This is a genomic window from Dryocola clanedunensis subsp. sulfonylureivorans (genome assembly GCF_016756775.1).
GTDB classification, from domain to species: Bacteria; Pseudomonadota; Gammaproteobacteria; order Enterobacterales; family Enterobacteriaceae; genus Dryocola; species Dryocola clanedunensis.
The window spans coordinates 1-108126 of record NZ_JAERMU010000016.1 but is presented as its reverse complement, the minus strand read 5'-3'; the positions used below and the strand labels follow the sequence as shown (position 1 = coordinate 108126).

The following is a 108126-nucleotide window of genomic DNA, read 5'->3' as shown; positions in this document are numbered from 1 at the left end:
GGCGGCGCTGGGTGCAGTAATGCGCAAGCTGGTGCACATGTGCTTCGGGGTGCTTAAAACACGCCTGCCATGGGATGAAAATTATGCAGCTACCGCTTGACGTTCAAGACGGTAGCTACGCAGACGTAAGCCGCAGATTACAGCTTAATGAAATTCTCACGATAAAAAGCAAGTTCCGCCACCGACTCGCGGATATCGTCCATCGCCTGGTGAGTACCCTGCTTTTTGAAGTTAGCAAGGATCTCAGGTTTCCAGCGGCGCGCCAGCTCCTTGAGGGTGCTGACATCCAGGTAGCGGTAATGGAAGTAAGCTTCCAGCTCCGGCATGTATTTAAACAGGAAGCGGCGATCCTGGCCGATGCTGTTACCGCAGATTGGCGAGGCGCCCTGCGGAACCCACTGCTTTAAAAATTCGATAGTCGCCAGCTCCGCCGCGCGATCGTCCTGGGTGCTGGCTTTAACGCGCTCAACCAGACCGCTGCCAGTGTGCGTACGCACGTTCCAGTCATCCATCAGCGCAAGCTGTTCGTCTGATTGATGCACAGCAATGGTTGGCCCTTCGGCAAGAATGTTCAGATTGGCGTCGGTCACCAGGGTGGCAATTTCAATTATGCGATCCCGCTCTGGATCCAGACCGGTCATTTCTAAATCAATCCAAATCAGATTGTTTTCGTTTCCACTCATGCTATTTTCCACCCTTCTCGCTCGTTACCCAGCCATGACGGTGGGTTAATTCGTATAAAATAGTGTGTATCATAGAGGTTTTGCCCCTCAGGGGCGACCAGGAGCCAGAACGATTGAGCAAAAATAAACTCTCCAAAGGACAGCAGCGCCGGGTAAAAGCAAACCACCAGCGTCGGCTTAAACAGACTGTGGAGAAAGCCGATCCCGACGACTCTCAGTTTGGCGAACCCCGCGATGGCCGGGTGATCAGCCGTTTCGGCCAGCACGCGGATGTCGAATCGCCGGAAGGTGAAGTCCACCGCTGCAACATTCGTCGCACCATTCGTTCGCTGGTCACCGGCGATCGCGTCGTCTGGCGCCCGGCGAAAGAAGCCGCCGCAGGCGTCACGATTAAGGGCATCGTCGATGCGGTTCATGAGCGTACATCGGTTCTGACCCGCCCGGACTTTTACGACGGCGTGAAGCCGATTGCCGCTAACATCGACCAAATCATTATCGTTTCTGCCATCCTGCCGGAGCTGTCTTTAAACATTATTGACCGTTATCTGGTGGCTTGCGAAACGCTCGACGTTGAACCGCTGCTGGTACTCAACAAAACTGACCTGCTGGACGAGGCGGGCCTGGCGTTTGTGAACGAGCAGATGGATATTTATCGCCATATTGGCTATCGCGTTCTGATGGTTTCAAGCCACAAAGCCGAAGGATTAAAAGAGCTGGAAGAGGCGTTAGTCGGGCGCATCAGTATTTTTGCAGGCCAGTCCGGCGTGGGCAAATCGAGCCTGCTTAACAATCTGCTTGGTTTCAAAGACCAACAAATTCTGGTGAACAATGTTTCCGATAACTCAGGTCTGGGCCAGCACACCACCACAGCCTCTCGCCTTTATCACTTCCCGGGCGGCGGCGAAGTTATCGACTCCCCAGGGGTGCGTGAATTCGGTCTGTGGCACTTAGAGCCGGAACAAATCACCCAGGGATTTGTCGAATTCCATGACTACTTAGGCCATTGCAAATATCGCGATTGCCGCCACGATAACGACCCTGGCTGTGCGCTGCGCGAAGCAGTTGAACGCGGCGAAATCGCTGAAATACGCTTTGAAAGTTACCATCGCATTCTGGAAAGTATGGCGCAGGTAAAAACGCGTAAAAACTTTTCCGATATCGATAACTGACAATTAAGCTGGGCGCCGTTAGAATCGCCCCCTTTTTCTGTTTGATCCCGCTATACCGGGTGCTTAGCCAGGAGGCTATCTTGTTAGACAACATTAAACTTTCGCTGCAATACATTCTGCCGAAACTCTGGCTGACCCGCCTCGCGGGCTGGGGCGCAAGTAAACGTGCTGGCTGGCTGACTAAGCTGGTCATCGACCTGTTTGTGAAATATTACAAGGTCGACATGAAAGAGGCGCAGAAGCCGGACACAGCAAGCTACCGCAGCTTCAACGATTTCTTCGTGCGTCCGCTGCGTGACGACGTGCGTCCGGTCAACACTGACCCTAACATTCTGGTGATGCCGGCCGACGGTGTCATCAGCCAGCTTGGCCGCATCGAAGAAGACAAAATTTTGCAGGCGAAGGGCCACAACTACAGCCTTGAAGCGCTGCTGGCAGGCAACTACCAGATGGCCGATCTGTTCCGTAACGGCAGCTTCGCCACGACCTACCTGTCTCCACGCGACTACCACCGCGTACACATGCCGTGTAACGGTATCCTGCGCGAAATGATTTATGTGCCGGGTGACCTGTTCTCCGTAAACCACCTGACCGCGCGAAACGTACCCAATCTGTTTGCGCGTAACGAACGTGTTATCTGCCTGTTCGATACCGAGTTTGGCCCAATGGCACAAATTCTGGTGGGCGCCACCATCGTCGGCAGCATCGAAACAGTCTGGGCTGGCACCATTACTCCACCGCGTGAAGGCGTCATTAAGCGCTGGACGTGGCCTGCCGGTGAAAGCGAAGGTGCAATTGCGCTACTGAAAGGTCAGGAAATGGGCCGCTTCAAGCTCGGCTCCACCGTTATCAACCTGTTCGCACCGGGTAAGGTCAATCTGGCAGAACAGCTTTCAAGCCTGTCGGTAACCAAAATTGGCGAGCCGCTGGCCGTTTCTACAGAAGCAGTTGTTGAGCCGGAAGTCCCGGTCAGTGAACTTCCGCAGACGGAAGTTGACGCTGAGCTGGAAGCCAGCCCGCTGGTGGAAAACAAACCCGAAAGTTAACCTGCTCTACCCCGCCCTGGTACATCACTGCCTGGGCGGGTTCACCTAAAGGGACTGCCGTGCGCCTGATAATCACTTTCCTGATGGCCTGGTGCCTCAGCCTGGGTGCGGTTGCCGCAACGCTCCCCGATGCCAAACAACTCTCACAGGAACTGGAGCAAGCCAAAGCCGCGAAAGATCAGCCCAACCAGGCAGAAATCGTGGAAGCGCTTACGGCTGCGCTCAATGCGCTCGACGAACGGAAAGCGTCGTTAGAACGCGCGGATCAGTACCAGAAAGTCATCGATAACTTCCCCAAACTGTCGCAGACCCTGAGGCTACAGCTCACCAATCTGCGCGACGAACCACAAAAAATACCGGAAGGGATGACCACCGATGCGCTGAACCAGGAGATCCTCCAGGTCAGCAGCCAGCTGCTGGATAAAAGCCGCCTGGCACAGCAGGAACAGGAGCGCACCCGAGAAATTGCCGACTCCCTGTCTCAGCTTCCCCAACAGCAAACCGACGCGCGCCGCCAGCTGAATGAAATTGAACGCCGGGTGGGTAGCCAGGCGACCTCTGGTACACCTCTGATACAGGCTCAGCACCTCTCTTTACAGGCTGAATCCGCGCGACTGAAAGCGCTGGTCGATGAGCTGGAGCTGGCACAGCTCTCTGCCAGCAATCGCCAGGAGCTGGCCCGTCAGCGAGCCGAGCTGGCGCAGAAGCAGAGCGCGCAGTTAGACGCTTATCTCCAGGGCCTGCGAAATCAGCTCAACAGCCAGCGCCAGAGGGAAGCAGAGCGTGCGCTGGAAAGTACCGAACTGCTGGCTGAAAACAGCGCTGACCTGCCGCCGGTTATCGTCACGCAGTTCAAAAGTAACCGTGAACTCTCTCAGGCGCTGAATCAACAAGCTCAGCGCATGGATCTGGTCGCCTCCCAGCAGCGTCAGGCCAGCAGCCAGACGCTACAGGTGCGTCAGGCATTGAATACCCTTCGTGAACAGTCTCAATGGCTTGGCATGTCGAACGTGCTGGGGGAAACGCTGCGCGCGCAGGTTTCTCGCCTGCCGGAAATGCCTAAGCCACAGCAGCTCGATACCGAGCTGGGCCAGATCCGCGTCCAGCGCCTGCACTACGAAGACTTGCTTAACAAGCAGCAACAGCTGCGCCAGACTCGTCAGGCGGACGGAAAAGACCTGACCGCAGAGCAAAACAGCATTCTCGAAGCGCAGCTCCGTACCCAGCGCGAACTCCTCAATTCGTTGTTACAGGGCGGGGATACGCTCATCCTTGAACTGACCAAACTTAAGGTCGCCAACAGCCAGCTTGAAGATGCGTTAAAAGAAGTTAATGAAGCCACCCACCGCTATCTGTTCTGGACTTCAGACGTCAGCGCTATCGGTTTCACCTGGCCTGTGGAAATTGTCCAGGATCTGCGGCGGCTTATCTCCATGGATACCGTCAGCCAGCTCGGCAGCGCCAGCATCATGATGTTAACCAGCAAAACAACGCTGCTGCCGCTGTTTGCCGCGCTGATCCTCGTTGGCTTCAGCATCAGCTCCAGAAGGCACTTCACAGCCTTCCTGGAGCGTTCCAGCGCCAAAGTGGGTAAGGTGACCCAGGACCACTTCATGCTGACGCTACGGACGCTGTTCTGGTCGATTCTGGTGGCTTCCCCGCTCCCGGTGCTGTGGGCCACGCTTGGCTATGGTCTACAGGAGGCGTGGCCCTATCCTATTGCCGTCGCCGTCGGCGATGGCGTCACCGCAACCGTGCCTTTGCTATGGGCGGTAATGATTTGCGCCACCTTTGCCCGGCCAACAGGTCTGTTCGTCGTTCACTTCAGCTGGCCACGTGAGCGTGTCGCCCGGGCCATGCGTTACTACATCATGAGCATCGGGCTGATTGTGCCGCTGATCATGGCGCTTATCATGTTCGATAACCTCAACGATCGGGAGTTCTCGGCATCGCTGGGCCGCCTGTGCTTTATGTTGATTTGCGGAGCACTGGCGCTGGTGACGCTCAGCCTGAAACGAGCCGACCTCCCGCTCTATGTCGACAAGCAAGGCAACAGCGACAACGTCGTGAACAAGATGCTCTGGAACCTGCTGCTGTGCGCACCGCTGTCAGCCCTTCTGGCGGCTGCCGTGGGATATCTGGCAACCGCCCAGGCCCTGCTGGCACGTCTTGAGACTTCCGTCGCCATCTGGTTCCTGCTGCTGGTGATTTACCATGTTATCCGCCGATGGATGCTCATCCAGCGTCGTCGACTGGCCTTTGACCGTGCCAAACATCGTCGTGCAGAAAGGCTGGCGCATCGTGCGCGTGGTGAAGAAGAAGCGGCCCACAGCCACAGTATTGAAGGCTCCGCGGAAATTTTCGAAGAGGCGGAAATCGATCTCGACACCATCAGCGCCCAGTCTCTGCGTCTGGTCCGCTCGATCCTGATGCTGATCGCCCTGCTGTCCGTCATCGTACTGTGGTCAGAGATCCACTCTGCGTTCGGTTTCCTTGAGAACATCACGCTGTGGGACGCTACCTCGACGGTGCAGGGTGTTGAAAGCATTGAACCGATCACCCTCGGCTCGGTATTGATCGCCATTCTGGTGATTATTATCACTATGCAACTGGTGCGTAATCTCCCTGCCCTGCTGGAGCTGGCGATATTGCAGCACCTGGATTTAACGCCGGGTACGGGTTACGCCATTACAACGGTGACCAAATACCTGCTGCTGCTGGTCGGTGGTCTGGTCGGCTTCTCGATGATTGGTATTGAGTGGTCGAAGCTGCAATGGCTGGTTGCCGCCCTCGGTGTCGGCCTTGGTTTTGGCTTACAGGAGATTTTCGCCAACTTTATCTCGGGCCTGATCATTCTGTTCGAGAAGCCGATCCGTATCGGCGACACGGTGACGATCCGCGATCTAACGGGCAGCATCACCAGGATCAATACCCGAGCGACCACGATCAGCGACTGGGATCGCAAAGAGATCATAGTGCCGAACAAGGCGTTTATCACCGAGCAGTTTATCAACTGGTCGCTGTCAGACTCCGTCACGCGTGTGGTACTGACCGTACCTGCACCAGCGGACGCGGACAGTGAAGAGGTGACGAATATTTTACTGAGAGCGGCTGAGTGCTGCTCACTGGTGATTGATAACCCACCGCCAGAAGCCTTCCTGGTGGATTTACAGGCTGGCCTGCAAATGTTCGAGCTGCGCATTTACGCCGCCGAGATGGGACACCGTATGCCGCTGCGTCATGAGATCCACCAGCTGATTCTGCAGGGCTTCCGCGAGCACGATATCGACCTGCCGTTCCCACCGTTCCAGATGCGTCTGGAGAACATGGGCAGCGCAAAAACCAGGACGATAAATTCAGCGGGCAAAGGCGGCAGAACGGCGGGGAGTTTGTAAAGGTCAGGGGGAGACGGGTTTTGTAGGGGGGATAAGCGGCAGCGTCATCCACCGGTATTTGCCGGATGACGCTTCGCTTTTCCGGCCTACGACGCGGACGTTGCCTTTTAGGCGCGATCTACCGGGAAGGCCAGCACGTCCGCCAGGCTCTCAGCGCCCAGCGCCAGCATTATCAGGCGATCCACACCCAGCGCGACGCCGGAGCAATCCGGTAGCCCGGCCTCCAGCGCAGCCAGTAAATTCACGTCAATCGGCTGCTGCGGCAGACCGCGTGCGGCACGCTTGCGGTTATCCTGCTCAAAACGCTGCTGCTGCTCGCGCGCATCGGTCAGCTCGTGGAAACCATTCGCCAGTTCAATACCTTTGAAATAGACCTCGAAGCGTTCCGCCACGCGATGATCTTCGGTGCTGATCAGCGCAAGAGAAGCCTGGCTTGCCGGGAAATGATAGATAAACGTCGGCTTGTCTTTACCTATATGGGGTTCAACACCCATGGTGAACAGCAGCTGCAACAGGGTATCGCGGTCTTCTTCCGTATCCGCAACATTGCTCAAATCCAGCTTCGCCGCCGCTTCACGCAGGGCTGTTTTGTCCGCAGACAACGGGTCGATTTCCAGGTGGCGCTGGAAAGCCTGCTGATAGGAAAGAGACTCCGCAGCCTCGCATTCCAGAACCTGCTGGAGCAGGTCGTCCACCTCGTTCATCAGGCGGTACATATCGTAATGCGGGCGATACCACTCCAGCATGGTGAACTCTGGATTATGGTGGCGACCCATCTCTTCGTTACGGAAACTGCGGCACAGCTGGAACACAGGACCAATGCCCGCCGCCAGCAGACGCTTCATGTGGTATTCCGGGCTGGTCATCAGGTAGAGGTTCATCCCCTGAGAGTGGCCGGGACCAACAAAACGGGTTTCGAACGGCACCAGGTGAATATCGGTGACCGTTGCCTGACTCATGCAGGGTGTTTCCACCTCCAGTACGCCGCGGTCGGCAAAGAAACGCCGAACTTCCGCCATAATAGCAGCGCGTTTCAACAGGTTGGGGATGGACGCGCTCGGCTGCCAGGTGGCCGTTTCGCTCATGGTTAAGTCTCCGAAGTCAAACAAGGCGAGGAAGTCTACCCGCATCCCGGAAAGGAGACAAATGTTGGCCGGTGGATAAACGGGTTGCCATACTTATAAATAGTCATAATTCCGTGACGTAACTCATTACTCCTGGTAATAAATTACCGCACAGAACGGCAAAAAAATCGAACTCGTCAAATTTCCTTAAAATCCCTCCGGCTATAATTCCCTACCTACAAAGGAGCAGGGAATCACCCTTTCGCAATAGCCCCTACCGTTTCGGTGGTCTACCTTTGGTGAATTAGCATTGCGAAATAACTAAAATCTGGAGGAATGTCGTGCAAACCTTTCAAGCCGATCTCGCTATTATTGGCGCTGGCGGAGCGGGATTACGAGCGGCCATTGCCGCAGCTCAGGCCAATCCACAGGCTAAAATCGCTCTGATTTCCAAAGTCTATCCGATGCGTAGCCATACCGTGGCCGCAGAAGGGGGCTCCGCCGCCGTCGCGCAGGATCACGACAGCTTCGAGTACCATTTCCACGACACCGTGGCGGGCGGCGACTGGCTGTGCGAGCAGGACGTCGTGGATTACTTCGTACACCACTGCCCGACGGAGATGACCCAGCTTGAACAGTGGGGCTGCCCGTGGAGCCGTCGGCCGGATGGGTCGGTGAACGTGCGTCGTTTTGGCGGCATGAAAATTGAGCGCACCTGGTTTGCCGCGGATAAAACCGGCTTCCACATGCTGCACACCCTGTTCCAGACCTCCTTACAGTTCCCGCAGATTCAGCGCTTCGACGAGCACTTCGTCCTCGATATTCTGGTGGATGACGGCCAGGCTCGTGGCCTGGTCGCGATGAATATGATGGAAGGCTCGCTGGTGCAAATCCGTGCCAACGCCGTGGTGATGGCAACGGGCGGCGCGGGCCGCGTTTATCGCTATAACACCAACGGCGGTATCGTCACCGGCGACGGTATGGGCATGGCGCTGAGCCACGGCGTACCGCTTCGCGATATGGAATTCGTTCAGTACCACCCGACCGGCCTGCCGGGTTCCGGCATCCTGATGACGGAAGGCTGCCGCGGTGAAGGCGGCATCCTGGTTAACAAAGACGGCTACCGCTATTTGCAGGATTATGGCATGGGGCCAGAAACCCCGCTCGGCGAGCCGAAGAACAAATACATGGAGCTGGGCCCGCGCGACAAAGTCTCCCAGGCCTTCTGGCACGAATGGCGCGCTGGCCGCACCGTTCCTACGCCGCGTGGCGATGTGGTTTATCTCGACCTGCGTCATCTGGGCGAGAAAAAGCTTCTCGAGCGCCTGCCGTTTATCTGCGAGCTGGCGAAAGCCTATGTTGGCGTAGACCCGGTGAAAGAGCCGATTCCAGTGCGCCCAACCGCGCATTACACCATGGGCGGTATCGAAACCGACACCAAATGCGAAACCCGCATCAAAGGGCTGTTCGCGGTGGGCGAGTGCTCATCCGTAGGCCTGCACGGCGCAAACCGCTTAGGTTCCAACTCCCTTGCCGAACTGGTCGTCTTTGGCCGCATGGCTGGTGAACAGGCCATGCAACGAGCAAGCGAAGCACAACAAGCTAACGATGCGGCGCTTAGCGCACAAGCAGCCGACGTTGAAAGTCGTCTGAAAAAGCTGGTGAACCAGGAAGGCAGCGAAAACTGGTCGAAGATCCGCGACGAGATGGGCCTGTCGATGGAAGAAGGCTGCGGTATCTACCGCACGCCGGAGCTGATGCAAAAAACTATCGACAAGCTGGCGGAACTCCAGGAGCGCTTCAGCCGCGTGCGCATCACCGACAGCTCCAGCGTGTTTAATACCGATCTGCTCTACACCATCGAGCTGGGCCACGGTCTGAACGTCGCGGAATGTATGGCGCACTCGGCGATGGCCCGTAAAGAGTCCCGCGGGGCGCACCAGCGTCTGGACGAAGGCTGCACCGAACGTGACGACGTCAACTTCCTGAAGCATACCCTCGCCTTCCGCGATGCGGACGGCACCACGCGTCTGGATTACAGCGACGTGAAAATCACCACCCTGCCACCGGCAAAACGCGTCTACGGTGCGGAAGCAGAAGCAGCCGACAAGAAGGAGGCGACGAATGGCTGAAGTGATGAAGTCCCTGAAGATTGAGATTGTACGCTACAACCCGGAAACGGACGGCGAGCCGCACAGCGAATTCTATGAAGTGCCTTACGATGAGCAAACCTCGCTGCTGGATGCGCTGGGCTACATCAAAGACAACCTGGCGGCGGACCTTAGCTACCGCTGGTCCTGCCGTATGGCGATCTGCGGCTCCTGCGGCATGATGGTCAACCGCGTGCCGAAGCTGGCCTGTAAGACCTTCCTGCGCGAATACACCGGGGGCATGAAAGTCGAAGCGCTGGCGAACTTCCCAATCGAGCGCGATCTGGTGGTCGACATGACCCACTTTATCGAAAGCCTGGAAGCCATTAAACCGTACATCATTGGCAATCCGCGCACGCCGGATCAGGGGCCAAACGTCCAGACTCCGGCGCAGATGGCGAAGTACCACCAGTTCTCCGGCTGTATCAACTGCGGCCTGTGCTATGCCGCCTGCCCGCAGTTTGGCCTGAATCCAGAGTTCATCGGCCCGGCGGCGATCACCCTCGCCCACCGCTACAACCTGGACAACCGCGACCACGGCAAGAAAGAGCGTATGGCGCAGTTAAACGGCCAGAACGGCGTCTGGAGCTGCACGTTTGTGGGCTTCTGTTCGGAAGTCTGTCCGAAACACGTCGATCCGGCAGCCGCCATCCAGCAGGGCAAAGTCGAAAGTTCGAAAGACTTTTTGATTGCCACCCTGAAACCACGCTAAGGAGTGCACAATGACCACCAAACGTAAGCCGTATGTCCGCCCCATGACACCAACGTGGTGGCAAAAACTGGGCTTCTACCGTTTTTACATGCTGCGTGAAGGCACGGCGGTGCCGACGGTCTGGTTCAGCCTCGTGCTGATTTACGGCCTGTTTGCCCTGAAGGGCGGGCCGGACAGCTGGATGGGATTTGTCAGCTTCCTGCAAAACCCCATCGTCGTGATCCTCAACATTATCACCCTGGCGGCGGCGCTGCTGCACACCAAAACCTGGTTTGAGCTGGCGCCGAAGGCCGCCAACATCATCGTTAAAGATGAAAAAATGGGGCCGGAGCCGGTGATTAAAGGGCTGTGGGCGGTGACTACGGTCGCCACGGTCGTCATTCTTTTTGTTGCCCTGTTCTGGTAAGGAGGACGTTATGATCAATCCCAATCCGAAACGCTCCGACGAGCCGGTATTCTGGGGGCTGTTTGGCGCAGGCGGCATGTGGGGAGCAATAATCGCGCCCGTCATCGTGCTGCTGGTAGGTATTATGCTGCCGCTGGGCCTGTTCCCCGGCGATGCGCTGGGCTTTGAGCGCGTGCTGGCGTTCTCCCAGAGCATCATCGGCCGCCTGTTCATCTTCCTGATGATCGTGCTGCCGCTGTGGTGCGGGCTGCACCGTATCCACCATGCGATGCACGACCTGAAAATCCATGTGCCGTCCGGTAAATGGGTATTTTACGGGCTGGCAGCGATCCTGACGGTCGTCACGCTGATTGGCGTGGTGACTATCTGATTGCGTGGTCGGGTAGCGTTACCGCTTATCCGACGGACTAACATCCCTCTTATCTGGCCTGCCCCCACGCAGGCCTTTTTATTTTGTCAGAAGCAATGCGTATGATTAGCCCTCGTCTATCTCTACAGGGAATATTGCTCATGAAGAAGGCTCCACTTTGCTGCGCGCTCCTGCTCGTTGCCTCAAGCGCTGCGCTTGCCGCACCTGAATCGACTGAACAACTCACCGATATCGTGAATCACACCATCACTCCGCTGCTTAAAGAGCAAAATATTCCCGGGATGGCGGTCGCTGTAATTTACCAGGGAAAACCACACTATTTCACCTACGGTGAAGCTGATATTGCGCGTAGCCAGGCTGTTACCAGCAAAACGCTTTTTGAGCTGGGTTCACTCAGCAAGACGTTTACCGGCGTCCTGGGGGGCGATGCCGTGGCGCGTGGTGAAATCAAACTGAGCGACCCGGCAACAAAATACTGGCCGGCGTTAACGGGTAGCCAGTGGAAAGACATCAGCATGCTGCACCTTGCTACCTACACGGCAGGCGGCCTGCCGCTTCAGGTACCGGATGCGGTTAACGACCAGGCATCATTGCTGAAATACTATCAAAGCTGGCAGCCTGACTGGGCACCCGGTACCAAACGCCTGTATGCCAACGCCAGCATCGGGCTATTCGGCGCGCTGGCGGTGAAACCTTCGGAGATGAGCTTTGACGAGGCGATGGCGAAGCGGGTATTCCAGCCGCTGAACCTCACGCAAACCTGGTTGAAAGTTCCCGCTGCGCAAGAAAACCACTATGCCTGGGGTTACCGCGACGGCAAACCTGTGCGCGTCTCTCCCGGTATGCTGGATGCAGAAGCCTATGGGGTAAAAACCAATATTGAAGATATGGCGAGCTGGGTTCAGGCAAATATGCAGCCTCAGAGTGTAAAAACACCGACGTTGCAGCAGGGGATTGAGCTTGCCCAGTCACGCTACTGGCGTGCAGGAAACATGTATCAGGGGCTGGGCTGGGAAATGCTGAACTGGCCGGTAGATGCCAGCACGGTCATCAAAGGCAGCGATAATAAAGTCGCCTTAGCCGCCACCCCAGTTGTGGCGATGACCCCTCCAGCCCCCGCAAATCCGGCATCCTGGGTACACAAAACTGGCTCGACCAACGGTTTTGGTGCTTACGCCGCCTTCATTCCTGAAAAACAGCTCGCTATCGTGATGCTGGCTAATAAAAACTACCCGAACACCGAGCGTGTAAAGGCGGCGTACAGTATTTTGCAGGCGCTACAATAAAGACCCTTGCAGGGTGGATGAGGTAACCACTTATCCACCTTACAAAATCGTTTTATTTTTTCCACCGCATACGGTTTGAGTAACCGCCATCTACACTTAGCAAAAAAGCTGACAAGGAAATTGCAATGCGCATCTGGCCGATTGTTTCTGCTGTCTCTGTGGCATTTCTGGTAGTTGCCTGTAGTACCCCCACGCCGCCGCCCAACGTCACGGTGGTGAATAATTTCGATGCTAAGCGCTACCTTGGACAATGGTATGAAATTGCCCGCTTCGACCACCGCTTCGAACGAGGCCTGCAGCAGGTGACCGCGACTTACAGTCTGATGGACGATGGTGGGATACGCGTGGTGAACCGGGGCTTTAACCCCGATCGGCAGAAATGGCAGCAAAGTATCGGTAAAGCTTACTTCACCGGCAGCCCCGACCGGGCGGCCCTGAAGGTCTCGTTCTTTGGGCCGTTCTACGGTGGCTACAACATCATCGCGCTGGATAAAGATTATCGCCATGCGCTGGTCTGCGGGCCGAATCGCGACTATTTGTGGATACTCTCCCGCACGCCAACTATCAGCCCGGAGGTCAAACAGCAGATGCTGGAGACCGCAACCCGCCAGGGCTTCCCGGTTGAGAAGCTCCTGTGGATACAGCAGAAAGGTTAGTGGGTGCTGAGTTTCAGACCAATGATACCAATGACGATCATCGCCAGGCTCGCAATGCGGGCCGGGCTGGCAGATTCCCCTAACAGTAGAATCCCCGTGGTGGCAGCCCCTACGGCACCGATACCGGTCCAGACCGCGTAGGCCGTACCCGTCGGCAGCGTTTTCATCGCCCATGACAGCAACGCCATGCTCAGCACCATCGCCACAATCGTCACCACGCTTGGCCACAAACGGCTAAATCCGTGGGTGTATTTCAGCCCTACCGCCCAGACGACTTCCAGCAAACCAGCAATGAAAAGAACAAACCAGGACATAACCGCTCCTCGTGAAGGGGTCGTCCCCGGAAAGATAAGAAGCGCAGGCGGGTCGTCCCGCAAGGCTGAGATGAAAGAGATAGTTTAGCATTCAGTCCGAACAATAAAAGCCCCTCCGGCTTCTATTCTCATTCCTTGCGTTACATCAGTTTATTGCCGTTTACTAAGCCTGGAAATGGCTCACGATCGTGACGCAGTTCAACAATTCAAATGACGGACATTGCTTATATCATTATAACGTACCGTCTCATCCTGCAAAGGCAACAATAATGAATATCGTGAACATTAAAAATGGTTAAAATATTACTTATTGATCGATGTATTTATAGCCGTAAAGGGATGAAAGAATTAATAAGCAAAGATAATCAATTCTCAATTTCCGAAACCGATAATTTGCTGGTAGCCCGTGAAAAAATAATTCAGTGGCAGCCCGATATGGTGATTGCGGATTTTTCGGGCTTTTCCGACACCCTACACAGTATTAGCCAACTTTCAGCTATCTATTCAGCCTGTGAGAAGTCAACGCGCCTGATGGTTATGCAAAACGGAAAGCATCCGCTGATAGAGCAGTACTGCCGCAAATGGGAAACAGCAGAAAGCGTCAGTAAAGCGATGCCTCTGAAAGAATTACGAGAGTTAACGGAATATATTATTGCTTCGCGTCCTCCTTGCAGATTTCGCCAGCAGGCAATTACGCCGTTACTGACATTGCGCGAAGAGCGAGTTTTGACATTATGGACGGATGCGACCAGCAACGAGATGATAGCCAGAACAATGGGGATCAGCACAAAGACGGTTTATACCTACAAGCGGAATATTCGTATGAAGCTAGGGGCAGACAATCGATTTTCTTTATTCCTGACACCCTCAATGACAGCTATATAATAACGGTACGGCAACGATTACCGTACCGTAACGACATACGTTAGTCCTGCGCTTTCGTTGCTGCGCCAGAAATCGCGTTACCACCATCTTGAATATCTTCACCAACGCCGCGCGTGGTATTACAAGCAGTCAGTAATGACGACAGCACCACGAGTGAAAAGAACGCTGCAATAGTTTTCTTAAGCATGACATTTTTCCTTTTTTGCCCATGTGTTTGTGTATAGCCACTTAAGCATAGCCAAAAAAAAGAAAACTGACGGCGATCCAGGATTTTTTAGGAGTGATGGAAGTTATTTATTGGCCGCACGCTCAATTGAACCACCCAGATGCTGCAGATCTTCGCCGAAGCCGCGCGTGGCGTTGCAGCCGCTCAGGAATGACGTCAGAAATACGAGTATAAGAAGAAGTTTGATACGATTCATTTTCCCTGCCTCTCAGCTAGCGGCGGCGCAGCCCTATAAGCTACGCCGCGGTCACGCGTGGATTACTTAACGCGAGAAACGTATTCGCCAGTGCGAGTATCAACTTTGATAACTTCGCCAATCTGTACGAACAATGGCACTTTAACCACGGCGCCGGTGGTCAGCTTAGCTGGTTTACCGCCGGTACCTGCGGTGTCGCCTTTCAGGCCTGGATCGGTTTCAACGATTTCCAGTTCCACGAAGTTTGGTGGCTGTACGGCGATTGGACGGCCGTTCCACAGGGTCACGATACATTCGGCCTGATCCAGCATCCATTTAGCATTATCACCGATAGCTTTCTCGTCAGCAGCCAGCTGCTCGAAAGTTTCGTTATTCATGAAGTGATAGAACTCACCGTCGTTGTACAGATAAGTCAGGTTCATATCGATAACGTCTGCGCCTTCGGCGGAGTCGGTAGATTTGAAGGTTTTCTCAACGCGGGTGCCGGTCAGCAGACGGCGCATTTTCACGCGAGCAAACGCCTGGCCTTTACCTGGTTTCACGAACTCACTGGATTCGACAGCGTAAGGTTCGCCTTCGAACATGATTTTAAGACCGGCACGAAAATCGTTGCTAGAATAAGTCGCCATAAGGCCCTCTGAAATTGTTAATTGGTAGCTTAGCCAAAAAATGGCACACATTGTAACCCTAAATCCCCCCCGCAGAGAAGATTGGTTAACGCAACTTGCCGATGTTATAACCAATCCGGATGAACTGCTGCACATTTTGAATGTAGATGCCGATGAAGATCTGCTGGCTGGGCGTGACGCGCGTCGACTTTTCGCCCTTCGCGTCCCGCGTGCCTTCGTTGCCCGCATGGAAAAAGGTAATCCACACGATCCGCTGCTGCGCCAGGTATTGACCGCTCAGGAAGAGTTTGTTGCCGCCCCCGGCTTCAGTACCGATCCGCTGGAAGAGCAACACAGCGTTGTACCAGGTCTGCTGCATAAATATCGCAACCGTGCTTTGCTGCTGGTAAAGGGTGGCTGTGCCGTTAACTGCCGCTACTGCTTCCGCCGCCACTTCCCGTATGCCGACAATCAGGGCAACAAGCGAAACTGGCAGGCTGCGCTGACGTACATCAGCGAGCATCCGGAGCTGGACGAGATTATTTTCTCCGGTGGCGACCCGCTGATGGCCAAAGATCACGAGCTGGACTGGCTGCTGGGCGAACTGGAGGCCATTCCGCACATTAAGCGCCTGCGTATCCACAGCCGCCTGCCGATAGTCATCCCGGCTCGTATTACCGATACGCTGGCTGCTCGTTTTGCCCGTTCACGCCTTCAGGTGCTGCTGGTGAATCACATCAACCATGCGCAAGAGATGGGGGACGAGTTCCGTCACGCGATGGTGAGCCTGCGTCAGGCTGGCGTGACGCTGCTGAACCAGAGCGTCTTGCTGCGCGGCGTAAACGATAGCGCCGTGACGCTGGCGGAACTGAGCAATGCGCTGTTTGATGCGGGAGTGATGCCTTATTACCTGCACGTGCTGGATAAAGTCCAGGGCGCGGCACACTTTATGGTCAGTGACGATGAGGCAAGAAAGATTATGCGGGAGCTGCTGACGCTCGTTTCGGGCTATATGGTGCCGAAACTTGCTCGTGAGATTGGCGGTGAACCGAGTAAGACGCCGCTGGATTTACAGCTGCGGCAGAGCTGAAAGTAAAGCGGTGGATGACGCTTCGCTTATCCACCCTACAAAAATGCAGGTCGGCGCAGCGCTGCGCTACCCGACGCTTTGCTATGAGTACTCAGCACATCAGTTCGGGCACTTATAAACCTGGCCGTTCATGACGCTTGCGGTCGGCGCAAAGCTCGACAGCAGATTCTGGCTTGGGCTGCTCACACCGTAAATCACGTTGCCACCCATTGCTGCGGCGTTATTACGCAGGGCGTTTGCCGCTCCACGCATGGAACCCCCTTCATCGCCCTGCTGGCCTGAGAGCCAGTTGCTCTGCTCACCCGTCGCGCTGCCCAATAGCTGGCAGTTGCTGGCCGGTTTTTCCTGCACAAAGCGAACGCTCTGGCCCGCGGCACTCAGTTCGTTACTGGTACTGCATCCCGCCAGCAGCAACGCTGCCACAGCCATTCCTGCTGAAACTTTTATGCGCATGTTGTTCCCCGTAATCAATGCTGTGTTCAATGTAGTCGTGGGCTATCATCACCCGGTAAGACCTTATACCAGACTGAGGCCCAAAAGAAAAAACCCTCAGTCATTTCTGACTGAGGGTTCTTTAGCACAAGATGCTATGGGTTACATCATACCGCCCATGCCACCCATTCCACCCATACCGCCAGCGCCACCTAAATCAGGTGCGTCGCTTTTAGGCAGATCGGTCACCATGCACTCGGTAGTGATCATCAGACCCGCTACAGATGCCGCGTACTGCAGAGCAGAACGGGTGACTTTAGTTGGGTCCAGAATACCCATGTCGATCATGTTGCCGTATTCTTCGGTTGCTGCGTTGTAACCGTAGTTACCGTCGCCCGCTTTCACGGTGTTAGCAACAACAGATGGCTCTTCGCCGCAGTTCAGCACGATTTGGCGCAGCGGAGCTTCCATTGCACGCAGTGCAACTTTGATACCCACGTTCTGGTCTTCGTTCACGCCACGCAGTTCACCCAGCTTAGAAGCTACACGGATCAGCGCAACGCCGCCGCCAGCCACCACGCCTTCTTCTACCGCAGCACGAGTAGCGTGCAGAGCATCTTCAACGCGAGCTTTCTTCTCTTTCATTTCCACTTCGGTAGCTGCACCGACTTTGATTACCGCAACGCCGCCAGCCAGTTTCGCTACGCGCTCCTGCAGTTTTTCACGGTCGTAATCAGAAGTGGCTTCTTCGATCTGCTGACGGATCTGAGAGACGCGGCCAGCAATCGCAGGTTCTTCACCGTTACCATCGATGATGGTGGTGGTGTCTTTGTTGATAACGATACGCTTAGCAGTACCCAGATCTTCCAGGGTCGCTTTCTCCAGCTCCATACCGATCTCTTCAGAAATAACGGTACCGCCGGTCAGGATAGCGATATCCTGCAGCATTGCTTTACGACGGTCGCCAAAGCCTGGTGCTTTAACAGCAGCCACTTTCACGATGCCGCGCATGGTGTTAACAACCAGCGTAGCCAGCGCTTCGCCTTCAACATCTTCAGCGATGATCAGCAGTGGTTTACCGGCTTTCGCAACGGCTTCCAGAACTGGCAGCATTTCACGGATGTTGGAGATTTTCTTGTCAGCCAGCAGGATGAACGGGCTGTCCAGTTCGATAGAACCGGTTTCTGGCTTGTTGATGAAGTACGGAGACAGATAGCCACGGTCGAACTGCATACCTTCAACCACGTCCAGCTCGTCCTGCAGGCCGGTGCCTTCTTCAACGGTGATAACGCCTTCTTTGCCCACTTTCTCCATCGCTTCAGCGATCAGAGTACCCACGGTTTCGTCGGAGTTAGCAGAGATTGTACCAACCTGAGCAATCGCTTTAGAGTCAGAGCATGGTACGGACAGCGCTTTCAGCTCTTCAACCGCAGCGATAACCGCTTTGTCGATGCCGCGCTTCAGATCCATTGGGTTCATGCCCGCAGCCACAGCTTTCAGGCCTTCGGTGATGATTGACTGAGCCAGTACGGTGGCGGTGGTGGTGCCGTCGCCCGCAGCGTCGTTCGCTTTAGAGGCCACTTCTTTCACCATCTGTGCGCCCATGTTTTCGAACTTGTCTTCCAGTTCGATTTCACGCGCTACGGAAACACCATCTTTAGTGATGGTCGGTGCACCGAAAGATTTATCCAGAACCACGTTACGGCCTTTAGGACCGAGGGTAACTTTCACTGCATCTGCCAGTACGTTTACGCCGCGCAGCATTTTCACACGAGCGTCGTTACCGAATTTTACGTCTTTAGCTGCCATTCTTTTTTTCCCTTAAATTCGTTTAATTTGCCTGCGGATTACGCTTCAACAATTGCCAGGATGTCGCTTTCGGACATGATCAACACTTCTTCATTGTCGATCTTCTCAGACTTCACACCGTAACCATCGTTGAAAATCACGATGTCGCCGACTTTTACGTCCAGCGGTTGCACGTTACCGTTTTCCAGGATGCGGCCTTTACCGACAGCGATGATTTCGCCACGAGTTGATTTACCTGCTGCGCTACCGGTCAGCACGATGCCGCCTGCAGACTTGGACTCAACTTCTTTACGCTTGACGATGACGCGGTCGTGTAGTGGACGAATACTCATGTGATAGCTCTCCTTTGAGAAAGTCAGTATCAATTGTTTGGGTAACGCCGGCCCAAATGGGTTATCGGCTGGTGACCTGAGAGATGGGGATGCGCCTTCCCCCCTTCAAGGGGGGAAAACAAAAAAAATTATAATTTTTAACGATTGTGACGATCGTCGTTATCACGGAAATCATCATGCTCTTCGAGGCGCTTCGGACCCTCCTCTTTACGCTGATATTCACCGTCAAAGGTCTGACCGCCGTCTGCACCCGCGCTGAAACCGCCCCCAGGGGTACGGGAGAAGCGCAGATGGGGCATCAGCTTCATGGTCAGATGCTTTTGTACCGGCGGCAACAACAGCAGCAAGCCGAGGAAATCCGTAAAGAAGCCGGGCAGTAACAACAAGAAACCGGACAGCACCAGCGACACGCTTTTGATCATCTCTGCCGCAGGGCTTTCCCCTGCCGCCATCTTTTGCTGCATCTGCATGAAGGTTTTAAAGCCCTGGTTGCGGACCAGCGACATCCCAATGATGGAGGTAAAGATGACCAGCAGCAGGGTCAGCAGGACGCCAAACACATGGGCGACCTGAATAAAAATAGATATCTCTATGTAAACGTAGAGAAAAATAGCAATTAACGGTATCCAGCGCACCGTGTTCTCCTGTGATGAGGCAAGTCCCTTCCGGCACCTGCAAAATTCGTTAACCATAACGCATTGCTAACAGATGGTGACGCTTTAGCCAAAGATCAATCGAAGCACCAGGTTATTTTTTCTGGAAACATTCATGCATTGATCGAAATCACATATTAATAATTGTTATGTGATGTCGCTTTTAATAAGTGATCCAGATAGCTGCTTTTCGCTATGATCAGCATATCATCACGGCATGGAGGGCGAATATGGACATATTCGTCGGTCTATCCATCTCACGACCACACATCCTGTGCGTGAAAAAACGATGCATTTATTGGCTGCTTGAAAAAGAAGGTTCACATGTTAAATAACATTCGTATCGAAGAAGATTTGTTGGGTACCAGGGAAGTGCCAGCGGAGGCCTACTACGGCATCCATACTCTGAGAGCGATTGAAAACTTCTACATCAGTAACAACAAAATCAGTGACATACCTGAGTTTGTACGCGGTATGGTCATGGTGAAGAAAGCGGCGGCGATGGCCAACAAGGAGTTGCAAACCATCCCGAAAAGCATTGCCAACACCATTATCCAGGCCTGTGACGAAGTGCTGAACAACGGCAAATGCATGGACCAGTTCCCGGTGGACGTCTACCAGGGCGGGGCCGGTACTTCCGTTAACATGAACACCAATGAAGTGCTCGCCAATATTGGGCTTGAGCTGATGGGTCACCAGAAAGGTGAGTATCAGTACCTGAACCCGAACGACCACGTTAATAAATGCCAGTCCACCAACGATGCTTATCCAACCGGTTTCCGCATCGCGGTGTATGCCTCTATCGTCAAGCTGATCGATGCTATCAACCAGCTCGGCGACGGCTTCCAGCGCAAATCTGTTGAATTCGAAAACATTCTGAAAATGGGGCGTACCCAGCTTCAGGATGCGGTACCGATGACGCTGGGCCAGGAGTTCCACGCTTTTAATGTCCTGCTGACCGAAGAGACTAAAAACCTGCTGCGGACCGCAGAGCTGCTGCTGGAAGTGAACCTCGGCGCAACGGCAATCGGTACACGTCTGAATACCCCGGACGGCTACCAGCAGCTTGCCGTGCAGAAGCTGGCAGAAGTCAGCAACCTGCCGTGTGTTCCGGCGGAAGACCTGATTGAAGCGACATCCGACTGCGGCGCGTACGTTATGGTGCACAGCTCGCTGAAACGCCTGGCTGTGAAGATGTCGAAGATCTGTAACGACCTCCGCCTGCTCTCCTCCGGCCCGCGCTCCGGCCTGAACGAAATCAACCTGCCAGAGCTGCAGGCTGGCTCTTCCATCATGCCGGCCAAAGTGAACCCGGTGGTGCCGGAAGTGGTCAACCAGGTGTGCTTCAAAGTCATCGGCAACGACATTACCGTGACCATGGCCTCCGAAGCAGGCCAGCTGCAGCTGAACGTGATGGAGCCGGTGATTGGCCAGGCGATGTTTGAGTCCATCCACATCCTGACCAACGCCTGCTACAACCTGCTGGAAAAATGCATCAACGGCATCACCGCTAACAAAGAAGTGTGTGAAAGCTACGTCTACAACTCGATTGGTATTGTGACTTATCTGAATCCGTTCATTGGCCACCACAACGGTGACATCGTCGGGAAGATTTGTGCGGAAACAGGTAAGAGCGTTCGCGAGGTCGTACTGGAGCGGGGCCTGCTAACGGAGGCAGAGCTGGACGATATCTTCTCGGTCCACAACCTGATGCATCCGGTCTACAAAGCAAAACGCTACACGGATGAAAGCGAACAATGATACTCACCGGTAGCTAGCTAAGCCAAAAGGCACGTCCATCGCGACGTGCCTTTTTCGTTTCAGTCAAACAATAATACAACAACTCATTTTCATCTCATTAATCTTCAAGGAAGCATCCATGATAGTCATCGAGCTCATCATTGTGTTGGCAGCCATCTTTCTTGGCGCAAGGTTAGGCGGTATAGGCATTGGGTATGCGGGAGGACTCGGAGTACTGGTACTGGCGCTCATCGGGGTAAAACCTGGGCATATCCCTTTTGATGTGATTTCCATCATCATGGCGGTGATTGCGGCGATTTCCGCCATGCAAATCGCAGGCGGTCTTGACTACCTGGTGAATCAAACTGAAAAACTGCTGCGCAAGAACCCAAAATACATCACCATCCTCGCCCCCATAGTGACCTACTTCCTGACGATTTTTGCCGGTACGGGCAATATCTCCCTGGCCACATTACCGGTCATCGCGGAGGTGGCGAAAGAACAAGGTATCAAGCCTTGTCGCCCTCTCTCTACCGCAGTCGTGTCCGCTCAGATCGCCATCACCGCGTCGCCAATTTCCGCGGCAGTGGTGTATATGTCCTCCGTGCTTGAGGGCCATGGCGTCAGCTACATTCATCTGCTGTCGGTGGTTATCCCCTCTACGCTGATGGCCGTGCTGATCATGTCTTTCCTGGTTTCTAAGCTGTTTAACTCGAAACTCTCTGACGATCCGGTTTACCGCAAGCGCCTGGAAGAGGGGCTTATCGAGCTGCGCGGCGACAAGCAGCTGGAAATTAAACCGCGGGCTAAAGCGTCCGTGCTGATGTTCCTGCTTGGGGTGGTCTGCGTTGTTATCTACGCCATCATTAACAGCCCGAGCCTGGGCCTGGTCGCTACGCCATTGATGAATACCACCAATGCGATCCTGATTATCATGCTGTCCGTCGCCACGCTGACTACCGTTTTCTGCGGCGTGGAAACTGAAAGCATTCTTAGCTCCAGCACGTTCAAAGCGGGCATGAGCGCCTGTATCTGTATTCTGGGCGTGGCCTGGCTGGGTGATACGTTTGTTTCCGCCAACATCGAATGGATTAAAGAGACGGCCGGTAGCGTGATCCAGAGCCATCCGTGGCTGCTGGCGGTTATTTTCTTCTTCGCCTCTGCGCTGCTCTACTCGCAGGCGGCTACGGCCAAAGCGCTGATGCCAATGGCCCTGGCCCTGAACGTTTCGCCACTGACCGCGGTCGCTTCTTTTGCCGCAGTTTCCGGCCTGTTTATTCTGCCAACCTACCCGACGCTGGTCGCTGCGGTACAGATGGACGACACCGGCACCACGCGCATTGGCAAATTCGTCTTTAACCATCCGTTCTTTATTCCGGGCACGATAGGCGTTGTGCTTTCGGTCTGCTTCGGCTTCCTGCTGGGCAGCTTCATTCTTTAAATATCCCAAAACGCGGGTCGCTTTGCGGCCCGTATCTCTTCTCGCTCGTCCCGCCGTGCTATAGTCACCCGCAGTTTCCCTACAGAGGAGGTTTACGATGTCGACTACTCAGGCCGTTGTCATATTCTGTACTGCCCCGGATGAAGCTACTGCACAGGATCTTGCCGCCCTCGTGCTGGCAGAAAAGCTCGCCGCGTGCGTGACTCTGCTGCCCGGCGCCACCTCGCTCTACTACTGGGAAGGGAAAATGGAACAGGAGTATGAGGTGCAGATGGTGCTCAAAAGCGACATCGCCCATCAGGAAGCGCTGCTGGCCTGCCTGAAAAAACACCATCCTTACAAAACACCTGAATTACTGGTTCTGCCAGTTACCCACGGAGATAGTGAATACCTCTCATGGCTCTACGCATCTTTACGCTGATCTTCCTGCTCTTCAGCACGCAAACTTTCGCAGGTCTGTTTGATAACCAGGGCAAACCACAGTTCGTCCCGGTCGACCAGGCTTTCGCCTTTGATTTCCAGCAGTCTGGCAACCAGCTCAACCTGAACTGGCAGATAAAGCCCGGCTACTACCTGTATCGGCAGCAAATCAAACTCAACCCGGCGCAGGCAGATATCGCGCCGCCAGCCATGCCGAAAGCAGCCTGGCACGAAGATGAGTTTTATGGCAAAACCGAGATTTATACCGGGGAGTTGAACCTGCCGGTGACGGTGAACAGCGCTACTAAAGGCGCGACGCTAAGCGTGACGTACCAGGGCTGCGCCGAGGCCGGATTCTGCTACCCGCCAGAGACGAAAACAGTGCCGCTGAGTGAGGTCGTGACTTCTGAAGAAAGTCGCCCTCACCCTAACCCTCTCCCCCAGGAGAGGGGACAAATCAGCGCGGAGCAATCTTCCTCCCTTTCCTCCTCTGGGGAGAGGGTCGGGGTGAGGGGAACAGGCGACATAGAGTCTAACCAGCTCCCGTTCTCCGCACTCTGGGCGTTCCTGATCGGCATCGGTATCGCCTTCACGCCGTGCGTGCTGCCGATGTATCCGCTCATCTCCAGCATCGTGCTGGGCGGGAAACAGCGTTTATCAACCGGGCGCGCCCTGCTGCTGGCCTTTGTCTATGTGCAGGGGATGGCGATTACCTATACCGCGCTGGGCCTGGTGGTAGCGGCTGCGGGATTACAGTTCCAGGCCGCGCTACAGCACCCGTACGTGCTAATCGGGCTGTCGGCGCTGTTTGTATTGCTTGCCGCGTCCATGTTCGGGCTGTTTACCCTGCAGCTCCCCTCCTCGCTGCAAACGCGTCTCACATTGATGAGCAACCGTCAGCAAGGGGGTTCGGCGGGAGGCGTCTTTGCAATGGGCGCGCTGGCAGGGTTGATTTGTTCGCCCTGCACTACCGCGCCGCTTAGCGCCATCCTGCTGTATATCGCACAGAGCGGAAACATGTGGCTCGGCGGCGGTACGCTCTATCTCTATGCGCTGGGCATGGGCCTGCCGCTGATCCTGATCACCGTCTTTGGCAATCGCCTGCTGCCGAAAAACGGCCCGTGGATGGAGACGGTTAAAATTGCCTTCGGCTTTGTGATCCTGGCGCTGCCGGTGTTCCTGCTCGAACGCGTGATTGGCGATGTCTGGGGCGTTCGTCTGTGGGGTCTGCTGGGCGTGGCATTTTTCTGCTGGGCGTTTATCACCAGCTTGCAGGCCAGCAAACCATGGATGCGCCTGATACAAATTATCCTGCTGGGTGCCGCGCTTGTTAGCGCGAAGCCGCTTCAGGACTGGGCATTCGGCACAACGGTGACCGCCAGCCAGCTGCACCTGAATTTCACACGTATCGCTAACGTCGAACAGCTCGACCAGGCGCTGGCGAAGGCGAAAGGCCAGCCGGTGATGCTGGACCTCTACGCCGACTGGTGCGTGGCCTGTAAAGAGTTCGAGAAATATACCTTCAGCGATCCGCAGGTTCAGAAGCAGCTGGAAAATACCGTGCTGCTCCAGGCAGATGTCACTGCCAATAACGCGCAGGATGTGGCACTGTTAAAGCATCTGAACGTATTAGGCCTGCCGACGATTCTGTTCTTTGATGCCGAAGGCCAGGAGCGCCCTGCCGCCCGCGTCACGGGCTTTATGGACGCCGGCGCTTTCGACACGCATTTGCGCAAACAGGCGCAGTAAACAACACTAATGTGGGATAACCCGTTGAACGACGGAGGAGAATACCGTGCAACGCGAAGACGTACTTGAGCACGCCCTGCACGTCCTTGAACGTGAAGGGATTGCCAGCACCACCCTGGAGATGGTCGCAGGTGAGGCGGACCAGCCGCTGCATGTCATCGAAAAATACTGGCCCGACAGCGAAGCGCTGCTGTACGACGCGCTGCGCTACCTGAGCCAGCAGGCCGAGGCCTGGCGCCGTCAGTTCATGCTCGACGATTCACTGTCGATTGAGCAAAAGCTGATGAAGCGCTATGAGGCTCTGACCGAATGCGTCAACAATGAGCGCTATCCCGGCTGCCTGCTAATTGCCGCCTGCACCCTTTACCCGGATGCTTCCCACCCTGTTCATCAGCTGGCCGACCAGCAGAAAAAACGGGCGTGGGAGTACACTCACGAGCTGCTGACCCAGCTTGAGGTGGACGATCCGGTGATGGTCGCCCATCAGATGGACCTGGTGCTGGAAGGCTGTCTGAGCAAGCTTCTGGTCAACCGTAGCCAGGCGGACATCGACACCGCTCAGCGTCTTGCGGAAGATATTCTGCGCTTTGCCCAGTGCCGCAAGGGTGGCGCGCTGACCTGAGGCTAGCTTTTTAACCACTCTGTCTGAAAAGCAGGCAATCAACACCGTTTAAGCACTTTTTTATGACAAAGCCGTTGACGCCCAACGGCCTTTACGGTTTAATGCGCCCCGTTGCCCGGATAGCTCAGTCGGTAGAGCAGGGGATTGAAAATCCCCGTGTCCTTGGTTCGATTCCGAGTCCGGGCACCACTATTTAAAGAAACCAGCCTAAGGGCTGGTTTTTTGCTTTCTGGCATCTGGACTCGTCATCGAACCTGAAAACGATACTTCTCGCGCGCTTTCAAATGGCAGCAGCATGTCCGTTCCGGTTACCGTGACTGACCAGACAGCTGTGTTTCCCCTGGCAGCGCGTGTCATTCGAACCTCAACACAAGCGATTGATTTGGGAACGGTAAAGGGCGCGGTGCAGTTCACTTTTACCTATCAGTAAACCCAAACGTTGCCCATTTCTGCTCCGTGGAGCCAGCGTCTGCCGGCTCTTTAAGTTTAAATTTAAACAACTTTCTGGTGGTTTCCTGACCGTCGTTACGGGTATTTTTCACAGCCGAAACGGCAGCAGAAGTGCTGCAACGCCGTTTGCCATTGAGGAAATCCCATGTTCAAAAAAACCACCTTACTGCTGGCACTCGCGCTGGTTGGTTGTGCAAAACCAGCCGATGATATGGTTAATGCCGTCAATAAAATCACCCTGCCTGCCGTCACCGCCACCACCGACAGCCAGGCGAACCCGGCTGAACTGCAGGGCATGCACTCAGCGAACCAGCAAACCATCGTGCGGCTGACGGCGGAAATTAAGCAGCAGGAAAGCGTTCAGCAGGCAGATACCGATGATATCCTCAATCCGCACAGCGAAATTCACTCCTCTTTCAAGGCGTTGACTCATCTTGAAGAGATGCACCAGCTCAACGATCTGTATCTGAAAGACAAAAACAAGACTGGCCTGGCCATGATTGAAAACGCGCTGAAGCCCCTGAAGGACAAATCGGCTTAAACCCTAAGCACCCTAACTAAATGATAATTATTTGCATTTAAACATAGCTGCGGCTATGTTTTATAGCAATTGCTATATCTGTGCATTTATCATGCGTTAAGGGGATGTCATGTTCGGAAAGGCCGCGGTACAAAAACGGGCGATCGTCGGCGTAATGCTGGCGCTGATGCTCACCTCTGCCCAGTCGTGGGCGAAGGATAAATTCAAAGCTGTTACCACCTTTACCGTTATCGCAGATATGGCGAAGAACGTGGCGGGCGACGCGGCGGACGTGGAGTCCATCACTAAGCCCGGCGCTGAAATCCATGAATACCAGCCTACGCCGGGGGATATCCGCCGGGCACAGGGCGCGCAGCTCATTTTAGCCAATGGCCTGAACCTTGAACTCTGGTTCCAGAGGTTTTATCAGCATCTCAACGGCGTGCCGGAAGTGGTTGTCTCCACTGGCATCACCCCCACCAGCATCACCGAAGGCCCTTACGACGGCAAGCCCAACCCCCACGCATGGATGTCGCCGCAAAATGCGCTGATCTACGTCGATAATATCCGCGATGCGTTCAGCAAGTACGATCCTGAAAATGCGGCCATCTACGCAAAAAACGCCGAAACTTATAAGCAAAAGATCAAAGCTACGCTGCAACCGCTGCAGGCCGAACTGGCAAAAATCCCTGCGGAAAAGCGCTGGCTGGTCACCAGCGAGGGGGCTTTCTCCTACCTCGCCAACGACTTCAAACTGAAAGAGCTGTATCTCTGGCCGATAAACGCCGACCAGCAGGGGACGCCGCAGCAGGTGCGCAAGGTCATCGACACCATTCGTAAAAACCACATTCCGGTGATTTTCAGCGAAAGCACCATCTCCGATAAGCCCGCGCGCCAGGTCGCTCGTGAATCCGGCGCCCACTACGGCGGCGTGCTGTACGTGGATTCTCTGAGCGCGGCTGACGGCCCGGTGCCGACCTATCTCGATCTTCTGCGCGTCACCACCGCCACCCTGGTTCAGGGCATTAACGAAGGGGCGCAAAAATGACGGGCAGATTCGGCATCTCCGTACAGAACGCCAGCGTCACCTACCGTAACGGCCACACCGCGCTGCGCGATGCAACGTTCACGATCCCAACGGGCACCATCGCGGCGCTGGTCGGGGTTAACGGCTCCGGCAAATCTACCCTTTTCAAGGCGATTATGGGCTTCGTGCACCTGGCGAAAGGTTCAATTTCGATTCTTGGCATGCCGACCAAAAAAGCGCTGCGCCAGAATATCGTCTCTTACGTGCCCCAGTCGGAGGACGTGGACTGGTCGTTCCCGGTTCTTGTGGAGGACGTGGTGATGATGGGACGCTATGGCCATATGGGAATGCTGCGCATTCCGGGCAAGATGGATAAACAGGCCGTAGATCATGCGCTGGCCCGCGTGGGGATGAGTGATTTTCGCCACCGGCAGATTGGTGAGCTGTCCGGCGGGCAGAAAAAGCGCGTGTTTCTGGCCCGCGCCATCGCCCAGGACGGACAGGTCATTCTGCTGGATGAGCCGTTCACCGGCGTGGATGTTAAAACCGAAGAGCAGATCATCAACCTGCTGCGTGAGCTGCGCGACGAAGGCCGCACCATGCTGGTCGCCACCCATAACCTTGGCGCGGTGACCGACTACTGCGACCAGACGGTACTGGTGAAAGGCACCATCCTCGCTTACGGGCCAACACGGGAAACCTTCACCCAGGAAAACCTCGAAATTGCTTTCAGCGGCGTGCTGCGTCACGTCACCCTGACGGGGCTGGAAACCAGCGTGGTAACGGACGACGAACGCCCATTTATTCGCGCCGTAAAAGGGGAGTAGCCGATGAGCATCCTGCTTGAGCCGTTCTCCTATGGCTACATGTTCAACGCCATCTGGGTATCCGCGCTGGTCGGCGGCGTCTGTGCGTTTCTTTCCTGCTACCTGATGCTGAAAGGCTGGTCATTGATTGGCGACGCGCTTTCACACTCCATCGTGCCGGGCGTCGCGGGCGCTTATATGCTTGGCCTGCCCTTTTCCCTCGGTGCCTTTTTCTCCGGCGGGCTGGCGGCGGCCACCATGCTTTTTCTGAACCAGCGCACGCGCCTGCGGGAGGACACCATCATTGGGCTGATCTTCTCGTCGTTCTTCGGCCTCGGGCTGTTTATGGTGTCGCTGAACCCGACTTCGGTAAATATCCAGACTATCGTGCTCGGCAATATTCTGGCCATCGCCCCGGCGGATATCGTCCAGCTGGCGGTCATCGGCTTCGTGTCGCTGGCGATCCTGCTGGTGAAGTGGAAAGACCTGATGGTCACTTTCTTCGATGAAAACCATGCCCGCTCCATTGGCCTGAATCCCACCCTACTCAAGGGGCTGTTTTTTACGCTGCTGTCAGTGACCACGGTTGCCGCGCTGCAAACTGTTGGCGCATTTCTGGTGATTTGCATGGTAGTGACCCCGGGCGCGACAGCCTATCTGCTGACCGACCGCTTCCCGAAATTGCTGATGATTTCCGTGGCATTAGGAAGCATGACCAGCGCGGTCGGTACCTACGCCAGCTACTACCTCGATGGCGCAACGGGCGGCATTATCGTCGTGCTGCAAACCATTCTGTTCCTGCTGGCCTTTGTCTTTGCGCCGAAGCACGGCCTGCTGGCAAACCGCAAACGCGCCCGTCTTGCACAAGGAGCCAGCCAGTGAGCCTCATCGACACGCTGCTTTCGCCGTTTCAGTTCGACTTTATGGTTAACGCGCTGGTGATAACCGCGCTGATTGCGGTGCCCTGCGCCCTGCTCTCCTGCTTCCTGGTGCTGAAAGGCTGGGCGCTGATGGGCGATGCCATGAGCCACGCGGTATTTCCCGGCGTGGTGATCGCCTGGATGATCGGGCTGCCGCTGGGGATCGGCGCGTTTATTGCGGGATTGTTCTGCGCTTTAGCCACCGGCTATTTGCAGGAGAACAGCCGTATCAAGCGCGATACGGTAATGGGGATAGTTTTCTCCGGCATGTTTGGCGCGGGGCTGGTGCTCTACGTCTACCTGAAGCCGGAGATCCACCTGGACCATATCCTGTTTGGCGATATGCTCGGCGTAGGCCTGGCGGACATTGTGCAAACGGGCGTTATTGCGCTGGTGACCGCGGCGATTGTCGCCGTGAAATGGAAAGATTTTCTGCTGCACGCCTTTGACCCGACCCAGGCGCAGGCGTCGGGCCTGAATACCAGGCTGCTGCATTATGGCCTGCTGTGCATGGTGGCGCTGACCATCGTCGCCGCACTGAAAGCCGTCGGCATCATTCTGGCGATCTCCCTGCTTATCGCCCCAGGTGCCATCGCCTCGCTGCTGACCCGCACCTTCCTGTCGATGATGCTGACAGCGCTGGCTATCGCCCTGAGCGTCTCGTTTATCGGCGTTTACGCCTCGTTCTTTATCGACAGCGCCCCGGCCCCGACCATCGTCGTTCTGTCGGCCATCGTGTTCATCGCGGCGTTTATCTGGTCGTCCCGCAGACAGGCAAAACGGGAGGCCGGACAGCTGACCTGATCTGTGGTACAAAGTACCACATTAATATCCTTACTTTCAGGGACGCGCCATGGCCTTCTCCATCGACATTATCTCCTGTATCACCGACCGCTTTGTGGAGCTGACCGCCACGGAAAAGCGCATCGCGCAGTTCATTCTCGATGACGTGCAGTCCGCCGCAACATTGCCGATTGCAGAAATGGCGCGCCTTACCGAGACAAGCCAGGCCTCGATTACCCGCTTTGCCCGGGCGATTGGCTGTAAAGACGTACGCGAACTAAAGGTGAAGCTCGCCCAGTCGCTGGCCGTCGGACAGCGCTTTATTCTCGACGTGCCGGACCTGGAAGGGGTGCAGGGAATTTATGAAACTATCATCAACGTGCTGGAAATCAACCGCCGCGCGCTGAACCCGGAATCGCTCAACAAAGCCGTTGACTGGCTGAGCAACGCGCGGCAAATTCTGGCGATTGGCATGGGCGGCGGCTCGACGATCTGCGCGCAGGAGGTGCAGTTCCGTCTGTTCCGCCTGGGCCTGCCGGTCGTCAGCCAGAGCGACGGTCTGCTGGTGCGCATGATGTGCTCCGCCGTCACACCAAACGACGTGGTGCTGGCACTGTCGCTGGGCGGCTATACGAAAGAGATCATTGAGAGTGCCGCGATGGCAAGACAGTACGGCGCGAAGGTCATCGCTATCACCCCGGAGGAGACGCCGCTTGCCGCCAATGCCGACGTTGTGCTGCCGCTGATCGTGCGGGAGAACGACTACATCTTTAAGCCGAGCACTTCGCGCTACGCGATGCTGGCGATGGTGGACGTGCTGGCCACCGAGCTGGCAATGGCCAATAAGAGTCAGGCGAAAGACCGGCTGCGCCGTATCAAGCTGGCGCTGGACAGCCACCGCGGCGGCGTGGACCGCCAGCCGCTGGGGGATTAGTTACCCTCACCCCATTACGGGTCTGTAGGCCGGATAAGCGCAGCGTCATCCGGCAAAATCATGCTAAAAATGCCGCCATAAACCTTCTGGCCTGCGCCCGCGTCACCTCAACGCCCTGCCCGGCGCAATACAAATCGCTGCCAAGCCCGGCCCCGGCGCAGCCTGCTTTTAAATACTCGCCCAGGTTTTCCGGCGTCACGCCGCCAACCGCCAGCACCGGTATTTCCGGCGGCAATACGGCTTTCAGCGCCGCAATATAAGCCGGACCAAAAGCGGCAGAGGGGAAGATTTTCAGCCACTGCGCGCCCGCATCCAGCGCGGAAAAGGCTTCGGTTGCCGTGGCGCAGCCGGCGCAAACCAGCATTCCCGCATCAGCCGCACGGCGGATCACCGCCGGATTAGTGTTCGGCGTCACCACCAGCTTTGCCCCGGCCTCCGCCAGAAAATCCACCTGTTCAACTTTCAGTACGGTTCCCGCACCAATCACAGCATTTTCGCCGTATTTCGCCACCATCTCTGGAATGCTTTTCATCCACTCCGGTGAGTTAAGCGGGATCTCAATATAGCGAAACCCTTCTTCCATCAGCGCGCCTACGTGCTCGCTGGCCTCATGAGGCTGAATGCCGCGCAGGATCGCGACCAGTGCTTTAGCGTCTTGCATTTAAAATGCTCCTTATCCCTTGCTGGAAAGCGGTATCGCCCGCTATTTCGCTGACCTCAATGGCGGACTGGCTTAATGCCGTGCGGTAACGGCGGCAAAGCGACGCTCCCCCGACCAGCGTGACCTGACGAATGTCGTCGCGCAAAGTGGCTACTTCGGCCCCGATAAGCAGGCCAGACAGCCACTCGCTGACCGACTCGGGCGGCAGGTCGCCCAGCACCCGGGCCGCCCTTGCGGTAAAGAGTTTGTTGATAAGCGCGGGCGATTCCAGCCCGCTGCTCACACCGTCCGCAAACGCCGCGCTGTCATCCTGCTGTTCCGGTAGCCCTTTACCAATCAGAGAGTGGTTCATCAGGATGTAGTGCAGCTCGCCGGTCATCGCAGTCTCAAACCCGTTTACCGCGCCGCCCGCAACCTGCACCCATTTGCTGTGCGTACCGGGCATGACGTAACAGCCTGCGGGCGACAGCTGCATCGCCCCCAGCAGCTGAGTCTCTTCGCCGCGCATCACGTTTCGCTCGGTTTTGACCCCCGGCACAATCCACACATTTTCAGCCACATCAAAAAGCCGGGCGCTCAGTTCGTGCAGCGAAACCGGGCAGGCCAGATACGGCACCGGCTGCCAGCCAGCATCGCTGCCAATCATCCCGGCCATCACCACCGGGATCGCTTCCTGCTCACGCCACGGCGCAATGTGCTTATCGAAGACGTCACGGGCGGTTTGCTCTGCCAGACGGCTTACGCCATACGGCAGCTGCAGACTCTCCACGCACTGCCCGCGGCGATACAGCCAGGCGCGCAGGTGCGTTGACCCCCAGTCGATAGCGATATAGCTGTCGCTCATCGTGCGTTCCCCGTTGCGCGTTTGCCCAGCGGCACCGGTACGGCTTCCGGCTGGCTTTCACGTTCGCGAGTAATCATCTCCAGCGCCTCTTCGCGGCTGACTTTACTGGCAGGCGTGATGACCGTCACCAGTATCGCGCCAAACAGGCTCGCCAGGACGGAAGGGATACAAGGGTTGCCCCAGAATGCCATCCAGCTGTCATTCACCAGCACGGCAATGGACACCACCGCGCCTGCAAGCAGCGCCGTTATCGCGCCCTGCCAGTTAAAGCGATTCCAGAAGCGCCCAAGAATGGAGCAGACAAACAGACCAGACATCAGCGTGGAGATCATTTTGGTGATATAGCTGATGATGTCATTAGATGTCAGGGCGAAAATCAGCGCCAGGCCGATCACCACGACCAGCATCCAGCGGGAGAGCGTGATGGCCCGGTTTTCCGCAGGCATTCGGCCTGTCACCATCGTGTACAGATCGCGCATCATGATGGCCACAGCGGCAATCGCATCAGAACTGGCCGAAGACATGGTCGCCGAAAGACCGGCAATCAACACGATCATCCCCAGCACGCTCGGCAGGAAGCTCGTCGCAAACAGGAAAGCGTAATTAGTATTTTCCAGCGACGGGTTCATGGTGTAGGCCGCCATGCCGATAATGGCAGGCAGAATAGAGAAGAACAGGTACAGGACACCGGTATAGACAAACGAACGGCGAACCGACGAAACATCTTTTCCGGAATAGATCCGCTGGCGATAGGACGGCGTTGCCAGTACGCCAACACCGATAACCGTGGCCAGAGACAAAGCAGGGATAGCACCCAGTTTATCGACCGCGAGGAAACTCAATGCTTTCGGGTCCATCGCGTGCTGGATGGCATCCCATCCGCCAACGTGGACTACCGCAAGGATAGCCATCAGGATAAAACCGAAGAATAAAATCAGCGCCTGAATAGTATCAGTCCACACCACAGCAGAATAACCACCAATAACCACATAAATAGCGAAAGCTAGCGCAATAACAATTTTCGCCAGGGTTAAATCAAGACCGGTAGCCCATGATAAATATAAACTCCCGCCAAGAATATGCGCGCCAAGCCAGCCAATTGAGGCGATGAAAATCAGCAGCCCGACAATATTTTTAACAATATGGCTACCGCCGGTATAATAAGACAACTCTTCACTCATGGTCATAAAGCGCAATTTTCTGATCGGTGCAAACCACCAGGCGACCAATAAGATCCCGACTGCGCCCCCAAGGCCATACAGCATGCCTGCCCAACCATTGCTGTAACCAAAACCAACGGCCCCCATACTGGAGCCAGTGCCGACCATGGTGGCGACTGTTGAACCCAGAGTTAAAAACATTGGCAGGGAACGACCGCCGAGCAGGAAATCCTCACCGCTTTTTTGGTTCCGCGAAACAAACCAGCCAAGCCAAATCATGGCGAGAGCATAAATAATGAATCCGATTAAAAATACATTGCTATTCATAACTCACTTCCAGATTAATAATAAAGGTGAAATTAGCCGCCTGAAAAAAACCTACAGGAAACCCGTTGGCATATTGAGAAACATACCGAATATTATTATTTAATGATTTATAGGGCGGATAAGCGTAAGCGTTATCCGCCGTGGTGCATTTTATTTTGCGCGATCGGCGTTATAACAGGTCAAATCCACTTCTACTTTGCAGTCCACCACCAGGTCGGCCACGCAGCACACGCGGGCTGGCGGATGGTCGGCGAAGAATTCGCTGAACACTTTGTTAAACGACTGGAAGTAGCGGGAGTCGGTCAGGAACACTTTGACGTGCACCACGTCCGCCAGGGTATAACCGGCGCTTTCCATGATGTCCACGCAGTTCTGAATCGCCAGGCGGGACTGCTCGATAATGCCGCCTTCCACGACCTCACCGTCTTTCATCGGCGTTTGCCCTGAGACGTACAGCCAGCCACCCGCTTCTACCGCTTTCGCGAAGGGCAGTTTCTGTCCGCCAGTCCCGGTGCTGCCGCCTACTCCGTAACGTTTAATGCTCATTGTTGCTCCTTTCCTGATGGTGGATGGCGCTGCGCTTATCCACCCTACATGTCAAATTCGTGGATAAATGTTTAACGGCGTAAAAACCTTCCGGCACGCCCGATAACCTGTTTATCCTGGCCATAGCTCATCACGCCGTTGACCATAACCGCCTCGATGCCCGCCGCTGGCTGCTGCGGATCGCTGAAACTTGCTACATCGCGCACCGTTTGTGGGTCGAACATTACCAGATCGGCGAAGTAGCCGCATTTCACCAGTCCGCGTTTTGGGAGCTGGAACCGGGCTGCGGACATTCCTGTCATCTTATGCACCGCCACGGTAAGCGGGAACAGTTTCTCGTCGCGGCTGTAATGCCCCAGCACGCGTGGAAATGCTCCCCATAAACGCGGATGCGGCATTGGGTCATTCGGCAAGCCGTCTGAGCCGACCATCGTTACCGGATAGCTCAGCACGCGCCTAACATCCTGCTCGTCCATGTTGTAGTAAATCGCCCCGGCCGGCATTAACAGCTTGCCCGCCTCCAGCAGCGTCATCGACCAGCTTTCGGCAATCTGCTTCAGCGACTGCCCGGCGATTTCCGGGTGCGGCTCCGACCAGGTAATGACGATCTCGAACTCGTCGGTGATTTGTTTGATATCCAGCGTCGAAGAGCTGGCGGAGTACGGGTAGCAGTCGCAGGAAACATCCTGCTGCTCACGTACCTTATCGAACAGCTTCAGCGTTTCCACGGTGCGGCCCCAGTTCTTCGCCCCGGCGCACTTATGGTGCGAAACTACCACCGGCACTTTGCCGTGGCGGCCAATGCGGAATGCCTCATCCAGCGCGTCCAGAATCGGTTCAAACTCAGAGCGCAGGTGGGTGGTGTAAATGCCCTTCTGCGCCGCCAGCTCTTCCGCCAGCGCCATCACCTCTTCAGTGGAAGACTGGAAGGCCGAAGCGTAGGCCAGCCCGGTACTGAGTCCCAAAGCGCCCTGCTCCAGCGCCAGGCGAAGCTGTTTGCGCATCCCACTGATTTCATCTTCGGTGGCGGTGCGGAACAGATCGTCCATATGGTTATTACGCAAAGCGGTATGGCCGACCAGCGTACCTACGTTAATCGCCGGGCGAGCCTGCTCAACGGCGTGTGCATACTCAGCAACCGTAGGGTAAATAAACTGGGTCACGTCACCGAGAAGATTCATCGGATCTGGCACACTGCCTTTCATGGTCGCCGTCGCGGCGCTGATGCCGCAGTTGCCAACAATCACTGTCGTAATGCCCTGGCTGATCTTCGGCAGGTACTCCGGTATACGGATCACGTTGATGTCGTCGTGGGTGTGGACATCGATAAAACCGGGCGCCAGCACGCGGCCCGTGCCGTCAATTTCATGCAGCGCCTGGCCGCCGATTGCCGGGGCAATTTCGGCGATGGTGTCGTCTTTAATCGCGACGTCGGCGCGGTATTCCGGGCCGCCGCTGCCGTCGATTACCGTGACGTTCCTGAACAGATAGTCGAACTTCATGTGTTCTATACCCCCGTTATCTTCTGGACTAAAGTTAACCATTTACAAGCAGGAAAAACAGTGGAAGACTACGCAAAACGCATACGATTTTCTGATACTTTTATTCATCATATTTGCAACAATTAAAATATATCATCTATTTTCAATAAGTTAAAAACGATACCCATTCTGAAAGAAAAGATAATCGCAAAGGAATAATGTTATGAAATACCAGGCCAGTAACCTCGTTCCGCACAAATCTGCCCCGATGTTTACCCCTGCCAACATTCTGCAAGAGGACGTTTGCCTGCCTGCGGCGATCATCAAAAAAGCCGCGCTGGAGAACAATATCCAGTGGATGCAGCGCTATGCGGACGCGCGCGGCGTTTCCCTGGCGCCACACGGAAAAACCACCATGACGCCGTGGATCTTTCAGCAGCAGCAAAAGGCGGGAGCCTGGGCGGTTGGTGTAGGCAGCGCGTGGCAGGCAAGCATAGCGATGGTCGCTGGTATCAAGCGCGTGCTGATGGTGAATCAGCTCGTCGGCAAGGCGAATATGCAGCTGGTTTCAAAACTGAAGAACGAGTATCAGGATGTAGATTATCTTTGCTGTGTGGACAGCGTGGCTAACGCAAAATCTCTCTCTGCCTTCTTCGCCGCTCAGAATCAACAGCTTGATATTTTGATTGAGCTGGGCGTGCCTGGCGGACGCTGCGGCTGCCGCACGGCGGAACAGGCGCTGGCGCTGGCGGAAACCATTTCGACCTTGCCAGGGTTACGCCTGCGCGGGCTGGAGTTATACGAAGGCGTGCTGCACGGTGAAAACCCGCAGCCGAAAGTTGAAGCGCTGCTGCGCGACGCCGCCGCGCTGGCCTGCCAGCTGGAACGCTATGTTGAAGGTGAGTTTGTGCTTACTGGGGCGGGTTCGGTCTGGTATGACGTGGTCTGTAACGTCTGGCTGGAGGAGAAAAAACCCGCCAGCTGCCGCGTGGTCATCCGTCCGGGCTGCTACATCACCCACGACGGCGGTATTTATCAGCAAGCGCAGGACGAGCTGATGGCACGCGACAAGGTCGCCTGCGATTTAGGTGGGGATCTGGTTTCCGCACTGGAGCTGGTTGCCATGGTGCAGTCGGTGCCGGAGAACGACCGGGCAATTGTGAACTTCGGCAAACGTGACAGCGCCTTTGATGCAGGCCTGCCCCAGCCTGTCGCCCACTACCGCCAGGGTAAGCAGCTTGAGCTGGCCGCAGAATCTATCGAAACCACCGGCATTATGGACCAGCATGCCATGCTGCATCTGAAGCCAGGTGCGGACGTGCAGGTGGGCGATATTCTGGTGTTCAGCACCTCCCACCCATGCCTGACGTTTGATAAATGGAAAGCGCTGCTGCTGGCAGACGAAGAGTACAACGTGCTGGAGATCTTAGAGACAGCATTCTGATGTAGATTGCGGCGGATGACGCTACGCTTATCCGCCCTACAGCCCCCTATCCGTAGGCAGGATAAGCAATGCGCTACCCAGCGTAGTTCTCTACCAACTGCAGCGCTCTTCTCCCTCTTTGTCTGGCCGATTAATCCCTGCAACTGTAGGGATTTGATGTATAATCCACGCACTTTTTTCGGGGTTCACCGCGATTTCTGGTGAAGCCGCTGATTTTCTGTCATTTTCCCAAATTACTCATGTTCGAGGTTACTAATATGCAGCTCCCTCATTGCCCACAATGCAATTCCGAATACACCTATGAAGATAATGGTATGTATGTTTGCCCGGAATGTGCGCATGAATGGAACGACGCATCACCTGCGCAGGATGCGGACGAACTTATCGTGAAAGACGCTAACGGCAACCTGCTTGCCGACGGTGATAACGTCACCGTCGTCAAAGATCTCAAAGTAAAAGGCAGCTCTTCGATGCTGAAAATCGGCACCAAAGTGAAGGGCATCCGCCTGGTGGAAGGCGACCATAACATCGACTGCAAAATTGATGGTTTTGGCCCGATGAAGCTGAAATCCGAATTTGTGAAGAAAAACTAAAGGTTATCAATTTTGTAGGGTGGATAAGCACACGTGCCATCCACCTTAAAGTTTATTTTGGTGGATGGCGCTTCGCTTAACCACCCTATGTAATTCACCACCCCGCCTGGCTTGCCCCTCTCCCGACAACTACACTTCATAGGCCCCGGTTCCCAACAGAGGAAAGGCTTATGTCTGTCAGCCCCTACATCTTTTTCGACGGTACCTGCGAGGAAGCCATCGCGTTCTATCAGCAGGCGATTGGTGCCGAACTGCTTTTTAAAATGACCTTCGGCGAAATGCCGAAAGATGGCGATACCGCAGAGCCAGAAGGCTGCGGCAGCGGCTTTAACTGGCCCGACGATAAAATCATGCATGCCAATGTACGTATTGGTGATGGCGAAGTCATGATGAGCGACGGGAATATGTGTGCTGATAAAGTCAAACACACGGGATATTCCCTCAGCCTTTCGTCAAAAGATCTCGCGGAAGGAGAGCGCTGGTTTAATAATCTGGCGGCGGGCGGTGACGTTACCATGCCGTGGGGAGAAACCTTCTGGGCAAAAGGATTTGGCATGCTAACGGATAAATACGGCATTCCCTGGATGGTGAATGTCGAAAAACCGATGTAAATCCATTGCCTATCCGATAAATAAGGCTTGCTGCGACAAGCCTTATTTCAATAATTTTTGACGGCTTATTTATCTTCCCTTCGTTATAAAAAATAGATTCTCGCTATTTCAGCGTGATATCGCCCATTCCCGCGGCACCTCACCGGGATACAGGAAAAAGCTTTGCAGTGCGGGAGGTGCATAGCCGCCGTTAAGCCACTCTCCTGCCTGTGCCGACTGATACGGTACGGGATGCTCAGCCTTCAGACGATCCACCGCCGAGTGGTGGATCATCATTGAGGATGAAAGGGGCGCGGGCAGGCGCCGCGGGGTGATCCGCTGCCAGGTCGTCGGTGGATACCATTCGCAGTGCAAACGTCCCAGCGGATCGGCAATCACTTCGCTGGACGCGAGATGCATTCCCAAATCATCCAGCGCGTCGTGCATCCACAGGTAAGCCCCGTTCGATAATCCACACTCGTCTTCACAGCAGTTATAGCCGCCGCCTACATCATGATGAATGCCGGGGAACAGCACCTGCACTATCCGATCGCGGTTGTCCCAGACGGCGGGAGCAAAATCAACGCGCTGTTCGTCGATGGCAATCGCCTGCAATCCATACTTAACGCGGGCGTGCAGCACGTTGTCCGTAAAGCGAAAAACGTCCATCCGTTTGTCATGGTAATATTTGGGTATCCCCAGATGGCCCACCGTTTCCCATACCGCCACGGCTTCCACCGGTACGCTTGACGTCATGCAGAGCGGGTCGACGCTGTCACAAAAAAACGCCGGAAAATCCCGCAGCACCGCGCCGAGCAAATTACTGTTAACCCCAGAGGTATGCGCCCGATGCAGCGCCCAGACGGAGGCCGCCATCCGCCAGGCTTCTTCTTTATGACGCTCATCAAGATGCAGTTTGCCCCTGCTGAGCAACCCACGATCGATGATTAAATTCGCCAGAGCGCGGGCGGTGTAAGCACCGCGGCTAAAGCCGACCAGATAGATCCGATCCCCTGGCTCCCAGTGGCGGCTCAGAAAGGTATAACCGCGAATGACAGGCGTAATAATACTGGCGCCAAATGTACCGCCGAGCAGCTTTACAAAGCTGTTGTGTGGGTCCCCCACGCCATGAATGTACTTTGCGACCTGTGCCACCTGCCCGCTGCCGTCCAGCCAGAATTTCTCTTGTTCATTAGCCAGTAACAGGCTCTGCTTATCCCCCACCCCTTTCATATCAACGAACAGCTGATAGACATTGCTGACTACCGGCTCATCGTCGGGAAGCTCATCAACGCCGGGTGGGTTCCATGTGCCGTCGGCACAAAAAATTATATTTTTGCCCATGTATGTTCCTCGCCCAGAAGGAATCCTTTAAGAAAAGGCAAAAACCCCGCGTCTCGCAATACGACAAATAGCTGATTAGGCTGATGACTTCTCGTTATCCCCCGTCATGTTCTTCACTCTTCATCTTTTAGAAACCAATACTTAACAGAAACGTCACATTTCATCGGCACCATGAGGCAACTTTTATGGAGGCCGCCCGATGCAAACAATTATTCGCGTCAACAAACTGAGCAAAACCTTCAACCACCACCAGGCGCTGAACGCGGTGGATTTGCAGGTTCGCGAAGGTGAGATGGTTGCGCTGCTGGGGCCATCCGGCTCGGGTAAATCAACGCTGTTACGCCACCTGAGCGGGCTGATAACGTCTGACAGAACCGCAGAATGCCACGTCGAACTGCTTGGCCGCACCGTGCAGAAAGCGGGTCGCCTGGCGAGCGATATCCGCAAAAGCCGCGCCCACACCGGCTACATCTTCCAGCAGTTCAACCTCGTTAACCGCCTGACGGTGCTGGAAAACGTGCTGATTGGCGCGCTGGGTTCCACTCCCTTCTGGCGCACCTGCCTGAAATTATTCACCCGGGAACAAAAGCAACGAGCTTTGCAGGCGCTGACCCGCGTCGGCATGGCGCAGCTGGCTTATCAGCGAGTCTCCACCCTGTCCGGTGGTCAGCAGCAGCGAGTGGCAATAGCCCGCGCGCTGATGCAGCAGGCAAAAGTCATCCTCGCCGATGAGCCCATCGCCTCTCTTGACCCGGAATCCGCCCGCATCGTCATGGAAACCCTGCACGACATTAACCGCCTGGACGGCATTACCGTGGTGGTGACGCTGCATCAGGTGGATTACGCCCTGCGCTATTGCGAACGGATTGTCGCGCTGCGCCAGGGGCACGTGTTTTACGACGGAAGCAGCTCGGCGTTCGACAGCGAACGACTGGGGAATCTCTACCGCAGCATCGCCCGCGTTGACGCGGTGGCTGCCTGATATTTTCATCTACCTTAAGGAATGGTCATGAGCTACAAAAAAGTTGCCGCCCTCGCTTTTACCAGCCTGCTGAGCGTCAGCACCCTGTTTGCCCCGGCCCATGCGGATGAACAGGAAAAATCGATTAACTTCGGCATTATCTCCACCGAATCCCAGCAAAACCTCAAACCGCAGTGGGAGCCGTTCCTGAAGGATATGTCAGCGAAACTAGGGATGAAGGTGAACGCTTTCTTCGCGCCGGACTACGCGGGGATCATCCAGGGCATGCGCTTTAACAAAGTGGATATCGCCTGGTACGGCAACCTCTCCGCCATGGAAGCGGTGGACAGGGCAAACGGCCAGGTCTTCGCGCAAACCGTTGCAGCAGACGGATCGCCGGGCTACTGGAGCGTGCTGATCGTCAACAAAGACAGCCCGATCAACAATCTTCAGGATCTGCTGGCCAAACGCAAAGATCTGACCTTCGGCAACGGCGATCCAAACTCCACTTCTGGCTACCTCGTCCCCGGCTACTACGTCTTCGCGAAAAATAACGTCACCGTGAACGACTTCAAGCGCTCGGTGAACGCCAGTCATGAAACCAACGCGCTGGCCGTCGCCAACGGGCAGGTGGACGTGGCGACCAACAACACCGAAAACCTCGACAAGCTGAAGACCTCTGCGCCGGACAAGCTCAAAGCGCTGAAGGTGATCTGGAAGTCGCCGCTGATCCCGGGCGACCCTATCGTCTGGCGCAAAAACCTCTCCGAAGCGACGAAGGACAAGCTCTACGACTTCTTTATGAGCTACGGCAAAACCCCGGAAGAGAAAGACGTGCTGAGCCGCCTGGGCTGGGCGCCGTTCCGCGCCTCAAGCGACCTGCAGCTGGTGCCGATTCGCCAACTGGCGCTGTTCAAGCAGATGCAGGGCGTGAAGGACAACAAGGGCCTGGACGACAAAGAGAAGGTCAGCAAGGTCAGCGAGCTGCAAAACCAGCTCAACGATCTTGACCGCCTGACCGCGGCTTTAACGGCGATGACCGGCGTGAATAAAGCGGTGCAGTGATTTTTGGTCGATGACGCAGCGCTTATCCACCCGCTGTAGATCGGATAAGCGTCAGCGTCATCCGACAAAAAGCGACACTTTTACGGAGTCACCATGCAACAAACTATCCAAATCGCTGCCCCGAAGCGCAGCTGGTTTTCGCTGCTGAGCTGGGGAATTTTGCTGGCGGTGCTCGCCGTCTCCTGGCAGGGCGCGGAAATGGCGCCGCTCAACCTGTTCCGCGACGCGGGCAATATGGCGACCTTCGCCGCCGACTTTTTCCCGCCTGACTTCAGCGACTGGCGCGTCTACCTGGAAGAAATGGGTATCACTCTGCAAATCGCCGTCTGGGGCACCGCTCTTTCCATCGTGCTCTCGATTCCCTGCGGCCTGATGTGCGCCGACAACCTTGTGCCCTGGTGGGTTTACCAGCCGATGCGCCGCCTGATGGACGCCTGCCGCGCCATCAACGAAATGGTCTTTGCGATGCTGTTCGTGGTCGCCGTGGGTCTGGGGCCGTTCGCTGGCGTGCTGGCCTTGTTTATCCACACCACCGGCGTGCTCTCCAAATTACTTTCTGAAGCCGTTGAAGCTATCGAGCCTGGCCCGGTTGAAGGCATTCGCGCCACCGGGGCGAACAAGATTGAAGAGATTCTTTACGGCGTGCTGCCCCAGGTGATGCCGCTGCTGATCTCCTACTCCCTCTACCGCTTCGAGTCGAACGTCCGTTCGGCAACCGTGGTCGGCATGGTGGGCGCGGGCGGCATCGGCGTGACGCTTTGGGAGGCGATTCGCGGCTTCCAGTTCCAGCAAACCTGCGCGCTGATGATCGTCATCATCATCACCGTCAGCCTGCTGGATTTCATGTCCCAGCGTCTGCGTAAGCATTTCATTTGAGGGGACGAAGGATGCCGTGGATGACGAAAACGGATAGCTGTAGGTCGGGTAAGCGCAGCGTCACCCGACAAATCAAAAACAAGCAGAGGATTGACTGACATGCACTTATCCAGACATCCGACCAGTTACCCAACCCGCTACCAGGAGATCGCCGCCCTGCTTGAGCTGGAGCTGCGTAACAACTACCGCTGCGGCGACTATCTGCCCGCAGAAGGCCAGCTGGCGGCGCGCTACGAAGTCAACCGCCACACCCTGCGCCGCGCCATCGACCAGCTGGTGGAAAAAGGCTGGGTGCAGCGCCGTCAGGGCGTTGGCGTGCTGGTTTTAATGCGCCCGTTCGACTACCCGCTGAACGCCCAGGCGCGCTTCAGCCAGAACCTGCTCGACCAGGGCAGCCACCCCACCAGCGAGCGCTTACTTGCCGTATTGCGCCCGGCCTCCAGCCACGTTGCCGATGCACTGGGTGTAGCCGAAGGCGAAGAAGTTATTCACCTTCGCACCCTAAGGCGCGTTAACGGCATCGCCGTTTGCCTTATCGACCACTACTTTGCCGACCTGACGTGGTGGCCCGCGCTGCAGCAGTTCCACAGCGGATCGCTGCACGACGTGATCGGCAGCCAGCTCGGCATTCATCTTAAACGCACGCAAACCCGCATCAGCGCCCGCCGCGCGCAGGCCAAAGAGAGCCGCCTGCTGGAGATCCCCAACATGGCTCCGCTGCTGTGCGTGCGCACCCTTAACCATCGTGAAGGCGAGGCCAACCCGGCGGAATACTCCGTCAGCCTGACCCGCGCCGACATGATCGAATTCACTATGGAGCACTAAATGGACGCCACGCAAAAAGATATCGCACAGCGCCAGAACTGGATGGCCGTGCTCGCCCACAGCCTGCCGCACGAGCTGGCGGAACGCTGGGCTGAACTGAAGCTAAACCCTGTCTTTCAGGTCATTCGCCAGCCGGAAGTAGGACTGGTGCAGATCCAGGGGCGCATGGGCGCAACGGGGCAACGTTTCTTTGCGGGCGACGCCACCTTAACCCGCGCCGTTGTGCAGCTGGGTAACGGCACCTACGGCTACAGCTATTTATTAGGGCGGGATAAAGCCCACGCCGAGCGCTGCGCGGCGATCGATGCGCTGATGCAGGAAGAGAGCCTGCGCAGAACGTTACAGGAAACCTTAATTGCGCCGCTGGCGGCTAACCGGGAGCAGCGCCTTGCCAGAAGGCGCGCCGAGGTGAACAGCAGCCGCGTCGACTTCTTTACCCTGGTTCGCGGAGATAACGCATGACCTTAATGACCGCTTTCACCCTGCCCGTGCAGGACGCCCAGCAGAGCTTCCGTCGCCTGCTAAAAGCCATGAGCGAGCCGGGCGTTATCGTCGCGCTGCATTCGCTTCATCAGGGCTGGACGCCGCTGAGCGTCGCCTCCACCAGCGTGCTGCTGACGCTTGCCGACAACGATACTCCGGTGTGGATTAGCGAGGCGTTGAACAACGAAACCACCGCGCAAAATGCTCGTTTCCACACCAATGCTCCACTCGCACAGACGCCGGAAACGGCCCAGTTTGCCGTAGCCGATGCCAGCATCTCGGGCGAACAGCTCAACGCCCTGGCCCAGGGAACGGACGTCGCCCCCGACACCAGCGCCACGCTGATTTTGCAGGTCAGCAGCCTGAGCGGAGGCCGCATGCTGCGCCTGACCGGCGCGGGCATTCAGGAAGAGCGCATGATTGCCCCGCAGCTGCCGGACTGCGTGATCCATGAGTTAACCGAACGTCCGCACCCGTTCCCGCTGGGCATCGACCTGATCCTCACCTGCGGCGAGCGCCTGCTGGCCATCCCCCGCACCACCCACGTGGAGGTGTGCTGATGTACGTCGCCGTGAAAGGGGGCGAGAAGGCGATTGCCGCCGCCCACACGCTGCAGGAGCTGAACCGCCGGGGTGAACAGAGCCTCGCCGAGCTGAGCGTGGCGCAAATCGAGCAGCAGCTGGGCCTGGCGGTAGACCGCGTGATGACCGAAGGTGGTATTGCCGACCGTGAACTCGCGGCCCTTGCCATCAAGCAGGCGAGCGGCGATATGGTCGAAGCCATCTTCCTGCTGCGCGCTTACCGCACCACGCTGCCACGTTTAGCCGTGAGCGAACCGCTGAATACCTCGGAGATGCGGCTGGAACGCCGAATTTCGGCCACTTACAAAGACATTCCCGGCGGCCAGCTGCTCGGCCCGACCTACGACTACACCCATCGCCTGCTGGATTTCACGCTGCTGGCCAACGGCGAAACCCCGGAGCTAAAAGCGGGCGATACCCACGCCGACCCGGCCCCCCATGTGTTCAGCATGCTGGCGAAGCAGGGCCTGGCGAAAGCCGAAGAAGATAACGGCGCACAGCCGGACGATATCACCCGCCAGCCGCCGGTTTATCCATGCTCCCGCTCCTCCCGCTTACAGCAGCTGGTGCGCGGCGACGAAGGTTATCTGCTGGCGCTGGCCTACTCCACCCAGCGCGGCTACGGGCGCAATCACCCGTTCGCGGGGGAGATCCGCAGCGGCTACGTTGATATCGAAATCGTGCCGGAAGAGCTGGGATTTGCGGTGAACATCGGCGAACTTCTGCTGACCGAGTGTGAAATGGTCAACGGTTTTGTCGCCCCCGAAGAAGAAGCACCACACTTTACGCGCGGCTACGGGCTGGCGTTCGGCATGAGCGAACGCAAGGCGATGGCGATGGCGCTGGTAGACCGCGCGCTGCAGGCCCCGGACTACGACGAAACCGTTGCCGGCCCGGCGCAGGACGAAGAGTTTGTGCTCTCGCACGCGGATAACGTTGAGGCTGCGGGCTTCGTCTCGCACCTCAAGCTGCCGCACTACGTCGATTTCCAGGCCGAGCTGGAACTGCTAAACCGCCTGATTAAGGAGCGCGACCATGGCTAACCTGAGCGGCTACAACTTCGCCTATCTGGACGAGCAAACCAAACGCATGATCCGCCGCGCCATCCTCAAGGCCGTGGCTATTCCAGGCTATCAGGTGCCGTTTGGCGGACGCGAGATGCCGATGCCCTACGGCTGGGGCACGGGGGGCATTCAGATCACCGCCAGCGTCATTGGTGAAGCAGACGTGCTGAAGGTCATCGACCAGGGCGCGGACGACACCACTAACGCCGTGTCGATCCGCAACTTCTTCAGGCGCGTGACGGGCGTGAACACCACCGAGCGCACGGAAGACGCGACGCTGATCCAGACCCGCCACCGCATCCCGGAAACGCCGCTCGCTGAAGACCAGATCCTGATTTACCAGGTGCCGATCCCCGAGCCGCTGCGCTTTATCGAACCGCGCGAAACGGAGACCCGCACCATGCACGCGCTGGAGGAGTACGGCGTGATGCAGGTGAAGCTGTACGAAGATATCGCCCGCTTCGGCCACATCGCCACCACCTACGCCTACCCGGTGAAGGTCAACGAGCGCTACGTGATGGACCCGTCGCCGATCCCAAAATTCGACAACCCGAAGATGGATATGATGCCCGCGCTGCAGCTGTTCGGCGCCGGACGCGAGAAGCGTATTTACGCCGTGCCGCCGTTTACCCGCGTGGAGAGCCTCGACTTCGACGACCATCCGTTCACCGTTCAGGAGTGGGATGAGCCTTGCGCTATCTGCGGCTCGCACCACAGCTACCTGGATGAAGTGGTGCTGGACGATGCGGGCAGCCGCATGTTCGTCTGCTCCGATACCGATTTCTGCCGTCAGAACAGCGAGGCCGCCGCCCAATGATCCAGCCACTCCTTTCGGTCAACAACCTGACCCACCTGTACGCCCCCGGCAAAGGCTTCAGCGACGTGTCGTTTGAGCTGTACCCCGGCGAAGTGCTGGGCATTGTCGGCGAGTCCGGCTCCGGCAAAACCACGCTGTTAAAGTCGATTTCTGCCCGCCTCGCGCCGCAGAACGGCGAAGTGATTTACCTGGATGAGTCGCTGTACGGCATGAGCGAAGGCGACCGTCGCCGCCTGCTGCGCACCGAGTGGGGCGTGGTGCATCAGCATGCGATGGACGGCCTGCGCCGCCATGTCTCCGCCGGCGGCAACATCGGCGAGCGGCTGATGGCGACCGGCGCACGCCATTACGGCGAGATCCGCGCCACGGCCCAGCGCTGGCTGGAAGAGGTGGAAATCCCTGCCTCACGTATCGATGACCTGCCAACGACGTTTTCCGGTGGCATGCAGCAGCGCCTGCAAATCGCCCGCAACCTGGTGACGCACCCGAAGCTGGTATTTATGGATGAGCCAACCGGCGGGTTGGACGTGTCGGTTCAGGCGCGCCTGCTCGACCTGCTGCGAGGCCTGGTGCGGGAGCTGAACCTGGCGGTGGTGATTGTCACCCACGACCTGGGCGTGGCGCGTCTGCTGGCCGACCGTCTGCTGGTCATGAAGCAGGGCCAGGTGGTGGAGAGCGGGCTGACCGACCGCGTGCTGGACGACCCCCACCACCCTTACACCCAGCTGCTGGTGTCATCGGTATTGCAGAACTGACTTTGCCGGATGGCGCACCAGTAGGTCGGATAAGGCGCCAGCCGCCATCCGACGTGATAGCAACCATTTCAAGGAATCCATATGTCCCGCTTACGGGTAGAAAACCTCAGCAAAACCTTTGTGCTGCACCACCAGCACGGCATTCGCCTGCCGGTGCTGGCTAACGCCTCTTTAGAAGTTAAAGGTGGGGAATGCGTGGTGCTGCACGGCCATTCCGGCAGCGGCAAATCCACCCTGCTCCGCTCGCTATACGCCAACTATCTGCCGGATGAAGGCCATATCTGGGTGAAGCATGACGACGCCTGGCTGGATATCGTGCGGGCTCCGGCGCGGGACGTGCTGGCGGTGCGCCGCAAAACCATCGGCTGGGTGAGCCAGTTCCTGCGGGTTATCCCGCGAATCTCCGCTCTGGAAGTGGTGATGCAGCCACTGCTGGATTTGGGCGTCCCCCGTGACGAGTGCGTGGCGAAGGCATCCCGTTTGCTGACGCGCCTGAACGTACCGGAACGCCTGTGGAGCCTTGCCCCCTCGACGTTTTCCGGCGGCGAACAGCAGCGCGTGAACATCGCCCGCGGATTTATCGTCGATTACCCGATTCTGCTGCTCGATGAGCCGACCGCCTCGCTGGATGCGAAAAACAGCGCCGCCGTGGTGTCGCTGATTCAGGAGGCAAAAGCGCGGGGCGCGGCGGTTGTCGGGATATTCCACGACGAAGCGGTACGCAATCAGGTGGCGGACCGCCTGCATTCCATGGCTACGGTAGAGGCGCAACATGATTATCAATAACGTCAGGCTGGTGCTGGAAAACGAAGTGGTTAGCGGCTCGCTGGAAGTGGCCGACGGACTGATCCGAAACTTTGCCGACAGCCCAAGCAGCCTGCCCCAGGCCCACGACGGCGAGGGCGGCTGGCTGCTGCCGGGGCTTATCGAGCTGCATACCGATAACCTGGACAAATTCTTCACCCCGCGCCCGAAGGTGGACTGGCCCGCCCACTCCGCCATGAGCAGCCACGACGCGCTGATGGTGGCAAGCGGCATCACCACCGTGCTGGACGCGGTGGCGCTGGGCGACGTGCGGGACGGCGGCGACCGGCTGGAAAACTTAGAGAAGATGATCAACGCGGTGATGCAGACCCAGGCCCGGGGCATCAACCGCGCCGAGCATCGCCTGCACCTGCGCTGCGAGCTGCCTCACCACACGACCCTGCCGCTCTTCCGGCAGCTTATCGACCGGGGCGGCGTCTCGCTGGTGTCGCTGATGGACCACTCGCCGGGCCAGCGCCAGTTCTCTAATCTGGTTAAGTATCGCGAGTATTACCAGGGAAAATATTCCCTCAGCGATGCGGAGATGAACAGCTACGAGGCGGATCAGCTGGCGCTGGCGGAACGCTGGTCGCAGCCGAACCGCCTGGCGATTGCCGCCGAATGCCGGGCGCGAAACATTGCCCTTGCCAGCCATGACGACGCGACCGCCGCGCACGTAGCGGAATCCCACGAGCTGGGCAGCGTCATCGCCGAGTTCCCGACGACCCTTGAAGCCGCGCAGGCCTCTCGCCAGCACGGCCTGAGCGTGCTGATGGGCGCACCGAATATCGTGCGGGGCGGCTCGCATTCCGGCAACGTGGCGGCGCATCAGCTGGCGCAGGCGGGGCTGCTGGACATCCTCTCTTCCGATTACTACCCGGCGAGCCTGCTGGATGCAGCCTTTCGCGTGGCGCACGACGAGTCGAACAGCTTCACGCTCCCGCAGGCGGTGGCGCTGGTGACGCGTAACCCGGCGCGGGCGCTCAGTCTGGAAGATCGCGGCGTGCTGGCGGAAGGAAAACGGGCGGATATGGTACTGGCCCATCAGCACGGCGACCATGTTTACGTCGGGCACGTCTGGCGTCAGGGAATGCGGGTGTTCTGATGAGCAAAATGGTCTGGTTGATGGGGCCGTCCGGCTCCGGGAAAGACAGCCTGCTGACGGCGCTCCGCCAGCAGGAGAACAATCGGCTGCTGGTGGCGCACCGCTACATCACCCGCGCCGCCGACGCGGGCTGCGAAAATCACGTTGCGCTCAGCGAAAAGGAGTTCGCGCTGCGGCAGGAGCAGGGGCTGTTTGCCCTGAGCTGGCAGGCGCACCACCAGAGCTACGGCGTCGGCGTGGAGCTGGATATCTGGCTGGAGGCGGGCTTTGACGTGGTGGTGAACGGCTCGCGCCAGCATCTGAAGCAGGCACGGGCACGTTACGGCGACGCGCTGGTACCCATTTGCCTGCACGTTTCACCGGAAGTGCTGCGCCAGCGGCTCGAACTGCGCGGTCGGGAAACGCCGCAGCAGATAGAGCAGCGCCTGCAGCGGGCGGCTTTTTATGCGCCGGATCTGGACGACTGTCTGGTACTCCATAACGACGGCAGTCTGCTACAGTCAGTCGAGTCGTTTATGCGCATGGTAAACGGCCAGCGCAACGCCAACGTCGTTCACTTTCGCCGTAAGGAGCCACGCCATGTCTGAAGTTGAATTTCGCCGCGCCACGATTGCCGACGGCGATATCGTTTACGCCCTGATCTGCGAGCTGAAGCAGGCGGAGTTTGACCGCCAGGCTTTTAACGTCGGCTTTGCGGCAAATCTCGAAGATCACAACCTGTGCTACCAGCTTGCCCTGCTTAACGGCGACGTTGTCGGCATGATCGGCCTGCATATGCAGTTTCATCTGCATCACGTGAACTGGATTGCGGAGATCCAGGAGCTGGTGGTGATGCCCCAGGCGCGGGGCCACGGCGTAGGCAGCAAGCTGCTGGCGTGGGCGGAAGAGCAGGCGCGTATCGCGGGGGCGGAGCTAACGGAACTCTCCACCAGCACCGGACGCCTGGATGCGCACCGTTTTTACCAGCGGGAAGGCTATAAACAGACCCATTTTCGCTTTACCAAACCGGTGGAGATCAACAGTGAGCCTGAAAATCACCCTTAGCGGCACCGGTGGCGCGCAGCTGGTTCCCGCTTTTGGCTGCCACTGTAACGCCTGCGAACGCGCCCGCAATAATCCGCAGTATCGGCGCAAACCTTGCAGCGCAGTGGTGGAGTTCAACAAGGCGGTGACGCTGCTGGACGCGGGGATTCCCGACCTGATGGAATGCTGGCAGCCCGAAGAGATCCATCAGTTTCTGCTCACCCATTACCATATGGATCATGTGCAGGGCCTGTTCCCGCTGCGCTGGGGCGTAGGCGAGAAAATCCGCGTTTATGGCCCGCCTGATGAGCAAGGCTGCGACGATCTCTTTAAGCATTCCGGAATTCTGGATTTCAGCCATACGCTGGAGCCGTTCGTCTGGTTCACCCTGCAGGCGCTGCGCGTGACACCCCTGCCCCTTAACCACTCGAAGCTGACCTTCGGCTACCTGTTTGAAACGCCCCATAGCCGCGTTGCCTGGCTGTGCGATACGGCAGGGCTGCCGGAGAAGACATTGAAGTTTCTGGTGAACAACAGGCCCGAAGTGGTGGTGATTGATTGCAGCCACGAACCCAGAGCGGAAACGCCAAAAAACCACTGCGATTTGAATACGGTGATAGCCCTGAATGGACACATCGGCTGCCCGCGCGTGATCCTCACGCACATCAGCCACCAGTTCGACTGCTGGCTAATGGAAAACGATTTACCAGCGGGATTCGAAGCCGGATTTGACGGGCTGGTGATCGAGGTGGATTAAGGTTTTTTGCCGGATGGCGCTGCGCTTATCCGGCCTACGAAAGCTGGTGATTATCAACGCCTCAGAGGTTATTTGATCCGGGCAATAACCAGCAGGCGATGCGGATGGATTTCCGGGTCGGTCCCCCATGCCCAGGGCGACCATTTGCTCACGAATTCCGCTTCGCTGGCGATAATGCGTAATTCATTCTCTTCTTTGTTTCCATCCCAGACCATGACTTCATAACGCGGGTTCGTAATGGCTTCGGTGATGCGGTATTCCCAGAAACGACGCCCATCGCCGGTCTGCTCTTTATCCGATACGACGATGTTATAGGTTTCCAGAAGCCAGGCAAAAAACAGCTGTGCCAGTCCATTAAGGGCATGCTGATACTCGGCCAAAAACGTTCGCCAGACCATCACCTGCGTGCAATGTTCTTTACCCGGCACCACAAAATTTCCCGTGACGATTTTTACGGCATACGCGGTGATGTCATCTTTGATGAGGCGGCACTGTTTTTCATCCAGCGAGATCAATAGGCGATAGCCAGCCGGAGGAACATAGCCAGGCAAACTGAACGGCTTTACGCCCTTGTCCAGAAAGGCAAGCGTGTGCTCCCGGTTACGAGCCGGATCGTTGAGTTTTCTGTTGAATTCCGCGTCGCTGATCAATTTCGGTGCCATCGGTGGAGAAGTCCTTATCTCAAGTATGCTTATTTTTCCCTTTTAAGCCAGCGCATATTTTCGACTTTTCCCAGTTATTACTGGTACTTGTATCATCGAAATAGACGACCAAGGAAAAACCATACCACAGCGACAGACACTTTTTTTGCTCTTTTTATGAGCAGATTTAAGCTCCCCGGGACAGCTCGCAAATCAGAAATGTAACGCTGTAACTGTTGCCGGTGAAGATCATCAGCTACCGAAAATCATCATCAAGTCTACGCTCATCGTCTTCAAGCTGGCGGCGCTGTTCGTCTATCTGCCGCTGCTGGTCATCAAGCTGACGTCGCCTGTCCTCAAGCTGGCGATGGCGATCTTCGTAGCGGCGCTGGTCGTCTGAATTTCGCTGCCTGTCGTCCTCGTCCGGACGGCGATCTTCGTCGTCACGGTTCTGACTGCCGTTGGGGTTGTAGGCATCGTTAATCGCCTGGGAAATTGAGCTGACGATGGAGTTATCGAACAGGCCGTCCAGCTCGTCTGCGTGGACAAGCGGAGTCATGCTCAGGGCGGATAACAGCACGGCGGTGGCGTATCGGTTCATAAGTCAGTCTCAGAAAAGGTCTGCGGCTAGCGTATGAAAGGCGCTCGGTGCGCAACAGCAGAGGATTCCCATATTCGGCGAGGTGCCTGCAAAGTCAGCCCCTCTTTGCAGAGGGGCTAAGTCCTTGCTACAGGATGATTGATGAGGTGCATAGTTTAATGAGGCGCTCAGGTGACTTTCCGGTTCCGCCCGCTTCCTCCTGGAAGCCTTGAAGGGGCAATCTATTAATGTCCGCTTCCGCACGCCGAGTCAATTGTTTGCCGTTGACCTTTTTTCCTTTTGTCATGCCGATGAAGCATGCCACGCGCGGCGCAGGGCCTGGGCAAGCTGAAGCTGACTAAACGGCTTACGCAACAGCTCCACGTCCGGCAGCTGCCGCCCGCTGGCGCGCAGGTCCTGACCGCTGATTAACAGTAATGTGAGCTGCGGATAATGCTCCCGCGCGTGCTGTAAAACCTCTGCTCCGCTCCTGCTTCCGGGCAGCATTAAGTCGCTTATCACAATGCTGATATCCGGTACCTCTGCCAGCATGCTGATAGCCTGCTCGCTGTCTGCCGTTTCCAGCGTCAGGTAGCCCAGCTGATGAAGCTGTTCGCACAATGTCTGGCGCACATCGTGTTCATCCTCCAGCACCAGCACAAGCCGATCCTGGATCTCATTAGCGGCGGGCATCAATGGCGAAGGGATCTCCACTGCCCGTGCGGGCGCCCGTGGCAGCTGCAGCCGCACCAGCGTCCCCTGCCCCGGCGCGCTTTCAATCTGCACCCGGCCTCCGGACTGGCGCACAAAGCCGTAGACCATCGACAGGCCGAGACCGCTGCCGCTGCCGGTCTGTTTGGTGGTAAAGAACGGCTCAAAAACCTGCGCTTTTATCTCCGCAGACATCCCGTGTCCGGCATCAATCACCTCAAGGGCGACCATATCCTGCTTACGCCCGCTGGAGCGCACCACCCGCTGATTCCAGGTGCGGATTTTGATGCTGCCCGCCTGCCCGTCCATGGCGTCCCGGGCGTTCATCACCAGGTTGATAATCGCGTTTTCCAGCTGATTCACGTCAATCCATGCGGGCCAGGCCGGCTGCTGCGCTTCAATGTCCAGCGACAGTCCGGCCGGAAGCGAGTGGCGTATCAGCGGGTCGAGGTTCTCCAGCAGGCTTTTCATGGCGACGGCGTGCGGATGCAGCGATTGCTTGCGCGAAAACGCCAGCAGACGCTGGGTCAGCTGCGCGCCGCGTTCCGCCGCCCTTAGAGAGCGGGTAACGCGTGCGGCATCCGGCGAATCCGTGGGGATAAGCTCGAGGCTACCGACGATCACCGCCAGCAAGTTATTGAAATCATGGGCAAGACCGCCGGTCAGCTGCCCTACCGCCTTCATTTTCTGGCCGTGTACCAGCGCTTCCTCCAGTGCCTTACGCTCGCTTCTCTCAAGCACCAGGTTGACCATGCCGCGCCCAGGCACCGGGCTGAAGCGCAGTTCGATGGTTCTGTTATCTCCCAGCCGCAGCTCCTGCGGCTTTGGCAGAGGGCGAGAGAGGTTTTCCAGAATGTGCTGCTGCAAAGTAGTGACCTGCTTTAACAGAGCCAGATAGTGCTGGCCGCGCTGTAATTGTTCCGGCCTTAGCCCCAGCAGCAGCGGGTAATGCGGATTCCATACCACCAGACAGCCGTCGTTATCAAACAGGGCAAAACCGTCCCGCATGGCGTGGAAGGTCGTTTCCAGCTGCGTGCTTTTTTCCTTCAGCAGCTTCGAGGTGTGTTCCAGAGATGCGGTATTGCGCGCAAAAACGTTAAACGCGCGCGCCAGCTCGCCAAGTTCGTCCCTCCGCTGCAGCGCCGGGACGCTGACATCCCGCTCCCCACGGGCCAGCCGCGTCATAGCTTGCGAAATAGCCGTCAGGTTTGAACCCAGATTGCGGTAGATATACCAGCCGGCAAATCCGGTGATAACCAGCGCCAGCAGGGCGAAAAGCCCGATAAAGGAGATGATCGACTGGAGGTCTTTATGGCTTTGCTCCGTGCGGTTCAGCGACTCCTGCCCGACCTTTTGCACATAAAGGTTGATGTCCTGATTCAGGAACGCCACCAGCGCTTTGATGTGATACATAAACCAGGCGATGGCAAGATCGCTGTTATCAAGCCGCTGGGAAAGCGGCAGCAAAAGACGCAAATGGGCGCGCATCTCCTGCAAAATATCATTTACCGGCGGCGATTGAGCAGCAGCGGGTAGCGCAGCCATAACTTCGGTTAACTGAGCTACCGTGGCTTTCGGTGACGGCGTCTGGATGGCAATCAGTATCAGCCGGTCCAGCTCGGCGAGCAGGGCCGCATCCGGCACGTTCAGCCGGTCACGGGCGTTGATATCCTGAATGTGGTGTAAATAACTCTGGTTCTGGTAGAGCGCGCTGAGCAGGTCGTTTCGCTCCATGTGGCGGCGATGGCCCAGCTCCAGCATGCGCGTCACGCTGCTTTCCAGCTCGTTGCTTCTTTTGGTAATGCGCGCTACCAGCTGCGGCTCATGGCGGGCGAGCGGCGCGTTCGCCAGATGGCTCAGGGAGTTCTGCAAAGCCAGCTGCGTTTGCTTAAGCTGCGCGGCTTCGCTCTGGTATTCCAGCGCCCCCACAACCTGCGTCAGCCGCACCGCCGCCGTCGCCACGTTTGCCGTATCCCGCGCCAGCTCCATGCTGCCGGACATATCGCTGAGCGTTTGTCCCTGCACCTGCTCCTGTAAACGGCTGGCGTGCTGAAAGCCCAGCACCGCCACGCCGCAGACCATTAACGTTACCGCCATCACCAACAGGTTGAAGGACAGCAGGCGGCCACGGGCGCTGGAAAAAAACGGTGTGCTGGGTTGCGGCATGCAGGCTCCGGTCTGTTTTCAACGGTGGATGGCGCAGCGCTTATCCACTTTACAGGTTTAGCCCATGACGACTGTTATCGAATCATTCCCAGCCGGTAATGTGATCTCGGTTAACTATTCACAACTATGACAAATATGAACGGCTTCTGACATTTTGCATTTACCCGCGTGTGGTTGACTGGCAGCAATCGAAACCTTATCCGCAGGAGCCGCGCCATGAGTAGCGTTCCCATTCTGGAAATGCGCAATATTGCCAAATCTTTTGGCAAGTTCTATGCGCTGAAAGGCGTCGACCTGACGGTGTTCCCCGGCGAAATTCACTCGTTGATGGGCGAAAACGGCGCGGGCAAAAGCACGCTGATGAAGATCCTCGCCGGGGCCTACACCGCCACCAGCGGCGAAATCCTTATTGAAGGGCAGCCCTACAGCATTAAGGGGCCGAAAGACGCGCTCAGCGCAGGCATCACGCTTATCTATCAGGAAATGCAGCTGGCCCCTAACCTCACCGTTGCGGAGAACATTTTCCTCGGCAGCGAGCTGTCACGCGGCGGCCTGGTTCAGCGTAAAGAGATGGTGATGCAGGCCCAGACGGTGATAGACCGCCTCGGCGCGCAGTTCAAGGCCAGCGATTTAGTGATGAAGCTGACCATCGCCGAGCAGCAGCAGGTAGAGATTGCTCGTGCGCTACACCGCAACAGCCGCATTTTAGTCATGGACGAGCCAACCGCAGCGCTCTCATCAAGAGAAACCCACCGCCTGTTTGAGCTGATTATGCGGCTGCGCGATGAGGGGATGGCGATTATCTATATCAGCCACCGCATGGCGGAAGTGTATGAATTATCGGACCGGGTCAGCGTGCTGCGCGACGGGCAGTACGTCGGCAGCCTGACGCGGGAAAATCTCAACGCCAGCGAGCTGGTGCGCATGATGGTAGGCCGTCCGCTGAGCGATCTGTTCAACAAAGAACGAGATATCCCGTTAGGTAACCCGCGCCTGAATGTCCACCACCTGACGGACGGCGGCAAAGTCCAGCCGGTGAGCTTACAGGTACGCTCCGGGGAAATCGTCGGCCTCGCGGGGCTGGTCGGAGCCGGACGCTCCGAGCTGGCACAGCTGATTTTTGGCGTCCGTAAATCCACGGGCGGCACGATTGAAATCGACGGAAATCCCGTCACTATCCGCTCCCCTCGCGAAGCTATTCGCCACGGTATTGGCTTTCTGACCGAGAACCGCAAAGAACAGGGCCTGTTTCTGGAGCTGGCGGCGCAGGACAACATCACCATGGCCACGCTCGAACGCGACGCCCGCTACGGCTGGCTGGATCGCAAGAAGGCCCGGACGATTTCTGACGATGCCATCAGCCTGCTGAAGATCCGCGTGCCGCATGCGCAGGTGCGCGCCGGGGGCCTGTCCGGCGGCAACCAGCAGAAGCTGCTGATCTCCCGCTGGGTGGCGATCGGCCCGCGAATTTTGATCCTCGACGAGCCAACCCGTGGCGTTGACGTTGGGGCGAAAAGTGAGATCTACCGGATCATGAGCCAGATGGCCCGCCAGGGCGTGGCGATCCTGATGATCTCAAGCGAGCTGCCGGAAGTCGTCGGCATGAGCGATCGCGTTTACGTGATGCGGGAAGGCAGCATTGCGGGGGAGCTACACGGTAAAGACATCACGCAAGAGAACATTATGACGCTGGCAACCGGCGTGGAAGATGCCCATAAAAAGGTGGTTCATCATGACTAATCCTGTCACCCCCCAGCAGGTCGCTAAATCAGCCTCGCTGAAAAAGGCCCTGTTTGGCGATTTGATGCAAACGGTGGGGATATTGCCCATCCTGATCCTGATCGTCGCCGTTTTTGGCTTTATTACCCCGAACTTCTTTACCGAATCTAACCTGCTGAACATCGCCCGTCAGTCGTCGATCAATATCGTTCTCGCCGCCGGGATGACCTTCATCATTCTGACCGGAGGGATTGACCTGTCCGTGGGTTCGATTCTGGGCACCACGGCGGTGACGGCGATGGTGGTGTCGCTGATGCCGGGCTGGGAGTCGCTGTCGATCCCCGCCGCGCTGATGATGGGCACCGGGCTTGGGCTGTTTAACGGCATGCTGGTCGCCTGGGCGGGACTGCCGCCGTTTATCGTCACGCTCGGCACCTATACCGCCCTGCGCGGCGCGGCTTACCTGCTGGCGGACGGCACCACGGTCATCAACTCAAATATTAACTTCGAATGGATAGGCAACTCGTACCTTGGCCCCATTCCCTGGCTGGTCGTAATTGCTCTGGCAGTGATCGTGGTGTGCTGGTTCATCCTGCGTCGTACCACGCTCGGGGTGCATATCTACGCGGTGGGCGGCAACATGCAGGCCGCACGCCTGACGGGGATTAAGGTCTGGCTGGTGCTGCTGTTCGTCTACGGCATGAGCGGGCTGCTTTCCGGGCTTGGCGGCGTGATGAGCGCTTCCCGACTGTACAGCGCCAACGGCAACCTTGGCATGGGCTACGAGCTGGACGCCATTGCGGCGGTGATCCTTGGCGGCACCAGCTTTGTGGGCGGGATTGGCACCATTACCGGCACCCTGGTGGGGGCGCTGATTATCGCCACGCTCAACAACGGTATGACGCTGATGGGCGTCTCCTATTTCTGGCAGCTGGTGATCAAAGGGGCGGTGATCATCATCGCGGTGCTGATCGACAAATACCGCACCCGTCACCATCAAAGTTCATAACAACATCGCTCTTTCACAGGTCGGGTTCAGCCGACAAAACGGGCGCAAACGGTGGATGACGCTATCGCTTATCCACCCTACCAATGAGGAAAAGACCATGCGTTTAAAGCTAATAGCCACGGCTCTCATGATTGCCGCAGCGCCTTTTGTTCAGGCAAAAGAGCTGAAATCCATCGGGGTGACGGTGGGCGATCTCGCCAACCCGTTCTTCGTACAGATAACCAAGGGTGCCGAGCTTGAGGCACGCAAGCTGGCGGGGGATAACGTGAAGGTTACGCTTGTCTCCAGCGGGTACGATCTGGGCCAGCAGGTTTCACAGATCGATAACTTTATTGCCGCGAAGGTAGACATGATCATCCTGAACGCGGCGGATTCGAAAGGGATCGGCCCGGCGGTGAAACGTGCGAAAGATGCAGGGATCGTCGTGGTTGCCGTTGACGTCGCAGCGGAAGGGGCGGATGCGACGATCACCTCGAACAACACCCAGGCGGGCGAAATGGCCTGTAAGTACATTGCGGATCGCTTAAAAGAGAAAGGCAACGTGGTGATCATCAACGGGCCGCCGGTCTCCGCCGTGCAGAACCGTGTCGAAGGCTGCGTGACCGAATTTAAAAAGCACCCGGACATCAAGATCCTTTCCTCTAATCAGAACGCCAAGGGCAGCCGTGAGGGTGGCCTGGAGGTGATGACCTCGCTGCTGGCGGCGAATCCGAAGATCGACGGCGTGTTTGCCATTAACGATCCGACAGCGATCGGTGCCGATCTGGCGGCGAAACAGGCTCAGCGTAACGAGTTCTTTATCGTGGGCGTGGACGGCAGCCCGGATGCGGAAGAAGCGCTGAAGCGCGGCGGCAATACGCTGTTCGTGGCGACGCCAGCCCAGGATCCGCAGGTCATGGCGGCAAAAGCCGTGGAGATCGGTTACGACATACTTCAGGGCAAACCTGCGCCTAAAGAACCCGTGCTGATCCCGGTGACGATGATTGATAAAAACAATATTGGCACCTATAAGGGCTGGACGGTGAAGTAACGCTTACTGCCTGTCGGATGACGGCGTAAAAGCTTCATCCGACCTCCAACGTATTCATTTGTAGGTCTGATAAGCGCAGCACCATCAGACAACAGGATGGGGAAATACAGCCTAATGAAACGTTCCGAAGTGAATCAGATCCTGTCCCGGACTCGTGAATTTTTTATACAGCACGACGTGCATTTGCCTCCCTTCGCCGCATACGACCTGACGAAATGGAGGCAGCTGGATAAAGAACTCTGGCAGGAAGTGTTTGATCTCAAGCTCGGCTGGGACGTGACGGCCTTTGGCGGCCACGATTTTCTGGCGCAGGGGCTGACGCTGTTCACCTTGCGTAACGGCTCGCCGGAGGGTGCGCCCTACCCGAAATGTTACGCCGAGAAGATCATGCACGTCCGTGAAGGGCAGCTTACCCCGATGCATTTCCACTGGCGTAAACGCGAGGACATTATCAATCGCGGCGGCGGCAATCTGATTGTCGAACTGTGGAATGCAGACCAGTTTGAACAACCGGAAGAGAGTGACGTCACGGTAGTTATCGACGGCTGCCGCCAGACCGTCGCGGCGGGAAGCCAGGTGCGCCTTTCACCAGGGGAAAGCATCTGCCTTGTACCCGGCGTCTATCACAGTTTCTGGGGGGAATCTGGCTACGGCGACGTGCTGGTCGGCGAGGTGTCGACAATCAATGACGACGATCGCGATAACCGTTTCCTGAAGCCGCTGGAACGCTTTAATGCCGTTATCGAAGACGAGCCTGCGCGGCTCCTGTTGTGCAATGAGTATCGTCAGTACTTTTAATTATCCAGGCATCACTGCGGAATTTGGGAGCTTTATAGATTAAACACAATCATTATTACTTTTTTAAGTAATAGCTAAGATGCGAAACAGATTCCAGAAATATGTAATCGCTGGCACTAAATTACATCAGGTTATCCATTCCAAATATTTAAATAGTCGGTAAACTACATCGCGGGTGCTTAGGGCTTTCTGTCCTGAGCATAATGAGGGATATTCCTGAAACTCAGGTAAAAGAAAGCCCCGGGCAACTTTAACGTTAACCCGAGGCTATCCCTCAACTCCACACAAGTTGAGATTAGCCTCTTATTCGCCGCAAGGCAAGGAGAAGAGGCATGAAGCCAACAAAATCTGTTGTCCTGTATCTGTTAATTGTTTGCGTAACAATAATAGTCATAACCTTATTAACGCGCCGCAATTTATGTGAAGTGAAAATAAGGAGCGACAATCAGGAGGTGGTGGCTAAGCTGGCCTGCTCATTCTCGGGCTAGCGCTCAACAGGCGGGGTTCGCCCCGCCCAACTCGTGACGGATAAGGGAGAAGTCTTAAGCACCCATTATTGACAGCTACGCGATCGAGTAATAACACCTCAGCCAATATTTCCCGATAACATATTCATTAAGTTAATTGGTTCTGAAAATTATGCGAAGTATGTTCAGAAAACAATGAAATCTATCCATGGATAATTACATCAGGTTTCCCATTCCAAATGTTTAAATAGTCGGTAAACTACATCGCGGGTGCTTAGGGCTTTCTGTCCTGAGCATAGTGAGGGATATTCCTGAAGCTCAGGAAAAAGAAAGCCCCGGGCAACTTTAACGTTAACCCGAGGCTATCCCTCAACTCCTAAGCAAGTTGAGATTAGCCTCTTATTCGCCGCAAGGCAAGGAGAAGAGGCATGAAGCCAACAAAATCTGTTGTCCTGTGTCTGTTAATTGTTTGCGTAACAATAATAGTCATAACCTTATTAACGCGCCGCAATTTATGTGAGGTGAAGATAAGGAGCGACAATCAGGAGGTGGTGGCTAAGCTGGCCTGCTCATTCGCGAGCTAGCGCTTAACGGGCGGGGTTCACCCCGCCCAACTTGCACTGGAGAAAGGGAGAAGTTTTAAGCACCCATTTATTATATTACGCAGCGCTATTCTCAGAATGGATAATATCTGCGGCAAAAACATAACCTACGCCGCGAATAGTCCGTATTAAGGTGGGTTGGTGTGGATTTGGCTCTATCTTTCTGCGCAGTCTCATAATGAGAACATCGATAGTCCTGTCGAAAATATCCATGCTTTCACTGTGGGTCAACTCAAGCAGTTTTTCACGAGATAAAACCTTACGGGCATGTTGAATTAACGCCAGCAAAAGACCGTATTCACCCTGAGTGAGATCTACCTGACATGAACCGGGATCGAAAAGCTGACAGCGGTCGGTATCCAGCCTCCAGCCGTTAAACTGAAGTCCCCTGACCGTCTGTGAGCCTCTCTCTACCGCCAGTGCTCCCGTTCGCCGTAGTACCGCTTTCACGCGGGCAACAACAATACGCGGATTGAAAGGCTTAGCGATATAATCATCCGCCCCCATCTCCAGGCCAACCACCACATCAGACTCACTTCCCAGCCCGGTCAACATCACAACCGGCAGTTCAGGACGCTGTCGCTGGATCTGCTGCAGGACCTGTAAGCCGTTAATATCCGGCAGCATCATATCCAACAGAACCAGGGCCAGGGTGGGCTGCTCTGCAATGATCTTCAGCGCTTCGTTACCGGTATGGCATACCGTCACGGTAAAGACGTGCTCGTTGAGCGTATCCCGCAACACTTCACAGATTGCCAGATCGTCATCCACCACCAATATCGCAGGTTTCATAGCTGTCTCCGAGGGGGGACGAGAGGGTAATGGTAAGAGTGTGGGTGATTGTTGAAGGAGTGCCGCATAAATGGCAACTACGCGTGCTGAATATTCAACCAGCGTCACAAAGGGCAGGCTGCTCGTCACGTCATTTTTGACGATGCTGGGCTTTTCGTCAGATGGTTTGTCATCCTACCGCCGCCGAAGGGGAGCAATACCCCCCTTAAAATGATATGGCATAGATCATGCATTACCCGGGTAGATGTGACGAGTCTTCAGATGTCACACCCTTTAGCATTGACTGGAGCAACACGATGAAAAAAGTCGTCACGGTTTGCCCCTATTGCGCCTCAGGTTGCAAAATCAACCTCGTGGTCGATAACGGCAAAATCGTCAAGGCGGAAGGCGCGCAGGGTAAGACCAATCAGGGCGATCTGTGCCTGAAAGGCTATTACGGCTGGGATTTTATCAACGATACCAAAATCCTTACCCCGCGCCTGAAATCGCCAATGATCCGCCGCCAGAAAGGTGGAAAGCTTGAATCCGTAAGCTGGGATGAGGCGCTGACCTACGTAAGCACTCGCCTTAGCGAAATCAAAGCGAAACATGGCCCGGATGCCATCATGACCACCGGTTCATCCCGTGGTACAGGCAACGAGACTAACTACATCATGCAAAAATTTGCGCGCGCCGTTATTGGTACCAATAACGTTGACTGCTGCGCACGCGTCTGACACGGCCCATCGGTTGCAGGTCTGCACCAGTCGGTCGGTAACGGCGCTATGAGCAACTCAATCGTCGAGATTGAGGATACCGATTTAGTCTTTGTCTTCGGGTATAACCCGGCTGATTCACACCCTATCGTGGCAAATCGCGTCATTCGCGCGAAGCAGAAAGGGGCGCAAATTGTGGTTATCGATCCGCGTAAAATTGAAACCGCGCGTATCGCCGACCTCCATTTGCAGCTGAAAAATGGATCTAACATCGCCCTGCTTAACGCGATTGGGCATGTGATCATCGAAGAGAATCTGTACGACAAGGCCTTCGTGGCGGAGCGTACTGAAGGCTTCGATGAGTACCGTAAAATTGTAGAGGGCTATACGCCTGAATCCGTGGAGGAGATAACCGGCCTGAAAGCTGCTGATATCCGCACGGCGGCACGTATGTACGCGAATGCAAAAACGGCGACTATCCTGTGGGGCATGGGTGTTACCCAGTTCTATCAGGGCGTGGAAACCGTGCGCTCGCTGACCAGCCTTGCGCTGATGACCGGTAACCTTGGCAAGGCCAACGTCGGCGTTAACCCGGTGCGCGGCCAGAACAACGTTCAGGGTGCCTGCGATATGGGCGCGCTGCCGGATACCTATCCGGGCTATCAGTACGTGAAGGACGAAAAGAGCCGCGAGAAGTTCGCCAAAGCCTGGGGCGTGCCGTCATTACCGGCGCACACGGGTTACCGTATCAGTGAGATCCCTCACCGCGTTGCGCACGGCGAAGTGCATGCGGCCTATATTATGGGTGAAGATCCGCTGCAAACGGATGCGGAACTTTCAGCGGTTCGTCAGGCGTTTGCCGATATGGAGCTGGTCATCGTGCAGGATATCTTCATGACCAAAACCGCGGCGGCCGCCGATGTGATTTTGCCGTCCACCTCCTGGGGTGAACATGAAGGTGTTTACACCGCCGCCGACCGCGGTTTCCAGCGCTTCTTTAAAGCGGTGGAGCCAAAGTGGGACCTGAAAACGGACTGGCAGATCATCAGCGAAATCGCCACCCGCATGGGTTACGAAATGCATTACAACAACACCCAGGAAATCTGGGACGAGTTGCGTAACCTTTGCCCGGACTTCTTTGGTGCGACCTACGAGAAGATGGGCGAGCTGGGGTATATCCAGTGGCCATGCCGCGATACCGATGAGTCGGACCAGGGGACTTCCTTCCTCTATGACGGCAAGTTCGACCGCGAAAACGGCCTGGGCCAGTTCTTCACCTGCGACTGGGCGCCGCCAGTCGATCGCATCACCGAAGAGTACCCAATGGTGCTGTCGACGGTGCGGGAAGTGGGCCATTACTCCTGCCGTTCGATGACCGGTAACTGTGCCGCGCTGGCAGCGCTGGCGGATGAGCCTGGCTATGCGCAGATTCATATCGACGATGCCGCTCGTCTGGGCATTGAGGATGAAGCGCTGATCTGGGTGCATTCGCGCAAAGGGAAAGTCATTACGCGTGCAAACGTGAGTGAACGCCCTAATAAAGGCGCGGTGTACATGACCTACCAGTGGTGGATCGGTGCCTGTAACGAGCTGGTGACGGAAAACCTCAGCCCGATTACCAAAACGCCGGAGTATAAGTACTGCGCCGTGCGTGTAGAAAAGATTGCCGATCAGCGGGCAGCAGAGCAGTACGTGATTGATGAGTACAGCAAGCTGAAGGCCAGCCTGCGCGAAAGCGCAGCGGGCTAACCGCTCAAAACGGCCCTCATGAGCAATCATCAGGGCCGTTTTCCTTTCCAGACGGTGCCCCGGGCGATCCCTGTTATAGTCAAACAATAAATAACCGTGAGCAATATACTCACTCCCTTCCATACTTATGCCATCAGGCAAAATTTGCCCCTTTTACTGGATCTCTGCCGCTCCGGGAGAAATAAAATGAAGTTGCCTTTCAAGCCTCACATTCTCACCCTGCTTTGCAGCGCCGGTATTCTCGCGGCCTCTGGTGTTCTTTATGTTAAAAGCCGTACTCCAGAAACGGTAACGCCCGCCCCAGCCGTAGCGGCTCAGCCCGCCACGCCGCCGGCAACTGCACCTACAGCGGTTCCTGATGCAGCATCGGCACCCGCCACGCAGACTTATACCACCGCACAGCTCGACCAGTGGGTTGCACCGATTGCCCTCTATCCTGACGCCCTTCTGTCTCAGGTGCTGATGGCATCGACCTATCCGGCAAACGTTGTGCAGGCGGTGCAGTGGTCACAGGATAATCCGACCTTACAAGGCGATGCGGCTATTCAGGCGGTGTCGAACCAGCCCTGGGACCCTAGCGTAAAATCCCTCGTGGCCTTCCCACAACTGATGTCGCTACTGGGTGAAAACCCGCAGTGGGTACAGAATCTTGGCGATGCATTTTTAGCGCAGCCACAGGATGTGATGGACTCGGTACAGAAATTACGTGCGCTGGCGCAGCAGACCGGGACACTAAAATCCACGCCGGAACAAAAAGTGACCAGCACCCCCGTTGTGGTGAATCAAACCAACAACGTGAACACCACCAGCGAAAAGAGTAGCAGCACGTCAGCCTCAGCCACTACGGCTACGACCACCCGCGATCCCGCCCCGCAGGTTATTACTATCGAGCCAACGAATCCGCAGGTGGTTTACGTTCCTAATTACAACCCGTCTACGGTTTACGGAACATGGCCGAATACCAGCTATCCGCCAGTTTATCTGCCACCCCCTCCGGGACAGCAGTTTACCGACAGCCTGGTACGCGGTTTTGGATACAGCCTTGGCGTTGCCACAACCTACGCGCTGTTCAGCAGCATCGACTGGCATGACGACGATGACTACCATCATCACCATGATGATGACTATCACCACCATGACGGTAACTACAACAGCGGCAATAACATCAACGTTAACGTCAATAATTACAACAGGATAACCGGTGGCCATCTGTCCGATAACGGCGGGCAGGTACACTGGCAGCACAACCCGGCCTTCAGGAACGGCGTGCCTTACCAGAACAGCGCTGTCGCGCAACGTTACCATCAGACCAACGTGGCCGGCGGCTTAAGCGCGACGCAGCATGCGCCATTGACCCGGGAAAACCAGCGTCAGGCAGCAATGCAGCAGCTCCAGCACAGCACCGGGATGAAGCCTCAGGGAAAAAGCCTCTCCAGCGTGTCTCGGGATGTGCAACGCGAGAATGCGTCGAAACAGCTCAACCAAATCGCGCAGCGCAACAACTACCGTGGATATGATTCAGCTAACCAGAATGCACGACGTGAAGCGGCTCGCGAGCAGTTGAAAAACCCGACAGCGACGCAGCAGCAGCATCGTGATGCGGTAAAAAACCAGGTGAAACACCCAACCGCGGCACAACAGCAGCATCGCGATGCGGTGAAAAATCAGGTGAAACACCCGACACAGCAGCAGCAACAGCATCGCGAATCGGTAAGAAGTCATGTCGCCAGCACGACGCCAGAGCAGCGCCAGCAGCACATCAACTCTTTACGTAGCAATGCGTTAAGTGGTAATGACAGCCGATCGCCGTCCTGGCAGGCTCAGCATCAACGCGGCGCGCAAAGTCTGCAACACTCTTCTGGCGGCAGGCAAAATCGCGAAGCCTTCCGTGAACACGCATCTGAACACCGCGAATTTCATCGCCGTTAATAAGGGAAAGGATAATGAAAAAGTTTCTGTCGTTAAGTACGCTTTCCCTGTTGGTGCTACCGCTGTTAGCCCAGGCGCAACAGGCGTTCACCACGCCTGAGCAGGCCTCTACCGCACTCCATGATGCGATTAAGAAACAGGATCAACAGGCGCTCACCGCATTGCTGGGCGACGACTGGCAGCATTTCCTGCCGCCTGAAGGCGTGGATCCTGCGGCTGTTGCACGCTTCCTGCGGGACTGGGACAGGGGCCATCACGTTGAGCAGCAAGGCCGTGTGGCTCACCTTGACGTCGGTAGTGAGGAATGGCAGCTACCGCTGCCGATTGTCAAAACCGATAAAGGCTGGCATTTCAATATGCAGGGCGCTGCCGATGAAATCCTCACCCGAACAATTGGCCGTAATGAGCTTTCTGCTATCGAAGCCGCCCATGCCTATGTCGCCGCACAGCAGGATTACTTCCAGCTAAATCAGGCCTATGCGCAAAAATTTCTGAGTAGTGAAGGCAAGAAAGACGGGCTTTACTGGCCGGTATCGGCAGATGAGGCCCCCAGCCCTTTAGGGCCGGCTTTCAGTCCTGAACAGCCAGAAATGGGTTATCACGGCTACCATTTCCGCATTCTTACCGCCCAGGGCGCCAAAGCGGAGGGTGGCGAGAAAAGCTACCTGAAAGCGGGCAAAATGACTGATGGTTTCGCAATGATTGCCTGGCCGGTGACTTACGGAGAGACGGGCGTCGCGACGTTTATCGTCGATGACGAAGACCAGATTTATCAGGCTGATTTAGGAGAAGAGACGGCGAAGAAAGTGGAAGCTATCACCGCCTTTGACCCTGATGATAGCTGGCAGGTTGTGACGCAATAAGTCAGAGAGTTCATTTGTCATAGGGTGGATAAGCACGAGCGTCATTCACCAAAAAAGCAGGGCGGGATAAGCTCACGTTTGCCCGCCCTGCTTTACTCTTCTTAGCCTTTAAGGATTGACTTTATCTGAGTATTTGCCCAGCATCTCCCGCTCGTAAGCCGCCGCTTTTTTAGCATCGAACTTATTTTCCCACTTGGCGATAACCAGCACCGCCAGCGCATTGCCCACCACGTTAAGCGCGGTACGCGCCATATCGAGTATGCGGTCCACGCCTGCAATAAAGGCCAGACCTTCCAGTGGAATACCCACACTCCCAAGCGTAGCCAGCAGCACTACAAACGAGACGCCAGGCACGCCCGCAATGCCTTTTGACGTCACCATCAGCGTCAGCACCAGCAGGATCTCCTGCCCCAGGGAAAGCTCGATCCCGTAAAGCTGGGCGATAAAGATGGCTGCGATACTCTGGTAAAGCGTGGAGCCGTCGAGGTTAAAGGAGTAGCCGGTCGGCACCACAAAGCTGGTGATGGAGGCAGGCGCACCGTAGGCCTCCATCTTTTCGATGATTCGCGGCAGGACACTTTCTGAGCTGGCCGTGGAGTAGGCCAGAATGAGTTCGTCCTTGAGAATTCGTATCAAAATGAGAATACGCAGGCCGCACAGACGAGCAACGGTCCCCAGCACCATCAGCGCAAAGAACGCGATCGCGAAGTACACCAGCAATACCAGCTTCAGCAGCGGCCACAGCGAGGCAAACCCAAAGTTAGCCACCGTCACAGAGATCAGCGCAAAAACACCGATCGGTGCGTAGCGCATCACCATATGCGTCACTTTGAACATCGTTTCTGAGATGGAGCGGAACACCGTCACCAGAGGCTCACGATGTGCTGACGGCAGTGACGACAGACCCAGACCAAACAGCACCGAGAAGAAGATAATCGGCAGCATGTCGCCTTTCGCCATCGAATCGATGATGTTGGTCGGTACCAGGGAAAGAATAGTGCCCATCAGCCCGTGGGCGTGACTCTGGACGTCCTGGGCTGTGTGTTCGTATTTCGAAATATCCACGCTGGCAAGCTGCGACATATCAATGCCGTGTCCCGGCTGGAACACGTTGGCAAGGGTAATCCCCAGGATGATGGCAACTGTCGTGATCACTTCGAAATAAAGAATGGTTTTCGCACCGATTCGCCCAAGCTGTTTGGCATCCCCTACGCCCGCAATCCCGACGATCAGGGTTGAGATAACGATCGGCACAACAATCATTTTTATCAGGTGAATAAAGATATCTCCTGCCGGTGAAAGCAGGTTTGTGATGAGCCATTCGCGGCTATCACTTTGATAATGCAGAACGCTTCCCAGCGCGATACCCAGCACCAGCGCGAGCAGAATTTGCCAGGCGAGGCTGACCTTAGGTTGTTTCATAACGATTTTATTCCTCAATAAAACGCCATTCCCATGCTGTAGTCCGATGAGAACGTCACAAACTGAAAGGGGTAAGACATACGTCAGGAATTACGAGGGGCTTTTTTAAGCGGCGTTATGAGTATCACTTGTCCGGCATGCTATGCAACCCTGTATTTTCAGGGATATTCACTATAAATAGCGGGTAAAATAGTACTTTAGATAAATCATCTACTATAACCAATTGTTATAGTGCATATTTATAGTTTATATTTTTAACTTATGTGTGTTGTGAATTTTCTCTCCCTAACTATCTGTTTGATGGATATTTAGACAAATGAATTAATGCGTGATCTGTCGCCCAAAAAGTAAACAAAGCTGTTCAAAGCCCTACAATTAACGTTTACGTGACATATTATTAACAACTTCAAGGAGAAAAAAAGCCATGACACAACTACACAAACACGCCATTCCCGCAAATATCGCGGAACATTGCCTGATCAATCCCGAGCAGTATCAATCCATGTACCAACAGTCAGTGCATGACCCGGATACGTTCTGGGGCGAAGAAGGGAAAATCCTCGACTGGATCAAACCCTATCAGAAGGTGAAAAACACCTCCTTCGCACCGGGAAATATCTCTATCCGCTGGTATGAAGACGGCACGCTGAACCTGGCCGCCAACTGCCTGGATCGCCATCTTAAAGAGCGCGGCGACCAGACGGCGATTATCTGGGAGGGCGATGATGCCAGCCAGAGCAAAAAAATCACCTATCGTGAACTGCATCGTGATGTCTGCCGTTTTGCCAATACGCTGGTGGAGCTGGGCATCAAGAAAGGCGACGTGGTGGCGATCTATATGCCAATGGTGCCGGAGGCTGCCGTGGCGATGCTCGCCTGCGCGCGAATCGGTGCCGTGCATTCCGTTATCTTTGGCGGGTTCTCTCCGGAGGCCGTGGCGGGACGTATTATCGACTCCAGCTCCCGTCTGGTGATTACTGCCGATGAAGGCATTCGTGCAGGCCGCTCGATTCCGTTGAAGAAAAACGTTGATGACGCGCTGAAAAATCCGAACGTGAAAACCGTTGAGCACGTCGTGGTGCTCAAGCGTACCGGCGGCAAGGTTGAATGGCATCAGGGCCGTGACCTGTGGTGGAGCGAGCTTGTTGAGAAAGCAAGCGCTCACCATCAACCTGTTGAGATGAATGCAGAAGATCCGCTGTTTATCCTCTACACCTCAGGTTCGACCGGTAAACCAAAGGGGGTTTTGCATACCACAGGCGGCTATCTGGTTTACGCGGCGACGACGTTTAAATACGTCTTTGATTACCATCCTGGCGACGTCTACTGGTGTACCGCCGACGTGGGTTGGGTAACAGGGCATAGCTACCTGCTGTATGGCCCGCTGGCCTGTGGCGCTATCACGCTGATGTTTGAAGGCGTGCCAAACTGGCCTGCGCCGAACCGCATGGCGCAGGTGGTCGATAAACACAAAGTCAACATTCTTTACACCGCGCCAACCGCCATCCGGGCGTTAATGGCCGAAGGGGATAAGGCGACCGAAGGAACCGATCGTTCTTCGCTGCGTATCCTCGGCTCCGTAGGCGAACCGATCAACCCGGAAGCGTGGGAGTGGTACTGGAAGAAAATTGGTAATGAGAAATGCCCGGTGATGGACACCTGGTGGCAAACCGAAACAGGCGGCTTTATGATCACCCCGCTACCGGGTGCCACAGAGCTGAAAGCAGGTTCCGCTTCGCGGCCGTTCTTCGGCGTACAACCAGCGCTGGTAGACAACGAAGGCAATCCGCAACAGGGCGCAACCGAAGGTAACCTGGTGATTACCGACTCCTGGCCAGGCCAGGCGCGCACCCTGTTTGGCGACCACGAACGCTTCGAGCAGACCTATTTCTCAACCTTTAAAAATATGTATTTTAGCGGTGATGGTGCCCGTCGCGATGAAGACGGCTATTTCTGGATAACTGGCCGCGTAGACGACGTGTTAAACGTCTCCGGACACCGCCTGGGAACGGCAGAAATCGAATCCGCGCTGGTATCGCATCCGAAGGTTGCCGAAGCCGCCGTCGTTGGCATCCCGCACAATATCAAAGGCCAGGCGATTTATGCCTACGTCACGTTAAACCACGGCGAAGAGCCGACGCCGGAGCTGTATACCGAAGTGCGCAACTGGGTGCGTAAAGAGATTGGCCCGCTTGCCACGCCGGATATTCTGCACTGGACCGACTCGCTGCCGAAAACCCGCTCCGGCAAGATTATGCGCCGCATTCTGCGCAAAATCGCCGCCGGAGATACCAGCAACCTTGGCGATACTTCGACCCTTGCCGATCCGGGCGTCGTCGAAAAGCTGCTGGAAGAGAAACAAGCCTTAACCATGCCTTCATAACCACTCTGTAGTTGATCCGCCCTCTCATCTGACGCTGTAGGGCGGATAAGCGAAGCGTCATCCGCCACTTTTTTCTTTAGCAGATGGCGCTTCGCTTATCCACCCTGCGGCTTTCTGCAGGTGAGGAGGGACATAAAAATAACCCTACCTCTGGAGACTCTGTGATGAATGACCTCATTTATCAACGGATAGAAGACAGTGCGCATTTCAGGGAGTTAGTCGCAAAAAGGCAACGGTTTGCCACCATCCTGTCACTGATTATGCTGGTGATTTACGTTGGTTTTATTCTGCTGATTGCTTTCGCACCCGGCTGGCTGGGCACCCCTTTACACGCGGGCACCACTGTCACCAGAGGCATTCCGATTGGTATCGGTGTCATTGTCATCTCTTTCTTCCTGACGGCGGTTTACGTCTGGCGAGCCAACGGTGAATTTGACCGTCTTACCTATGAAGTTCTGCGCGAGGTGAAGGCATAATGAAGCGTCTTCTGACAGCCCTTGCGGCTCCCCTTGTTAGTCTGCCCGCCTCCGTGCTGGCTGCCGACGCTCTTACCGGCGACGTGCAGCGGCAGCCTACAAACTGGCAGGCGATTATCATGTTCGTTATTTTCGTCGCCTTTACGCTCTACATTACTTACTGGGCATCCAAACGTACCCGCTCACGCAGCGATTACTACACTGCTGGCGGTAATATTACCGGCTTCCAGAATGGGCTGGCGATTGCGGGCGATTTTATGTCGGCGGCGTCGTTCCTGGGGATTTCCGCGCTGGTTTATACCTCCGGCTACGACGGCCTGATTTATTCGCTGGGCTTCCTGGTCGGCTGGCCAATTATTCTGTTCCTGATTGCCGAACGCCTGCGTAATCTCGGCCGCTACACCTTTGCCGATGTCGCATCGTACCGCCTTAAACAGGGGCCGATTCGTACGCTTTCCGCCTGCGGTTCACTGGTTGTTGTCGCGCTGTATCTCATTGCGCAGATGGTCGGTGCCGGTAAGCTTATCGAGCTGCTGTTCGGCCTGAACTACCACGTTGCCGTGGTGCTGGTCGGGGTGCTGATGGTGATGTATGTGCTGTTTGGCGGCATGCTCGCCACGACATGGGTACAGATCATTAAAGCCGTTCTGCTGCTGTTCGGCGCGAGCTTCATGGCCTTTATGGTGATGAAACACGTCGGCTTTAGCTTTAACAATCTGTTTGCCGAGGCGATGGCGGTGCATCCGAAAGGCGTTGCCATCATGAGCCCTGGCGGGCTGGTGAAAGACCCTATCTCAGCCCTGTCGCTCGGCCTGGGCCTGATGTTCGGTACTGCCGGTCTGCCGCACATTCTGATGCGCTTCTTCACGGTCAGCGATGCCCGCGAGGCGCGTAAAAGCGTGCTCTACGCCACCGGTTTTATGGGTTACTTCTACATTCTGACCTTCATTATCGGCTTTGGCGCCATCATGCTGGTCGGGGCGAATCCGGCGTTTAAAGACGCGGCGGGTGCGCTTATCGGCGGCAATAACATGGCGGCAGTACACCTTGCCGATGCGGTAGGCGGTAATCTGTTCCTCGGCTTTATCTCCGCGGTTGCCTTCGCCACTATTCTGGCGGTGGTAGCGGGTTTAACGCTGGCGGGCGCATCGGCGGTATCACATGACCTCTATGCAAACGTGTTCCGTAAAGGCGCATCCGAGCGCGATGAAATTCGGGTCTCGAAAATTACCGTGCTGATCCTCGGCGTGGTTGCTATCGGACTTGGTATCCTCTTCGAGAAGCAAAATATCGCCTTTATGGTCGGCCTGGCGTTCTCCATTGCGGCAAGCTGTAACTTCCCGATTATCCTACTTTCTATGTACTGGTCGAAGCTGACCACGCGTGGCGCGATGATTGGCGGCTGGCTCGGCCTGCTGACGGCGGTGATTCTGATGATCCTCGGCCCGACGGTATGGGTACAGGTTCTGGGTCATGCGACGGCGATCTTCCCGTATGAGTACCCGGCGCTGTTCTCGATTCTGGTCGCCTTTGTTGGTATCTGGGTGTTCTCAGCAACCGATAACAGCCCTGAAGGTAACCTTGAGCGCGAGAAATTCCGCGCCCAGTTTATTCGTTCTCAGACCGGTATTGGTATCGAACAAGGTCGTGCTCACTAAGACCTCTCCCCCGGCGCGCACTGCGCCGGGGATACTCAGAACATCAGCCAGCCAATTAGCGGTGCCCCAACGACCATCACGACGCCGGAAAGCATCATCACCAGGCTTGCCACCACGCCCTCTTCTGGCCCAATCTCATAGGAGCGCGCGGTTCCAGCTCCGTGGGATGCCGCACCAAATCCCGCGCCTTTCGCCATTCCTGCGCGTATCGATAGCCGCAGGAAAAGCACATCCCCCACGGCCATACCAAAGACACCGGTAATCACGACAAATAACGCCACCAGCTCCGGCTGCGCACCAATCGGTTTTGCTGCTGCAAGGGCAAACGGTGTGGTAATGGAGCGAACGGCCAGGCTGCGCTGGATAACCTCAGAAAGGGTAAAGAGACGAGCCAGCCACACCGAGCTGGTGACCGCTACAACCGTCGCGGTCACTACACCCGCCGTCAGCGACATCCAGTGACGTTTAATGACATGCAGGTTGTCATAGACGGGAACGGCAAACGCAATGGTCGCAGGCCCCAGCAGCCACATCAGCCAGCGCGACTCCCCCATGTAATTCTGGTAGGAGATATGTGCCACAATCAGCATTAGCACCAGCAGTAACGGCGTGAACACCAGCGGCATCAGCGGTAACATGTGAAAGCGGCGATAGAGTTTTTTATTGGCGTAGTAGAGCACCAGCGTGATCGCCAGGCACAGCACGCTCAGCTGGAACTTACCCACCGCGAGCCTGCCTGCGGGCTTCCAGGGCCTGCTCAAAGCGATACACTTTATCCACTACCAGCGCGGTCAGCCCCAGTACCAGCAGGGTGCTGATGGCAATCACCAGAAATATCCGCCAGCCGTCCACCATCAGTAGCTGCAAGTAATTGACCACGGCGACCACCGCGGGCACAAAAAAGAGCAGCATTTCGGCCAGCAGCCAGCGCGACCCTTCGCGCACCCACTTCAGCGGCACAACCCGGCAGATAATGAGCATCAGCAGCAATAACATGCCGACGATATTGGCGGGAAGCGGCAGGTGCCAGCGGTCAACGGCCCACTGGGCGAGGATAAATAAACCCGCATACAGGGCGACCTGGACGGGCACCTGAATGCGGTTAACAACTGAAGGCGTAAAACGTCTTAACGCCACGGCCATGGTTATACAACTCCGCGATAAACGAGAGCCGCATTATAGGAGGGCCGCAGCGCCAAAAATAATGAATTAAAAGCATTGCACCTATAGTGACGTGGAATAATAACTATAGCCGTAGGAGGAGAGGCTCCCCTCCTGAACGGCATTAAACACCACGCCATCCAGCTCGATATTGCACTTCGAAAAACGACTTAGTGCGATATCCAAATCCTTCTCGTTATTCGTTCTGTAGCGAAGAACGAGCAAACACAGACCGACATGCTGCGCAACGATTGCCGCATCGGTAATAGGTAAGACAGGCGGCGTATCAATAATGACGTAGTCATATTGTCTTTGCGCCCACTCCAGCAAAGAAGTGAAATGCTGGCTCAGTAAAAGCTCCGAGGAGTGCTGGTAAATCTCCCGGTAGAGATAAAATCCAGCCCTGCATGGCCAGTTTGCTGAATCGCCTTCATTGCTTCCATGCTGCCTTTCAGTATATCGGTTAAGCCACAAGCTTTGCTCATACCAAGCAATTCATGCAGATAACCTCGCCGCAGATCGGCATCAATGAGCAGAATTCGTTTCCCGGCATCCGCCATCACCGCGGCAAGGTTACTGCTGATAAATGTTTTGCCCGCCCCCGGCGTAGCACTGGAAATGAGGATGCTGTTTTTGGCCTTTTTCCGCATCAGCGAGATAAAAATAGTGGTTCTCAGGCTGCGTAGCGCTTCGATTGAGAGATCCTCCGGGTGCGCTTTACTAAGCCAGTCATCCCGGCCAGGATGCTCATCCTTTTTCAGATAGCGCGTTTTTGCATGCAGCCATTTACTTAACGGGATCGATGCCAGCACGTTCACCCCTCGTTGTTCAATGGACTTAGCCTCCTCAAGAGGAGCTTGCAGAATATTCATCAGGAGGCACCCGCCGCTTGATACGATCAATCCGGCCATGCTCCCCAGCAGCAGAATCAGCCCTTTTTTATTGCCAACCGGTAATGGATCGCTAACCGCTTCATCAACGATTCTGACGCTTGCCACCGTACTGGCCTGCGTAATTCTCAACTCCTGCTGTTTCGACAGCAGCTGCATGTAGATCTCTTGTTCCGCCTCAACATCACGCTTAATGCCTAAATAATCCTGCTGGATTTTCGGTATGCCCGCTATTCGCTTGTTTAGTTCACGCTTCTCTTTTTCCAGTAGCGCTTCTTTTTCTGTTAGCGAACGATAAAGCGGGTGTGCCTTTGTGTAATGCTTCGAAACCTCGATGATTGCCAGTTCGAGTTCACTATGCTGGGCCTGAAGGGCGACCAGGGATTCGAGGATGTTTTTTGCCTCAAGGGGCAAATCAACGGCTCCGTTTGATTGCATAAATTCATGAAGTTTGCGGTCGGCCTCCCGAAGCCGCGTTTGCGCCATCGGCAGTAAAGTGTCCACAAAAGCCAGTGTCTTGGAGGTTTCCTTTGCTTTAGTCGCGATATTATCCTTCATATAATTAAGGCTAATACTGTTCAGAATGCGGATGTTTTCTTGTTTGTCGTGCCCCGTTAAAGAGACAAATAGCAGCCCGCTGTCTTTCGCTTGCTCAACAGCATTGAGATGCTGCAGAAGATCACGTGTCACATTAAATAGTGAATGTTTTTTAATTTCGAACTTCGTCCCTGCCGCAGCATGTATTTCCTTAACGTTTATTGCCACGCCTTTTCCATTAACGACATGGTTAACTTTTCCTGCTACTGATATTGCACCTTTAAGGCTAAGTTTATAGCTATCTGCAGATAAAACGGTCAGCGTCCAGGACGTATCTTCATACTCGGGAAGAAGATCGAACTGAATGACATCAATATAATTTTCTGATGGGCTTTGGAAGAGAGAAAGAAACGGACTAATAACAGGAATGTTCTTCTCGGCCACTTCTATTTGTAATCCTAAATCTGCAATCGTTTGATTAAGCACGCGCCTTGATTTCAGGATACCAATCTCTGTCGCAATGGAAGGGGAGTTCAGCTCTAATGGGCTAATAAATTTACTGATAAGGTTACTCTGAGCGTTTTTCTCAACCTGAATTAATATGCTGGCATCATAGACAGGCTGGCGCGTCGTAGCATATAAAAATGACAGAAAAGAAAACACCAGTGTGGTAATGATGATAACAATCTTTTTTGCATATAAAATATGCAATAAGCTCAGTATGTCAATCTCTTCATTTTGACTTATCCTGGCCTGCCGTATTTTTTCCATCGTCATTTGTGTTCATCCGTGATATTTCCAGAACCTAATACGTTTCCCCATGCACAGGCAGCACGACCGAGCAGTTGATAAATAACCTGATAATATTCATTACTTTTTCTGTAAGGATCGGGGATATCTCTCTTGCCAACCATATGGCCAAACAGCAGCGTTTTTCCACTTAGCTCTGGATAGGACTGATTCATCGCTAATAAATGATCTGCTTCCATGACCAGTATCAGGTCATGTTGAATGCCTGATTCGAGCGTAAATTTTTGCGCCCGATGGGCGGCAAGATCAACGCCGTGTCGTCCGGCAACCAGGCACATGGTAGGGTCAACGGGCATTCCCTGCTGTGCCTTCAGCCCGGCCGAATTAACAACAATATCCGTTAACAGGGAACCTAACAGCCGCTCCCCCACGGGTGAACGACAGAGGTTACCCATACAGACGACGAGGATAGATTTTATCAACTATCCACCCCAGTTTCTGATCTGCCTGGCCGTTTCTGTTATATCTTTTACGCCCGTTATCGTTGGGACAAGCTGGGCAATCACACGGTTCCAGCGCGCCACAGGCGCCGTGGTCACATAGACAATGTCATAGGGTTGAAGCTGAAAAGCCGTTCCCAACACAAGCGCGCTGGCGTCACTTGCATCGAGCTGATAAATCGCAGCAATTTTCTTATCTTGCTCATCGGTATGTGTAGCACGGATAACAAAAATGCCGGTTGCATCAGATGTCGCCTGGTTAATTCCCTCCGCATGGCCCAAAGCTTCCGTTAGCGTCATACCGCTGCTGTCCATGCGTAATACGGTTTGTTTGTTGACTTCCCCCATGACAAAAATTTTCAGATCGTCATTACGTGGAACGTACAAGACGTCACCAGCCAGCAGCAGGCGGTTTTGCATCAGGTCGCCAGATTTGAGCAATGCCTTGAGTGAAAGCGTCTCCTTTTTTCCCTGATGAATCAACACCGCATTATTCCAGTCAGCGGAGTCAGTCAAGCCACCAGCCTGATTAAGGGCATCAATGATCGTCAACGGCACATTAGTAATAGCCTGCTGGCCACTTTTTACCACTTCACCTGTAATATAGGCTTTTTGAGAGTGAAAGCTGGCAATACTGACATCAACCTGAGGAGATTCAATCCACGGGGCCAGTTTTCTGGTTAAAATGCCCCTGATCTCTTCTAATGTTTTCCCTTCCGCTTTAATTTTTCCGGCATACGGATAAAAAATGGTACCGTCAGCCTGAACCCAATTCCCGGACTCACTGGCGCTGCGGTACTGGCCCGCCGGCGTTGTCAATTCTGGATGATCCCAGACCGTAACCGTTAATATATCACCCACCCCGATACGATAGACATAGGTATGAATCTGCTGGTCTAACGATGTATTATCCTGTGGTACGGCTTTAGCCGCAGAAAGTGAAGCGGTTAGCTGAGGAGTAATAGCGTATACGCTCACCAAATCTTCTATTGCAACTTTGGGCTGAGTGGATTTGACCTTCTCTTTATTGGCCGTTTTTAAATTTGTACCGGGGGAGACAGTACAACCAGAAACAACGAGCGTCATCAATAAAAAAAGAAGAGGCGCAGGGGCTATTTTATTAAGAACCAGCACTGACGATTATCCATAATCAGAAGAAACAATTGGCACATTAAAATCATAAACCAAAGGAAGTGCGTGAATATCATCGAAAAGAACAGCTTTGTCAACGCAGCTTAAGTGTATGAATAAGCATTTAAGAATACTGCCTAATACAATAAATTTATATTATCACCCGTAATAAATAGTTTCATTATAGCTTAAACCCTTTTTATCAGACCGCGCTTCCCCGCTGACATTATTTTTTTCTCCAGGCTGCCAACAATAGAGAATATGAATTAGAATAAAAGGAGACATAGACATCGAGAATGATCATGGATATCAGAACGCTACGCTATTTTGTTGAGGTCGTCCGCCAGCAAAGCTTTACCCGTGCGGCGGAGAAAATGTTCGTCACCCAGCCGACTATCAGCAAAATGTTGCGTAATCTGGAAGATGAGCTGGGCTGTACCCTGCTGATTCGGGATGGCCGAAAGCTGCTGCTCACCGATACGGGGGAGGTGGTCTATCAACGCGGCCTGGCTATTCTGGCAGAGTTTCGCCAGCTGGAGGCGGAGCTGGGGGATATCAACCACCTTAGCAAAGGTGTGCTGCGCCTGGGCATTCCGCCAATGGTGGGTATGCTGATGACCGGCCCCATTGGCCTGTATCGCCAGCGCTATCCTGGTGTTGAGCTAAAAATTTCCGAATTTGGCGGCCTGACGGTACAGCAGGCGGTGATCAACGGCGAGCTTGATTTAGCCATGACGGCGTTACCCGCGGACGATGAAAACTTATTTTGCAGCCTGCCTCTCTTTCGTCATCGCCTGTGTGTTCTGGTGCCGAGGTCCGGGCAGTGGATGTCACGCACCAGCGTCGATCCCGGCGAACTCGCCGCCCATCCTCTGCTCATTTATAACGAAGACTTTGCCCTTAGCCGCCAGTTAATCCAGCTCTTTCAGGAGCATGGTTTTACGCCTCAAATTGCCGTGCGTAGCGGCCAATGGGATTTTCTGGCTTCAATGGTTCAGGCAGGGATCGGCATTGCTATCCTGCCCGAGCCAATCTGTGAAAAACTGGATAAAACGACGCTGATGTGGCTGCCGTTAAACAGTGATTTAAGCTGGCAGCTAGAGATGATCTGGCGGGAGGGCGTCTATATCTCGCAGAGCGCGCAGGCGTGGATTACCTGCTGCAAAGAGTTCTGGCCGATGGTTGAGTAACAGACGACAGGTGGATGGCGCTGGCGCTTATCCATCCTTGGTTAAGCACCCGCGTCGTTTACTGGTTAATGCTGCTCGACTAGCAGCGCCTCCAGCAGATCAAGATCGTGCAGCAGCTTCGTCAGCGTGTCGTTGCTGATCTTTTGGGTAGCGCGCAGATGATAAAGCTCGGCGCGTTCTGAACGTAAAGCCGCCAGGCGGAAGCGGCGCTCAAGGTTCTCTTCCAGCGCGCTGCTCTCCACGTCGTTACGCCCGTCGGCACGGCGACGCAGATTACCTATGACTCGCGAACTCACCTCTTTGAGTAGCTGATCGTCGATATTTTCTTTGGTATCGGCAGCCAGCCTCTCCTCCATTTTCTGAATGGCAACAATCGCCACTTCAGCCGTTGCGGAACGGGCAAGCCTCTCCTCCGTACGGGCGACCGCTTTGTCCGGCACCTCTACATTGCGCAGCAGAATCGGCAGCATCACCACCCCCACCAGCAACGAGAAAAGAATGACGCCGGCAGAAAGGAATATCAGTTCATAACGCGCCGGGAAAGGCGAACCGTCGCCCAACAGGAGAGGAATGGAGAGCACACCCGCAAGGGTGATGGCACCACGCACCCCGGCAAAAGAAGCAATAGCCAGCTCGCGCGTCGTATAGTTGCCAAACTCCAGCGGGCGACTTTTCAGGAAGCGCAAGCTGAGGCGTTTCATTGACCATAGCCACAGGAAACGCACGCCAATCAGCGCAATGTAAATCAACCCGACATCGAGGAACAACATCCACAGTTCCACATTAGGATCGGCATTGGCCGCCGCAACGGAGGTTTCGAGAATGCCCGGCAGCTGTAACCCCAGCATCAGGAAGACCATGCCGTTGAACACAAACTCCAGCATCGCCCAGACGCTGTTGGCGCGCAGGCGCATTGCCAGCGGTGCGCTACGCAGCACGCCGGAGCGGGTGATGGTCATACCCGCAGCGACGGCAGCAAGGATGCCCGATACCCCAATATGTTCTGCAATAAGGTAGGAAGCAAACGGGAGCAGCAGAAGCAGCAGGATCTGCGTGGCGGGTTCGTCCCCGCTCCAGCGGCTCATCAGACGCAGTGACTTACCGTACAGCCAGCTCACGGCAATCCCGGCCAGCAGCCCACCAATGGCGACTTTAAAGAACTCCACTGTCGCCCCACCCACGGTGAACACCATCGTGCCTACCGCAACGGCAACGGCCATTTTTAGCGAAACCAGGCCCGAAGCGTCGTTCATTAGCGCTTCACCCTGCAATATCCCCATGATTTTCTTTGGGATACGCCCTTCACCGACGATGCCGGACAGCGCCACGGCATCCGTTGGCGACAACACTGCCGCCAGCGCAAATGCCGGAATCAGCGGGATCCCCGGCACAAGATAGTAAATCAGGAAGCCAATACCGACCACGATGACCAGCACCAGCACCAGCGCAAGGCCGATAATCTCTCGCCCGTGGTTAAGAAATTCATGCGTTGGCGTTTTCCAGCCGTCCGCAAACAGCAGAGGTGGAATAAACAGCACGAGGAACAGCTCCGGGTTGAAATCGACGTGCAGGCCAAAGTGGGGCCAGGCCAGAACCGCACCAATGGCGATTTGCATTAACGGCAGCGGGATCTGGAACGGCAGCAGACGCGTGGCGACCCCGGAGAGTGAAACCACAAGGGTCATGATGAGAATGGTAAAGAAAATTTCCATGCTTTCCTTCAGTTCGGTGTGTTGTGAAGCCCTTTTTTCAGGAGGTTGCTCCCATAATAGAACAACTTTTTACACCGGAAGGAAACAGGAAATGCCTTGAAAGAAAAGAAGCGTGCGGGCTACAGGACGTAACCCGCAAGAGATAAGAGCTAGATTGCCCAGCCGCCCGCGTAAAACGCTACCAGCGCAATCGCGATAACAACCGTGCCGATGTTCAGCTTGCGCCATTCACCGGAAACAACACGACCAATCACCAGCGTAGCGAAGCCTATCATGATGCCGGTCACGATGTTACAGGTCAGCACAATGAACACCGCGGTGATCAGGCCCGACATCGCATCCACGAAGTCTGCAAAATCAATTTTCGCCACGTTGCTTAGCATCAGCAGGCCGACGTACATCAGCGCAGGGGCCGTTGCGTAAGCAGGCACCAGATAAGAAAGCGGGGAAAGGAACAGGATCAGCAGGAACAGTACGCCAACGGTGATGGCCGTCAGACCTGTTTTACCCCCCGCCGCCGTCCCTGCCGCAGATTCGATATACACCGCCGCAGGCGCTGCGCCCACAAGACCGGAGAACACGCTGCTCAGGGAGTCGGTAGTCAGCGCTTTGCCGCCGTCGATAATCTGCCCGTCTTTATCCAGCAGGTTTGCCTGGCCGGCTACCGCGCGGATAGTCCCGGTGGCATCAAATACCGCCGTCATCACCAGCGCCAGAACGCTTGGCAGCACGACCGGATTCAGCGCGCCCATGATGTCCAGGCTGCCAATCAGAGAGTGACCAGATTCATCTTTCAATGAAGGCATGGCGAAAATACCGGAGAAATGCACGCTTGGGTCGAAAATCAGCCCAACAACGGACACCCCAATAATGGTCAGCAAAATGCCGCCAGGAATTTTCAATTTCTCAAGGCCGATAATCACCGCCAGGCCAATCAGCGACATAATCACCGGGAAGCTGGCGAAATTACCGAGGGCAACCGGCAGACCTTCCAGCGGGTTCTTTACCACCAGGCCAACGCCGTTGGCGGCAATCAGCAGCAGGAACAGACCGATACCAATGCCCGTACCGTGCGCCACGCCCATCGGCAGGTTGCGTAAAATCCAGCTACGAATGCCGGTGGCAGAGATAATGGTAAACAGCACGCCCATCAGGAACACCGCACCCAGAGCGACAGGAACGCTGATGTGCTGGCCCAGCACCAGGCTAAACGCGGTGAAGGCGGTCAGTGAGATGGCGCAGCCGATAGCCAGCGGCAGATTCGCCCACAGGCCCATAACCAGCGAGCCAACGCCCGCAACCAGACAGGTTGCCACGAATACCGCAGCTGGCGGAAAGCCCGCTTTGCCCAGCATGCCCGGTACGACAATGACGGAATAGACCATTGCGAGAAAGGTGGTCAGCCCAGCCACGACTTCCTGGCGAACGGTACTGCCACGTGCAGATATTTTGAACCAGGCGTCAAGACCGCCGGTTGCACGCGGTGAAGGAATAGACATAGTGAAAAATCCCCTGAGATTTTTATGATTACGTCGTTACACGTGACGGACTTCCCGCTGCCGATTAAACGTCTAATCCTTGTGCTGCGATTGCGACAAAAAAGGGCGTCGCAAAATAGCAAACGTTTAACTCCACGTGTAAAAACTGTGCGTCAAATTGAAGGCAAACGATTATCCGGCCTTATTGAGTGGATTTTCAACCGAACTTTCTCGCTTTTTGCTGAAAATCGCGCTGGACGAACAAATTATCACCACGTCATGCGCAAACGATATCGTCGATGCGCAATTTCGCAACAATAGCGCAAGATACCGGTAATGTTTTTGACTGACTCATAGGATTTATGAATAGGTTAGCCAGCGGGGAGCTCGAAGGGGCCACCCTGCGTAATAGCGCTTTGCCAGGCGGGACGCATTTGCGCATTTTTCAACCACGCCTGCATATTAGGCAGGTCGTGTACCGCCCCTCTTGCCAGCAGGGCGATAACAGGGAAGATCATCTGAATATCCGCCGCGCTGAAAGCCTGCCCCGCAAACCAGGGGGAAGTCGCGAGATAGTTTTCAATAAACCGGGCGTGGGTAAGGAGCTGCTTATTAAGGTAAGCCTTCTGCACGCCCTGCCCCAGCACGTTACCTACCGGGCGCAGCAGCCACGGCACGGGAGCCTTCCCGAGTCTGCTGAAGACGAGCTTCATCATTAACAGCGGCATCAGCGATCCTTCGGCATAGTGCAGCCAGAAGCGGTATTGCAGCCTGTCCTGCGCCGCAATGGGTTTCAGGCGGCTTTCAGGATCGTAAGTTTCCTGGAGATATTCAAGGATAGCGCCGGACTCCACCAGAATATTACCGTTGTCTTCAACCACGGGGGACTTACCTAGCGGATGAACTTTCTTCAGCGATTCCGGGGCCAGCATGGTGGGTTCGCGCTGATATCGCACTATCTGGTAGGGCTTATCTAATTCTTCCAGCATCCACAGAACGCGCTGTGAACGGGAGTTATTCAGGTGATGGACGATGATCATGGGCTAACCTTTTGTTTTCGCGGATGGGATAACTATAGGAAACGCTGCGTAAAACGGGGAACAAAAAACTGTACAAAAAATACACTATTTTTCTTGCGTACTCGCCAGCGGGTTCTACACTTAAATTGTCAGCGCAATCCGGAACCTCCTGAGAACGTGTGATTGAGGGACGCTGATGTCGGGGGAAACCCTCCTTGCGAAAAGCGGGATAGATCGAAAGACAAAGACCGGGAACAAACTAAAGCGCCGAAGTCGGGCGCTTTAGTTTTGGGTTGAATGCCTGAAGTCCCGGTCAACGTAGCGTAGGCCGGATAAGCGAAGCGTCATCCGGCAATGTATACCTGGCGTTTATCCTAATCTTCCAGCAGGCGCGCACCCGTTCCCTGCTCACCCAGCTTATCCCCCGGATTCCGCAATGGACAATCAGCGCCGGACAAGCAGCCGCAGCCGATACACCCGTCCAGTTCATCCCGCAGTGCCGTCAGCGTATGGATACGGCGATCTAATTCCTCGCGCCACAGTGAAGAGAGCTTTTTCCAGTCATTTTTATTGATGGAATGTCCATCCGGCAAAACGCCAAACGCCTCACCAATGGTCGACAGCGGGATGCCGATGCGCTGGGCAATTTTGATGATTGCTACCGTTCGCAGCACACCGCGTGCATAACGCCGTTGATTGCCACTGTTGCGCGAGCTTTTAATCAGCCCCTTACTTTCGTAAAAGTGCAGCGCTGAAACGGCCACGCCGGTACGCTTCGCCACTTCGCCCGGCGACAGCAGAGATTTAAAACGGGGTGTTTTCTTTTCCAAAATGGGCTTTACCTCAAGTTAACTTGAGGAATTATACTCACTGCCATTAAAACCTGCTAATCGATTACTTTGATTAAGGAAGGCCTATGGCACACCAGGACATTATCTACCCGCTAACAGAATGGATTGATGAGCATATCGATCAGCCACTGAACATAGACGTGGTGGCGCAAAAATCGGGATACTCAAAGTGGTATCTGCAAAGGATGTTTCGTGCTGTGATGCGCCAGACGCTGGGCGAATATATTCGTCAGCGCCGTTTGCTGCTGGCAGCCAGGGAGTTGCGATCTACCCAACGACCTATTTTTGATATCGCGATGGATTACGGTTACGTATCACAGCAAACTTTCTCGCGCGTATTCCGCCGGGAGTTTGATCGTACGCCAACTGATTATCGCCACCACGCCTGAATTTTCAGACGAGGCAACTTTGCGGGGGGGTATGCTGACCCGCGAGTGTGAGCCAGTGAATAAAATCCTGTGGCGGCATTGCCTTTGCAAAATGCCAGCCCTGGCAATATTGCACGCCGCGCGCAGAGAGCCAGTCAACTTGCTCTTGCGTCTCTACACCCTCTGCGATGGTTTTAAGATTCAGGCTGCGAGCCATATCAATAATGTGCTCCGCAATAAGATAACGGGCCCGGTCCGCAGGAAGGTTATCGATAAATGATTTGTCGATCTTCAGAATATCGACGTTTAAGAACTGCAAATTATGCAGGTTGGAGTAGCCGGTCCCAAAATCATCAATAGCGATTTCAAACCCTGCCTGACGAAACGCCTGAATGACCGGACGGGCTTTTGGTACATCAATAAACCCTCTTTCGGTCACTTCAATCATGATCTGGTCGGCTTTCACATCATACTGCGCAATTTTTGCCGCCAGCACCGACACCAGTCGTGGACAGTGAAAATCCGTGGCGGATAAATTAAGTGAAAGATAGAGCTCCGGATGTTGCGACAGAAACTCACCAAGATCGTTAAACAGCGTGTCGATGACATAATCGGATATTTTCTGAATTAGCCCTTCGGCTTCAGCGAGAGGGATAAATGTGGCGGGACTTATTGACTGGCCGCTGTAATTGACCCAGCGTAGCAAGGCTTCTGCGCCGACGCATTTTCCCGTCTGGATATCGATAATCGGCTGGTAATGCAGCTTTAACTGATTTTTCTCGATAGCGCGAAGCAGCAGGCGCCGCGGTGAATTAAGCAGCTGTCGCGTGCGTGACCACATCAGGAGAATAATAATGCTACAGATCAACCCCAGCGGGACGGTTAGCGTCAGCTGGTGATACCATTCTTTGTTAAACCGAGCTTGCGAAGTCGACACGATCACCGCGACAGGACGCTTTTGGGACAGTTCAATTGAGTACACTCGGTCGCTATCGGTAAAATACCGATCGCTACCAAGAATGAACTGATGCAGACGCTGCTGGTTCACTTTTTCGCTTAAAGAGAAAAACTGTTTGGTGACCGTATCGTACACGCCATAGGCCAGGCTGCGATCGTCTGACATCACATCCGTGTACGCGCGAGGATTCACCAACACAATGTAATTTCCCTGCTGCATATAAGTCATCTTATGGTCAGCAAAGAAAGGCGTATCCAGGTAATAGTAAATAGAGATATCAGGTTTGCGAGTATAATTCGCTGCCGGGGCGCGGTAGGGCACTGCAGGTTTATAAGCCGACGAGCATAAAAATTCACTCCCGTTGGTATATATCAAATCTTCGACATAAAGTTTGCTGCGCACAATATCCAGCATTTTGTGCATGTGGTGGGTATCGCAAATTTGTCCGGTGTATTTCCCAGCCTCTTCCTGAGCCGTCGTGACCTGTTGAATAACAAGCTCTGTCTTCTCTATCACTAATTGCGCAAAGGAGCTCAGATGCTGCCTTGTCTCTGAGGCGGCACGAATGTGCGCAAAATAGATTGCCAGCACAACGGGCAACAACACCGTTAGTCCCAATCCCGCTGTTCGTAAAGCACGAAGGCTCATCCGTCTTGTCATGCTGCTCTCATGCCTTTGCTATTACCGCCCCCGATCGTTCCATGGAACATCTCTGCTATGTAGCGATTAAACTGCATGAATATGAATGTATAAGCAACAGACGTTCTTTCCTTCACGACAAAGCTTAGAGGAAAATAAGACATTACGTAGCGCCAACCAGGTAATAGCGTCGTTGAGCTTCATCTTACGGGATAAAAATGGCCTTTATTCTGGGTAATACAGCAGTGAATAAATTGTTAAGTAAAATTAAAGAATATTTTAATGGCATAAACTGCGGGATAAAATCCCTGCACCCGATCTCTCCTGCCTGCTCACGCTTAAACAAAACGTGTGAAAAACGCGCAATCACGGTGGCGATTAAAAGAACAAATGTGATATAGTTCACAAATTCTTTGCAAGACTTTTTTGCTTGCATTTTATGCAATCATTCACGCCTGACGGTATTGCGCCAGCCTTATCGCGCCCCGTTATGCCTATGCCTCTGAGGATCGGATTCATGACTGCAATCACTACCAGCGTTCTGCTGATGCGCTGGCCGCTTGTCAGTGCCGTACTGATGTTTCTTGCCAGTACCTTAAATATTCAATTCCGTAAATCCGACTACGCATTCTTAGCCGTTGTCTGCAGCGGGCTGGGCATTGCCGCAGCGCTCTGGTTTGCGACCGGTCTGCTTGGGCTGACGATGGCGGATTTTGCCGTGATGTGGTCGTCGTTTAAAGACGTGATGGTGGAAATTTCCAGCCATGCACCACCTGAATGGCCGATGGTGATGCCCTGAGGGCCATCGCAGGCTATCAGGAGTCGCTGAGTGCTTATCTAAGTTAATCCCTCACAATTTGACTAAAATGAATAGATGAAACCTATGGAGTAACCTCCATGAACGTCATCTGTTTTCATCGACTCTTCACCGCCTGCTTTATTTTATGCTTTGTCCCGCAGCTTTTAAGTACTGCCGTAGCCGTAGATAAGCTGCCGATACCTCAGGAGCAATCTGCTCTTGAGGTTAATGCAGACGCCATTCTCCAGCCCTGGAAAGGTGACTGGCAGGGCATGCTCGACAGACGAGTCATTCGGGTGCTGACCACCTACAACAAGACCTTCTACTTTCTGGATAAGGGCACTCAGCGCGGCCTGACTTACGACGCCTTTATGGCGTTTGAAAAAGACTTAAACCGCAGGTTAGTCAAAGACAAGAAGCTCAGTCGCCACCTAAAAGTTCATATCATCTTTGTCCCCGTCTCGCGTGACAAACTGTTTACTGCACTCAACGAGGGCAGAGGCGATATCGCCGCCGCCAACCTCAGCATCACCCCAACGCGTGAGAAACTCGCGGCCTTCACGGTCCCGCTTTACACCAACGTTAAAGAGCTACTGCTTTCCGGCCCTCACTCACCGAAAGTAGAAACGCTTGAGCAACTCTCAGGCAAGACCGTGTTCGTCCGGTTCTCCTCAAGCTATTACGAAAGCCTGCAGGCGCTTAACGCTCGCTTTAGCCGTGAATCCCTTCCCCTTATTAAGCTGGAAGCCGCCCCCGAGGCCCTTGAAGATGAAGACCTGATCGAAATGCTCAACGCGGGCCTTATCCCGCTGATCGTCGTCGATCGCCACAAAGCCCTGTTCTGGAAACAGGTGTTTCCAAAAATCACGGTGCATGAGGCGATGGTATTAAGGGACGGAGCGGACATTGCCTGGGCCGTGCGCAAAGACAGCCCTCAGCTCCTCGCATTGCTGAACGGTTTCGTTAAGCACAACAGCAAGGGCAGCAAGTTCGGCAATATTCTGCTCACCCGCTACCTGAAGAACGTGAAATACGTCAAAAATGCCGCCGCAGATAAAGAACGCCGCAAACTGCTGGCGATGGTTGATGTCTTCAGAAAATACGCGGGCCAGTATGATGTTGACTGGCTACTGATGGTGGCACAGGGTTATCAGGAGTCACGCCTTGACCAGTCGGCACGAAGCAAGTCCGGGGCAATTGGCGTCATGCAGGTGTTACCGAGCACCGGCAAGGAGTTGAACGTGGGCGATATTCGCAAGCTGGATCCCAACATTAACGCCGGGGTGAAATACATGCGCTGGATGATCGATCATTACTACAGCGATGAACCTATGACCCCTCTCGATAAAGCCCTCTTCTCCTTCGCCTCTTATAACGCAGGCCCGGCTCGCATTGCCCGGCTGCGAATCGAAACGCAAAAGCGCGGCTTCGATCCCAATGTCTGGTTCAGCAATGTAGAAAATCTCGCAGCCGAGAAGATAGGCAGTGAAACGGTGACCTACGTCAGCAATATCTATAAGTATTACATCGCCTATCAGCTCATCATGAAAGAGCGAGGCCTGCAGCAGAAAGTGCGGGAAAAATCGATGGGCCAGCCGGTGCCGGAAAAAGCAAAGGTGGCAGAGTGAGCAATAAAAAAGCCCCGTAAACGGGGCTAACAGTTTAAAACTTTACAAAAAGGTCTATGGTATTTTTTAGAACGGAATATCGTCGTCAAAATCCATTGGTGGTTCGTTGTTAGCCGGAGCCGCTGGTGCGCTCTGCTGCGGGCGAGACTGCGCGCCGCCGCTGAACTGCTGGTTGCCGCCCTGTGGCTGCTGAGGCTGACCCCAACCACCCTGCTGCTGTCCGCCGTTGCCGCCAGCCGGTGCGCCTGCACCACCGCCAGCACGGCCACCCAGCATCTGCATGGTGCCGCCAACGTTGACGACGACTTCGGTGGTGTATTTTTCAACGCCAGCCTGGTCGGTCCATTTACGCGTCTGCAATGCACCCTCGATGTACACCTGAGAGCCTTTACGCAGATATTCACCGGCCACTTCCGCCAGTTTGCCAAACAGCACAACGCGGTGCCATTCAGTCTTCTCTTTGGTTTCGCCGGTTTGCTTATCGCGCCAGGACTCTGACGTGGCCAGGGTAATGTTGGCGACAGCGCCCCCATTTGGCATGTAGCGTACTTCCGGGTCCTGACCCAGATTCCCGACGAGAATCACCTTGTTTACGCCTCTGCTGGCCATGATCGTGTCTCCTGAAACGTTTTATGAATAGTGTAAACCCTCGATTCTACCATGCCACCCCCAATGTTTATAGCTGCGGGATGGATTCCAGAATCTCTTCTCGCGATACATTATTGCATTAAAGCACTGGATATCCATTCAGGTTTTATTGTGTCATAATTAGCCGTTTGCGATCTCCGGTGGCATTCCTGCGCCGGGCATAAAGCGTTTAATCCGGGAAAGGTGAATGGATAAGATCGAAGTTAGGGGCGCCCGCACCCACAATCTCAAGAATATCAACCTCGTCATCCCTCGCGACAAGCTGATTGTTGTGACCGGGCTGTCGGGTTCTGGCAAATCCTCACTGGCTTTTGACACCCTGTACGCCGAAGGGCAGCGTCGTTACGTTGAGTCCCTTTCGGCCTACGCGCGTCAGTTCCTGTCGCTGATGGAAAAGCCGGATGTCGACCATATCGAAGGGCTGTCGCCGGCGATTTCTATCGAACAGAAGTCCACTTCGCACAACCCGCGATCCACCGTCGGCACCATTACGGAAATCCACGACTACCTGCGTCTGCTTTATGCCCGCGTCGGCGAACCGCGCTGCCCGGACCATGACGTTCCGCTGGCGGCACAAACCGTCAGCCAGATGGTGGATAACGTGCTGGCCGAGCCGGAAGGCCGCCGCCTGATGCTCCTTGCGCCAATCATTAAAGATCGTAAGGGCGAGCACGCCAAAACGCTGGAAAACCTGGCAAGCCAGGGGTATATCCGCGCCCGTATCGACGGCGAGGTCTGCGATCTCTCGGACCCGCCAAAGCTGGAATTACAGAAAAAACATACCATTGAAGTGGTTGTCGACCGCTTCAAGGTCCGTGAAGACATTGGTCAGCGTCTGGCAGAGTCCTTTGAAACCGCGCTGGAGCTCTCCGGCGGCTCCGCCGTCGTGGCGGATATGGACGACGAAAAAGCCGAAGAGATGCTGTTCTCGGCCAACTTTGCCTGCCCGATTTGTGGCTACAGCATGCGCGAGCTGGAACCGCGTCTGTTCTCGTTCAATAACCCGGCTGGCGCATGTCCAACCTGCGATGGCCTGGGCGTACAGCAGTATTTCGACCCGGACCGCGTGGTGCAAAACGGCGAGCTGTCGCTGGCCGGTGGCGCAATCCGCGGCTGGGATCGTCGTAATTTTTACTATTTCACCATGCTGCGATCTCTTGCTGAACACTATAAATTCGACGTGGATTCCCCGTGGAATGAGCTGAGTGCGTCGGTAAAAAATGTCGTGCTGCACGGCTCCGGCAAAGAAACCATCGAATTTAAATACATGAACGACCGCGGCGACACCTCCGTGCGCCGTCATCCGTTCGAAGGCGTTCTGCACAATATGGAGCGCCGCTATAAAGAGACAGAATCTTCCGCCGTACGTGAAGAGCTGGCGAAGTTCATCAGCAGCCGTCCTTGTACCAGCTGCGAAGGCACGCGTCTGCGCCGCGAAGCGCGCCACGTATTTGTTGAAAATACCGCGCTGCCCACCATTTCGGAGATGAGCATCGGACATGCGATGGAATTCTTCCAGAACATGAAGCTCAGCGGCCAGCGTGCGCAAATCGCCGAAAAAGTGCTGAAGGAGATTGGCGATCGCCTGAAGTTCCTGGTGAACGTCGGCCTGAACTACCTGTCCCTTTCCCGCTCCGCAGAAACCCTCTCCGGCGGTGAAGCCCAACGTATTCGTCTGGCGAGCCAGATTGGAGCCGGGCTGGTTGGCGTGATGTATGTGCTGGACGAACCGTCCATCGGCCTGCACCAGCGCGACAACGAGCGCCTGCTGGAGACGCTCATCCACCTGCGTAATCTGGGCAATACGGTGATTGTGGTGGAGCACGACGAGGACGCCATTCGCGCCGCTGACCATATCATCGATATCGGCCCTGGCGCTGGCGTGCACGGCGGACAGGTGGTGGCGGAAGGCAGCATGCAGGACATCATCGATGCGCCGGAATCCCTGACCGGGCAGTTCCTGAGCGGCAAACGCGAGATTTCTATCCCGAAAAACCGCGTGCCGGCCGATCCGGAAAAAGTCCTCAAGCTGATTGGCGCGAAGGGTAACAACCTGAAAGACGTCACGCTGACGCTGCCGGTAGGCCTGTTTACCTGCGTCACCGGGGTTTCTGGCTCGGGGAAATCAACGCTGATCAACGATACGCTGTTCCCGCTTGCCCAGCGCCAGCTTAACGGCGCGACCATTGTGGAACCCGCGGCCTATCGTGATATTCAGGGGCTGGAGCATTTCGATAAAGTCATCGATATCGACCAGAGCCCAATTGGGCGTACGCCGCGTTCTAACCCGGCAACCTACACCGGCGTGTTCACCCCGGTCCGTGAGCTGTTTGCGGGCGTGCCGGAATCCCGCGCGCGCGGCTATACGCCAGGGCGCTTTAGCTTTAACGTGCGTGGCGGGCGCTGTGAGGCCTGTCAGGGCGACGGCGTGATCAAAGTCGAAATGCACTTCCTGCCGGATATCTACGTGCCGTGCGACCAGTGCAAAGGCAAACGCTATAACCGTGAAACGCTGGAGATTAAATACAAGGGCAAGAGCATTCACGAAGTGCTGGATATGACCATTGAAGACGCCCGTGCGTTCTTCGATGCCGTACCGGCGCTGGCCCGTAAGCTGCAAACGCTGATCGACGTGGGTCTGTCTTATATTCGCCTTGGGCAGTCGGCAACGACGCTCTCCGGCGGTGAAGCACAGCGCGTGAAGCTGGCGCGCGAGCTGTCAAAACGCGGCACGGGGCAGACGCTGTATATTCTCGATGAGCCGACAACCGGTCTGCACTTCGCGGATATCCAGCAGCTGCTGGAAGTGCTGCATCAGCTCAGAGACCAGGGCAACACCATTGTGGTCATCGAACATAACCTGGACGTGATTAAAACCGCGGACTGGATTGTCGATCTTGGCCCGGAAGGCGGCAGCGGCGGCGGCGAGATCCTCGTTTCCGGCACCCCGGAAACGGTCGCCACCTGCGAAGCGTCTCATACCGCGCGCTTCCTCAAGCCGTTGCTGAAGTAATCAGCGGCTTAGCTGCTGCCTGGTGTGATCGGGCAGCAGCGATAGCGCCTGTTGGTAGGAGGCGTCAACCAGATAGTAAATCTGCGAATCTGGCAGCGTGCCGTCCAGATAAACCGTGCTCCAGTGTGCCTTGTTCAGGTGCGCGCTGGGAAACACATCCTTATGGCTTTCCCTCAGTAAATCAGCAAGTTCCGGGCTCGCCTTCAGCGAAACCGCCGGGCGCTTTTCCACGTCGTGCACCATGGCATAAAGCACATCCGCCACTTTAATCTGCGTGGCCTTCCAGTCGCTGTGAACGGTTTGTTCCGCGCCTGGTTTATTCATGCAGTACAGCAAGAGCTCCGAATTGGTCATGTTGTTCCCCTGATAGCATCATCATCATATTGTGGGCCTCCCTAAGTGTGCGACCCAGACGCCAAAAGGTACAACCCGATGGGGCAAATTAGATGAAAAAAACGGCGATGGGCTTACGCGCATCGCCGTCATTCTTACCGTTAAGGCCTAGTATTCTGAGTTCACTATCACTTCTTCGCCAAACGCGCCCGCTTTCGGCAGCGGCTGGTAGCTGGAGTTGGAAGCCCGCAGCACGCGAATGCCGCGCGCGCCCATGTCCTGCGCGGCCGTAATGTCGTTATCCGAGTCGCCGTAGAAGATCTTAATCTGTTTGTCCTTCAGCCACTGCGTTTTGGTGTTCTGGCCTTCTTTGTCGCCGGCAAAAATGACCGGGTTCATCGCGTTCTGCGGGATGAGGAAGTCACTCTGCAACGTTTTCGTCACGGTTTCCGTTTTCGTCTCGCTGCGCCCGGTGACGAAGTAAATGCTATCGCCGCGCTTTAGGTGCATGGTAATCAGCTGCTTCGCCACTTCCTTCGGCATACTGAACTCATCCCAGCCGTTGTTCATCTTTTCCCAGAACTCCGGGTTTTTCAGGTAATCCTGTTTGCCCGGCGAATACTCTTTCTGACCGCGATAAAAGCCCGGGCTTGAGAAGAGGACGGTGTCATCGATATCAAACCCAACGGCGATGGGCGGGCGGCCCAGCAGGCTATTTTCAATTTGCGCGACGGAGACCCAGTGGACGGGGATCTGCTGAGCCAGTTGAGCAACGGTAACGCCGGGGTTGAGAGGGGCGGGAACGGATTCCCTGGCAGCGGCGGAGAGGTGGAATCCAGATAATAAACAGGCGGCGCTTAACGCCAAAGTAATCTTACGCATCATCATCCCTTTCATTGCAGATAATCATTACAAACCAGAGCAGCTGGTCAAAAATTTAAACGACCATACCTGCGGGGCGCGGGGTTATAAAGGTTTTTTGCTGGATTTGTCTGAGAAAAAGGTGACGATCACAGAATAAACGGGACGTAACCGTAGAGCAGATAAGCGAAGCGCCATCCGCCGTTAATCACTGCGGCTGAAGGTGGATGGCGCTTCGCTTATCCACCTTACAACAAAAAGACCCTGGTAAGTGAGTACTTACATTACCGCAGCAAACGCCTTCGCCACGCGGCGCACGTTATTGCTGTTCAGGCCCGCGACGCACATGCGCCCGCTGGCGATTAGGTAAACGCCGAACTCGTCACGCAGACGATCTACCTGCTCGGCGCTCAGGCCCGTATAGCTGAACATGCCGCGCTGGGTCAGCAGGTAATCAAAATTGCCCCGCGGAATTTCCGTTTTAAGCACGGATACCAGTGCCTGGCGCATATCAAGAATACGGCAGCGCATACTCTCCACTTCTGCAAGCCAGTTAGCCTTCAGCTTTTCGTCATTCAATACAGCAGCAACGACCTGTGCGCCGAAATTGGGTGGGCTGGAGTAGTTGCGGCGAACGGTGGCTTTTAACTGGCCAAGCACGCGCCCTGCGGTATCTGCGTCTTCGCAGACAACGGACAGCCCGCCGACGCGCTCACCGTAGAGCGAGAAAATCTTCGAGAAGGAGTTGCTGACGAGCGCAGGCATGCCCGTGCCGGCAATAGCGCGGATGGCGTAGGCGTCCTGCTCCATGCCCGCGCCGAAGCCCTGATAGGCAATGTCGAGGAAGGGGATCAGCTCGCGCGCTTTGAGGATTTGAATAACCGCATCCCACTGGGCGTTCGTCAGGTCCGCACCCGTCGGGTTGTGGCAGCAAGGGTGCAGCAGCACAACGCTCTGGGCCGGTAATTTATTCAATGTTTCAAGCAGGGCTTCGAAACGCACGCCGTTGGTTTCGCTGTCGAACCACGGGTAGGTATTCACCGTAAAGCCCGCTCCGGCAAAGATAGCGACGTGGTTTTCCCAGGTCGGATCGCTGACCCAGACCTGTGAATCGGGGAAGTAGGTTTTCAGGAAGTCCGCACCAACCTTCAGCGCACCAGAGCCGCCAAGCGTCTGGATTGAAGCGATACGCCCGTCGCGCAGCGCCTCGTGCTTAGCGCCGAACAGCAGCGGAGCAATGGCGTTGCGGTAGGTGTTAAGACCTTCCATTGGCAGATAGAGGGAGGCGCCATGCGGCTTCGCGTTAAGGCGAGCTTCGGCTTCCGCTACCGCCTGCAGCTGCGGGATCACCCCATCTTCGTTGTAATACAGGCCGATGCTGAGGTTGACCTTATCGGCTCGTGGATCAACTTTGAAGCGTTCCATCAGGGACAGAATCGGGTCGCCAGCATAGGCGTCAACTTTTTGAAACACGGTGGGGTTCTCCTGGTTTACGGTGTCGCGGATAACCAATGTAAACCGGAAGCCGGGGGGAAATCGAGGGGTTTGTTTTAGCGGTTTTATAGGGCGGATAAGCGCAAACGTCATCCGCCGTTTCTGTTCTTAGTCCAGATACTCCATTGCCACCCGGGAAGTGAGGCGCGTGATAAGTTCGTAAGCACTTACTTTTGTGATTTCAGCGATGCGCTCAACGGGCAGACCTTCTCCCCAGAGCACCACGCCGTCGCCCACTTTTTCCGTCGCTTCCGGGCCAAGATCGACGCAAATCATGTCCATTGCCACGCGTCCCACAATCGGCACTTCTCGACCGCTGACCAGCACCGGCGTACCTGATGGCGCGCAGCGAGGGTAGCCGTCGCCGTAGCCCATCGCCACCACGCCCAGGCGAGTGTCACGTTCCGCAATCCACGTACCGCCGTAGCCTACCGGCTCACCGGCTTTATGGCTGCGAACCGCGATCAGGCTGGAAGTCAGCGACATCACAGGCTGGAAACCAAACGCCCCGGCCCACGGCTTCTGCTCCAGGGGAGAGACACCGTAAAGGATAATGCCCGGACGTACCCAGTCGAGATGCGACTGCGGCCACAGCAGAATGCCCCCGGAGGCAGCGATAGATTTCTGGCCCGGCTTGCCGTCAATGAAGGAGTGAAAGGTATCCAGCTGGCGTGGAGTGGCATCCGATTCCGGCTCATCTGCACGGGCGAAGTGGCTGACGATATTCACCGGCTGGCTGACGTTTTTGCAGTTCACGAGGCGCTGATAAAAGGCTTCTGCCTCGTGCGGCAAAACGCCCAGACGGTGCATGCCGGTATCCAGCTTCATCCACACCGTTACCGGGTGGCTGAGTTCAGCCTGCTCCAGCGCTTCAAGTTGTTCGATGCTGTGAATGGCGGTCTGGAGATTATGTTCCGCGATAGTCGCGAGATCGCTGGCACTGAAAAAACCTTCCAGCAGCAGAATGGGCTGGGTGATGCTCCCTTCACGCAGGCGAACGGCCTCTTCCAGGCGGGCCACGCCGAAGGCATCGGCATCAGGGAGAGTACGGGCGGTCTCAAGCAGACCATGACCATAGGCGTTTGCTTTCACCACCGCCACCATGCGGCTGGCAGGAGCCAGTTCGCGCAGACGCTGGAGGTTGTGTCGCAGAGCGCGGCGGTTAATTTTTACGGTTGCCGCTTGCATGTTTCTTCCTTGCAGAAAGTGTCTTCATTTCGCACAGACGGTGGATGACGCTACACTTATCCACCCTACATAAATCAATCTTCGTCGTACTGCGGCCCTGCATAATTATCGAAGCGCGACCACTGGCCGTTAAAGGTCAGGCGCACGGTGCCGATTGGGCCGTTACGCTGCTTGCCGAGGATAATCTGCGCGATGCCCTTCTCGTCGCTGTTGTCGTTGTAGACCTCATCGCGATAGATAAACATGATTAAGTCGGCATCCTGCTCGATGGAGCCGGACTCACGCAAATCCGAGTTGACCGGGCGTTTGTCGGCACGTTGTTCCAGGGAGCGGTTAAGCTGGGAGAGCGCCACCACCGGCACCTGCAGCTCTTTGGCCAGCGCCTTAAGCGAGCGCGAGATTTCGGCGATTTCCAGCGTACGGTTATCGGAAAGCGACGGCACGCGCATCAGCTGGAGGTAGTCGATCATGATCAGGCTCAGGCCACCCGCTTCGCGATAGATACGGCGCGCGCGGGAGCGAACTTCGGTTGGCGTCAGGCCCGAGGAGTCATCAATATACATATTGCGCTTCTCGAGCAGAATGCCCATGGTGCTCGAAATTCGCGCCCAGTCCTCGTCGTCCAGCTGCCCGGTACGGATTTTTGTCTGGTCCACACGGGAAAGCGACGCCAGCATACGCATCATGATCTGCTCGCCTGGCATCTCGAGGCTGAAGATAAGTACCGGCTTATCCTGCAGCATGGCGGCGTTTTCGCAGAGGTTCATCGCAAAAGTAGTTTTACCCATCGACGGACGCGCCGCGACGATAATCAAATCCGACTTCTGCAGCCCGGCGGTTTTCTTGTTCAGATCCTGATAACCCGTATCCACGCCCGTCACGCCGTCGTGCGGGGTCTGATAGAGCGACTCGATACGAGAGACCGTCGCCTCAAGGATCTGGTCAATGGATTTTGGGCCTTCATCTTTATTGGAGCGGTTTTCTGCAATCTGGAAAACGCGCGATTCGGCCAAATCTAATAAATCTTCGCTGGTTCGCCCCTGCGGATCGTAACCGGCGTCGGCAATTTCGTTCGCCACGGCGATCATTTCACGAACTACCGCACGTTCGCGGACGATATCCGCGTAAGCGTTGATGTTCGCCGCACTTGGCGTATTTTTCGATAACTCTGCCAGATAGGCAAACCCGCCGACGCTGTCCAGGTTGCCCTGTAATTCCAGGGACTCTGACAGCGTGATCAGGTCAATTGGCTTGCTCATCTCCAGCAGACGCTGCATTTCGGTGAAGATTAAGCGGTGCGGGCGGCTGAAGAAATCGTTGGCGACGACGCGCTCGGAAACGTTGTCCCAGCGTTCGTTGTCCAGCATTAACCCGCCTAATACCGACTGCTCCGCTTCCAGAGAATGCGGCGGCATTTTCAGCCCTTCCATCTGACGATCGCGGGTTTCGTTCGGTTTGTTGAAGGGTTTATTTCCTGCCATAGTGAGGGAGTTACCAGATTTCATGTTCACAGAGACCGAGGAGTATAACACCTGGTCTGTTCACTTCGACACAAGGAGTTTCCATGGCAACGCGTATTGAGTTTAGCCAGCACGGTGGTCCGGACGTGCTCAAAGCGGTGGAGTTCACCCCTCAGGCCCCCGCCGCCGGTGAGATTCAGGTTGAGAACAAAGCAATTGGTATCAATTACATAGACACCTATATTCGCAGCGGGCTTTATCCGCCGCCGAAGATGCCGAGCGGGCTGGGAACAGAAGCCGCAGGCGTGGTGAGCATGGTCGGGCAGGACGTAACGCACCTGAAAGTGGGCGACCGCGTGGTCTACGCCCAGTCAGGCCTGGGCGCTTACAGCAGCGTCCACAACGTGCCCGCTGACAAAGCGGCAAAACTTCCGGACGCCATCTCTTTTGAACAGGCCGCCGCCTCCTTCCTGAAAGGCCTGACGGTCTATTACCTGCTGCGTAAAACCTATGAAGTGAAGCCGGACGAGGTCTTTCTGTTCCATGCCGCCGCCGGTGGCGTGGGGTTAATCGCCTGCCAGTGGGCAAAAGCGCTGGGAGCAAAACTTATCGGCACGGTGGGATCGGCGGAAAAAGCTGAGCGTGCTAAACAGGCTGGCGCCTGGCAGACCATTAACTATCGCGAAGAGAACGTGGTCGATCGCATAAAAGAGATCACCGGCGGCAAGAAGGTCGCGGTGGTCTATGACTCGGTGGGCAAAGACACCTGGGAAGCGTCACTCGACTGCCTGCAGCGCCAGGGTCTAATGGTGAGTTTTGGGAATTCATCAGGCCCGGTGACCGGCGTGAATCTGGGGATTTTAAACCAGAAAGGTTCGCTGTATGTTACGCGGCCGTCACTTAACGGTTACGTCACCACGCGTGAGGAGCTGGAGGAAGCCTGCAACGAGCTGTTCTCGCTCATCGCCAGCGGCGTGATAAAAGTGGATGTGGCCGAAGCCCAGAAGTTCGCGTTAAAAAATGCGGCGCATGCTCATGAGGTGTTGGAAAGCCGGGCGACACAAGGCTCCAGCCTGTTGATTCCTTAAAAGAATTTGGGCTTCCCGAGGGAAGCCCATTCTTTTTTTTGTTCGCGCTGTCTGTAGGGTACAGCTGCGATGAATTCCTATGTTAAAGCCCGGCAATATTGTCAGAATTCGTCAGCGATTGAAATGTTCAGCTCTGGAAAGTTAGCCACAAAGATGCAAGGTTGTGATCGACTCCGCAATACCTGAGCAATCCTTACGGTTATTTCCTGTACCCGCTAGCGTTTGTCCGCAACCAGCGACAAGGCATGTTCGACCACGTCAATCCCTGCCCCTGCTTTATGAGCGTTCTCGCTCAGATAGCGACGCCACTGGCGCGCGCCGGGGATCCCCTGGAACAGGCCGAGCATGTGACGCGTGACGTGCCCAAGGTAAGTGCCATTGGCCAGCTCACGTTCAATGTAGGGATACATGGCGCGAACCGCTTCAACCGTATCCACTTCCGGTGTGTCACACCCAAAAATTTCACGATCTACGGCGGTCAGCAGGCCAGGATTTTGATACGCCTCGCGCCCGACCATCACGCCGTCCAGGTGCTCAAGATGCGTTTTCGCCTCTTCCAGCGTCTTCACGCCGCCGTTAATGGCCATGGTCAGATGCGGGAAGTCGCGCTTAAGCTGATAGACCCGCGGGTAATCCAGCGGCGGGATTTCGCGGTTCTCTTTCGGGCTAAGGCCGGATAGCCAGGCTTTACGGGCGTGGATGATAAACATTTCGCACTCGCCCTTCCCGGCTACGGTGCCGATAAAATCACACAGGAATTCGTAGCTGTCCTGCTCGTCGATGCCGATACGGGTTTTCACCGTCACCGGGATGGACACCACATCGCGCATTGCTTTGATGCAATCTGCGACTCGCTGGGCATCTGCCATCAGACAGGCGCCGAACATCCCGTTCTGCACGCGATCGGACGGGCAGCCGACGTTAAGATTGATTTCATCGTAACCGCGAGCTTCGGCAAGCTTCGCGCACTGTGCCAGTGCCGCTGGATCGCTGCCGCCCAGCTGCAGGGCAACCGGATGCTCCTCCTCGCTGTAAGCCAGATAGTCCCCTTTACCGTGAATGATTGCCCCAGTGGTGACCATCTCGGTGTACAACAGGGTGTTCTTCGACAGCTGACGCAGGAAATAGCGGCAGTGGCGGTCGGTCCAGTCGAGCATCGGCGCGATGGAAAAACGGTACGGCTGGAACGGGGTTTGCTTGCTTTGTGAGGACATAGGCACTGAACGTTTACGCAGGTTACGGTGAAAAAAGGGTCGCCACTATAGCACAGTCGGCGTCGGGACACCTGCTCGTCCCGACGCCAGTTTGATCAGAAGGTCATGCTGAGCTGTGCGCCTGCCCCCCAGGTCTCGTCTTCGCCGTAGAGGCCCATCAGATCGATGTGTACGCGATTAAACGGTGCAAATCCGACGCCGCCGGTAAAGACGTTGCTGTCATTGCCTTTCACATCAGCACGATAGCCCGCGCGGACGGCGAACCAGGATAGCGGACGAACCTCCGCTCCCACGCCAACAAACTGCGAATCCTCTTCGCTTTTGAAGCCTTTGGTTTCGGTCAGATCACCGTCGGTGCTCAACGTGATCAGATCGTTGTGCCACGCTGCCCCCGCCGTTACCAACGGGCTAATCTGGTAAGTATCTTTATAGCTTTTCGTCTCACCAGTACGACCATTGGTGATACGAATGTCTTTGGTGTCGATATCACGTGAGATCAGGTTCTGGCCGCTCAGGCCCACGGTCCAGTTTTCGCCGAAGTCTGCCGCAAACCCGGCATCAACGTTAAAACCAGTGTCATCGTTACGGTAACGGCTGCTGTTCCAGTCGTCACTGTTATAGGTGTAAATCGACGTGGTGTAGTTATACAGCCAGGTTTTTTGCAGCTTTGGTGTGATACCAACGGAGACTGGCACCCCCCCAAGATCAAACTGCTTCGCCATCGCCACGCCGTAATCGGAAACAATCGCTGCGCGCCCGGAAGCGGTGGAGTTCAGGTTACGGGTAATGGCGTCTGAGCCGTTCGTTGCCGCGTCGATAGCAACGCCTGTCGCCACCGTATCGGAATTCTCAATGCCGCGCAGGTAGTCGATATCCTGCTGGTCGATAGAAGAGCTAACTCGCCCATGGGCGTATGCTTTAGTGACAAACGCCAGCGACAGGACATTGTTTGGAATGCTGACGGAAATCCCTGCCCCCGCTTTCGCCTGCGCCGTTTTTCCCCGCAGGTCTTCCAGTTCGCCCGCCAGATCCCCTGCCGCGCCCTGGAGCAGATTCAGTGAACCTGTCGGATTGGTAATAATCTGCTGCAAAGTGAGGCTATCGATCACATCTTCGTAGTGATCAACTTTGTCGCTGATATCGTCGATCTGATCCTGCAGATTGTCTTTATCGGTAATCTGCGCGCCAACGGAAGGAAGAATAACCGTGAAGGAATCTTCTTCCTGCGCCTTTGCCAGCAGAGCCGGGTTGATTAACGCCCCGCTACCGTAGCTGCCTGAGGCCACACCTGTACCGCCCATCGCATCACTTCGGGCTTCCGCCCAGGTGCCTGCCGCCCACGTTGGATTTGCCACAAACAAAGATGCGGCACCAAGCGCCGCCAGAGATTTTATTTTTTTCATTCACCGCTGCCCGTCAATTTAGTCAATTGGAATAACTAGCCCCCCGCCAGTAAAGCCCAACGGAGGCGGAACGTTGCTGTGAATAAAGTGTTAAAAAGTTGTTTATTTAAACTATAGAAATCCCGTTTCTATCCATTCGGGTTAGGGTTTCAAAATCTCCATGCAGGTTTATTTATAGTTTACCCGTAGGTTTTCGTGAAGGGCGTCCGTCGTGTGGGCCAAAAAACTGTGGCGGATGGTCAATCCAGCGGTCCTGCCGTTGAGCGGCATAGCCGGGATTCATCGGGTAATAGATCTGATTTTCGTCTTTGTTGGCCTCGCCTACGACCAGCAGGCGAACTTCATGTTCCGTATTATTGATAAACGTGTGGCACACGCCCGTACCCGCCGGAAAGCCAACGCTGTCGCCCGGCTCAAGCTGGTATAAGTTACCGTTAATCCACACCTGCGGATGGCCCTCCAGCACATAAGCAAATTCTTCCTCGCTGCTTTCAGCGTGCGGATAGGAGGTGCGTCGTCCCGGCAATAGCCGCTCGTGATGAATGCCCAGCCGGTTTAACCCCAGGCTACGCGCAAGCGGCGCGCCAATGGAAAACAGTTCGTTACTGTCGGGATAGGTGGAATCATCCGCGCCTTCAAGCTCGCGCCAGTGGCGGATACAATCTGGTTTTTGCATGACATCTCCAAAGCAAAACTTTCAACAGGGTTCACAGCCAGTATGTACCAGCATTCGGCGTTTTTGCTGCTTTTATGGTAAAGTCTGAGGTTAATAACTGAGGAATGCTGATGGATACGACGACTACACAAACCGTGTTAGCGCAGGCTGAAAAACTTTGTGCCCAGCGCAATGTGCGCCTGACACCGCAACGTCTGGAAGTGCTGCGCCTGATGACGCTGCAAACGGGTGCCATCAGCGCTTATGACCTGCTGGATTTGCTGCGCGTCAGCGAGCCTCAGGCAAAACCTCCCACCGTTTATCGCGCGCTGGATTTCCTGCTGGAGCAGGGATTTATTCACCGTGTGGAATCCGCAAACAGCTACGTGCTGTGCAATCTTATCGATCAACCAACTCACTCGTCAGCCATGTTTATCTGCGAGCGTTGTGGCGCCGTCAAAGAAGAGGCCGCGCAGGGTGTGGAGGACATCATGCACAAGCTGGCCGCAAAAATGGGCTTTGCTCTGCGTCATAACGTCATTGAAGCACATGGATTGTGTTCTGCGTGTGCTGAAGTGGAAGCCTGCAGTCATAAGGAAGGTTGCAGCAGCCATGACCACACGGTGCTGATTAAAAAGAAGGTTCGTTAACAGAGGATTCGGTACATCCTTGTACCAGGGCAGGTAGCCTCAGAGAGTCAGCACATCTGAGGTTTATTTATAACGACTGCCTACCAGCGATATTTATTGCGGGTTTCCCAGTCAACAACTTCTTTTTCCGCCTCGTCTTTCGATGAGCCGTATCGTTCCTGGATTTTACCAACCAGCTGATCGCGTTTACCTTCGATGACCGTCATGTCATCGTCTGTAAGCTTGCCCCATTTTTCTTTCACAGTGCCTTTAAACTGTTTCCAGTTACCGCCGATTTCATCTTTATTCATAATGGTATCCTTAGCGTTCGGTGAAAAAGTGTAGGGTTAACATCGTCCGGATCGTTCAGTCTGGCTGCGACCCACTATCTGCTGGACGTGATAATAATTGTAGTCAAGGATCTGGCACCGAGGCGGGAATTAAGAACATTGAACCATAGCGCCACCGTGAAAAGGGCTGATTTCCAGCAGAATATAGCAGGAAATCAGCAGACTGAGCGCGGATGCAAGCTCTCGTCAGCAGATGTAACTAACTATGACCCGCAGCGCTAAACCAGGTGTTATTTCGCCAGTGGCGTCGCCATATCCAGCCCAGCGATAGCCCCCGCAGCGCCAGAAAAACAGCCACAGAGAGCCATAACCCGTGATTCCCAAGCCAGGGAACGGTCAACAGTGACAGACCAAAGCCAGCGGCGGCAACGGCCATACTGTTGCGCATCTCTGCGCCGCGCGTCGCACCGATAAACATCCCATCTAACAGATAACACCATACGCCCACCACCGGCAGAACGATTTGCCAGTGCAAATAGCGGTCTGCCTGCTGCTGCAGCTCGGTTAACGACGTTAAGAGTGCAACAATATTTTCGCCGAAGCAGGCGTAGATGAGGGCAAAACTTAAGGCGACCAGGCCCGCCTGGCGGCAAGCGGCCTGCCAGACGCTTAACAGCTGACTGCCGTTCCGCGCGCCGTATGCCTGCCCGGAGTGGGCCTCCACGGCGTAGGCGAAACCGTCCAGCGCGTAGGCCGTGAAGGTCAGTAATGTCATCAGCACGGCGTTGACCGCCACCACTTCGCTGCCCAGCCGCGCGCCAAAGATGGTCACCGAAGCGAAGCAGATTTGCAGCAGCAGCGAGCGCAGCATGATGTCCCTGTTCAACGCCAGCAGGCGACGAACGTTCCCCCGCCAGGCGTCCTTCAGCATCGACAGCGTAATCCCCCGCATCCCCAGAACTTTCTTGACCATCAGCAGGCCGATGAAGAACGTCGCGTACTCGGCAATTGCCGTGGCCATCGCCGCACCCTGCACGTTCAAATGCAGCCCCATCACCAGCCAGAGATCCAGCGCGATATTCAGCACGTTGCCAACAACCAGCAAAATCACCGGCGCCCTGGCGTACTGCACACCGAGTAACCAGCCAAGCAGAACGAGGTTGGCAAGGGAAGCGGGCGCGCTGAGCCAGCGGATCTCAAGGAAGCGGTGAGCCTGTTCCAGCACCTGCGCATTGCCGCCAACAATTTGCAGCGCCAGATTAATCAGGGGGTAGCGTAGCGCGACAATCACGAAGCCGGCGATCAATGCAAGCCCGAGGGGCTGCACCAGCGCCCGCGCCAGCGCTGCTGGGTTATTGGCTCCGAAGGCCTGTGCGGTTAATCCAGTGGTGCTCATGCGCAGAAACAGCAGCAGCATGAAGAGAAAACTTGTTGCCGTTGCGCCAATGGCCACGCCGCCCAGGTAAACAGGGCTATCAAGATGGCCGATGACCGCCGTATCCACCAGGCCTAACAGAGGGACGGTGATATTCGAAAAGATCATGGGCAACGCGAGGCGCCAGAGCGCTTTGTCCGTCGTCGAGAAGAAACGCATGAGGAGATCCGCTGCGAGTGTGGAGAAGAGATTTATACCGTGATGCGCGGTGGACGCGCATCACAAAAAGCGTAGGTTACAGCCACTCACCGTTGCGAATCACGCCGACGGCCAGCCCTTCAATGGTGAAGTTCTGCTCGCGGAGATCGACAACGATAGGTGCAAACTCGCTGTTTTCCGGCAGAAGTTGCACGGTGTTGCCTTGTTGCTTAAGGCGCTTAACCGTCACTTCATCGTCAATGCGCGCAACCACAACCTGCCCGTTACGAACATCCTGAGTTTTATGCACCGCCAGCAGATCGCCATCCAGAATACCGATGTCTTTCATTGACATGCCGCTGACGCGCAGCAAGAAGTCCGCATTAGGCTTAAACAGCGATGGATCAACCTGATAGTGGCCTTCGATATGCTCTTGTGCGAGCAGCGGCTCACCGGCAGCGACTCTGCCCACCAGCGGAAGACCGGTTTCTTCTTCAACAAGAAGACGGATACCGCGTGAAGCACCGGAGACAATTTCGATAGCGCCTTTACGCGCCAGCGCTTTGAGATGCTCTTCCGCGGCGTTTGGAGAACGGAACCCCAGACGTTGAGCAATCTCGGCACGCGTTGGTGGCATGCCGGTCTGGCTAATATGATCCCGAATGAGATCAAACACCTCTTGCTGCCTGGTAGTTAATGCTTTCATTCCGCCCCCTGGGTGTTTATACAGTTATGCTGTGAGTATATACAGTTAAAGGCGAATTTGAAACCACAAATTAAGCAAAAAACCAGGCACTTATCGTATTCTGGAAAGTCTATCGCAAATGCTGCCAAAGCAGAGTTATCCAGGTTATCACCGAGAGGATAATGGAAATTAACACCGCGGCCGATCCCATGTCTTTCGCACGGCCAGACAGCTCGTGGTGTTCCATACCCACGCGGTCTACCAGGGCTTCGATAGCGCTGTTGAGGATCTCAACTATCATCACCAATACCACAGAGCCGATAAGTAAAATGCGGGTGACGGGATCGACATCCAGCCAGCAGGCGATAGCGATGGCGATAACCGCGGCGACCCCTTCCTGCCGGAAAGCAGCCTCGTTGATCCAGGCTGCGCGCAGCCCCTTCCAGGAGTAGCCAGTGGCTTTGATGATGCGGGTAAATCCAGTGTTATTGGTATTGTTGGCCATTCAGGGAAACCTTTTTAAAATTAAAGCGTCAATGCTTATCAGTAGCCCACCCCTTTCAAAGCCCGTCGATGTCCGGCAGCCTGAAGGGAAGTTGGGTAAAATCGCAACGCCACAGAAATCTTATACAGTTTCTGATATTCTTGCGGCGAAATTGCACTATTAACCTGAGGCTTTACATCGTTTATGTCAGGCTGGCCAAGAATTTACTACAAATTGCTTAATTTTCCATTAAGCGTTCTGGTAAAGAGCAAGTCCATACCGGCTGATCCACAAGCCGAACTGGGTCTCGATACCACACGCCCTATCATGTACGTTTTGCCTTACAACTCTAAGGCGGACTTGCTGACCCTGCGCGCGCAGTGTCTGGCCCATGATTTGCCCGACCCGCTGGAACCCCTGGAAATCGACGGGGCGGTACTGCCGCGCTACGTCTTTATCCACGGAGGCCCGCGAGTCTTTCACTACTACACACCGAAAGAAGAGTCGATAAAGCTCTTCCACGATTATCTCGACCTGCACCGCAGCAATCCGAATCTGGATGTCCAGATGGTCCCTGTTTCGGTGATGTTTGGTCGTTCTCCTGGCCGTGAAAAAGGCGAGGTGAATCCATCTTTGCGCACCCTTAACGGCGTGCAAAAGTTTTTTGCCGTGTTGTGGCTGGGCCGCGACAGCTTCGTGCGTTTCTCCGCCCCTGTTTCGCTACGCCGCATGGCGACCGAGCACGGTACGGACAAAACCATCGCCCAGAAGCTGGCTCGCGTTGCGCGCACGCACTTTGCTCGTCAGCGTTTAGCAACCGTTGGACCTCGTCTGCCGGTACGTCAGGATCTGTTTAATAAGTTGCTGGCCTCAAAGGCCATTGCTCGTGCTGTAGAAGACGAAGCGCGCAGCAAGAAAATCTCCCATGAGAAAGCCCAGCAAAACGCCGTAGCGCTGATGGAAGAGATTGCAGCTAACTTCTCTTATGAAGCAATCCGCCTGACAGACCGTGTGCTGGGGCTGACGTGGAACCGCTTGTATCAGGGGATCAACGTCCACAACGCCGAACGCGTACGCCAGCTCGCCCATGACGGGCACGAAATCGTTTATGTGCCCTGCCATCGCAGCCACATGGACTATATGCTGCTGTCCTACGTGCTCTATCACCAGGGGCTGGTGCCGCCGCACATCGCGGCAGGGATTAACCTGAACTTCTGGCCAGCCGGCCCGATTTTCCGCCGCCTGGGCGCGTTCTTTATCCGCCGGACGTTCAAGGGCAGCAAACTCTACTCCACCGTGTTCCGCGAGTATCTCGGCGAGCTGTTTAGCCGTGGCTACTCCGTTGAATACTTTGTTGAAGGGGGGCGTTCCCGTACGGGTCGCCTGCTGGACCCGAAAACCGGCACGCTGTCGATGACCATCCAGGCCATGCTGCGCGGCGGTACTCGTCCTATTACACTGGTGCCGATTTATATCGGCTACGAGCACGTGATGGAAGTGGGGACTTACGCGAAAGAGCTACGCGGTGCGACAAAAGAGAAAGAAGGCTTTATGTCGATGCTGCGGGGCTTAAGCAAGCTGCGTAACCTGGGCCAGGGCTACGTGAACTTCGGCGAACCTATGCCGCTGAACGCGTTCCTCAACCAGCGGGTGCCGGAGTGGCGTGAGTCTATCGATCCCATCGAAGCCGTACGTCCGGCGTGGTTAACGCCAACGGTTAACGAGATTGCCGCTGAACTGATGGTGCGCATCAACAATGCAGGGGCGGCTAACGCCATGAACCTGTGCTGTACCGCGCTTCTGGCCTCGCGCCAGCGTTCATTGACTCGCGAACAGCTTACCGAACAGCTCGATTGTTACCTCAGTCTGCTGCGCAACGTGCCGTATTCGCCAGATGCCACCGCCCCTGAGCAAACCGCATCGGCGCTTATCGACCACGCGCTGCAGATGAACAAATTTGAAGTCGAGAAAGACACCATCGGCGACATCATCATTCTGCCGCGCGAGCAGGCCGTGCTGATGACCTACTACCGCAACAACATCATGCACATGCTGGTGCTGCCGTCGCTGCTGGCTTCTATCGTTACCCAGCACCGCACAATCGACCGTGCCGAACTTCAGCGCCAGATAGAGGTTATCTATCCGATGCTGAAAGCCGAGCTGTTCCTGCGTTGGGAAAAGAGCGAGCTGACAACGGTAATTGATGCGCTTCTGGGCGAGATGGAGCGTCAGGGGCTGGTAACGGTGAGTGCCGGTCAGGTGCAGATTAACCCTGCCCGCTCCCGGACTTTGCAGCTGCTGGCGGCTGGCGTGCGCGAAACGCTGCAGCGCTATGCCATCACCTTCTGGCTGCTGAGCGCGAACCCGTCCATTAACCGTGGAACGCTTGAACGTGAAAGCCGCACCGTGGCGCAGCGTCTCTCCATGCTGCACGGTATCAACGCGCCGGAGTTCTTCGACAAGGCGGTCTTCACCTCGCTGGTGCTGACGCTGCGCGATGAAGGCTATATCAGCGATACCGGTGACGCGGAGCCAACGGAAACGATGAAGGTTTATCAGATGCTGGCCGACCTGATTACCTCAGACGTGCGTCTGACCGTGGAAAGCGCAACGTCGCAGGTAGCCGTGGCGGCAGAGTAAACAAGCTGGCGGATGGCGCAATTGCTTATCCGCCCTACGATTCAATTTGTAGCTACCGTCTTGAACGTCAAGCGGTAGCTGCATAATTTTCATCCCATGGCAGGCGTGTTTTAAGCACCCCGAAGCACATGTGCACCAGCTTGCGCATTACTGCACCCAGCGCCGCC

103 protein-coding genes and 1 tRNA gene are annotated in these 108126 nt (G+C 55.5%); 60 read left to right on the top strand and 44 right to left on the bottom strand.

Annotated elements, in window-relative coordinates; all coding sequences use genetic code 11:
* Nucleotides 1–137 precede the first annotated feature (137 nt).
* Nucleotides 138–683, bottom strand: a complete 546-nt coding sequence (gene orn, locus HYQ67_RS16885; RefSeq protein ID WP_202305391.1) for an oligoribonuclease — start codon at nucleotides 681–683, stop codon at nucleotides 138–140.
* Nucleotides 684–796: 113 nt separating this feature from the next.
* Between orn and rsgA the strand changes: the two genes are divergently transcribed.
* The 3 genes from rsgA to mscM all read left to right on the top strand — a co-directional run bounded on the left by rsgA (nucleotide 797) and on the right by mscM (nucleotide 6293).
* On the top strand, nucleotides 797–1852 hold the full coding sequence (gene rsgA, locus HYQ67_RS16880; protein ID WP_202305390.1) for a small ribosomal subunit biogenesis GTPase RsgA: 1056 nt from the start codon (nucleotides 797–799) through the stop codon (nucleotides 1850–1852).
* Nucleotides 1853–1932: 80 nt separating this feature from the next.
* A complete protein-coding gene (gene asd, locus HYQ67_RS16875; protein ID WP_202305388.1) occupies nucleotides 1933–2898 on the top strand; it encodes an archaetidylserine decarboxylase in 966 nt (321 codons plus the stop codon).
* A 59-nt stretch (nucleotides 2899–2957) separates the two neighbouring features.
* A complete protein-coding gene (gene mscM / locus HYQ67_RS16870) occupies nucleotides 2958–6293 on the top strand; it encodes a miniconductance mechanosensitive channel MscM (RefSeq protein ID WP_202305386.1) in 3336 nt (1111 codons plus the stop codon).
* Between the two features lie 107 nt (nucleotides 6294–6400).
* On the opposite strand, the gene epmA is transcribed toward mscM, so the two are convergent.
* Nucleotides 6401–7378, bottom strand: coding sequence for an elongation factor P--(R)-beta-lysine ligase (epmA, locus tag HYQ67_RS16865; protein WP_202305384.1), 978 nt, complete (start codon nucleotides 7376–7378; stop codon nucleotides 6401–6403).
* A gap of 320 nt (nucleotides 7379–7698) precedes the next feature.
* Between epmA and frdA the strand changes: the two genes are divergently transcribed.
* The 6 genes from frdA to HYQ67_RS16835 all read left to right on the top strand — a co-directional run bounded on the left by frdA (nucleotide 7699) and on the right by HYQ67_RS16835 (nucleotide 12937).
* On the top strand, nucleotides 7699–9489 hold the full coding sequence (frdA, locus tag HYQ67_RS16860) for a fumarate reductase (quinol) flavoprotein subunit (RefSeq protein WP_202305382.1): 1791 nt from the start codon (nucleotides 7699–7701) through the stop codon (nucleotides 9487–9489).
* On the top strand, nucleotides 9482–10219 hold the full coding sequence (locus HYQ67_RS16855; protein WP_202305381.1) for a succinate dehydrogenase/fumarate reductase iron-sulfur subunit: 738 nt from the start codon (nucleotides 9482–9484) through the stop codon (nucleotides 10217–10219). The genes frdA and HYQ67_RS16855 overlap by 8 nt, the downstream gene beginning before the upstream one ends.
* A 10-nt stretch (nucleotides 10220–10229) precedes the next feature.
* Nucleotides 10230–10625 (top strand): fumarate reductase subunit FrdC, encoded by a 396-nt coding sequence (frdC, locus tag HYQ67_RS16850; protein ID WP_202305380.1) that lies wholly within the window; start codon nucleotides 10230–10232, stop codon nucleotides 10623–10625.
* Between the two features lie 10 nt (nucleotides 10626–10635).
* Complete coding sequence (gene frdD, locus HYQ67_RS16845) at nucleotides 10636–10995, top strand: fumarate reductase subunit FrdD (RefSeq protein WP_202305379.1); 360 nt, start codon at nucleotides 10636–10638, stop codon at nucleotides 10993–10995.
* A 140-nt stretch (nucleotides 10996–11135) separates the two neighbouring features.
* Nucleotides 11136–12281, top strand: a complete 1146-nt coding sequence (ampC, locus tag HYQ67_RS16840) for a CMY2/MIR/ACT/EC family class C beta-lactamase (RefSeq protein WP_202305378.1) — start codon at nucleotides 11136–11138, stop codon at nucleotides 12279–12281.
* Between the two features lie 125 nt (nucleotides 12282–12406).
* Nucleotides 12407–12937, top strand: a complete 531-nt coding sequence (locus tag HYQ67_RS16835; protein ID WP_202305377.1) for a lipocalin family protein — start codon at nucleotides 12407–12409, stop codon at nucleotides 12935–12937.
* Here HYQ67_RS16835 and sugE read toward each other — a convergent pair.
* Nucleotides 12934–13251, bottom strand: a complete 318-nt coding sequence (gene sugE, locus HYQ67_RS16830; protein WP_202305376.1) for a quaternary ammonium compound efflux SMR transporter SugE — start codon at nucleotides 13249–13251, stop codon at nucleotides 12934–12936. The genes HYQ67_RS16835 and sugE overlap by 4 nt on opposite strands.
* Before the next feature lie 291 nt (nucleotides 13252–13542).
* Here sugE and HYQ67_RS16825 point away from each other — a divergent pair, with 291 nt between their 5' ends.
* Complete coding sequence (locus tag HYQ67_RS16825) at nucleotides 13543–14136, top strand: response regulator transcription factor (protein WP_202305375.1); 594 nt, start codon at nucleotides 13543–13545, stop codon at nucleotides 14134–14136.
* A 40-nt stretch (nucleotides 14137–14176) separates the two neighbouring features.
* Here HYQ67_RS16825 and ecnB read toward each other — a convergent pair whose 3' ends face one another.
* The 3 genes from ecnB to efp all read right to left on the bottom strand — a co-directional run bounded on the left by ecnB (nucleotide 14177) and on the right by efp (nucleotide 15187).
* Nucleotides 14177–14323, bottom strand: coding sequence for a lipoprotein toxin entericidin B (gene ecnB, locus HYQ67_RS16820; protein WP_202305374.1), 147 nt, complete (start codon nucleotides 14321–14323; stop codon nucleotides 14177–14179).
* Between the two features lie 103 nt (nucleotides 14324–14426).
* Complete coding sequence (locus tag HYQ67_RS16815) at nucleotides 14427–14558, bottom strand: entericidin A/B family lipoprotein (RefSeq protein WP_202305373.1); 132 nt, start codon at nucleotides 14556–14558, stop codon at nucleotides 14427–14429.
* A 62-nt stretch (nucleotides 14559–14620) separates the two neighbouring features.
* Nucleotides 14621–15187, bottom strand: coding sequence for an elongation factor P (gene efp / locus HYQ67_RS16810; protein ID WP_202305372.1), 567 nt, complete (start codon nucleotides 15185–15187; stop codon nucleotides 14621–14623).
* Between the two features lie 40 nt (nucleotides 15188–15227).
* Here efp and epmB point away from each other — a divergent pair, with 40 nt between their 5' ends.
* Nucleotides 15228–16256 carry an EF-P beta-lysylation protein EpmB gene (epmB, locus tag HYQ67_RS16805; protein ID WP_202305370.1) on the top strand — a complete coding sequence of 343 codons (1029 nt, stop codon included), beginning with the start codon at nucleotides 15228–15230 and terminating at the stop codon, nucleotides 16254–16256.
* Nucleotides 16257–16355: 99 nt separating this feature from the next.
* On the opposite strand, the gene HYQ67_RS16800 is transcribed toward epmB, so the two are convergent.
* The 4 genes from HYQ67_RS16800 to HYQ67_RS16785 form a co-directional block, all read right to left on the bottom strand.
* Complete coding sequence (locus HYQ67_RS16800) at nucleotides 16356–16709, bottom strand: DUF4156 domain-containing protein (protein ID WP_202305368.1); 354 nt, start codon at nucleotides 16707–16709, stop codon at nucleotides 16356–16358.
* 141 nt (nucleotides 16710–16850) lie between these two features.
* On the bottom strand, nucleotides 16851–18497 hold the full coding sequence (groL, locus tag HYQ67_RS16795) for a chaperonin GroEL (protein WP_202305367.1): 1647 nt from the start codon (nucleotides 18495–18497) through the stop codon (nucleotides 16851–16853).
* Nucleotides 18498–18535: 38 nt separating this feature from the next.
* Complete coding sequence (locus tag HYQ67_RS16790; RefSeq protein ID WP_043081801.1) at nucleotides 18536–18829, bottom strand: co-chaperone GroES; 294 nt, start codon at nucleotides 18827–18829, stop codon at nucleotides 18536–18538.
* A 137-nt stretch (nucleotides 18830–18966) separates the two neighbouring features.
* Nucleotides 18967–19464 (bottom strand): FxsA family protein, encoded by a 498-nt coding sequence (locus HYQ67_RS16785; protein WP_202305366.1) that lies wholly within the window; start codon nucleotides 19462–19464, stop codon nucleotides 18967–18969.
* A gap of 342 nt (nucleotides 19465–19806) precedes the next feature.
* Between HYQ67_RS16785 and aspA the strand changes: the two genes are divergently transcribed.
* The 12 genes from aspA (at nucleotide 19807) to HYQ67_RS16725 (ending at nucleotide 30894) form a co-directional block, all read left to right on the top strand.
* A complete protein-coding gene (aspA, locus tag HYQ67_RS16780; protein ID WP_202305365.1) occupies nucleotides 19807–21243 on the top strand; it encodes an aspartate ammonia-lyase in 1437 nt (478 codons plus the stop codon).
* Between the two features lie 118 nt (nucleotides 21244–21361).
* Nucleotides 21362–22663, top strand: coding sequence for an anaerobic C4-dicarboxylate transporter (locus HYQ67_RS16775; protein WP_202305364.1), 1302 nt, complete (start codon nucleotides 21362–21364; stop codon nucleotides 22661–22663).
* Between the two features lie 97 nt (nucleotides 22664–22760).
* The gene (gene cutA / locus HYQ67_RS16770) at nucleotides 22761–23084 is read left to right on the top strand and encodes a divalent cation tolerance protein CutA (RefSeq protein WP_202305363.1); all 324 of its coding nucleotides are present in this window, start codon (nucleotides 22761–22763) and stop codon (nucleotides 23082–23084) included.
* Nucleotides 23060–24832 carry a protein-disulfide reductase DsbD gene (locus HYQ67_RS16765; RefSeq protein ID WP_202305362.1) on the top strand — a complete coding sequence of 591 codons (1773 nt, stop codon included), beginning with the start codon at nucleotides 23060–23062 and terminating at the stop codon, nucleotides 24830–24832. The genes cutA and HYQ67_RS16765 overlap by 25 nt, the downstream gene beginning before the upstream one ends.
* A gap of 46 nt (nucleotides 24833–24878) precedes the next feature.
* Nucleotides 24879–25454, top strand: a complete 576-nt coding sequence (locus tag HYQ67_RS16760; RefSeq protein WP_202305361.1) for a transcriptional regulator — start codon at nucleotides 24879–24881, stop codon at nucleotides 25452–25454.
* Between the two features lie 113 nt (nucleotides 25455–25567).
* Nucleotides 25568–25643, top strand: a tRNA-Phe gene (locus HYQ67_RS16755).
* A 406-nt stretch (nucleotides 25644–26049) separates the two neighbouring features.
* The gene (locus HYQ67_RS16750) at nucleotides 26050–26445 is read left to right on the top strand and encodes a hypothetical protein (RefSeq protein WP_202305360.1); all 396 of its coding nucleotides are present in this window, start codon (nucleotides 26050–26052) and stop codon (nucleotides 26443–26445) included.
* Nucleotides 26446–26599: 154 nt separating this feature from the next.
* Entirely contained in the window at nucleotides 26600–27472 is an 873-nt protein-coding gene (locus HYQ67_RS16745; RefSeq protein WP_431355449.1) for a metal ABC transporter substrate-binding protein, read from the top strand.
* Complete coding sequence (locus tag HYQ67_RS16740) at nucleotides 27469–28278, top strand: manganese/iron ABC transporter ATP-binding protein (RefSeq protein ID WP_202305356.1); 810 nt, start codon at nucleotides 27469–27471, stop codon at nucleotides 28276–28278. The genes HYQ67_RS16745 and HYQ67_RS16740 overlap by 4 nt, the downstream gene beginning before the upstream one ends.
* A gap of 3 nt (nucleotides 28279–28281) precedes the next feature.
* Entirely contained in the window at nucleotides 28282–29139 is an 858-nt protein-coding gene (gene sitC, locus HYQ67_RS16735; RefSeq protein ID WP_202305354.1) for an iron/manganese ABC transporter permease subunit SitC, read from the top strand.
* 41 nt (nucleotides 29140–29180) lie between these two features.
* Nucleotides 29181–29981 carry a metal ABC transporter permease gene (locus HYQ67_RS16730; protein ID WP_202305394.1) on the top strand — a complete coding sequence of 267 codons (801 nt, stop codon included), beginning with the start codon at nucleotides 29181–29183 and terminating at the stop codon, nucleotides 29979–29981.
* A 49-nt stretch (nucleotides 29982–30030) separates the two neighbouring features.
* The gene (locus HYQ67_RS16725; protein WP_202305352.1) at nucleotides 30031–30894 is read left to right on the top strand and encodes a MurR/RpiR family transcriptional regulator; all 864 of its coding nucleotides are present in this window, start codon (nucleotides 30031–30033) and stop codon (nucleotides 30892–30894) included.
* A gap of 58 nt (nucleotides 30895–30952) precedes the next feature.
* On the opposite strand, the gene HYQ67_RS16720 is transcribed toward HYQ67_RS16725, so the two are convergent.
* From HYQ67_RS16720 to HYQ67_RS16700, 5 genes are all read right to left on the bottom strand, one after another.
* On the bottom strand, nucleotides 30953–31555 hold the full coding sequence (locus tag HYQ67_RS16720; RefSeq protein ID WP_202305350.1) for a 2-dehydro-3-deoxy-6-phosphogalactonate aldolase: 603 nt from the start codon (nucleotides 31553–31555) through the stop codon (nucleotides 30953–30955).
* Nucleotides 31542–32399, bottom strand: coding sequence for a 2-dehydro-3-deoxygalactonokinase (locus HYQ67_RS16715; RefSeq protein ID WP_202305349.1), 858 nt, complete (start codon nucleotides 32397–32399; stop codon nucleotides 31542–31544). The genes HYQ67_RS16720 and HYQ67_RS16715 overlap by 14 nt, the downstream gene beginning before the upstream one ends.
* A complete protein-coding gene (locus tag HYQ67_RS16710) occupies nucleotides 32396–33886 on the bottom strand; it encodes a sodium:solute symporter family protein (RefSeq protein ID WP_202305347.1) in 1491 nt (496 codons plus the stop codon). The genes HYQ67_RS16715 and HYQ67_RS16710 overlap by 4 nt, the downstream gene beginning before the upstream one ends.
* A 150-nt stretch (nucleotides 33887–34036) precedes the next feature.
* On the bottom strand, nucleotides 34037–34432 hold the full coding sequence (locus HYQ67_RS16705) for a RidA family protein (RefSeq protein ID WP_202305345.1): 396 nt from the start codon (nucleotides 34430–34432) through the stop codon (nucleotides 34037–34039).
* Nucleotides 34433–34503: 71 nt separating this feature from the next.
* Nucleotides 34504–35934: an N-acyl-D-amino-acid deacylase family protein gene (locus HYQ67_RS16700; protein WP_202305344.1), complete on the bottom strand. Its 1431-nt coding sequence runs from the start codon at nucleotides 35932–35934 to the stop codon at nucleotides 34504–34506.
* 202 nt (nucleotides 35935–36136) lie between these two features.
* On the opposite strand from HYQ67_RS16700, the gene HYQ67_RS16695 reads away from it, so the two are divergent.
* The 3 genes from HYQ67_RS16695 to yjdN all read left to right on the top strand — a co-directional run bounded on the left by HYQ67_RS16695 (nucleotide 36137) and on the right by yjdN (nucleotide 38561).
* Nucleotides 36137–37357 (top strand): amino acid deaminase, encoded by a 1221-nt coding sequence (locus tag HYQ67_RS16695; protein WP_202305343.1) that lies wholly within the window; start codon nucleotides 36137–36139, stop codon nucleotides 37355–37357.
* A 257-nt stretch (nucleotides 37358–37614) separates the two neighbouring features.
* Nucleotides 37615–37950: a zinc ribbon domain-containing protein YjdM gene (locus HYQ67_RS16690; protein WP_202305342.1), complete on the top strand. Its 336-nt coding sequence runs from the start codon at nucleotides 37615–37617 to the stop codon at nucleotides 37948–37950.
* Nucleotides 37951–38120: 170 nt separating this feature from the next.
* Nucleotides 38121–38561: a VOC family metalloprotein YjdN gene (gene yjdN, locus HYQ67_RS16685; protein WP_202305341.1), complete on the top strand. Its 441-nt coding sequence runs from the start codon at nucleotides 38121–38123 to the stop codon at nucleotides 38559–38561.
* Nucleotides 38562–38669: 108 nt separating this feature from the next.
* Here yjdN and HYQ67_RS16680 read toward each other — a convergent pair whose 3' ends face one another.
* Nucleotides 38670–39884, bottom strand: a complete 1215-nt coding sequence (locus HYQ67_RS16680) for a T6SS phospholipase effector Tle1-like catalytic domain-containing protein (RefSeq protein ID WP_202305340.1) — start codon at nucleotides 39882–39884, stop codon at nucleotides 38670–38672.
* 199 nt (nucleotides 39885–40083) lie between these two features.
* On the opposite strand from HYQ67_RS16680, the gene phnC reads away from it, so the two are divergent.
* The 14 genes from phnC to phnP all read left to right on the top strand — a co-directional run bounded on the left by phnC (nucleotide 40084) and on the right by phnP (nucleotide 51000).
* Nucleotides 40084–40866: a phosphonate ABC transporter ATP-binding protein gene (gene phnC / locus HYQ67_RS16675; RefSeq protein WP_202305339.1), complete on the top strand. Its 783-nt coding sequence runs from the start codon at nucleotides 40084–40086 to the stop codon at nucleotides 40864–40866.
* Nucleotides 40867–40893: 27 nt separating this feature from the next.
* A complete protein-coding gene (phnD, locus tag HYQ67_RS16670) occupies nucleotides 40894–41910 on the top strand; it encodes a phosphonate ABC transporter substrate-binding protein (protein ID WP_202305338.1) in 1017 nt (338 codons plus the stop codon).
* A 93-nt stretch (nucleotides 41911–42003) separates the two neighbouring features.
* On the top strand, nucleotides 42004–42786 hold the full coding sequence (phnE, locus tag HYQ67_RS16665; RefSeq protein ID WP_202305336.1) for a phosphonate ABC transporter, permease protein PhnE: 783 nt from the start codon (nucleotides 42004–42006) through the stop codon (nucleotides 42784–42786).
* A 99-nt stretch (nucleotides 42787–42885) separates the two neighbouring features.
* Complete coding sequence (gene phnF, locus HYQ67_RS16660) at nucleotides 42886–43611, top strand: phosphonate metabolism transcriptional regulator PhnF (RefSeq protein WP_202305334.1); 726 nt, start codon at nucleotides 42886–42888, stop codon at nucleotides 43609–43611.
* Nucleotides 43612–44073 (top strand): phosphonate C-P lyase system protein PhnG, encoded by a 462-nt coding sequence (phnG, locus tag HYQ67_RS16655; RefSeq protein WP_202305332.1) that lies wholly within the window; start codon nucleotides 43612–43614, stop codon nucleotides 44071–44073.
* A complete protein-coding gene (gene phnH / locus HYQ67_RS16650) occupies nucleotides 44070–44654 on the top strand; it encodes a phosphonate C-P lyase system protein PhnH (protein ID WP_202305330.1) in 585 nt (194 codons plus the stop codon). Before phnG ends, phnH begins: the two co-directional genes overlap by 4 nt.
* Nucleotides 44654–45718, top strand: a complete 1065-nt coding sequence (locus tag HYQ67_RS16645) for a carbon-phosphorus lyase complex subunit (RefSeq protein WP_202305328.1) — start codon at nucleotides 44654–44656, stop codon at nucleotides 45716–45718. Before phnH ends, HYQ67_RS16645 begins: the two co-directional genes overlap by 1 nt.
* Nucleotides 45711–46556 carry an alpha-D-ribose 1-methylphosphonate 5-phosphate C-P-lyase PhnJ gene (gene phnJ, locus HYQ67_RS16640; RefSeq protein ID WP_202305326.1) on the top strand — a complete coding sequence of 282 codons (846 nt, stop codon included), beginning with the start codon at nucleotides 45711–45713 and terminating at the stop codon, nucleotides 46554–46556. The genes HYQ67_RS16645 and phnJ overlap by 8 nt, the downstream gene beginning before the upstream one ends.
* Entirely contained in the window at nucleotides 46553–47311 is a 759-nt protein-coding gene (phnK, locus tag HYQ67_RS16635; RefSeq protein ID WP_202305324.1) for a phosphonate C-P lyase system protein PhnK, read from the top strand. Before phnJ ends, phnK begins: the two co-directional genes overlap by 4 nt.
* Before the next feature lie 81 nt (nucleotides 47312–47392).
* Nucleotides 47393–48097 (top strand): phosphonate C-P lyase system protein PhnL, encoded by a 705-nt coding sequence (gene phnL, locus HYQ67_RS16630; RefSeq protein WP_202305322.1) that lies wholly within the window; start codon nucleotides 47393–47395, stop codon nucleotides 48095–48097.
* Nucleotides 48084–49220 carry an alpha-D-ribose 1-methylphosphonate 5-triphosphate diphosphatase gene (phnM, locus tag HYQ67_RS16625; protein ID WP_202305320.1) on the top strand — a complete coding sequence of 379 codons (1137 nt, stop codon included), beginning with the start codon at nucleotides 48084–48086 and terminating at the stop codon, nucleotides 49218–49220. The genes phnL and phnM overlap by 14 nt, the downstream gene beginning before the upstream one ends.
* Nucleotides 49220–49807 carry a ribose 1,5-bisphosphokinase gene (phnN, locus tag HYQ67_RS16620; RefSeq protein ID WP_202305318.1) on the top strand — a complete coding sequence of 196 codons (588 nt, stop codon included), beginning with the start codon at nucleotides 49220–49222 and terminating at the stop codon, nucleotides 49805–49807. The genes phnM and phnN overlap by 1 nt, the downstream gene beginning before the upstream one ends.
* A complete protein-coding gene (phnO, locus tag HYQ67_RS16615) occupies nucleotides 49800–50264 on the top strand; it encodes an aminoalkylphosphonate N-acetyltransferase (RefSeq protein WP_202305316.1) in 465 nt (154 codons plus the stop codon). The genes phnN and phnO overlap by 8 nt, the downstream gene beginning before the upstream one ends.
* Entirely contained in the window at nucleotides 50242–51000 is a 759-nt protein-coding gene (gene phnP, locus HYQ67_RS16610) for a phosphonate metabolism protein PhnP (RefSeq protein ID WP_202305307.1), read from the top strand. The genes phnO and phnP overlap by 23 nt, the downstream gene beginning before the upstream one ends.
* 68 nt (nucleotides 51001–51068) lie before the next feature.
* Here the strand turns inward: phnP and HYQ67_RS16605 are convergent, their stop codons facing one another.
* The 3 genes from HYQ67_RS16605 to HYQ67_RS16595 form a co-directional block, all read right to left on the bottom strand.
* On the bottom strand, nucleotides 51069–51662 hold the full coding sequence (locus tag HYQ67_RS16605; protein WP_202305306.1) for a hypothetical protein: 594 nt from the start codon (nucleotides 51660–51662) through the stop codon (nucleotides 51069–51071).
* Between the two features lie 235 nt (nucleotides 51663–51897).
* A complete protein-coding gene (yjdP, locus tag HYQ67_RS16600) occupies nucleotides 51898–52242 on the bottom strand; it encodes a DDRRRQL repeat protein YjdP (protein ID WP_202305304.1) in 345 nt (114 codons plus the stop codon).
* Between the two features lie 282 nt (nucleotides 52243–52524).
* Nucleotides 52525–55098, bottom strand: coding sequence for an ATP-binding protein (locus HYQ67_RS16595; protein WP_202305302.1), 2574 nt, complete (start codon nucleotides 55096–55098; stop codon nucleotides 52525–52527).
* A 216-nt stretch (nucleotides 55099–55314) separates the two neighbouring features.
* On the opposite strand from HYQ67_RS16595, the gene HYQ67_RS16590 reads away from it, so the two are divergent.
* From HYQ67_RS16590 to HYQ67_RS16565, 6 genes are all read left to right on the top strand, one after another.
* Nucleotides 55315–56838: a sugar ABC transporter ATP-binding protein gene (locus HYQ67_RS16590; RefSeq protein WP_202305301.1), complete on the top strand. Its 1524-nt coding sequence runs from the start codon at nucleotides 55315–55317 to the stop codon at nucleotides 56836–56838.
* On the top strand, nucleotides 56831–57826 hold the full coding sequence (locus HYQ67_RS16585; protein WP_202305299.1) for an ABC transporter permease subunit: 996 nt from the start codon (nucleotides 56831–56833) through the stop codon (nucleotides 57824–57826). The genes HYQ67_RS16590 and HYQ67_RS16585 overlap by 8 nt, the downstream gene beginning before the upstream one ends.
* A 97-nt stretch (nucleotides 57827–57923) precedes the next feature.
* Nucleotides 57924–58856: an ABC transporter substrate-binding protein gene (locus HYQ67_RS16580; protein ID WP_202305297.1), complete on the top strand. Its 933-nt coding sequence runs from the start codon at nucleotides 57924–57926 to the stop codon at nucleotides 58854–58856.
* A gap of 114 nt (nucleotides 58857–58970) precedes the next feature.
* A complete protein-coding gene (locus HYQ67_RS16575; protein WP_202305295.1) occupies nucleotides 58971–59654 on the top strand; it encodes a D-lyxose/D-mannose isomerase in 684 nt (227 codons plus the stop codon).
* A 332-nt stretch (nucleotides 59655–59986) separates the two neighbouring features.
* Nucleotides 59987–60142: a Hok/Gef family protein gene (locus tag HYQ67_RS16570; RefSeq protein WP_202305293.1), complete on the top strand. Its 156-nt coding sequence runs from the start codon at nucleotides 59987–59989 to the stop codon at nucleotides 60140–60142.
* 407 nt (nucleotides 60143–60549) lie between these two features.
* Nucleotides 60550–60705, top strand: coding sequence for a Hok/Gef family protein (locus HYQ67_RS16565; protein ID WP_202305291.1), 156 nt, complete (start codon nucleotides 60550–60552; stop codon nucleotides 60703–60705).
* 75 nt (nucleotides 60706–60780) lie between these two features.
* Here HYQ67_RS16565 and HYQ67_RS16560 read toward each other — a convergent pair whose 3' ends face one another.
* Nucleotides 60781–61515: a response regulator gene (locus HYQ67_RS16560; RefSeq protein WP_202305289.1), complete on the bottom strand. Its 735-nt coding sequence runs from the start codon at nucleotides 61513–61515 to the stop codon at nucleotides 60781–60783.
* Between the two features lie 296 nt (nucleotides 61516–61811).
* Between HYQ67_RS16560 and fdhF the strand changes: the two genes are divergently transcribed.
* The 3 genes from fdhF to HYQ67_RS16545 all read left to right on the top strand — a co-directional run bounded on the left by fdhF (nucleotide 61812) and on the right by HYQ67_RS16545 (nucleotide 66751).
* Nucleotides 61812–63959: a formate dehydrogenase subunit alpha gene (gene fdhF / locus HYQ67_RS16555; protein ID WP_202305287.1), complete on the top strand. Its 2148-nt coding sequence runs from the start codon at nucleotides 61812–61814 to the stop codon at nucleotides 63957–63959.
* 186 nt (nucleotides 63960–64145) lie between these two features.
* A complete protein-coding gene (locus tag HYQ67_RS16550) occupies nucleotides 64146–65888 on the top strand; it encodes a DUF3300 domain-containing protein (protein ID WP_202305285.1) in 1743 nt (580 codons plus the stop codon).
* Nucleotides 65889–65902: 14 nt separating this feature from the next.
* Nucleotides 65903–66751, top strand: coding sequence for a DUF2950 domain-containing protein (locus HYQ67_RS16545; protein ID WP_202305283.1), 849 nt, complete (start codon nucleotides 65903–65905; stop codon nucleotides 66749–66751).
* Between the two features lie 108 nt (nucleotides 66752–66859).
* Here HYQ67_RS16545 and gltP read toward each other — a convergent pair whose 3' ends face one another.
* Nucleotides 66860–68173 carry a glutamate/aspartate:proton symporter GltP gene (gene gltP, locus HYQ67_RS16540; RefSeq protein ID WP_202305281.1) on the bottom strand — a complete coding sequence of 438 codons (1314 nt, stop codon included), beginning with the start codon at nucleotides 68171–68173 and terminating at the stop codon, nucleotides 66860–66862.
* 424 nt (nucleotides 68174–68597) lie between these two features.
* Between gltP and acs the strand changes: the two genes are divergently transcribed.
* From acs to actP, 3 genes are all read left to right on the top strand, one after another.
* Nucleotides 68598–70556, top strand: a complete 1959-nt coding sequence (acs, locus tag HYQ67_RS16535; RefSeq protein WP_202305279.1) for an acetate--CoA ligase — start codon at nucleotides 68598–68600, stop codon at nucleotides 70554–70556.
* A gap of 164 nt (nucleotides 70557–70720) precedes the next feature.
* Nucleotides 70721–71032: a DUF485 domain-containing protein gene (locus HYQ67_RS16530; RefSeq protein ID WP_202305277.1), complete on the top strand. Its 312-nt coding sequence runs from the start codon at nucleotides 70721–70723 to the stop codon at nucleotides 71030–71032.
* Nucleotides 71029–72690: a cation/acetate symporter ActP gene (actP, locus tag HYQ67_RS16525; RefSeq protein ID WP_202305393.1), complete on the top strand. Its 1662-nt coding sequence runs from the start codon at nucleotides 71029–71031 to the stop codon at nucleotides 72688–72690. Before HYQ67_RS16530 ends, actP begins: the two co-directional genes overlap by 4 nt.
* A gap of 35 nt (nucleotides 72691–72725) precedes the next feature.
* Here the strand turns inward: actP and HYQ67_RS16520 are convergent, their stop codons facing one another.
* The 5 genes from HYQ67_RS16520 to HYQ67_RS16500 form a co-directional block, all read right to left on the bottom strand.
* Nucleotides 72726–73415, bottom strand: a complete 690-nt coding sequence (locus HYQ67_RS16520; protein WP_202305275.1) for an LrgB family protein — start codon at nucleotides 73413–73415, stop codon at nucleotides 72726–72728.
* Nucleotides 73408–73833: a CidA/LrgA family protein gene (locus tag HYQ67_RS16515; protein ID WP_202305273.1), complete on the bottom strand. Its 426-nt coding sequence runs from the start codon at nucleotides 73831–73833 to the stop codon at nucleotides 73408–73410. The genes HYQ67_RS16520 and HYQ67_RS16515 overlap by 8 nt, the downstream gene beginning before the upstream one ends.
* A 365-nt stretch (nucleotides 73834–74198) precedes the next feature.
* A complete protein-coding gene (locus HYQ67_RS16510) occupies nucleotides 74199–76055 on the bottom strand; it encodes a GNVR domain-containing protein (RefSeq protein ID WP_202305271.1) in 1857 nt (618 codons plus the stop codon).
* Entirely contained in the window at nucleotides 76052–76510 is a 459-nt protein-coding gene (locus HYQ67_RS16505; RefSeq protein ID WP_202305261.1) for an arsenate reductase/protein-tyrosine-phosphatase family protein, read from the bottom strand. The genes HYQ67_RS16510 and HYQ67_RS16505 overlap by 4 nt, the downstream gene beginning before the upstream one ends.
* Entirely contained in the window at nucleotides 76511–77659 is a 1149-nt protein-coding gene (locus HYQ67_RS16500) for a polysaccharide export protein (protein ID WP_202305392.1), read from the bottom strand.
* Nucleotides 77660–77961: 302 nt separating this feature from the next.
* On the opposite strand from HYQ67_RS16500, the gene HYQ67_RS16495 reads away from it, so the two are divergent.
* A complete protein-coding gene (locus tag HYQ67_RS16495; RefSeq protein WP_202305259.1) occupies nucleotides 77962–78849 on the top strand; it encodes a LysR family transcriptional regulator in 888 nt (295 codons plus the stop codon).
* Nucleotides 78850–78914: 65 nt separating this feature from the next.
* On the opposite strand, the gene HYQ67_RS16490 is transcribed toward HYQ67_RS16495, so the two are convergent.
* The 4 genes from HYQ67_RS16490 to soxR form a co-directional block, all read right to left on the bottom strand.
* A complete protein-coding gene (locus HYQ67_RS16490) occupies nucleotides 78915–80561 on the bottom strand; it encodes a Na+/H+ antiporter (RefSeq protein WP_202305257.1) in 1647 nt (548 codons plus the stop codon).
* A 149-nt stretch (nucleotides 80562–80710) separates the two neighbouring features.
* Nucleotides 80711–82060 (bottom strand): NCS2 family permease, encoded by a 1350-nt coding sequence (locus HYQ67_RS16485; protein WP_202305255.1) that lies wholly within the window; start codon nucleotides 82058–82060, stop codon nucleotides 80711–80713.
* A gap of 350 nt (nucleotides 82061–82410) precedes the next feature.
* Nucleotides 82411–83079 carry a glutathione S-transferase family protein gene (locus HYQ67_RS16480; RefSeq protein ID WP_202305253.1) on the bottom strand — a complete coding sequence of 223 codons (669 nt, stop codon included), beginning with the start codon at nucleotides 83077–83079 and terminating at the stop codon, nucleotides 82411–82413.
* 353 nt (nucleotides 83080–83432) lie between these two features.
* Nucleotides 83433–83888, bottom strand: coding sequence for a redox-sensitive transcriptional activator SoxR (gene soxR, locus HYQ67_RS16475; RefSeq protein WP_202305251.1), 456 nt, complete (start codon nucleotides 83886–83888; stop codon nucleotides 83433–83435).
* Nucleotides 83889–83974: 86 nt separating this feature from the next.
* Between soxR and soxS the strand changes: the two genes are divergently transcribed.
* The gene (soxS, locus tag HYQ67_RS16470) at nucleotides 83975–84298 is read left to right on the top strand and encodes a superoxide response transcriptional regulator SoxS (RefSeq protein WP_202305249.1); all 324 of its coding nucleotides are present in this window, start codon (nucleotides 83975–83977) and stop codon (nucleotides 84296–84298) included.
* 4 nt (nucleotides 84299–84302) lie between these two features.
* Here the strand turns inward: soxS and HYQ67_RS16465 are convergent, their stop codons facing one another.
* Nucleotides 84303–85895, bottom strand: coding sequence for an EAL domain-containing protein (locus HYQ67_RS16465; protein WP_202305247.1), 1593 nt, complete (start codon nucleotides 85893–85895; stop codon nucleotides 84303–84305).
* Between the two features lie 496 nt (nucleotides 85896–86391).
* Here HYQ67_RS16465 and HYQ67_RS16460 point away from each other — a divergent pair, with 496 nt between their 5' ends.
* On the top strand, nucleotides 86392–86673 hold the full coding sequence (locus tag HYQ67_RS16460; protein WP_202305245.1) for a YjcB family protein: 282 nt from the start codon (nucleotides 86392–86394) through the stop codon (nucleotides 86671–86673).
* Between the two features lie 98 nt (nucleotides 86674–86771).
* On the top strand, nucleotides 86772–88301 hold the full coding sequence (locus HYQ67_RS16455) for an MltF family protein (RefSeq protein WP_202305243.1): 1530 nt from the start codon (nucleotides 86772–86774) through the stop codon (nucleotides 88299–88301).
* Between the two features lie 66 nt (nucleotides 88302–88367).
* Here the strand turns inward: HYQ67_RS16455 and ssb1 are convergent, their stop codons facing one another.
* The gene (gene ssb1, locus HYQ67_RS16450; protein WP_202305241.1) at nucleotides 88368–88910 is read right to left on the bottom strand and encodes a single-stranded DNA-binding protein SSB1; all 543 of its coding nucleotides are present in this window, start codon (nucleotides 88908–88910) and stop codon (nucleotides 88368–88370) included.
* Nucleotides 88911–89136: 226 nt separating this feature from the next.
* Between ssb1 and uvrA the strand changes: the two genes are divergently transcribed.
* On the top strand, nucleotides 89137–91962 hold the full coding sequence (uvrA, locus tag HYQ67_RS16445; protein WP_202305239.1) for an excinuclease ABC subunit UvrA: 2826 nt from the start codon (nucleotides 89137–89139) through the stop codon (nucleotides 91960–91962).
* Here uvrA and HYQ67_RS16440 read toward each other — a convergent pair whose 3' ends face one another.
* The 5 genes from HYQ67_RS16440 to dnaB form a co-directional block, all read right to left on the bottom strand.
* The gene (locus HYQ67_RS16440) at nucleotides 91963–92316 is read right to left on the bottom strand and encodes an MmcQ/YjbR family DNA-binding protein (protein ID WP_202305230.1); all 354 of its coding nucleotides are present in this window, start codon (nucleotides 92314–92316) and stop codon (nucleotides 91963–91965) included.
* Between the two features lie 147 nt (nucleotides 92317–92463).
* Nucleotides 92464–93177, bottom strand: a complete 714-nt coding sequence (aphA, locus tag HYQ67_RS16435; RefSeq protein WP_202305228.1) for an acid phosphatase AphA — start codon at nucleotides 93175–93177, stop codon at nucleotides 92464–92466.
* Between the two features lie 258 nt (nucleotides 93178–93435).
* Nucleotides 93436–94629: an aromatic amino acid transaminase gene (gene tyrB, locus HYQ67_RS16430; RefSeq protein WP_202305226.1), complete on the bottom strand. Its 1194-nt coding sequence runs from the start codon at nucleotides 94627–94629 to the stop codon at nucleotides 93436–93438.
* 129 nt (nucleotides 94630–94758) lie between these two features.
* A complete protein-coding gene (gene alr, locus HYQ67_RS16425) occupies nucleotides 94759–95838 on the bottom strand; it encodes an alanine racemase (RefSeq protein WP_202305224.1) in 1080 nt (359 codons plus the stop codon).
* Between the two features lie 74 nt (nucleotides 95839–95912).
* Entirely contained in the window at nucleotides 95913–97319 is a 1407-nt protein-coding gene (dnaB, locus tag HYQ67_RS16420) for a replicative DNA helicase (protein ID WP_202305222.1), read from the bottom strand.
* Between the two features lie 83 nt (nucleotides 97320–97402).
* Between dnaB and HYQ67_RS16415 the strand changes: the two genes are divergently transcribed.
* Nucleotides 97403–98386 carry a quinone oxidoreductase gene (locus HYQ67_RS16415; protein ID WP_202305220.1) on the top strand — a complete coding sequence of 328 codons (984 nt, stop codon included), beginning with the start codon at nucleotides 97403–97405 and terminating at the stop codon, nucleotides 98384–98386.
* A gap of 215 nt (nucleotides 98387–98601) precedes the next feature.
* Here the strand turns inward: HYQ67_RS16415 and dusA are convergent, their stop codons facing one another.
* From dusA to HYQ67_RS16400, 3 genes are all read right to left on the bottom strand, one after another.
* Nucleotides 98602–99600 carry a tRNA dihydrouridine(20/20a) synthase DusA gene (gene dusA / locus HYQ67_RS16410; RefSeq protein ID WP_202305218.1) on the bottom strand — a complete coding sequence of 333 codons (999 nt, stop codon included), beginning with the start codon at nucleotides 99598–99600 and terminating at the stop codon, nucleotides 98602–98604.
* A 95-nt stretch (nucleotides 99601–99695) separates the two neighbouring features.
* Nucleotides 99696–101003, bottom strand: a complete 1308-nt coding sequence (locus HYQ67_RS16405) for a conjugal transfer protein TraF (RefSeq protein WP_202305216.1) — start codon at nucleotides 101001–101003, stop codon at nucleotides 99696–99698.
* Between the two features lie 172 nt (nucleotides 101004–101175).
* Entirely contained in the window at nucleotides 101176–101679 is a 504-nt protein-coding gene (locus HYQ67_RS16400; protein ID WP_202305214.1) for a cupin domain-containing protein, read from the bottom strand.
* Nucleotides 101680–101789: 110 nt separating this feature from the next.
* Between HYQ67_RS16400 and zur the strand changes: the two genes are divergently transcribed.
* Complete coding sequence (gene zur, locus HYQ67_RS16395) at nucleotides 101790–102308, top strand: zinc uptake transcriptional repressor Zur (RefSeq protein WP_202305213.1); 519 nt, start codon at nucleotides 101790–101792, stop codon at nucleotides 102306–102308.
* An 80-nt stretch (nucleotides 102309–102388) separates the two neighbouring features.
* On the opposite strand, the gene HYQ67_RS16390 is transcribed toward zur, so the two are convergent.
* The 4 genes from HYQ67_RS16390 to HYQ67_RS16375 form a co-directional block, all read right to left on the bottom strand.
* Entirely contained in the window at nucleotides 102389–102598 is a 210-nt protein-coding gene (locus tag HYQ67_RS16390; RefSeq protein WP_202305212.1) for a CsbD family protein, read from the bottom strand.
* A 238-nt stretch (nucleotides 102599–102836) separates the two neighbouring features.
* Nucleotides 102837–104171, bottom strand: a complete 1335-nt coding sequence (dinF, locus tag HYQ67_RS16385; RefSeq protein ID WP_202305211.1) for an MATE family efflux transporter DinF — start codon at nucleotides 104169–104171, stop codon at nucleotides 102837–102839.
* 76 nt (nucleotides 104172–104247) lie between these two features.
* A complete protein-coding gene (gene lexA / locus HYQ67_RS16380) occupies nucleotides 104248–104856 on the bottom strand; it encodes a transcriptional repressor LexA (protein ID WP_202305210.1) in 609 nt (202 codons plus the stop codon).
* A gap of 109 nt (nucleotides 104857–104965) precedes the next feature.
* Nucleotides 104966–105340, bottom strand: coding sequence for a diacylglycerol kinase (locus tag HYQ67_RS16375; protein ID WP_202305209.1), 375 nt, complete (start codon nucleotides 105338–105340; stop codon nucleotides 104966–104968).
* Between the two features lie 183 nt (nucleotides 105341–105523).
* On the opposite strand from HYQ67_RS16375, the gene plsB reads away from it, so the two are divergent.
* Complete coding sequence (gene plsB / locus HYQ67_RS16370; protein ID WP_202305208.1) at nucleotides 105524–107959, top strand: glycerol-3-phosphate 1-O-acyltransferase PlsB; 2436 nt, start codon at nucleotides 105524–105526, stop codon at nucleotides 107957–107959.
* The last annotated feature ends 167 nt before the right edge of the window (nucleotides 107960–108126 follow it).

Excerpts from the sequence above, each read along its gene's own strand:
- orn (WP_202305391.1), bottom strand. The coding sequence starts at position 683 with ATGAGTGGAAACGAAAACAATCTGATTTGGATTGATTTAGAAATGACC.
- epmA (WP_202305384.1), bottom strand. The coding sequence starts at position 7,378 with ATGAGCGAAACGGCCACCTGGCAGCCGAGCGCGTCCATCCCCAACCTG.
- HYQ67_RS16855 (WP_202305381.1), top strand. The coding sequence starts at position 9,482 with ATGGCTGAAGTGATGAAGTCCCTGAAGATTGAGATTGTACGCTACAAC.
- frdC (WP_202305380.1), top strand. The coding sequence starts at position 10,230 with ATGACCACCAAACGTAAGCCGTATGTCCGCCCCATGACACCAACGTGG.
- frdD (WP_202305379.1), top strand. The coding sequence starts at position 10,636 with ATGATCAATCCCAATCCGAAACGCTCCGACGAGCCGGTATTCTGGGGG.
- ampC (WP_202305378.1), top strand. The coding sequence starts at position 11,136 with ATGAAGAAGGCTCCACTTTGCTGCGCGCTCCTGCTCGTTGCCTCAAGC.
- HYQ67_RS16835 (WP_202305377.1), top strand. The coding sequence starts at position 12,407 with ATGCGCATCTGGCCGATTGTTTCTGCTGTCTCTGTGGCATTTCTGGTA.
- sugE (WP_202305376.1), bottom strand. The coding sequence starts at position 13,251 with ATGTCCTGGTTTGTTCTTTTCATTGCTGGTTTGCTGGAAGTCGTCTGG.
- HYQ67_RS16825 (WP_202305375.1), top strand. The coding sequence starts at position 13,543 with ATGGTTAAAATATTACTTATTGATCGATGTATTTATAGCCGTAAAGGG.
- ecnB (WP_202305374.1), bottom strand. The coding sequence starts at position 14,323 with ATGCTTAAGAAAACTATTGCAGCGTTCTTTTCACTCGTGGTGCTGTCG.
- HYQ67_RS16815 (WP_202305373.1), bottom strand. The coding sequence starts at position 14,558 with ATGAATCGTATCAAACTTCTTCTTATACTCGTATTTCTGACGTCATTC.
- efp (WP_202305372.1), bottom strand. The coding sequence starts at position 15,187 with ATGGCGACTTATTCTAGCAACGATTTTCGTGCCGGTCTTAAAATCATG.
- epmB (WP_202305370.1), top strand. The coding sequence starts at position 15,228 with ATGGCACACATTGTAACCCTAAATCCCCCCCGCAGAGAAGATTGGTTA.
- HYQ67_RS16800 (WP_202305368.1), bottom strand. The coding sequence starts at position 16,709 with ATGCGCATAAAAGTTTCAGCAGGAATGGCTGTGGCAGCGTTGCTGCTG.
- groL (WP_202305367.1), bottom strand. The coding sequence starts at position 18,497 with ATGGCAGCTAAAGACGTAAAATTCGGTAACGACGCTCGTGTGAAAATG.
- HYQ67_RS16790 (WP_043081801.1), bottom strand. The coding sequence starts at position 18,829 with ATGAGTATTCGTCCACTACACGACCGCGTCATCGTCAAGCGTAAAGAA.
- aspA (WP_202305365.1), top strand. The coding sequence starts at position 19,807 with ATGTTAAATAACATTCGTATCGAAGAAGATTTGTTGGGTACCAGGGAA.
- HYQ67_RS16775 (WP_202305364.1), top strand. The coding sequence starts at position 21,362 with ATGATAGTCATCGAGCTCATCATTGTGTTGGCAGCCATCTTTCTTGGC.
- cutA (WP_202305363.1), top strand. The coding sequence starts at position 22,761 with ATGTCGACTACTCAGGCCGTTGTCATATTCTGTACTGCCCCGGATGAA.
- HYQ67_RS16765 (WP_202305362.1), top strand. The coding sequence starts at position 23,060 with ATGGCTCTACGCATCTTTACGCTGATCTTCCTGCTCTTCAGCACGCAA.
- HYQ67_RS16750 (WP_202305360.1), top strand. The coding sequence starts at position 26,050 with ATGTTCAAAAAAACCACCTTACTGCTGGCACTCGCGCTGGTTGGTTGT.
- HYQ67_RS16745 (WP_431355449.1), top strand. The coding sequence starts at position 26,600 with ATGCTGGCGCTGATGCTCACCTCTGCCCAGTCGTGGGCGAAGGATAAA.
- HYQ67_RS16740 (WP_202305356.1), top strand. The coding sequence starts at position 27,469 with ATGACGGGCAGATTCGGCATCTCCGTACAGAACGCCAGCGTCACCTAC.
- sitC (WP_202305354.1), top strand. The coding sequence starts at position 28,282 with ATGAGCATCCTGCTTGAGCCGTTCTCCTATGGCTACATGTTCAACGCC.
- HYQ67_RS16730 (WP_202305394.1), top strand. The coding sequence starts at position 29,181 with ATGGTTAACGCGCTGGTGATAACCGCGCTGATTGCGGTGCCCTGCGCC.
- HYQ67_RS16725 (WP_202305352.1), top strand. The coding sequence starts at position 30,031 with ATGGCCTTCTCCATCGACATTATCTCCTGTATCACCGACCGCTTTGTG.
- HYQ67_RS16720 (WP_202305350.1), bottom strand. The coding sequence starts at position 31,555 with ATGCAAGACGCTAAAGCACTGGTCGCGATCCTGCGCGGCATTCAGCCT.
- HYQ67_RS16715 (WP_202305349.1), bottom strand. The coding sequence starts at position 32,399 with ATGAGCGACAGCTATATCGCTATCGACTGGGGGTCAACGCACCTGCGC.
- HYQ67_RS16710 (WP_202305347.1), bottom strand. The coding sequence starts at position 33,886 with ATGAATAGCAATGTATTTTTAATCGGATTCATTATTTATGCTCTCGCC.
- HYQ67_RS16705 (WP_202305345.1), bottom strand. The coding sequence starts at position 34,432 with ATGAGCATTAAACGTTACGGAGTAGGCGGCAGCACCGGGACTGGCGGA.
- HYQ67_RS16700 (WP_202305344.1), bottom strand. The coding sequence starts at position 35,934 with ATGAAGTTCGACTATCTGTTCAGGAACGTCACGGTAATCGACGGCAGC.
- HYQ67_RS16695 (WP_202305343.1), top strand. The coding sequence starts at position 36,137 with ATGAAATACCAGGCCAGTAACCTCGTTCCGCACAAATCTGCCCCGATG.
- HYQ67_RS16690 (WP_202305342.1), top strand. The coding sequence starts at position 37,615 with ATGCAGCTCCCTCATTGCCCACAATGCAATTCCGAATACACCTATGAA.
- yjdN (WP_202305341.1), top strand. The coding sequence starts at position 38,121 with ATGTCTGTCAGCCCCTACATCTTTTTCGACGGTACCTGCGAGGAAGCC.
- HYQ67_RS16680 (WP_202305340.1), bottom strand. The coding sequence starts at position 39,884 with ATGGGCAAAAATATAATTTTTTGTGCCGACGGCACATGGAACCCACCC.
- phnC (WP_202305339.1), top strand. The coding sequence starts at position 40,084 with ATGCAAACAATTATTCGCGTCAACAAACTGAGCAAAACCTTCAACCAC.
- phnD (WP_202305338.1), top strand. The coding sequence starts at position 40,894 with ATGAGCTACAAAAAAGTTGCCGCCCTCGCTTTTACCAGCCTGCTGAGC.
- phnE (WP_202305336.1), top strand. The coding sequence starts at position 42,004 with ATGCAACAAACTATCCAAATCGCTGCCCCGAAGCGCAGCTGGTTTTCG.
- phnF (WP_202305334.1), top strand. The coding sequence starts at position 42,886 with ATGCACTTATCCAGACATCCGACCAGTTACCCAACCCGCTACCAGGAG.
- phnG (WP_202305332.1), top strand. The coding sequence starts at position 43,612 with ATGGACGCCACGCAAAAAGATATCGCACAGCGCCAGAACTGGATGGCC.
- phnH (WP_202305330.1), top strand. The coding sequence starts at position 44,070 with ATGACCTTAATGACCGCTTTCACCCTGCCCGTGCAGGACGCCCAGCAG.
- HYQ67_RS16645 (WP_202305328.1), top strand. The coding sequence starts at position 44,654 with ATGTACGTCGCCGTGAAAGGGGGCGAGAAGGCGATTGCCGCCGCCCAC.
- phnJ (WP_202305326.1), top strand. The coding sequence starts at position 45,711 with ATGGCTAACCTGAGCGGCTACAACTTCGCCTATCTGGACGAGCAAACC.
- phnK (WP_202305324.1), top strand. The coding sequence starts at position 46,553 with ATGATCCAGCCACTCCTTTCGGTCAACAACCTGACCCACCTGTACGCC.
- phnL (WP_202305322.1), top strand. The coding sequence starts at position 47,393 with ATGTCCCGCTTACGGGTAGAAAACCTCAGCAAAACCTTTGTGCTGCAC.
- phnM (WP_202305320.1), top strand. The coding sequence starts at position 48,084 with ATGATTATCAATAACGTCAGGCTGGTGCTGGAAAACGAAGTGGTTAGC.
- phnN (WP_202305318.1), top strand. The coding sequence starts at position 49,220 with ATGAGCAAAATGGTCTGGTTGATGGGGCCGTCCGGCTCCGGGAAAGAC.
- phnO (WP_202305316.1), top strand. The coding sequence starts at position 49,800 with ATGTCTGAAGTTGAATTTCGCCGCGCCACGATTGCCGACGGCGATATC.
- HYQ67_RS16605 (WP_202305306.1), bottom strand. The coding sequence starts at position 51,662 with ATGGCACCGAAATTGATCAGCGACGCGGAATTCAACAGAAAACTCAAC.
- yjdP (WP_202305304.1), bottom strand. The coding sequence starts at position 52,242 with ATGAACCGATACGCCACCGCCGTGCTGTTATCCGCCCTGAGCATGACT.
- HYQ67_RS16595 (WP_202305302.1), bottom strand. The coding sequence starts at position 55,098 with ATGCCGCAACCCAGCACACCGTTTTTTTCCAGCGCCCGTGGCCGCCTG.
- HYQ67_RS16590 (WP_202305301.1), top strand. The coding sequence starts at position 55,315 with ATGAGTAGCGTTCCCATTCTGGAAATGCGCAATATTGCCAAATCTTTT.
- HYQ67_RS16585 (WP_202305299.1), top strand. The coding sequence starts at position 56,831 with ATGACTAATCCTGTCACCCCCCAGCAGGTCGCTAAATCAGCCTCGCTG.
- HYQ67_RS16580 (WP_202305297.1), top strand. The coding sequence starts at position 57,924 with ATGCGTTTAAAGCTAATAGCCACGGCTCTCATGATTGCCGCAGCGCCT.
- HYQ67_RS16575 (WP_202305295.1), top strand. The coding sequence starts at position 58,971 with ATGAAACGTTCCGAAGTGAATCAGATCCTGTCCCGGACTCGTGAATTT.
- HYQ67_RS16570 (WP_202305293.1), top strand. The coding sequence starts at position 59,987 with ATGAAGCCAACAAAATCTGTTGTCCTGTATCTGTTAATTGTTTGCGTA.
- HYQ67_RS16565 (WP_202305291.1), top strand. The coding sequence starts at position 60,550 with ATGAAGCCAACAAAATCTGTTGTCCTGTGTCTGTTAATTGTTTGCGTA.
- HYQ67_RS16560 (WP_202305289.1), bottom strand. The coding sequence starts at position 61,515 with ATGAAACCTGCGATATTGGTGGTGGATGACGATCTGGCAATCTGTGAA.
- HYQ67_RS16550 (WP_202305285.1), top strand. The coding sequence starts at position 64,146 with ATGAAGTTGCCTTTCAAGCCTCACATTCTCACCCTGCTTTGCAGCGCC.
- HYQ67_RS16545 (WP_202305283.1), top strand. The coding sequence starts at position 65,903 with ATGAAAAAGTTTCTGTCGTTAAGTACGCTTTCCCTGTTGGTGCTACCG.
- gltP (WP_202305281.1), bottom strand. The coding sequence starts at position 68,173 with ATGAAACAACCTAAGGTCAGCCTCGCCTGGCAAATTCTGCTCGCGCTG.
- acs (WP_202305279.1), top strand. The coding sequence starts at position 68,598 with ATGACACAACTACACAAACACGCCATTCCCGCAAATATCGCGGAACAT.
- HYQ67_RS16530 (WP_202305277.1), top strand. The coding sequence starts at position 70,721 with ATGAATGACCTCATTTATCAACGGATAGAAGACAGTGCGCATTTCAGG.
- HYQ67_RS16515 (WP_202305273.1), bottom strand. The coding sequence starts at position 73,833 with ATGGCCGTGGCGTTAAGACGTTTTACGCCTTCAGTTGTTAACCGCATT.
- HYQ67_RS16510 (WP_202305271.1), bottom strand. The coding sequence starts at position 76,055 with ATGACGATGGAAAAAATACGGCAGGCCAGGATAAGTCAAAATGAAGAG.
- HYQ67_RS16495 (WP_202305259.1), top strand. The coding sequence starts at position 77,962 with ATGGATATCAGAACGCTACGCTATTTTGTTGAGGTCGTCCGCCAGCAA.
- HYQ67_RS16490 (WP_202305257.1), bottom strand. The coding sequence starts at position 80,561 with ATGGAAATTTTCTTTACCATTCTCATCATGACCCTTGTGGTTTCACTC.
- HYQ67_RS16485 (WP_202305255.1), bottom strand. The coding sequence starts at position 82,060 with ATGTCTATTCCTTCACCGCGTGCAACCGGCGGTCTTGACGCCTGGTTC.
- HYQ67_RS16480 (WP_202305253.1), bottom strand. The coding sequence starts at position 83,079 with ATGATCATCGTCCATCACCTGAATAACTCCCGTTCACAGCGCGTTCTG.
- soxS (WP_202305249.1), top strand. The coding sequence starts at position 83,975 with ATGGCACACCAGGACATTATCTACCCGCTAACAGAATGGATTGATGAG.
- HYQ67_RS16465 (WP_202305247.1), bottom strand. The coding sequence starts at position 85,895 with ATGACAAGACGGATGAGCCTTCGTGCTTTACGAACAGCGGGATTGGGA.
- HYQ67_RS16460 (WP_202305245.1), top strand. The coding sequence starts at position 86,392 with ATGACTGCAATCACTACCAGCGTTCTGCTGATGCGCTGGCCGCTTGTC.
- HYQ67_RS16455 (WP_202305243.1), top strand. The coding sequence starts at position 86,772 with ATGAACGTCATCTGTTTTCATCGACTCTTCACCGCCTGCTTTATTTTA.
- ssb1 (WP_202305241.1), bottom strand. The coding sequence starts at position 88,910 with ATGGCCAGCAGAGGCGTAAACAAGGTGATTCTCGTCGGGAATCTGGGT.
- uvrA (WP_202305239.1), top strand. The coding sequence starts at position 89,137 with ATGGATAAGATCGAAGTTAGGGGCGCCCGCACCCACAATCTCAAGAAT.
- HYQ67_RS16440 (WP_202305230.1), bottom strand. The coding sequence starts at position 92,316 with ATGACCAATTCGGAGCTCTTGCTGTACTGCATGAATAAACCAGGCGCG.
- aphA (WP_202305228.1), bottom strand. The coding sequence starts at position 93,177 with ATGCGTAAGATTACTTTGGCGTTAAGCGCCGCCTGTTTATTATCTGGA.
- alr (WP_202305224.1), bottom strand. The coding sequence starts at position 95,838 with ATGCAAGCGGCAACCGTAAAAATTAACCGCCGCGCTCTGCGACACAAC.
- dnaB (WP_202305222.1), bottom strand. The coding sequence starts at position 97,319 with ATGGCAGGAAATAAACCCTTCAACAAACCGAACGAAACCCGCGATCGT.
- HYQ67_RS16415 (WP_202305220.1), top strand. The coding sequence starts at position 97,403 with ATGGCAACGCGTATTGAGTTTAGCCAGCACGGTGGTCCGGACGTGCTC.
- dusA (WP_202305218.1), bottom strand. The coding sequence starts at position 99,600 with ATGTCCTCACAAAGCAAGCAAACCCCGTTCCAGCCGTACCGTTTTTCC.
- HYQ67_RS16405 (WP_202305216.1), bottom strand. The coding sequence starts at position 101,003 with ATGAAAAAAATAAAATCTCTGGCGGCGCTTGGTGCCGCATCTTTGTTT.
- HYQ67_RS16400 (WP_202305214.1), bottom strand. The coding sequence starts at position 101,679 with ATGCAAAAACCAGATTGTATCCGCCACTGGCGCGAGCTTGAAGGCGCG.
- zur (WP_202305213.1), top strand. The coding sequence starts at position 101,790 with ATGGATACGACGACTACACAAACCGTGTTAGCGCAGGCTGAAAAACTT.
- HYQ67_RS16390 (WP_202305212.1), bottom strand. The coding sequence starts at position 102,598 with ATGAATAAAGATGAAATCGGCGGTAACTGGAAACAGTTTAAAGGCACT.
- dinF (WP_202305211.1), bottom strand. The coding sequence starts at position 104,171 with ATGCGTTTCTTCTCGACGACGGACAAAGCGCTCTGGCGCCTCGCGTTG.
- lexA (WP_202305210.1), bottom strand. The coding sequence starts at position 104,856 with ATGAAAGCATTAACTACCAGGCAGCAAGAGGTGTTTGATCTCATTCGG.
- HYQ67_RS16375 (WP_202305209.1), bottom strand. The coding sequence starts at position 105,340 with ATGGCCAACAATACCAATAACACTGGATTTACCCGCATCATCAAAGCC.
- plsB (WP_202305208.1), top strand. The coding sequence starts at position 105,524 with ATGTCAGGCTGGCCAAGAATTTACTACAAATTGCTTAATTTTCCATTA.